The sequence below is a fragment of the Microbacterium sp. PAMC22086 genome (assembly GCF_019443525.1).
Classification (GTDB): domain Bacteria; phylum Actinomycetota; class Actinomycetes; order Actinomycetales; family Microbacteriaceae; genus Microbacterium; species Microbacterium maritypicum.
Map to the genome: position 1 here is coordinate 740367 of NZ_CP080380.1, position 111345 is coordinate 851711.

Here is a 111345-nt window from a genome sequence, read left to right on the forward strand (position 1 = left end):
CAGGTGGACGAGCTTCCTCTGCCGCCGTTCGAGGCGCTGGGGCAGCAGGCGAGCCTGGAGGGACTGAGCACGGAGGTGCTCGAGCGCTTTCGCGAGCGGGCAGTGCCGCAGCCCGGCCCCGCGCTGCGGCAGCCCGTGGAGCTCGTGGACGATGCGCGTCGCAGGATTCCGACCACGCTCGTGTGCTGCTCGATCTCGGGCACGCAGGTGCGGGAATTGGCGCAGGCGGGTCATCCCATGTTCGCCGAAGTCGCGGAGCTCGACCACCTCGACGTCGTCGACCTGCCGACGGGGCACTGGCCGATGTGGAGTCGTCCCGGCGACCTCGCGGAGCTGATCCGTGCGGTCGCGTCCTCCAGCGACTGAACCCTGCGCCGTGCGGGCCTCAAGCCCGCACGGATGTCGGGAGAATGCACGGAAGTCGGGAGGATCCGGCAGATCCGTACGGGATCCGCGGGAATCTCCCGACATCCGTGCGGCGATCACCGCACCTCAGGGGCGCGCGAGGGGTTACTCCCTGTCGGCCGCCACCTCGAAGATGTCCGTCGTCTCCTCGGCGGAGGCGGCACGGCGTTCCTCACGGCGGGCCCGTCGCTCGGCACGCTTGGCGATCCGGCGATCCCGGCTGCGCTCCACGAGCGTGTACAGGACCGGCACCAGCACCAGGGTGAGCAGCGTCGATGAGACCAGTCCGCCGATCACCACGATCGCCAACGGCTTCGAGATGAACACGCCACCACCGGTCAGGCCGAGCGACATCGGGACCAGCGCGAACACGGTCGCGGCCGCCGTCATCAGGATCGGACGCAGACGCAGACGCGTTCCGTGCTCCACGGCCTCGTCCAGGCTCGCCCCGGCCACCCGGAGGCGGTTCACGAGGTCCATCAGCACGATGGCGTTCGTCACGACGATGCCGATGAGCATCAGCAGTCCGATCAGGGCCGGAAGCCCCATCGGCGTACCGGTGAGGAGGAGCCCGAGGATCGCACCGGTCGCCGCGAACGGGATCGAGATGAGCAGCACGAGCGGGCCGCGGAAGTTGCGGAACGTCGCCACCATCACCAGCAGCACGAGAACGATGGCCCCCAGCATCGCGAGGCCGAGCTGACTGAACGCCTCGTCCTGCTGGGCGGACGCGCCGCCCTGCTCGAACGTGACCCCCGCCGGCAGGTCGGTCTCGGCGATCGCTTCGTCGATCGCCCGGCTGGCCGCCGACAGACCGCCCTTCTCCGGCGTGACCGTCAGGGTGACCTGCCGCTCGCCTTCCGCGCGGGTGATGGTCGGAGCGGTGAGCTCTTCCTCGACCGTCGCGATCGCGGCGAGAGGGATCGCGGTGCCCGTGACCCCGGTGGCCGCCTTCTGCTCCGCCTCGGCGGCTTCGGCCTCGACCTGCTGGGCGGCGGCGTCGGTGCGGCTCTGACGCAGGGCCTTGATCTGTTCGTCCGCCGCCTTGATGCCGGACTGCGCGCCTTCGATCGCGCTCTGCAGCGCCGAGAGCTGCTCGGCGCGCTCCGCCTGCGCCTGGAGCACCGCCTCGTCCTCAGGGCTCAGCGGGTCTGCGGGGACGATCGGCGCCGCCGACAGTTCCGCGAGCTGCTTGTTCAGGGCGCCGATCTGACCCGCGAGCTCGGCCCGCTGCTTCGTGGCCGTGTTGATCTGCGAGTCGAGTTCTTTCTCGGCCTTTGTCTTGGCCTCCTCGGCCTTCGCCTTGGCCTTGGCCTCGAGTGCGTCGGCGGCGGCCTTCTGCGCCTCGGCCGTCTGCTGGGCCGTGACGGGCAGCATGATCTCGCCGAGCTTGTCGGCGGTTCGTGCCGAGCCCGGCGTGCGCACGACGATGTCGCGCTCCCGACCCTCGTACATGAGGGTGCCGACGGTGGTGCCCGAGAGCGCCTCCTGCACGGCCTTCGCGATCGTGGCCCGGTCGAAGCCGAGGCGCGCGGCCAGCGGCTCGTCGACCTTCACGCGCAGCACCGGCTGCTCGCCCGCGAGCTCGCTCTTCACGGAGCGCACCCCGTCGGCGTCGGCAAGCTGCTTCTCCAGCATATCGCTCGCGGTCTGCAGCGCGGCCGGGTCGTTGCCCTGGATGGCCAGGGCGATGCCGTCACCGGCACCTGCGAGGGAGGCGTCCTGCGAAGCGAGCTCGATCGTGCCGCTGTCGGCAAGACCGTCCAGCGCCTTCTGCACCTTCGACTCGACCGCGGCGACGTCGGCTCCGTCCTTCACCCGCAGGTCGTAGGTGATCGACGTCGGGGTGCCGGGTGTGGGGACCGGGATCGAGGTGGTGATGTCATCGATCTCCGCGATCTTCCCGAGCGTCTTCTCGACCGGCTCCGCGGCGGCGACCAGGTCGGCCGTGGCCTCCTTCGGGGGCGTCTGCACGACCTGCAGGCTCGCCTGACCCGATGAGCCCAGGAAGTCGGTCTGGATGAACGGCGTCATACCCAGCGTCGCGACGAGCAGCAGGGCCGAGGCGACCAGGGTGATGACCGGGTGTCGACGGGTCGCGTTCAGGGCCGGCATGAACGTGCGCTGCAGGCGGTCGGGAGCCGTATGGATCTCGTCGAGCTCGGACGGCACCTCGTTCTCGTGGGCGAGCGGTGCGTCGTCCGCCGATCCCTCGGACACTGGCTGAGCCGCTTCGGCAACTGCGGCACGGTGCTTCGGAGCCCTGTTGAGGAACCAGGAGGCGAGCACCGGCACGATGGTGAGCGAGACGACGAGAGAGGCGAGAAGGGCGATCGAGACCGTCACCGCGAACGGCCGGAACAGCTGCCCGGCGATTCCGGAGACGAAGGCGATGGGCAGGAAGACCGCGATGGTGGTGAGCGTCGAGGCGGTGATGGCACCGGCGACCTGGCGCACCGACGCGACGATGCCGTCGATGGTGAGCGGTCCGTCGCCGCGTCGTCTCGAGATGTTCTCGATCACCACGATGGAGTCGTCGACGACACGTCCGATGGCGATCGTGAGCGCGCCGAGGGTCAGGATGTTGAGGGTGTTGCCGCTCCACCACAGGCCCACGAGCGTGATCAGCAGCGACAGCGGGATCGACACGGCAGCGATGACCGTCGAGCGCCACGAGCGCAGGAACGCGAGGATCACGAGCACGGCGAAGAGCAGGCCCAGCCCGCCCTCGACGGAGAGGTCGTGGATCGACTGCTCGATGTAGGGCGCCTGGTCGAAGATCGTCACGAACTCGGCCTTGACGATCGGGGCGAGCCGGTCGAGCTCGGCGTTCACGCCGTGCGAGATGTCGACCACGTTGGCTCCCTGCGACGGGATGATCTGGAGCGTGAGCGACGGGTTGCCGTTGACCCGCGAGATGGTCTGCGCCGGCACCGTCTCGATCGAGACGTCGGCGAATTCGGCGACCGTGACGGCTCCCTCGGGCGTGGGTACAGGAAGGGCCTGGATGTCTTCGAGAGTGGCGAGTCGCGACCCCACGGTGATCGACAGAGGCCCCTCGGCGGAATCCGCCTGCCCTGCCGGAAGCGCGGCGCCGTGCGCCTCGAGGATCGGGCCGAGCGTCGAGGGCTCGACCTTGAGCCGTGTGACATCCGCGGGGCGGAGATCGATCGTGATGCGCTGCGTCTCCTGGCCCGCGAGCTCGACGGCGCGCACACCCGGTACGCCCTTGAGCGCCGGGACGACGGTCTGCTGCAGAGCATCGCCGAACTTCTCCTGGTCGCCGCTGGTGCCCGCGCTGAGGACCATCGCGGGCAGATCACCGGCACCGCCCGACGCCACCTGGACCTCTGTGCCCGAGGGGAAGCTCGGCTTCAACGACTCGGTCGCACTGCGGATCGTGCGCAGGGTCTCCTCGTCGTTCTCCCCGAACGACCACTCGACGAGGATCTGCGCACCCCCGCTGGATGTGGTGGACGTGACGCTCGTCACGCCGGGCACGGCGCGGACGGCCTGCTCGACGGGCTCGGTCACGCTGCTCGCCATCTCTTCGGGCGCGAGACCCTGCGACTGCGCCGAGATGAACGCCATGGGCGCCTGCAGCGACGGCATCAGCTCCTGCTTGAGCGAGCCCATCGAGATCAGGCCGAGAGCGACGATCGCCAGTGTCGCGAGCGACAGGATCAGGCGGTTCTTGAGACTGCTGCGTGTGAGGAACGACATGGAGCGATGAGGTGCTTTCGGCTGGGTCGCAGCGGCGGGCGAAGTGGCACGCGCGCGACGCGGAAGCCGCCTGTGATCACTCGACCCACGTCGCCCCGTGCCGAATCCTGTGGGTCCGGCTCAGCGCGACGAGAGGCGACTGAGCTCCGGCGACACGATCGACGATTCGAGCCTGCCGGATCGCGCGCGCCGGGGCATCCTCCCGCAGGGTGATCCTCGTCCCCCCGCGGGAGGACTCGGGCGCCCTGGGCGCATGGGAGGCGGCCGTGTGCGGAACCGCTGCGGCCACTCTCGCCGCCGCAGCGCTCGCCGCCGCAGCGCTCGCCGCCGCAGCGCTCGACTCGGCAGCGCTCGACTCGGCCATGACTGCTCCGTTCGCGGTCGATTCGGCCTCGAACGGCCTTGCTGTGCACGATCTGACCCAAAAGTCGTAGTCCGAGGCGCGGAAAGACTGGCCGAAAGTTCTCAGGGTTTCGGCGTAATGACTGGGCCCTCACCTTCGTCTCTTCACTGTGAGGGTTGTCCGGCCGAAAGGGGGCCGGGCTTTGCGAGGGGTGAGGGAATCGTGAGTGGTCGAAGTCGAGTGGATCGACTCTTCGAAGAGTTGGAGGTCGAGTGCGGCACGAGTGTGCAGTGCATCCTGGAACGGGCGTCCGCCCTGCTGAGGCTGGACATCGAGGTCGAGGTGCTGAACGAGGAGGAATGGAACGCGGTCCCGCGCTTCGTTCTCCTCGACGGTGACCGGGCGAGGATCCCGGTACGCCGGGCCGATCCTCAGTGGTTCCGCCTGCACGTGGTGATCCACGAGCTCGCGCATCTGCTGTGCGGACATGCGCGTTGCGAGAGCCTGCCCATGACTTTCGACCAGCTTCGAAAGCCCGCGCAGGCCTGTGTTCTGGCGGGAGTGGGCGGGGGTGCCGGATCCGCCGCGTTCGCCGATTCTCCGCAGGAGGCGGATCAGCAGGCGGATCAGGAGGCCGAGGCGGAAGCACTCGCGCACCGACTGGGCTCATTCGTCGTGGTCCCGCAGTTCGCCTCCGCCGAGGCCGGCTGAGGCTGCGGCCATACGGTTCCGATCAGCGTGCGAGTGCGTGCTCCGCGTCGAACACGATCAGCGGGCGGTCGCTGCCAGGGCGTGACAGCACCTCGGCGTCGACGCGCCAAACGCGGGCGATGAGCTCGCGCGTCAGCACGCTGCGCCCGGATGTCGAGATGGTTCGTCGGTTCGCCGCACAGCAGCAAGGTCGGCCTCTGGGCCAGGGCCCGCCGCCGACCGCGTCATCGGCCCGATCGCCTGGACCATCTACGCGACGCCGTCGATCGCGTATCAGTACGTACTTCGGGGCGGATGGAGAGGGAGCCTTCGATGGTTTGGTGATGCGTGGCCCACAACCCATCCTTAGCGTTCGCTTCTGACATGGCCTCTGTTGCATCGGGAAGCCGTGAAGTAGCGTCGCTAATCATGGAGCGCTATGGAAAATGGAATCTGCTGGGGGCGGCCGCTTTCTTGAGCGTTGGCATCTTCTCGCTCGTCAAGGGTGTGGGACCGGAGTGGTACTCGTACGTCACTGTGGTCGTCGCGTTCCTCGCATCTGCGGCGTGGATTTTTCGCTTTGTCTATGAGGTGCGCAAGAGCAAGACTGAGGAGTCTTCAGATCCTGCCTCCAGCACCTAAACCCACTGGACGGACGGTGCGTGATTTGGTCGTCGTATTCAGGGGATCGCCGTGGCGATCATGGTAGAGCCTGCTCCGTCAATCGATCGAAGTCATATCCGCGTCAAGGCGATGCTCGTCGCGCCGAACGTGCAAGGGACCGCGCATGCGGTCAGCGTCAATGCCGCGACCGCGGAGAATCCGGGCGGATATCACCGCCTCATCGGCGGCAGCGTCGAGGTCGGCGAGACCCACATCGATGCGGTCCGGCGCGAGGTGCGCGAGGAGCTGTCGGCGACGATCCAGGACCTGAGCTACCTCGGGGTGGTGGAGAACATCTTCCACCTGGACGGGGACGTCGGACACGAGATCGTCTTCGTGTACACCGGACGCCTCGATCCGGAACCCGCAGCGGAGGGCGCGACGCTCACGGAGAGCGACGGGGCGGTGGTTCCCGTCGTCTGGCGCAGCTTCGACGACGCCGCTGAGGTGCTGCCCCTCTATCCCGCCGGGGTCATGGGGCTCTTCGCTCAGCGGTAGATCTCGCGGCGATGCCCTGCGGCGAGAACGAGCACGACCAGACGATCGTCCTCGATGTCGTAGATCACCCGATAGTCGCCCACGCGGACGCGCCACGCGCCATCGCTGTTGGCGAGCATCTTCGCCGCGGGCGGTCGTGGTTCTTCGGACAGGAGTTCGATCGCCGCCTGCGCGCGACGTCGGGCCTGCGGATCCAGCTTTCGCAACTGCCGCTGTGCCGGCGCAGCGATGTCGATCCGATAGCTCACACGAGCCCCAGTTCCGCCTTCACTTCCTCCCACGGCACGGGGAGCGATTCGGTTTCCGCAGCTTCGCGGCGTGCTGCCACGGCGGCGGCAGCGTCCTCGGCGTCCTCGGCGATCTCGCGAAGTCGATCGAATTCATCCGCGTCGACGATGGCCACGACGCGACGCCCACGGCGGGACAGGAAAACGGGCTCGTGCGTGAGGTGGGCACGATCGACGAGCGCGCCGAGTTGACGCTTGGCATCGGAGACGGGCAACACATCAGTCATGGGCTAATGGTACCAAACGATCAAATCGATCGTTTGGTAGCTCGGCCTCAAGGAGAAGTCGCGCCGGAAGATCCTGCTCGCCGCGATGCAGGGCCGCCCCGCCGACCTCGCCGAGGCGACGACCTCGCGCTTCGCATCCAGTTCGTTCTTCCTGTGGAGGGCCGCATCGTGAGCCGGTACATGATGAACAAGTTCATCCGCGCCGTCGAGATGAGCACCGCGAACGTGAATGCCTACGTCGCCGACACCGAGGGTTCCGGATGGCGGGAACTCGTGGAGCGCTACCGCGCCGCGATCATCCCGCACGGCGAGGTCGACGACATCCACTGATCCTGCCTCACCGCGTGCACCGGGTGCCCCCGATTCCCGGCGCGGGTTCGCGGGACCAGCTGCGCACCGGTTTCGCGGGACGTCTGTCGGGAGGATCCGGCCGCGCGCGGTTCGGGCGGGCACTTACTCCCTGCATCCGTCCGAACTCCCGACAGGCGGACCGCCGGGTGCTTCCGCGCGGGCGCGACGGATGCCCCGTGGGTGGGGCTTCCACGGGGCATCCGCCCGATCTGCGCCGGCGTCGCACGACGGGGTGAGCGGGGGCTACGACCTCGTCGATGTGTGGGGTGGACGCAGCGGCGCACCGGCGGTGCGGGTCTCCTCCCCCGAGGACGGCCGCACCACCGGCGTCATCGCTAAGCCGTCAGGCGACGTCGCAGGAGTCCCGCACCTCCGAGGAGGAGCAGGACGGCGGCGAGTGCGACCAGTCCGACCGACGACGTGCCGCCGGTCATCGCGAGTCCCGAAGCCTGACCGGTCGTCGCCGCGCCAGAGGCGAAGGCGGCTGCGGTCGTGCGGACAGGGGTCGTGCCGGGGTCGGTCCCCGGGTTCGTGCCCGGGTTCGTTCCCGGGTTCGTGCCGGGGTCGGTCCCCGGGTTCGTCCCGGTGCCGGGGTCGGTCACCGTCGCCTCGCCGACCACGGAGATGGCGTTGCCGCCCAGCGTGATCGGAAGGCTGATCGGCAGCGCCAGCTGGGTGCCGCCGAGGATGCCGTCAGCTCCCGTGGTGGTGCTGCCTCCGGTCGCGGGTGCGGTCGGAGCGGGGGAGGCACCGGTGCCGGTGCGGGTGACGGTGGCGTCGTCGAGCAGCGAGATCGCGTTGCCGGTCACGCCGATGGGGGCGGTGACGGGCGCGGTGATCTGGGTGCCGCCGAGGACGCTGTCGGTGCCGGTGGTGGTGTTGCCGCCGGTGGCCGGGGTGACCGCTGCGGGGGTGGTGGTGCCGCCGGTGCGAGTGACGGTGGCGTCGTCGATCAGCGAGATCGCGTTGCCCGACACCGTGATCGGTGCCGTGATGGGCGCCGTGACCTGCGTTCCACTGCCGATGCCGTCGTCGCCGGACGTCGTGGCGTCCACCGGGGCGGAGGATGCCGGTGCTGCGGCACCCTGCCCGGTCGGCGCGGTGCTCTCGCTGTCACCGAGCAGCGACACGGCGTTGCCGGTGACGGTGATCGGTGCGTTGACCGCGAGGAGCGCCTGGGTGCCCGAGAGCACTCCGTCCAGGCCGTTCGTGGTCACCAGAGGCGCCTCGGCCGGGGTCCCGGCCTGGGGAGCCGGGCTCTGGGGCGTCGCGGCCGGGGCGGCGGTCGTCGACGTGTCGAGCACGCTCACCGCGTTGTTCGCCACGGTGACCGGGAGGTTGACGGTGACAGCCGCCTGGGTGCCGGATGCCGTACCCGAAGCGCCGCTGGTCTCGACGGCGACAGGCGCCGGGGCCGGAGCGGGTGCGGGAGCCGGTGCTGCGGCGGGCGCCGGAGCCGGAGCCGGTGCCGGAGCTGCGGCGGGGGCCGTGGACACGGCGTCGCCCAGCACCGAGATCGCGTTGTTCACGACCGAGATCGGTGCGGTGATCGCCGTCTCCACCTGTGTGCCGGAGAGAAGTCCGTCGTCCCCGGTCGTCTCGGCCGCGTTCGCGGCCGTCGCGCCGAGAAGCGTGACGCCTCCGGCGATGAGCGCGCCCCAGAGGGCCCGCTTGATGAATGTACGCATGGTCTTTCTCCTGACTGGATCGTTCGTCTGAAGGGTGCGCGCGATCAGAGTGCGCGCGCAGCACTGCTTCTGTCGTTCCCGGAGGAACGACGTGACGAACCGTCAGTCAGGAGAGACGTCGGTGTCGGCGACCGGCGACGAAGGAAGCTCGTCGTCGGAGGCCCCGGATGTCCGCTCACCAGCACGGAGCGGAGAAGAGTTCGCGTCGCTGAGGCGCGCGGGAGAGGCGCCGCTTCCGCCGCCGGGACCGGCGGAGGACGACGCGGGAACAGTGCTTCCCGGCGGGCTCGACGGCGGCGGGTCGGTAGGCGCACGAGTGGTGTCGTCGCCGGCGCCCGTGGCGCCGTTCGCGGCGGGGAGCGCGCTCGGATGCGACGATCCGGCCGGGGGAAGAGCCGTCGACGTGGCCGGGGGCATCGTCGCGATGTCCTCCGCGATGATCACGGTCGGGGTCGTCGTCACCGCAGGCGCGGTGATGCTCTCCGGCCCCTCGCCGGGTTCGGGCGAGGTCGGGTCGAGGGCTTCGAGCACGGGAGGAATGGTCTCATTCGTGACGTTCCCGAGAAGTGCGGTGGTGTCATCGACCACGCCGACCACGTCGCCCACCGCGGAGATCAGGCCGAGGTCGGAGGCGAGCCCACCGACCACCGGGATGCCGGAGACCGTGTCGAGAATCGGATCGGTGATCTGGGAGACCGGTGCGCCGGTCAGCACGTCGGTGACCGGCGCGACGACCGCCGTCGTGGTCTCCGTCACGGCATGGACCACGGGAGCGACCGCCGGCCCGACGACCGGAGCGTCCACGACCGGCGCGGTCACGGTGGCGACGACGGCCGGCACGGCCTGCTGCACGGGGGCGACCACCTGTGTGACCACGGGAGCGACGACCTCTGTGACGATGGGTGCCACGGGGGCCGTGACGGCCGACACCGTGTTGCTGACCAGAGAGGTGAGCCCGTCGAGCGGTCCGTCTTCCTGGTCGTCCGCGTGCGCGGATCCGCCCGAGAGGAGGACGGTGAGCGTCGCCCAGGCGAGCACGCCGATGCCACCCCAGAAGACGACGGCAGGTGTGCCGCGTCGGGTGGCCCGAACGTCCACGTCAACCTCCCCCTCAGAAGGTGATCTCGTGTGCCTCCCCCTCAGAAAGCCACGAATCTCGACGGAGCTGCGTCGATTGGAGGCGACGATACTCGCGGCCGCACGATCTGTCTAGGGGGTTCTCCGCGCGTTTCCGGGGATGTCGGGGTGTGACGCGCCCGGAGAAATCTCGGCTTGACTTTCCCCAGGTTCTACACATCCCATCCCCGAAGAGGGCAACCTTCAACACCCGATTTAAACTGATTTTCATCCACAGGCTGGGGAAAGGGTAAACGCCAGATCAGGGCAGATAAAAAAGTTTGCTTTCCCACTCCTCCACGGGGTTATCCACACCCGTTGTGCACAGACACTCCGACTTTGTCCGCACGCTTTCCACATGGTTATCCACAGGCCGTGTTGCATGTGGAAAGAGTCGCTCGTAGCGTGGGCGAGCGACCGAATGTCGGAGGCACCTGTTTTGCTGTTCAGGGTGGCGTGAGGGCCGAGATCCATACAGGCCCCGCCGTCGAGGCGTCTCCTCGGAACATCGCATCGGAAACGTCGCATCGAAGGGAAGACTGTGTCGATCGCTGACATCTCAGAGGAGCGCATGGGCGCGAAGCGCGCGCCCGAGCGCACGCCTCCCCACGACCTCCTCGCCGAGCAGAGCGCGCTGGGCGGAATGCTCCTGTCGAAGGATGCGGTCGCCGATGTGATCGAGACGCTCAAGGGCGCCGACTTCTACATCCCCAAGCACGAGCTGATCTTCGAGGCCATCCTCTCGCTGTACTCGCACGGCGAGCCCACCGACGTGGTCGCTGTCACCGATGAGCTCATCAAGACGGGCGAGCTCGGCCGCGCCGGCGGTGCCGACTACCTGCACACCCTGACCTCGATCGTGCCCACGGCCGCGAACGCCGGCTACTACGCCGGCATCGTCTCGGAGCGCGCGATCCTGCGCCGGCTCGTCGACGCCGGCACCCGCATCGTGCAGCTCGGCTATGCCGGTGAGGGCGACGCGACCGACATCGTCAATAACGCCCAGGCCGAGATCTACTCGATCACCGGATCCGAGACCGCCGAAGACTACGTCCCCCTGCAGATCGCCGTCGATGCCGCCCTCGAGGAGATCGAGGCCGCCAGCGGTCGCGACGGATCCATGACCGGCGTTCCGACCGGCTTCAAGGAGCTCGACGAGCTCACGAACGGCCTGCACGGCGGTCAGATGATCGTCGTCGCCGCTCGACCCGCCATGGGTAAGTCCACGCTCGCGCTCGACTTCGCCCGCTCGGCATCCATCGGCCACAACCTCCCCTCTGTCTTCTTCTCGCTCGAGATGGGCAAGAGCGAGATCGCGATGCGTCTGCTCAGCGCCGAGGGTGCGATCCCTCTGCAGAACATGCGAAAGGGAAACCTTGACCCGCGCGACTGGACCACCGTCGCCGCGACCCGAGGCCGCATCAACGACGCCCCGCTCTACATCGACGACAGCCCGAACATGACGCTCGTCGAGATCCGTGCCAAGTGCCGTCGACTCAAGCAGCGCGAGGGCCTGCGCATGGTCATCATCGACTACCTGCAGCTCATGACATCGGGCAAGCGCGTCGAGTCGCGTCAGCAGGAGGTCTCGGAGTTCTCGCGAAGCCTCAAGCTCATCGCCAAGGAGCTGCAGGTTCCGGTCATCGCCCTCTCGCAACTGAACCGTGGTCCCGAGCAGCGCACCGACAAGAAGCCCGCGATCAGCGACCTGCGAGAGTCCGGCTCGATCGAGCAGGACGCCGACATGGTCATCCTGCTGCACCGCGACTCGGTCTACGACAAGGACGTGCGTCCGGGCGAGGCCGACCTCATCGTGGCCAAGCACCGTAACGGACCTACCGCGACGATCACTGTCGCGTTCCAGGGACACTACTCGCGCTTCATGGACATGGCCCCCGGCGGCGACTTCAACTGAAGGTTCTCGGTGAGAGTTGCGAATTCCACGACGGTTTTCAAACGACTTGCAAATTTGAAAACTCATCCCCTCGGACGATGTAAGGAAAGAACTTGCCAGCCGATCGCACGCTGCTCGAACGAGTCGCCATTTCCCTCTTTCCCCTCGCGGATGAGGTAGCCCACCTCGGCACGGGCGGATTCGCCTGCACCTTCAGAATCCGAGAGGGTGACCGGCAAACAGCCCTCAAGATCATCGATCCGGGGCTCTCCGAGCGTGAGCGTGTCGACAGAGAACTCAATGCTCTGCAACGAGTTACGAACGACGGAGTCGTGCAATTCCTCGCTCATGGCGTTCACAAGTTCGAGGGAGTCGACTACTGCTGGATTCGGATGGAGTTCATCGAGGGTAGGTCTCTTGGGGCCGAGCTCGGGGCCGGAGTGGTCTTCACTCCGCTCGAAGCGCTCGACTTGATAAGCCGGCTAACCGATGCGGCCGCGTCGATCTGGGCCCAAGGCACAGCGCATCGAGACCTGAGCCCGAACAACATCATCCTCGACGCTGACGGCAGGCCGGTCATCGTCGACTTGGGGTTGGCTCGTCACGTAGACGATGAGTCTTACACCGCGTTGCCGACCCCCGGAACGCCGGGATGGATGAGCCCTGAGCAGGTTGGCTCGTCCCCCGTCCACGGCGACTGGCGTAGTGATCAGTTCGTCATCGGCGCGCTTGCCTACCGACTCCTGACCAACGTGCAGCCCTTCTACGCACTCAGCCTCATCGATCGATGGCGCGCGCCCGCAGTGCAGACACCTCAACCAATACGAGCCATCGACCCGGAGATTCCCTCGGCCGTCGCGGATGTCGTCGAGAGGATGCTGCACAAGCAGCCGCACAGGCGATATCTCAAAGTCAGCGAGCTTCTGACAGACCTCACACTCGCGATTTCGTCGATGCAGTCGGCGTCGACCATCGAGACCAGCCCCCAGCGCTTCCTGCTGAACATCGGGCAGGTCAAGAACTACGCCGAAAACGGCTTTCTCTCCGCGCTCCGACCGCACGGAGTGGTCATCGATATCCGCGCAGGTTCACGAGTCCGTGAGTTCGTTGACGCTGCACATGACGTCGGAGCTGAGGCGATCGTGGATCCGGTCACTCACTACGTCCGGAGTCCCCTCGCCGTTCGACCGGCAGGCTTCCGAAAGCTCCCGTACGGTTCGGCGCCCGTACTAACCGGGTTCTCAGATGAGACCTCGCGTCGAGAGTTTTGCACCAACGTGCTCGACTCCGTGACGGCCGACGAACCTGACGCGATCGTCTCGCCATATTTCTACGCGGCCGAGAACGAGCAGAGCTGGCTCACCGAATCCGTGGCCTGCGCAGGACTGACGGAGGCGCTCCTTACTCAGCGCGGGCAGGTGACCTCGATGTGGCTTGGTGTCGCCGTGCACTCCAGCTGGCTCGCCAATGAGAGGCAGCGCGATCTCCTACTGACGGCCCTCACGGCTCGGCAGTGGCGAGGCGTCCACCTGTTGCTGAGTACTACACAGGCGCCGTTCGGACCGCTCGGCGATGTCGACACGCTGCGTGGCCTTCGCGATCTCATCGCCGTACTCCGGGAAGCCGGAACGCCGGTGATCGTCGGACGACGAGCGAGTAGCGGACTGTTGCTCCTTGCTCTCGGAGCGGAAGGATGGTCCACCGGCGTCTCGGGGAACCTGATGAACATGACACCGCATCCCGAGGATGAGACGTCGGGTGGGCGATCTCTTGACCGCATCTACATACCGGGGCTCGTGAATCTGGTGTCAATCGAGGCGTACCTGCTCATGCGTGCTCGTCGGCCCGAATACGTGGAGCTGGGGACGCCGCAGGCTGCGGCACTCCTCGACGGCAATCCCAGCTTGGATGACCTCAGTACCGAGGAACGCATCCTCCTCCTGCAGCACAACCTCATCGCACAGTCGCGCCAGGTTTCCGAACTGGCGACCCTCCCCGCCGGACAGAGGATCGCTCGCCTTCGAACCTGGGTCGACGTTGCCACGGAGCGATATCGCGAACTGCCTCCGACTCGGCTCCCGAGTGAAGGCCCGGCCTTCCTCGAAGGCTGGGCGGAAGTCCTGGCTTAGTTAGACGGCGAGGCTAGGAGCCTGCGACCCGCCCAGCCGGGAGCTATCCATACTCGCCTCGAGCACACGCTCACTCGCGATGCGGCGTCTCGCCGGCGTCGATGTCGACTGGGTGGGTGCGTCGACGAGAATCTCGACCGTGTTCGACCCCACGGCGAGTAGCCCGACGCCAGCCTGACGAGCGGCGCCGAGGGCTTCTGTCCGCACACGTTCGCGCGGAAGCGCGAGGTAGCTGCGATCCGCAAACGTTCGATACGCGGTCGCTTGAGCAATGCCGCGGCGCGCGTCTCGGAGCTTCAACTCGACGGCAATGAGCTCGTCAAACGGGTCCTTCGGTCGCACCCTCGTACGGTATCGAGACCCGGCGAGAACGAGCAGACCCTGATCGATAAGCGGATCTATTGCTTCTCGCCTCAGAGACGACAGACCGCGGGGTGCCCACTCTCGCAAGTCATCGAGCGTCCTGAAAGAGGTGCAGAAGTCCAGCACCGCGAGCTGGATGGACTTCGCGACTGGGCGCGCTTGGCGACGTCGGTTTCTTAGCCGAGCCTCGTCTCCGAGGCCCGCGACGAGGTCCGCGACACCGTAGCCCACCGTCACCTCGTGACCAACGCAGCTTCCGCCAACCCTCTCCAGCCAACGCGCAACGGGAGCAGCCATGTCGACTTCGCGAACGAACAATGTGAACTCCCTCCTGGGCTAGCGGCCACTCTAGCGGGCGTAAGGTATCGCCTTCAGCAGGCCGACACTACTCGCGCCCTCCGACGCGCCCGGCCTCAAGCAGCCGGCGAGGAGGCAGTAGGCCCTTCGGCCGCAACACGCCGAGCGAGGTCCCAGTACGGACTCTCGATCCGGCGAAAAAGCAGCGTGCGTTCACCGGGGACGCGGCCAATCTGCTCGATCACCTGCCCCTTCTTGAGGCGACCGAGCAGTGGATGCACGAGCGTCGGGTCCACGCCGGTCGCCGAAACGATCTGGGGCGCGGAGAACACGTCGTCATCGTGGTTCGCAATGAACAGCATGACGGAGAGCATGTGGCTGTTGCCGAACATCGCTTTCGAGTGTTCGGGTGCAAGATCAGTCAGCAGCACCACGTTTCGAGTCTCCCACGTCGCAGCGATCGGCGACCCTGCAACTGCTTGGCGTGAATGTGACCTTCACAAATATAAGGCCTCGCCGCCTTCGATATATGAGACACATGTAGGTTCCGGTTGGACTTGTCCGTTTCGCAGACGAAATGTCCACGCGGTGTCCATCTGGACATTTCGGGCCGGCAAACTCACTCCGCTGGCGCGCAGAGCCGTCGTGTTTGGATGGGGGCATGAGGCGGTGGATTGAGCGAGTGACCGGGGCGCCCGGTTCCACGTCCTTTCGGCGCTTCCGTCGCATCGTGTCTGCAGCGAACGAGCGCGGGCAGTGGGCCGGCGATCTCGATGACGCCGACTTGTCACGCGCCGCCCGCGCAGCACTGATCTCGCCAGGTCGCAGTGCGGTAGTCGAGCCGACCGCCGACCTGTTGGCTGTGCTGCGCACGGCCGCGCGGCGCACGCTCGGGGAAGAGCCGTTCGATGAGCAACTGCTGGCGGCATGCGCGCTGGCAGCGGGGAACGCGGTAGAGATGGACACCGGTGAGGGGAAGACTCTTGCCGGTGCTCTCGCTGCGGCCGCTTTCGCGGTCGCCGGTCGGCGCGTACATGTGCTGTCGGTGAACGACTATCTCGCGGAGCGGGATGCCGCGTGGATGCGTCCCCTCTTCGATTCGCTCGACATCCGTGTCGGCTGGGTCGGTCAACACACGCCGCTGATGACGCGGGCTGAGATGTATAGGTTGGACGTCGTCTACGCGCCGGTCAGCGAGGTCGGATACGACGTGCTCCGCGACCGGTTCGCGACAACCGAAGCAGACCGCGTGAGCCCGGTGCTCGATGTCGCGATCGTCGACGAGGCCGACGCGGTACTGATCGACGAAGCGGTGTCGCCCCTCGTCCTCGCCGGAACGTCCACAGACAGCCCGGAAGACTTCACGCTGGCGGACGCCCTCGTGCAAGAGCTTGACCCCGGACTGCACTACGCGATCGACGCCGACCATGCCACCGTCTCGCTCACCGACGCCGGCCTCGACCTCCTCGAGAACCGACTCGGCGGTGTGAACCTCTACGACACCGCACACACAGCGACGCTCACACGCCTCAACCTCGCCCTCCACGCTCACGTTCTCGTGCACCGAGACGTCGACTACCTGGTCGTCGACGACGCGATCAAGCTCATCAACACCGCAAGAGGCCGTGTCGCGCACCAGCAACGGTGGCCAGACGGGCTGCACGCGGCAGTCGAGGCCAAAGAGCAGCTCACTGTCTCGTCGCCCGGGATCGTCCTCGACACCCTCACGGTGCAGGATCTGCTGCGTCGCTATATGACCCTGTCGGGCATGAGCGGAACCATGGTCGCAGTGGCCGAGGAACTGGCCGAGTTCTACTCGCTCCGCTCTGGTCGGATCGAACGACGGCTACCGAACCAGCGGACAGATGGGTCTGTCCGTTCCTTTGTGTATGGGGCTTCGGCTTAGTTGATTCCTAGGCGGTCGCCGTAGGTGATGGACAGGGTATTCAGGATAGCTTTCCAGCCGGCGATCTGCCCGGTCGGGTTCGTGCGATTCGGGCGCCGCTCGAGCACCGTCAGGTAGAGCACCTTCATCGCCGCCTGCTCGTTGGGGAAGTGCCCGCGGCGTCTCGTGGCCTGCCGGAACCTGGCATTGAGCGACTCGATCCCATTGGTCGTATAGATGAGGCGTCTGATCTCCGGCGGGAACTTCAGGAACGGCACGAACTCGCCCCACGCGTTCTCCCACATCTGGATCATCGCCGGATACAGGCTCCGCCATTGCTCGGCGAACTCCGCGAATCTCGCCTCGGCCGCTGCGATGGTCGGAGCGGTATAGACCTCGCGGAGCTGCCTGGTGATCTTGGACCAGTACTTCTTCGACGCGTATCGAAGTGAGTTCCGCACGAGATGCACGACACACTGCTGCACCGTTGCGAGGGGCCAGATCGCGGTGATCGCATCGGGGAGGCCTTTGAGTCCGTCGCAGCAGACGATGCAGACATCGGCGACACCACGGTTGCGCAGCTCCGTGAGCATGTTCATCCACTGCTTCGCGCCCTCCCCGCCGGTCGGTCCCATCCACAACCCGAGAACGTCACGGTGACCCTCGAGATCGATGCCGACAGCGACGTAGACAGGCCGGTTGGCGACCTGCCCGTCGCGGACCTTGATCACGAGCGCGTCGATCAGAACCACGGGATAGACGACGTCCAGCGGACGGGCTTGCCATTCCTGCATGTCGCCGAGCACCTTGTCGGTCACCGTCGACACCAGATCACGAGAGACGTCTGATCCGTAGAGATCGGAGAGGTGCTTGGCGATATCGCCGGTGGTCATGCCCTTCGCATACAGCGAGATCACCGCCTCGTCGAACCCCGCGATCCGGCGCTGATGCTTGGGCACCACCACCGGCGCGAACGTGCCCGCCCGGTCCCTCGGGACCTGGATCGTGAGATCGCCGATCTCGGTCCGCACCGTCTTCGGCGTGGATCCGTTCCGACTGTTCGGCGTCTGCTTCCCGACCCGGTCGCCCGGGTCGTAGCCGAGGTGCTCGGTCAGCTCCGCCTCCAACGCGGACTGCAGTACCTGCCGGGTCAGCCCCGTCAGCAGCCCGTCCGGGCCAGTCAGCTCGATCCCTTGACCACGAGCGGCGGCCACGAGTTGCTCCGCGACCGCGGTGATATTCGGCGGCGCAGGAAGGACCTCCCCGGTTCGCAGATCGACGGTCTCGGATTGCTCAGTTGTTGTCTTCAATTCAGTGCTCATGACGTGATTCATCTTCCCGTCCGACCGAAGCCGAACCGATCACGCCGAACCCCTCACACACAAACTTTCCGACAGACCCGGACAGATCTGCCGCAGCGTGTCTTCCTCGACGAGGACTCCCGCGTGGATGCCGTGTTGGTGGAGGCTCGAGAGCGTCATCGGGCAGGGCAACCGGTGCTCGTGGGAACACAGAGCGTCGCGGAGTCCGAACACTACGCAAAGGTGCTCGCCGAGGCGGGAATCGAAGCCCACGTGCTCAACGCCCGCAACGACGCGCGGGAGGCCGCAGTCATTGCAGAGGCCGGCGAGTATGGGGCGGTCACGATATCCACCCAGATGTCGGGGCGCGGCACAGACATCCGCCTCGGAGGCATCGACGAGCACGACCATCGTCGCGTCGCGAGAAGCGGGGGACTAGCGGTGCTGCAGATCGGCAGGTATCCGTCCGGCCGCCTTGACGCGCAGTTGCGCGGCCGCTCAGGCAGGCAGGGCGACCCCGGCACTACCGCCACCTTCGTGAGCACCACCGACGAACTGGTGCAGGCCAACGCTCCTGACCACCTGCTCGAGAAGATCCGACGACGAGGATCGCAACTCGACCAGACCACGCTCGGTTCCATCATCGACCAGGCGCAGCGGATCGCCGAGGGCATCCAACACGACCGCCACCGCGACACCTGGGACTTCAGCCGCGCGATCGCCCGCCAGCGCGACACCGTTCTCGGCGACCGAGAGGCGGTCATGAACGGTGACCGCGCCGCCCTAGAGGTCACTCGACGAATACCAGAGGCATTCGATCGCCTTGCCTCGGCATCCTCCCCGTCAGTAGTTGCTCGTCTCGCCCGCGACGTCGCATTGTGGTGTCTCGACGAACAGTGGTGCGACCATCTGGCACATCTGACGGAGATCCGCGACGGCATCCACCTGCAGGCCCTCGCCGGCGTCAACCCGCGCGATGAGTTTCACCGCATCGCACTGCGCGAATTCCGCGGATTCTTCGCGTCGGCTTATGACCGCGCCGCCGACATCATCCGTGACGTGACACCCGACCAGCTCGGGCAGGACATCACTGTGCTCGGGTTGCGCCGACCGTCGGCAACGTGGACCTACATGACCAGCGACAATCCCCTGGGTAGTCCGATGGACCGCGCCGCGCGCGCGGCTGGCAAATGGATTCGGACACGCGTCTATCGGATCGAGTAATCTCGCCGAAACGGATAACTCTCGCTACAAAGACTCGCGTTCTTGCTGGACAAGTCGGCATCTGAACGCGCCAAAGTCTTACTGCGTGGGGGACATCTCAAAGCGGTTCCTACAACACACTTGCGCGTCGATGACGTTCTTCACAAGTGATTGAGCTGCGGTCAGCGGGCTCGGGTGTGACGACGCGAGCTGATCTCGTTGACATTAATAGGCGATAGCCCTATAACCAATTTATGCGACGTTGCGCTCCCGTCACGGCGGTACGACGAGAAGGTGGTCTCGGCCGGTGCAGCCGATGAGCCTGATGGGTGCGGCGGCAGTGCAGATTCGGGGCCGCGACGACAGCGTCAGCGTTACGGAGCTCTCGTTGCTCACTCTGCCGGCGTTTGACGCCGCGACCCCGTGGCGACGCTTTCGCGCCTATCGCGGTCAGCGTCATTACTCCGGTAGCTACTGGTCGGCGACGATGGAATCGCTGGTGGGGTATGAGTCGAGGCTCGAGCTCGCCAACCTCCTGGGGGAAGACTTCGACCCGTCGACGGTGTGGATCCTCTCGCAGCCGTTCCTTGTCGAAGGGAGGGACGGGAGCCGCAAGCGGCGGCATGTGCCGGACTACCTCGTGGAGCGTACCGGCGGCCGGGCTTGTGTGATCGATGTGAAGCCCGCCGCTCTTCTTAGTGATCCGAAGATCGCGGCCGCGTTGACGTGGTCGGGGCAGTTAGTCGAGTCGATCGGGTGGGACTACGTCGTGCTCAGCGAACCGGAGCCAGTCCGCCTGAGCAACCTCAAGTTTCTCGCGGGCTATCGGCGGGCATTCCAGTTTGCGCCCGTCGAAGTCGAGGCGGTCCGCCTGTCTGTTCAAGAGCCGATGACGTTCGGGCAGGCTTGCCGAGTCGGTGCAGCGCAGCTCGCCGAGCCCGAGTATGCGCGGGGAATCGTCCTTCACCTTCTTTGGGCAGGACGGCTCACGACTGATCTCTCAGCGCCGCTCGCTTCGACAGCGATTGTGGAGCCAGCGTGGTGATGCTGTCCGACGAGCCGACCTTCGATATCCGCGTGGGTGCGAGCTTCAGCTGGGACGGCTCCCTCTGCACGGTCGTCGAGATAGCCGGAAACGCGATTGTCATTCAGGACATCAACCGTCGCCTGCGGCGCCTTCACTATGCGGAACTGCTTCGGCCGCCAAGCGATGGGGGCCGCGCCCGGTTCCCCCGGGATCCTGGTGGCGCTGCGATCGACCCGCTCGCTCTCATTTGGACGCAGCTATCGGCAGCCGAGCAGGAGGATGTGCATCAGCGAGCCGATCACGTACGCGAAGTTCTCACCGGGTACAAGTCCGGCAGTGCCGCACATGCACGCCCAGGCGAGCCGCGGGACGAGTACTCACCCGACAGCGGAAAGATGTCCCGCTACCGTGCCAAAGCGGCCGAGGTGGGCGTTTCAGAGCGCACGATCAGCAACTGGGTGGCTCGATACCTTGAGGCGGACGAACTGGGTCTGATGGACAACCGCCGCGTGAAGCCGACGCGCGGGCTCGGGAACCTCGACCCGCGGTGGGTCGACATGGTGCGCACTATCCAGGCAGAGCAGATTACGGAACCCCGCGTCGCGCGGAAGGTGATCATGCGACGCGTGGCAGCGCGGCTCGAGCGCGAGTACGGGGTCGGCGTGGTGAAGATCCCCTCGAAGTCTGTCCGGTACCGAGCGTTCCGCGACCTCGACTGGGGTCGGAACACGTTCGACGGAAGCACGAAGGCGAAGCGATCGAACGCGAACAAGCCGCAGAGTGCGTTTGGTCGCTTCGCTCCCACTCGGCCAGGTGAGTACGTCCTCATGGATACGACACCGCTGGACGTGTTCGGATTCGATCCCGTGAGCGGCGACTGGGTGAACAGCGAACTCACCGTCGCGATGGATCTCTACGATCGAGCGATCGTCGGTATGAGGCTCACCCCGACCGCTCGCGCTATGGACGTCGCCGGTGTGCTCCTCGAGGCGATGCGTCCGTTCGAGATCCCCGAAAGCTGGGGTAGGACGGCATCATGGCCCTACTCGGGGGTTCCCGACACGCTCATCGTCCGCGAGGACCACATCCAGGTCGCAAGGTTCATCCGAGCCAACCTGCCCGAGACGATCGTCGTCGACCACGGCAAGATCTACCTCTCCGAGCATGTGCTGAGCGTCTGTTCGCGGCTGGGGATCTCGGTACAGCCAGCCCGACTGTACATGCCCACGGACAAGGCCGCGGTGGAGAGGTTCTTCCGCACCGTCAAGGAGCTGCTGAGTCAGCTGCCTGGCTTCAAGGGAGAAGACCTGTTGGCCCGTGGTCTCGACGCTGAATCTGATGCGGTGTACACCATCTCGCAGCTCGAGGAGATCATCCGCGAGTGGATCGCGACCGTTTACCACGTGCGCCCGCACAGCGAACTGGCTGACCCGCTGCTGCCTGGACTGGAGATGAGCCCGCAACAGCGATACGAGCAGGGCGTGGCGACGGCAGGCCACCTCCGACTGCCCCAAGATCGAAACATCGTGCTGGAGATGCTCCCTGTTGTGCACCGAACGATCCAGCGGTACGGAATCGAGAACTGGACGCTGCGCTACAAGGACGACGATGGGGTGCTCCGCAAGTACCGTAACCGGTCGCAATCCCTCTACAACCAGGGGCGAGACTGGCCCTTCTTCGTCAACCCCGACGATGTCCGATACATCTACTTCCACGACCCCGAAGACAGCACATGGCACACCCTGTCCTGGGAGCGAGTCAAAGAGGTCAACACCCCGTTCGGAATCGACGCGCTCGAGTACGCGAAGAAGCTGGCCGCCTCGAACCCGCAGATCCCGGACACCGAAGCAGCTCTGACCGCACTGCTCGCGCGGTGGGGATCCGGCCAACACCTCACCCCGCAGGAGCGCCGTGCCTCCGCACGGCAGGTCGCCGCGCACCGACACGAGACCGAAGCGGCAGCCATGACATCGATCCGCCTGACGCAGGAGCTCATCGCACGAAGCAGCCCCGGCGTGACTCTCCCGAGTGAGGAGCTGGCCGGTCCCCGTGCCGTCTCCCTGTCCTCTCCGGCGCCGTTGGGTGGCGACGACGACGTGGACGACGAACTCGACCCCACCGAGTACGACCCAGACCCGGAGTTCTACGCGACCGCCCTGGAGGATTTGTGATCAAGCCTGACACTGGCCCGTCTACCTACGAGTGGTGGAAGTACCTCGCCGAAAGGCCGAGCCCGGTCCGGCCGGAGCGACTCTCTATGGCGCAGATTCGCGCCCTCGACACCGTCGCGCGCAGGGACTACGGGCGGCAACGCCGGCGATGGCACGAGAGCATCCTGCTGCGCACACCGCAGGTTGTCCGTGCCAATGAGCAACTCGACGATCTGCTTGAAGCCAACGAGGACGCGGTGACCCGCGTTCGGGCCGCTGCGGCCATCGACGCTCCGCCGTCTCTGGGCAAGTCGACCACCGTCGACGCGTACGGACTCAGATACCACCGGGAACAGATCGACCAGCTCGGCGAGTACGTGGATGATAACGACGACATCCTGAGGATCCCCGTGTGCCGAATCACGCTCACCGGCGATGTGACGATCAAGGGGCTTCACCAGCAACTATTCGAGTTCTACGCACACCCGGCGCGGCGGGCGACCACGGGCAGGGTGCTCGCCCGCGATCTTGCCACCATGGCGGGCGACGCAGTCCGACGCCACGAGACGCGGCTGATCATTATCGACGACGTCCACTTCCTCCGCCCGGGCACCGAGAAGGGCGAGCAGGTCGCGAACGAGCTCAAATGGCTCGCTAACGAGTACCCCGCGACCTTTCTGTTCGCCGGTGTCGCTCTGAAGCAGCGAGGGTTGTTCTCCGAAGGCCGCAACGGTGAGTTCGCCGCCTTGGCGCAGACCGGCCGGCGATGGACACTGCTGCAGCTCCACGCGTTTGATCCGCTCACGGCGATCGGCGCACCCGTGTGGCGCGACACGCTGCTCGGGATCGAGCAGCGACTGATGCTTGCGCGGATGCGTCCGGGCACCCTCGCCGACACGCTCAGCGACTACCTCTACATTCGCTCGACAGGCGTCATCGGATCGTTGATGCAACTGATCCGCCTGGGAGCGATACGCGCCATCCGCACCGGGAAGGAGACCCTCGACACGGATCTCCTGGAACAGGTCTCGATCGATGAAGCTGCGGAGATCGCACGTGGCGCTACAGCAATTCTCGTGAACAAAGCACGGCGAGTCGCCCGATCATGACCGAGCTTCGTCGTCTGCCGTTCCGGGTTCGCCCCATGCCAGACGAACCTCTTGACTCCTGGCTGGAAACGATGGCAGCCGCGCACGGCGTCACTTTCGGACAGATGATCGTCGCACTGGGACTATCCGGCCCAGCGGCCGTCGAGCAGGATCAGCACTACTCCGTCGGGCGTCTGAACCGGTGGTCGTTCCACCTCGACGAGGGACCACTCGAGCGCCTCATCCACACGACAGGGTTGTCGGCCGACTGCCTGCAAGCCATGACCAGGTCGGCGTTCGCTTCGACGGTGACCAAGTACACGCTCAAGGGGCGGCTGAGCATCCAATGTCCGACCGCGGGGACGCAAGGGCGCTTCTGCCCGGAATGCCTCCTCGACTCTGGTGGCCGGTGGAGGCTCTCGTGGACGTACGCGTTCGTGTCGATGTGCCCTCGTCACCGGCGCGTGCTCAGCGACATCTGTCCTAGTTGCGGTGAGGCACCGCGCGCACGCCCGCAACCGATGTATCTCGTCCCACGACCGGGATGCTGCCACAACAGGCCACACCGCGCGGCAGATCCGCGTCAACGCTGCGGCGCCGATCTGCGCGACGAGACCGGACGCGTCGAGGCAAGCACGGGGATGCTTGCTGCGCAGCGAGCCCAGTTCGCGACGATCTCTCAAGGCGTCGGTCGATTCGGCATGTACCGCGACAACCCGCAAGCTGCACCGCTCGTTATGGAGGATCTCCGAACCATCGCTCGCATCGCGGTCCGTGCTCTCGTCAATGGCGAGGACATCGATGCTGGAGATATCCCGTCGGCAACCCTCGGTAAGGCACTCGACGAAGACGGCATCCTCCGCAAGGAACGCCCCCGAACCTCGGCGCTGGCAGCGCTCGGAGCCAGTCTCGCCTTCCAGGCGGTGCAGGACCCCGACCGCCTCTTCAAGCTCCTCCACGGCCGTATCCCACCATCAGCGGTGTTCGATCAACACAGCCTCCAGCTGAAGGTCTCGGTTGCCCGATCGCGCGGCCTCAACATGCGCCACCTCACACACATCCAGCACCTTGTTCCCCCTCCACCGTCCGGAGCGAAAGAACGAGCGCGCAAACTTCCCGCACAGATCTGGCCCGAGTGGGCGGCGCAACTTCGGATTCCCAAGACCGATCCCGAGCTCGCAGCCGCCGCCGTCTCCACAGCAGTGATGATCGCAGGCACCCGCCTCAGCCACGTCGAGGCCCTCGAAATGCTTGGATCGCCACTGCCCCGGCACCGCGTCCGGGATACCACCCGGTTGCTGCGCGACACCGACCCCGCCAAGAACCTCTTGCTCCCCATCGCCCGCCTCGCCATCTACCTCGATGCCGAGAACCCCCCAATCGACTACGCGCGCCGACGCGCGCTCGACTACGCATCACTCCTCCCGGCCGTCGACTGGAACGCGATCGCAGCCCGGGTCAACACTCGTCGCGGCGGCGCCCCACGACTGCGACAGATTCGGCTGCTGCTCTACAGCTGGCTCAGCGGGAACCATCCAGACCAGGCCCGCAGCTCTTCCGGCCGCACTCCGCCGCGGAGGTCACGAACGCCCGAGAGCTGGCAGCCTCCCTCTCGCACGAGTTGGAGCTCGAGCTCCTCAACGTGGCCCGACGCTTCCTCGAGGCGCATCGCATCAACGAACCCGTGCGCTGGAGTCCTCCCCTCGACGTCGCTGACTGGAACCCCACGGTCGACGACGCCGAACGCACAGCAAGGTGGCCCGTCAACCAGCCCGCTCGCGAACACCTCCGCACGACATTCACGTTCAGCGAACTCGTGGACGAATACCGCAGCGGCCGGGCTCTGAAAGACCTCGCCAGCGATTCGGGCGTCGGTCGCTCGGTTATCAGCCGTGTCCTGAAAGAGGCGGGAATCGAACTCCGACCCGCGCACGCCCCACGCCAGGTCGTCGTCGACGACGACCGAATCCGAGTCGACTATCAGAACGGCCGCACGCTCGAGGCGATTGCACGCGAACTTGGATGCAGCGAATCCACCGTTGCCCGGAGACTCCGGCTACTCGACGTGCAACTCCGGGCGCGCGGAGGCCGAACCAAAGACCTCGCCGAAGTGGTGATCTCCGAATGAGTGACAGACCGCGGGACCCGGAATACCGACTCGGTGAAGGAGAAGCCGCGCCGATCGCCCCAGGCGACAAACACGGAGTAGTCGCTGTCGCTCCGAACACAACTGGGGATCATCGTTCGAGTAAGACCGCACCTGTGGTCAAGCCGTGGTCGGCACCCCACCTGGCGCCGCTCTTCATGGAACTCACGTCAGCGAAGACCGCGCCGAGCTGGGCGCGCCGTGCGGTGAAGATCATCCATCGCTACACCCGTGAGCACAGCGAACCGCCGACGTTCCGCGAACTGTTCAGCGAACTCGCCACCCAAGATCCCGACTACGCCGACCATGAGGAGGCGTGGTCGTCACGGGCAGTCCGGAACCTCGTGATGGTGCATTGGCGCAGGCAAGGATGGGTGCGATACCGGACCGAGACCCGCACCCTCCGATCCGGCCCCAACGCGAACCGCGACCTGTTCCCGGCTACCCGTTCGGCTCTTCGGGAGGGAGCGCGTCGAGAAGCTCCTCAAGAACGATGACGAGCTCGTTGTAACCCTGCATGTAGAACAGCGCGTCTGAGCCCGGTGTTTCACCGTCGATGACGCCGGCGAGGACCGTGCGCGCTTCCCGGGTCGCGGCCTGCAGGCGCGTCTCGATGCCCGGGAGGCTGCGGATCCATTCGTCGACGAGGGTGAAGCGGATGGGCGTGAAGTCGTGCGCGTCGACGCCGACGTGGAACTCGTGCCCGTGCGGGCCGTGATCGCGGGCATGCGTGTGACCGTGCAGCAGCGGGACGCCACCGTCGCTGCGTGGGCGGTGGGTCGTGTGCCGGTCGGTGCCGTGCGAGTCGCCGCTGTAGGGGTAGTGGGATGCCAGAATCCGGTACCCGTGGCGTGTGCCCTCAATGACCTCGGGGAGGATGCTCCACCCGGCCGCCTCGTACACCGGCGTGAACCGTTCGATCGCGCGCCTTGACTGTGTCGCCGGCGAGACCCGATCATGGTTGCCGGGCACGAGGAACCGTCGCCCGTTCAGGTGCGCGGTCAGCCCGACGGATTCCTCGATCGGCCCGAGCGCGAGATCACCGAGATGAAGCACAACGTCGTCCGGGCCCACCACATCGTTCCATCGTCGCGCAAGCTCCGCATTCATCTCTTCCACGGTCGCGAACGGACGCTCGGCGAGTTCGCTGATGCGTGCGTGACCGAAATGCTGGTCCGAGGTGACGAAGTCGACCTGGTCGAAGTCGAACCACGGATACTCGCTCACAGCTGCTCTCCACGCTCGCAGTCGAGGCTGCTTCTACAGCTCATCGACGTCGACGCCGAAGCGCGCCGCCACATCCTCGAGCGGTTCACCGCTCATGCCATCCCGCTCACGCACCACCCGCTCGACCTCGCGGTCGTCGATTGCTTCGACCAGCTCCTCGAGTACTCGGTCGATGTCGCCGCCGTTCGCGGCGGCGACTCGCGCCACTTCCCTTGCCGCGTCAGCGAGCGTGTAGAGACGCTCCCAGGGGTGGTCTCCGTGACGGGCGATCGCGACGGTCTCACGAGTGTAGGAGCGGTCGTCCCCGGCGACGAGCCAGCGTTCCTCGCCCTCAGCGGTGATGAAGAAATCGACCACACACTCACCGCACGGCATCTTGTAGACGCCCGGTTCGGTGGGCGCCGCCTCGGTCGCACGCGTGATCATCTCGCGGATGACGCCTTCCCAATCGACCGCCGGTTCATCGTCGCCCATGGTGACCTCCCGAAGTAGAACAGAGAAGTGTCTCACTTCGGCACCGCGGCGTCTAGGGCTCAGCCCCGTCGCGTTCGCGCATCAGTTCGCTTGACCACCGATGGTCTACCCGAGCTGGTGGGCAAGAATCACAGCCTGCACGCGGTCGCGGACGCCGAGCTTGGCGAAGATTCGGTTGATATGCGTCTTCACCGTTGCGGGTGAGAGATGCAGTGCCTGGCTGATCTCGCCGTTGGAGAGGCCGAGCGCGATCGCGTTGAAAACGTCGCGTTCTCGGGGGGACAGAACCGAGAGGCCCTGTCCGCCCGGGACGGGCTGGTCGCGGCCGGTGTAGGCGTCGATGAGCTGCCGTGTGATGCGGGGCGTCACGATGGCATCGCCTCGAGCGACGACGCGTACGGCGTCCACGAGTTCTTGGTGTGTCGCAGTTTTGACGAGGAACGCACTCGCCCCCGCGCGGAGTGCCCCGAAGGCGTACTCGTCCAAGTCGAACGTCGTGAGTACGATCACGCGGCTCCGCAGCCCGCCGTCGACAATTGCGCGGGTGGCGTGGATACCGTCTTGACGCGCTGTGGGTGACGGAACGCCGCACCCGACTGTCGGCCGGCTATCTCGACCGGCGGTTCGCGGAGCTGCGGGACGAGGCCGGCTTGTCAAAGGCCCTGACTCTGCACAGCCTCCGGCATTCGTACGTGACGCACCTGCTCGAGTTCGGCTACGCCGACCGATTCGTCCAGGAGCAGGTCGGGCACATGCATGCTTCGACGACCTCGATCTACGCCTCCGTCAGCTCGGACTTCAAGAACCGGGTACTCGCGGACGCATTGAAGGCCCTCATCGAAGGAGAAGCAGATGACCGTTGAGCTCGAGACCGCATGGAGCCTCCGCAGCGTGATGGCCTCGCGCGGGATCTTCCAGACCTCCAAGCTGAAGCCGTTGCTCGAGGAGCGGGGCGTCGACCTGTCCCGGGAACAGGTGTACCGACTGGTGACGCAAGCACCGCAGCGGGTTCGCATCGACGTGCTCGCCGCGCTGTGCGACGCGTTGGAGTGCTCGCTCGACGACCTCGTGCAGGTCACCCGCCGGGAGGCTGCGGCCCCGGTCGCGGTGGGTGAAGAGGCGACGCGGGGTGCGATCGGCGATCTGCGGCCCGTGCGGGCCACGATCCGTCGCCCGCGCTCGAAGTAGGCCGCGGTGGCGAAGCCTCCGCAGGAGCCCAGGGTTGCTGAGGTCGCCGGGCTCGTCCACGCGATCGCGCCGGAGATCCCGGTGGAGCGCCTTGTTGAGATCGTGGCTGAAGTCGCACCCGTGCCGCTCACCCAACGGCGTCTCGAACTCGCACTCCTCAAACAACCTGGAGTCCTCGAAGGGCGACACCGGAACGTACCGGTGACGGTGCAGGATCTGGCCCACGCTCTCGTGAACGAGGGTGCCGGGCGGGTCGTCTTGCCTACATGCGATTCCTGTGGACGTGCCGTTCGGATGCCTCACAAGACGCAGACCGGCGGTCGCCACTGCTCGCGCTGTGAACGGAATGCCCGATCGGTCGCGTGTGCCAGATGCGGACGAGTTCAGCCCGTGCAGCGCACCGTCGATGGGCAACGGTTCTGCCGGGACTGCTGGCGAGCCGATCCGCGGTCGTTCGGCGACTGCTCGCGATGCGGGCAGAACGCCACGATTATCGTCCGTCGCCCCGCGCTCGTCTGTCTCGCGTGCTACACCGCGCCGGTCAAGATGTGCGAGCTCTGCGGGGAGCCGGGCCGCGTAGCGACGCACCTGGACGGCCGACGGGTCTGCGCCCGCTGCTACTACGCGATGCGACGCCCCCAGCCGTGCCCGGAGTGCGGGCGGAAGGTGTTCCTCACTGGCTTCATGAATGGGCACAAGGTCTGCGCCGAGTGCGCAGGAGCTCCCGTGACGATGGCATGCCCGGGATGCGGGACGATCGAAGAGGTGCGCAAGCACCGGCTATGCGTAGAGTGCCGGCGACCTATCGCCATCCAGCAACTGCTTGCTGACGACAGCGGAGAGATCCGCCCCGAGCTGCACCCGCTCGCGGAGTATCTGGTGACGCACCACGGCAGTGCGATCTCCCTCGAGCGGTGGCTGTACAAGAGCCGCTGTGCGGTCGTCCTCCGTGAGCTCGCCGATGGCACGCTGCCCCTCACCGCGGACGCGATCATGACCAGAGCGCACGCCGGCCAGTCCGTGGCATTCCTGCTCTCGCTCCTCATCCGCTCAGGCGTGCTGCCCGATTTCGACATCCAAGCGGCGAGGTTCGAGCACTGGTTCCAACGGTGGCTTCCGACCGTCCCCCATCCCGAGGACCGGCTCCTCCTACGGCGGTACTGCACCTGGGAGCTGCTGCCGTCGGGCAGATCACTCAGGGGCAGACCAGCTACGGCCGTCCGATCCGGCTCCACCTATCAGAAGGTGCGTGCGGCGCTGAAGCGGTGCGCGGCCCTCCTGCAGCAGATCCGCGCGAGCGGCGAAACGCTGACGACATACCCGCAGCGATCTCTCGACGGCTTCCTCACCGGTTCGCCCTCACAACGGGATGCCCTCGCGCCGTTCACCCGGTGGCTGCGACGGCACCGCCTGAGCCGCCTCCGGGTCGAGTTCCGCAGCCATCGCCTCGAAGGGCGCGACTACGCCGCCGACCATCGGTGGACGATGGCACGCGCGTTCATCACGCGAGACGACATGGATCCCGTGACGCGAGTCAGCGGATTGCTCGTCCTGTTCTACGGGCTCCACCTGACCCGCATCGCAGCGATCACCCGCGCACAAGTCGATACGACCGCGCGCCCCATGACGCTGACGGTCGGAACTGAACCGATCGAGCTGCCCGAAGTCCTCGCCGAAGCAATGGTCCAGCTGCTCGACGGCAACCGCTCCGACACTTGGCTCTTCCCGGGCAGGAACCCGGGCCGACCGATCACCCCCGGGCCGCTCAGCCGTCGACTCCGTCAAGAAGGACTCCTCGCCGGCAGCGCTCGTGTCACCGCGCTGATGGACCTCACCCGACAACTGCATCCTCGAATCGTGTCCGACCTGCTCGGCATCACGGCGTCATCAGCTGCCGCCTGGGCACGCCTCTCCGGGGGCGAATGGTCCGACTATCCCGCGCTGCGCTCAACCTCGACCTGAGCACCAATGGCCTCCCGCTACGCTTGCGCCTCCAGTGGGACTGCCTGAATTATCGGACAGACCCCCGGGCTTGGCTACAGATAGCGGCAGACCTGATCCGAGCTGCACGTGTCGGGCTCGACGTGCTCGGCCTGGTCGCGGAGCCCGGCGAGGGTGTCGCGCAGGTCGTGGAGCTGCCTGAGCTGCTGGTCGATATCGGTGAGGCGTGCGTCGAGGAGGTCGCGGACGTGGCTGCAGGGCGCTTGGCCGTGGTCGCGGATGTGGAGGATCTGCTGGATCTGGGCGAGGGTGAGTCCAGCGGCTTGGCCGCGGTGGATGAAGTCGATTCGGGCGATGGTCTCGGCGGTGTAGTTGCGGTAGCCGCTGGGCGTGCGCCCGGCCGGCGGCAGGAGCCCCTGGTCCTCGTAGAACCGCAACGTCTTCGCCGTGGTGCCGGCCGCGTCGGCGAGCTCTCCGATCCGCATTCCCCGCCCCCTTTTCGCTGGTCGCAAATTTCGTGCTTGACCTTCCCCTGTGGTGGAAGGTTCATGATGAGTGTATCAGCGGGATGTTCCAAGATGTCCAGGGAGGAATAAGGATGCCATCGAGGTTTGATCTGGCCGTGATTGGGTCGGGTGGCGCGGCATTCGCCGCGGCGATCCGCGCCACCACACTGGGAAAGTCGGTGGTGATGATCGAGCGCGGCACGTTGGGCGGCACGTGCGTGAACACGGGGTGCGTTCCGTCCAAGGCGCTGCTCGCGGCCGCCGAGGCCCGCCACGTGGCCGCGGATGCGGGCTCCCGGTTCCCGGGGATCGCCGCCACCGCTGGCCCGGTAGACATGCACGGGCTGGTGGGTGGCAAGCAGGACCTGGTCGAGGCGATGCGGAGTGAGAAGTACATCGACGTGGCAGAAGCCTACGGCTGGCCGGTCCGCCAGGGCGAGGCGGCGTTCGCCGGCACGCCGGATGCGTCGGTCCTCGAGGTCACCGCCGCGGACGGCACCGTCGAAACCATCGAGGCCGCCCACTACCTCATCGCCACAGGCTCCCGCCCGTGGGCTCCTGCCATCGAGGGGCTGGACGGCGTCGACTTTCTCACCTCGACGTCGGCGATGGAGCTGTCCGAGGTGCCTGACTCGCTGCTGGTGCTCGGCGGGGGCTATGTGGCGCTGGAGATGGCACAGTTGTTCGCCCGGCTCGGCTCGAAGGTGACTCTGCTGGTGAGGTCCCGGCTGGCGTCGAAGGAGGAGACGGAAGTCTCCAAGGCGTTGCAGGAAATCTTCGCCGACGAGGGCATCCGAGTGGTCCGCCGCGCCATCCCCACCCGCGTCACCCGCGACCCGGGCACCGGCCAGATCGTCGCCGCGGCCGAGGTCTCGGGCGGCGTGCAGGAGTTCCGTGCCGACGAGATCCTCGTCGCGCTCGGCCGCGCCCCGGTCACCGACGGGCTCAACCTCGAGACCGTGCAAGTGAAGACCGGCGCGGCCGGAGAGGTCGTGGTCACCGACCAGTTGCAGTCCTCCAACCCTCGCGTCTGGGCGGCTGGGGATGTCACCGGGCACCCCGAGTTCGTCTACGTCGCAGCCCGGCACGGCACGTTGGTCGCCGAGAACGCCTTCACTGACGCCAGCACGTCGGTCGACTACACGCGGATGCCGCGGGTCACATTCACGAGCCCTGCCGTCGGCGCGGTCGGGATGACCGAGAAGGAGGTCATCGCGGCCGGGATCCGCTGCGACTGCCGTGTCCTGCCACTGGAGTACGTGCCCCGCGCGCTGGTGAACCGGGACACCCGCGGGTTCATCAAGATGGTCGCCAACGCGGACACCGGCGAGATCCTCGGCCTGACCGCGGTCGCCAAGGACGCCGGCGAACTCGCCGCCGCAGGTGTCCACATCCTCGGCAAGACCATCACCGAGGTCGCCGACGCGTGGGCCCCGTACCTGACCACGGCCGAAGGCATCCGGATCGTAGCCAAGGCCTTCACCACCGATGTGTCGATGCTGTCCTGCTGCGCCTGACCGCGCGCCAGACAGCGGATCCACCCCATCAGAAACTGGAGCCTCGCCCGCTCCTCGATCGGCCCGCCCGGGTCGAATCGATCTCCCCGGCCAGCGGCGACACGATCCGCGTCACCGTCGACTCGACCGCCGGTGTCACTAGCGTGGAACCGGCGACCGCGGTGGTGTCCTTGGTCAGCCCCGAGGCCATGCACTCGATTCGCTCCTCGTTCTGCAACCAGGTCCACTACTTCGCTTCCCGCGAGGACGCCGCCGGATGGCTCACGGAACACCCGATGGCCCAAATCCTCACGGTCGCCGATGCCTTCGAGGTTGGCAGCACCCTGATCACCGAGATGCTCGAGCGCCCCCGGACCGGTGCCGACGAACTGTCTGGAAGCTGCTGCGGTCCCGAGACCTGCTGCTGAGACGGCACCACGAGAGGACAGAACACCAATGCCTCCCAACCAGGACGACCAGCGAGGCGGCCGTGGCCTGCTCCTTGGGGCCGTCGCCGCACTGCTCGTGGTCGGCTGCTGCGCCCTCCTTCCACTTCTCGTCGTCGGAGGCACGATCACAGGGATCGGCACCCTCCTCCGCAACCCGTGGGTGATCACGGGCGGTGCCGCACTCCTGATCCTCGCGGTGGTTGCAAGCATCGTGATGACAGCGCGTGCCAGGCGACACCGCCGCGAAAACGACCCCGACTGCTGCCCGCCCCTTCGCCCGACCATAACGAAGACAGACCCGAGGCGAAGGGAAACCGGAACCAAATGATCATGGCCATTAGACCCCGGCATACGGCCCGCCCGATAGGCCCCTAGCCAGCAGGCAAGTCGCCGATCAACGCGCGCGAACTCTGATGTGAAATCTAAAGGTCATCCGCATGGTCCCGGATCAAGCCGTCACGCGGCGGCGACGTCCTGCGCGGTCACGTGCTTGCCTTCCGCGTCGACGCGGCGCGCAGGCCGTTGAGGATCACGATCACCTCGGCGATCTCGTGCACCAGCACCACCGCCGCAAGCCCCAGGACGCCAAAGAGGGCGAGCGGGAGCAGGGCGGTGATGATCAGCAGCGACAGGATGATGTTCTGGTTGATGATGTGCCGCCCCCGACGGGCATGGGCGAACGCGCGCGGGAGAAGCCGCAGATCGTGACCGGTGAAGGCCACGTCGGCCGACTCGATCGCGGCGTCGGAGCCCGTCGCGCCCATCGCGATCCCGATGTCCGCGGCGGCCAGCGCAGGGGCGTCGTTGATGCCGTCGCCGATCATCGCGACCGGCCCCTTCGCACCGAGCTCTGCGATCGCGGCGGCCTTGTCTTCGGGGCGCAGCTCGGCGCGGACGTCATCGATCCCTGCATGCGCAGCGAGGGCGCGGGCGGTGCGGGCGTTGTCGCCGGTGAGCATGGTCACCCCGATGCCCTGGGTCGCGAGGGTGCGGACCACTTCAGGGACCTCGGGGCGCAGCTCGTCGCGGACGCCGATCGCGGCGACCGGGACGCCGCCGCGGTGGACGATCACGACTGTCATGCCCTGCTCCTCCAGCCCCGCGACCCGGTCGCCGAGGGTCCCGGCGTCGAGCCAGCGCGGGCTGCCGACGGTGATCCGCGCGCCGGCGAGCTCGCCCTCGATGCCGTGCCCGGCCTGCTCGGTCACGCCCTCCGCCGCAGGGGCATCCGGCGCTGCGGCGGTGATCGCGGCGGCGAGGGGGTGGGTGCTGTGCTGCTCCAGAGCGGCCGCCCACGCCAGCGCCTCCGCCTCGCTCACACCGTCCACGGTGAGGACGGCGGTGACGGCGGGCTCGTTGCGGGTGAGGGTGCCGGTCTTGTCGACGGCGACGTGGCGGATCACGCCGAACCGCTCGAACGCGGCACCGGACTTGATGATCACGCCGAACTTGCTCGCCGAGCCGATCGCCGCGACCACGGTCAGCGGCACGGAGATCGCCAGTGCGCAGGGCGATGCCGCGACCAGCACGACCAGGGCGCGGGTGATCCACAGCTCCGGGTCGTCGAGCAGCGAGCCGATGATCGCGACCAGGGCGGCGAGGATCAGCACGCCCGGGACGAGAGGGCGGGCGATGCGGTCGGCGAGGCGGGCGCGGTCGCCCTTCTCCGCCTGAGCCTTCTCCACGAGGTCGACGATCGTGGTCAGTGAGTTGTCGGTGCCTGCCGCGGTCGTTTCGACCTCCAGTGCCCCGGCGGTGTTGATTGCGCCGGCGGAGACGGCATCGCCGGGTTCGACCTCGACCGGGATCGACTCCCCGGTGATCGCGGACGTGTCCAGGCTGGAACGTCCCGTGCGGACGACGCCGTCGGTCGCGATCCGCTCACCCGGCCGCACCAACATCAGCTGCCCGACAGCCAGATCCTTCGCGGCGACCTCGACCGAGACGCCGTCGCGGCGGATGGTGGCGGTCTCCGGGACGAGCTTGAGCAGTGCCCGCAGCCCGCCGCGGGCACGGTCCATCGCCTTGTCCTCCAGCGCCTCGGCGATCGAGTACAGGAATGCCAGCGCTGCGGCCTCCTCGACGTAGCCGAGGATCACCGCGCCGACCGCGCTGATGGTCATCAGCAGCCCGATGCCGAGCTTGCCCTTGAAGAGGTTCCGGATCGCGCCCGGCGTGAACGTCGACGCGCCCAGCAGCAGGCCGATCCAGAACAGCACCAGCGCAGGGATCTCCATCCCGGACCACTCCAGCGCCAGACCGGTGAGGAACGCCACACCGGAGAAGACCGGGACCATGATCCCGCGGTCCCGCCACCAGGGGCGCTCCGCCTCCTCGGCCTCTTCGCCGACTGCGGTCTCAGGCTCGTCGTGCTCGCAGCCGCACGCCGCGCTCACGCGCCCGCTCCCGTCCCGCAGCAGCCCGGCACCGTGCACGAAGCGTCCATGCAGGGCGCGTGCTCGTCCACCGCGAGCGTCACGTCCACCAGCGCGGTCAGCGCCGCCGCGAGGTGCGGGTCCGCGATCTCGTAGCGCGTCTGCCGCCCTTCCGGCTCGGCGACCACGATGCCGCAGTCGCGCAGGCAGGTCAGGTGGTTCGAGACGTTCGAGCGGGTCAGCTCCAGCTCACGCGAGAGCACCGCCGGGTAGCTGGGGCCGTCGAGCAGGGTCATCAGTATCCGGGAGCGCGTCGGGTCCGCCATGGCCCGGCCGAGCCGGTTCATGACGTCGAGACGTGGAGCAATGGTCAGCATGCACTGATCATACAGTGTTGACTGAACTAATCCCAGGATGAATAGTGCACCCTGCGACATTCGGCCCTACCAGTAACCCCGCGGGCGCGCAGCAGCAGCCCGGCGTTTTCGAGCGCGCCGAGGACGCGGACGATGCTGGTGGTGTTGCAGGACACCACCCGGGTCAGGTCCCGGCCGAGCGCGGTGGCGTAGTTGGCCTGGGCGACGAAGGAGTGCCCGGTGGTCGAGTGCGCTTCCCCGCCCTGCACGATCACCTTTACTCCCGCCGCCTGGTAGCGGGGCAGGTTTCCGGCGGCGACGTGCTTGGGGGTCGTATCGACGATCACGTCGCTCTGCGCGAGGAGATCGTCGAGGGTTCCCTCGGGGCGGATGCCGGTGTCCACCATGCCGCTGTGCGCGTCGGGGGTGGCGGCGAATACGGGCAGCCGCGGGACGGCGGATTGTATTCGCCAGTCGGTGACGATGTCCGCGACGCCCACCAGGTGCATGTCGGGTTGGGCGTGGACGGCGTCGGCGACCCTCTTGCCGATCACTCCGTACCCGTTGACGCCGACTCTGATCCTGTCCATCTTCGTCTCCTTTCGTGGTGTTCTTGAGCCGTGCGCGGGTCAGGGGCGGGGTCGGCGGCGCCGCAGCGTCCACAGCAGATAGCTGCCGAGGGCGCCGATCGTGCCGGTCCCGGCGCCGATCAGGACGCCTTCCCGGGAGCGCCATTTCGTGTTCCCGCCGACGAGGGTGCCGATCCCGCTGATCAGCGCGGCGGCGATCATTCCCGCGACGACACGGTTGCCGACGCGTTCGGCGCGCCCGACGAGAGGTTCCAGCTCCGTCGCGCGCAGGTGCACCTCGAACCCGCCGTCTTCGAGGAGATGCCGGAGCCGGCTCAGGGTGGCGGGCAGCTCGGTGAGCAGTGCCCCGGTGTCGGCTCCCGCGCGCGCCCATCGCCGGGCCAGAGCCGGCAGGGACAGCTGGGCGCGGGTGAGCTGCTCAGCGTAGGGCTGCAGGGCGTCGAGCACCTGGAAGTCCGGATCCAGCCGCGCCGCGGTCCCTTCGGCCATCATCAGCACTTTGAACAGCAGCGCCGTCTCCTGCGGAAGGTGCAGCTGGTGCTGCTGCAGGATGCCGAGCAGCTGCTGGAGCATGATTGCGAGGCTGATCTCCGACAGCGAACGGCCCCGGTAGCGGGCCGTGAACGCGGTGATCGCCTGCCGCAGCCCTGCCCGGTCGACGACGTCGGCGGTCCGGGAGAGTTCTATCAGGGCGGTGGTGAGGGTGTCCGGGTCGTCGCGGGTGAAGGCGAGCACGATGCCGGCGAGGCCGTCCGTGGTCTGTTCGGTGAGCTCCCCGACCATCCCGAAGTCGATCAGCGCGAGCGCGCCGTCGGGCTGCACGAACATGTTCCCGGGATGGGGGTCGGCATGGAAGAACCGGTTGTCGAACACCATCGTGAGCACGATGTCGGCACCCAGCCGCGCGAGTGCGACCCGGTCGATGCCGGCGGCGTCCAGGCCCTCCAGGTCGTCGATCCGCACCCCGCTCATCCGCTCCAGGGTCAGCACGCGCGAGGTCGTGGTCTCCCCGTGCACGCGGGGAATCCGCACCCGCGCCGCGTGGGCGAACTCCTGCGCGAACCGTTCGGCGTTGCGGGCCTCCTGCAGGTAGTCCAGCTCGGCACGCAGCGTGCGGGAGAACTCCTCCACCAGCCCGGGCAGGTCGTACTGCCGGATGGCATCCCAGCGCCGGTCGGCGCGGTCGGCGAGGTTGCGGAGAATGTCCAGGTCTTCATGCACCTGCGCGACCACGCCGGGCCGGCGCACCTTCACGACGACCTCGGTGCCGTCGTGAAGAGTTGCCGCGTACGCCTGCCCGATGGACGCCGCCGCCAGCGGCACCGGGTCGAACTGGGCGAACACGTGCTCTGGGTCGGCGCCGAGCTCTTCACGGAGCACGTCCCGAATGCCCTCCCACGGTGCCGCGGCGACGTCGTCCTGCAGTTTGGCGAACTCGGCGACCCATGCCGCGGGGAGCAGATCGTGCCGGGTGGAGAGGATCTGGCCCAGTTTCACGAACGTCGGCCCGAGCTCCTCCAACGCGACCCGCACATGCTCGGGGTTCGTGTAGGGGTCCTCCTGCCGGGCGTGTCCGAGGGCGCCGCGGTGGAACGGCACCAAGCCGCCCAGGCCCAGCACGCCGGCCAGGACGCCGAGTCCGTGCCGGCGCAGCACGGCCCCGATCTGCCGGTACCGGCTACTCCCCGCGCCCATCAGCTCACGCCCCTCTCGGCTGGAGTGCCGGCCGATGCTCGTTCGAGGATGAAGTCGACGCGCGCGTCGGGGGCGAGTGCGGGGACGGTGACGACGGGAAAGCCCAGCTCCTGGTACACCAGCCCGAGCAGGTCGTGGATGCGCCGCTGCGCGGCGGGGTCCTCGGTGCGCGCGTAGTCGGACGCCAGCGGGAGCAGGTCAAGCAGGAACACCGTCGCGTACCGGGCGCCGGCCAGCGCGCCCAGCAGGGCGGTGCCGGGGGCGAGGCCGAGGAAGCGGTAGTAGGCGAGCGAGTCCGGCAGAGCACGGTCCAGGAACACGGTCTGTTGCGGGTCGAGGGAGCGTTCCTGCTCGATCTGCATGTCGACGACGGCGCGCTGGAACTCGCTCTGCCGTGCCCGCACCTCCGCGGTGCTGCGCCCGGTGATCCGTTGCAGGTCGATGTAGTGGCGGGCGTGCTCGATTGTGGTCGTGTACCCGCGGCCCCGCAGCAGGTTGACCGTGGTGGTCTTGCCCGAGCTGGGACCGCCCGTCACGACGTGCCAACGGGTGGTCTGTGCGGGCCGCGGCTCCTGGATGCCGGTCATGACCTCACCCTACACCCTGTACCCCTACAGGGTATGGTAGATTGTGGGTGGAGGTGCGAGATGGCACACGGGTATGTGGACAACAAGCCGGCGCTGCTGGCGCGGCTGAGCCGCGCGGAGGGTCAGGTGCGCGGGATCGCGCGGATGATCGACGAGGACGTGTACTGCATCGACGTGCTGACCCAGGTGTCGGCGGCGACGAAGGCGCTGGAGTCCGTCGCGCTGTCGCTGCTGGAAGACCACCTCGCGCATTGCGTCGCGCAGGCGACCGCCGAAGGCGGCCCGCTCGCGGAGGAGAAGCTCCGCGAGGCGAACGCCGCGATCGCGCGCCTCGTGCGCTCCTAACGTCGTCCCCACTCACATCGTTCAACGCTCTTGAAGGGAGCACATCATGACCGGACAGGGATTCCAGGACCTCGGCCTGCAGGCGACCAGCACCGGCGGTGGCTGCGCCTGTTGCAGCCCCACCTCCCACGCCACGGCAGCCACCGACACCGGCGCGCCGGCGCAGCAGACGGCGGCGGGTGAGACCGTGTCGGCGCAGTTCCTGGTGGAGGGGATGACCTGCGCGCACTGCGTGCGTAGCGTCACCGAGGAGGTCTCCGCGATCGACGGTGTCTCCGACGTCGCGGTCGATCTGCACGCCGGTGGCGTGTCCACGGTGACGGTGTCCAGCGCGACGCCGGTGGATGCGGAGCGGGTGCGGGCGGCGGTGGAGGAGGCCGGGTACAGCCTCGCCGCAGCCTCATGAGCACGCTGGACGTCGATCTCGACATCACCGGGATGACCTGCGCGTCGTGCGCGACGCGGGTCGAGCGGAAGCTGAACAAGCTGCCCGGGGTGGAGGCGACGGTCAACTTCGCCACCGAGAAGGCCCGCGTGCACTCGGAGGCCCCGGTGCCGGTGGAGGAGCTGATCGCGGCGGTCGAGCAGGCGGGGTACGGAGCGAGCCTCCCAGCCCCGCCTGTGCCCGACACGGCTGAGCAGACCATCCCGCGGGACGATGAGCTGGCGTCGCTGCGGCAGCGGCTGATCGTCTCGGCGGTGCTGGCGGTGCCGGTCGCGGTGCTGTCGATGATCCCCGCCCTGCAGTTCACCTACTGGCAGTGGCTCACGCTCACCCTGGCCGCGCCGGTGGTGGTGTGGGGGGCGTGGCCGTTCCACCGCGCCGCGGCGATCAATGCCCGGCACGGGGCGGCGACGATGGACACTCTGATCAGCGTCGGGGTGCTGGCCGCGTTCGGCTGGTCGCTGTACGCGCTGTTCTTCGGCGGTGCGGGGATGCCGGGAATGCGGATGAGCGTCACCTTCGTCGGCACCCCGCAGGCCGGTGGCCACGAGGTGTACCTGGAGGTCGCCGCGCTGGTGACCGTGTTCATCCTCCTCGGCCGCTACCTCGAGGTTCGTGCCAAGCGGCAGTCCGGCGAGGCCCTGCGCGCCCTGCTGGAGCTCGGCGCCAAGGACGCAGTGATCCTCCGCGAAGGCACTGAGCAGCGCGTCCCCGTCGCACAGCTCGTTCCGGGTGATGTCGTGGTGGTGCGGCCGGGTGAGAAGATCCCCGCCGACGGCCTCGTCACCGAGGGAATGTCCGCGGTGGACGAGTCGATGCTGACCGGCGAGTCCGTGCCGGTCGAAGTCGCCCCCGGCTCCCGCGTGGTCGGCGCGACTGTGAACACCGGCGGGCGCCTGCTCGTGCAGATCACCCGCGTCGGCGCCGACACCGAGCTGGCCCGGATGGCGCGGCTGGTCGAGGAGGCGCAGACCGGCAAGGCCCAGGTGCAGCGCCTCGCCGACCGGGTGTCGGCCGTCTTCGTCCCCATCGTCATCGTCCTCGCCCTGGCCGCGTTCGCCGGGTGGCTGATCGCGGGGGCGCCCTTGGAGGTCGCCTTCACCGCCGCGGTGACCACCCTGATCATCGCCTGCCCGTGCGCGCTGGGGCTGGCGACGCCGACCGCTCTGCTGGTCGGCACCGGCCGCGGCGCCCAGCTGGGCATCCTCATCCGCGGACCCCAGGTGCTCGAGCAGACCCGCCGCATCGACACCGTCGTGCTCGACAAGACCGGCACCATCACCGCCGGCACCATGACCGTCACCGGCATCCACCCCGCTCCCGGCACCGATGAGGCGGAGCTGATCCGGTTCGCCGCGGCGCTCGAGCACGGCTCCGAGCACCCCATCGGCCGCGCCATCACCGCCGCAGCCGACGGCCCGGCGGATGCCGTGGAGTCATTCGCCGCCGAGGCCGGTCAAGGCGTGCAGGGCATCGTCGACGGCCGCCTGGTCGCCGCCGGCCGCGCCTCCTGGATCACCACCCAATGGGCGCTCCCCATCCCCGCCGAGCTCGCCGCGACCATCGCGGCGGACGAGGCGGCGGGGGCGACGGTGACGGTGGTGGCGTGGGACGGGCAGGTGCGCGGGGCGATCAGCGTCGCCGACACCATCAAACCCACCAGCCGTGAGGCGGTCGCACGGCTCCGGGAGCTCGGGTTGACCCCGATCCTGCTCACCGGCGACAACCCCGGCGCCGCCCGCGCGATCGCCAACCAGGCCGGGATCGAGGACGTCCGCGCCGGGGTCACCCCGCAGGGCAAGCTCGACACCATCCGCGACCTGCAGGCCGCGGGCCGGGTGGTCGCGATGGTCGGCGACGGCGTCAACGACGCCGCAGCCCTCGCCGCCGCCGACCTCGGGATCGCGATGGGCACCGGCACCGACGCGGCCATCACCGCCGCGGACCTGACCATCGTCTCCGGCGACCTGATGCTGGTCCCGGACGCGATCCGGCTGGCCCGCCGCACCCTGGGCACGATCAAGGGGAACCTGTTCTGGGCGTTCGCGTACAACGTCGCCGCGATCCCGGTCGCGATGCTCGCCCTGCTCAACCCCATCCTCGCCGCCGCGGCAATGGCGTTCAGCAGCGTGTTCGTCGTCACCAACAGCCTCCGCCTGCGCCGCTTCCGCCCCCTGCCCACCCCGACCCGTGCCGGCGCCCCCGCCACCCGAGAGCCCGCGCCCGTCCAGGCCTAACCATCGCTCGAGAAGGAGACACACCATGTCCCACGACCACGACCACTCCGGGCACGACCACACGCACGGGCACGACCATGGAGGACACGAGCATGGTGCGCACGAGCATCACCATCACGAGCCGCCGGCGGGGGCGACGAACCTGGTGACCTGTCCGGTGATGCCCGGCAACCAGGTCGACCCGGCCTGGGCCGAGCAGCGCGGCCTGTTCCGCGACTACCAGGGCAGCCGGTACTGGTTCTGCTGCGCCGAGTGCGGGCCGCTGTTCGACGCCGACCCGGCCCGCTACGCGCACGCCGCCTGACCGGCCAGATAACCCGGTCGGAGATAGAGGGTGGACACGGCGGTCGGGCTGGTGCAGGCGTACCTGCGGGTCAACGGCTACTTCACCGTCGCCGAATACCCCGTGCTGGACGCCACCGGTCCCGGCGGTCCCCGCACCATCACCGACCTGGACATCCTCGCCGTACGGCTGCACCGCGCACCGGGAGCGTCCGGGACCGTCGACGCACCGCTGGACCCGGCCCTGGGTGCCGGGGGCGGAGCGGACATGATCGTCGGCGAGGTCAAGGAAGGCCGCCCGCACCCCAACCCGGCGATGCGGGACCCGGCCGTGCTGGAAGCCGCGTTCACCCGGTTCGGGTGCTGCGCCCCGACCGATGCCGCCCGGCTGGTCGCCGAACTGCTGGAAACGGGACGGACGGTGGCGCCGGAAGGGCGCACGATCCGCACGGTCGTGTTCGGCAACCCCACCTCCCCGCCCGGGGCGGGGGCGCCGTGGCACACCGTCCCGTTCGCCCGGGTGCTGCGCTACCTCGAAGACCACCTGAGCGCGCACTGGGGCATCCTCGGCCGCACCCAGATCAAGGACGACACCCTCGCCCTGCTGGCCCTGCGGGAGAAGGCCCACCGCGCCGCGACCGGCGCCTCCCGCCAGGGCACGGACCGGTAGGGCGGGTCATGGCGGGGGAGCGTGTGCACACGCAGGGGGAGCCGGTGTGGGTGCGCACCCGTGGCGGGCGCGCCCCTTATGCGATGGTGCTGCCGGGCCCCGCCGGGGCCCCGGGTGCCGAAGGTGGTGTTCGAGGCGGGATCGGCGGCGACCCGCTCCACCTGGGCGTCGGTGCAGACCCGGGTCGCCGCGTTCACGCGGGCCGTGGTGTATGACCGGGCGGGGCTGGGTCGGTCCGTCCCGGATAGTGCAGGGCGCACCCTGGACCGGATGGCCGACGACCTGAACGATCTGCTGGACGGCCTCGAGCCGAGCAGCGGGTTCGTGCAGGTGGGGCATTCCGCGGGCGGCCCGATGGTGCGGCTGGCCGCGTCCCGCCGCCCGGACCGGGTGGCCGGGCTGGTGCTGGTGGATCCGACCGATGAGGCAGCGGACCTCCTGTTCGGTATGCGGTTCCGGGTCGGGGAGAAGATCGTGATCGCCGTGGAGTGGGTGCTGGCCCGGGTGGGGATGCTGGAGCGGTTCTTCCGGTTCCTCGGGGAGGGGATGCCCGAGGATGTGCGGGCCGATCTTCACCGGGAGGCGTTCCGGCCCGCGGTGGTGGTCACCCAGGGTCGGCAAGCGCGCACCTTCCTCACCGAGCTGCACGCCTGGCAGGGCGACCCGCCGGCGCTGCCCGATGTCCCGGTCACCGTCATCTCCGGCAGTCTCGCGGACGGGATGCCGCGACGGGTCCGGGATGCCGCGACCGCCGCCGGGCGGTATCGGGCCGCACAGTCCCGGCAGGGCCGGCACGTGGTCGCTGCCCGCTCCGGCCACTACATCCCCGCCACAGAACCAGATCTGATCGCTGCGGAGATCCGCCGCCTCGTCCTCCCACCCGCAGGATAACCCCGGGTTGTCTGGCGGGCATGCCTAGTCAGGCCACAGCAGGGGTGCGCCGCCGCCAGGCGATCGCGCCGGTGAGGGCGAGACCACCCAGCCCACCCCACAAGGTGACAGCGGAGACGCCTTGCCCGATGAGGACGGCGGGGGTGATGCCGGTGCGCAGGTCGGTGTCGGCGATCAGCGCCCCGGCCTGTCCGGCGGGCAGACCGGTGAGGGTGCTGCCGTCGGGGCGGATGATCTGGCTGGTGCCGACGGTGGAGACGTTCACCACGGTACGGCCGGTCTCTACCGCGCGGATCCGGGCGACCGCGAGCTGCTGCAGGTTCTCGTCCGTGCCGCGGAAGTCGGCGTTGTTGGTCTGGAACACCAGCAGCTCCGCACCGGCGGTGACGCTCTCGGCGATGACCTCGTCGTAGATCACGTCGAAGCAGATCGCCAACCCCACCGGCACACCGCCGACGGTGACCAGCGGCACGTCCGTGCCGTGCGCGTAGTCGCGTTGCAGCAGCCCGACCAGGTCGGGGGCGAGCAGGGTGTAGAACGCCCGGTCGGGCACGTACTCGCCGAACGGCACCGGGTGGCGTTTCGCGTGCGTCTGCACCTGCTCCCGCTGCGGCGTGGCACCGGTGGTGGCCGGGTCCCACAGGAACGACGTGTTGTAGATGTTGCCGCCCGCCGTGGTGGCCGCGTTCGCTAGCAGCGGGGCACCTGCCCGGGTGCTGATGCCGGTGAGATACTCGGCCAGCCACGGGGTCTGGAACGGGTCAGCATCCAGCCCTTCCGGCCACACCACCAGATCCACATCCGCGTCGAGCACCGGGCCGGTCGCGTCCCCCTGCGCCCGGGCGATCGCCCCCACGGTGCGCTGGTCGAAGTACCCGGACGGGCCGTTGCCTTGCACCGCCCCGACCCGCATCGTCCCGGCCGGTGTGGTGGGAAACGCCGGGACCAGGACCAGCATCAGGGTGGTGACGGCGGGTACGGCGGCGGGGAACGGGCGACGCCACCGGCCGGTCCGGATGGCTTCGATCGCGGCGGCGACGGTGAAGACCATCAGGAAGGTGAGCCCGCTCACCCCGACCCAGGACACCGTCTGAACGAGGGGGCTGTCGGCTTGGGTGATCCCGAGCCGCGCCCACGGCAGCCCCCCGTACGGCCAGGCGCCCAGCAGCACCTCCCGGCCCGTCCACAACGCGGCCACCAGGCCCGGCAGCAGGAGCAGGCGTCCGACCGGGCCGGGGGCGGCGCGCGGCACCCACCGGTAGGCGAGTGCCAGCGGGATGATCCCGACCGCGGTCAGGGTCCCTTCCACCACGGTCAGTGCCGCCCACGGCACCGGCCCGAGATACCGGGTCGTCCAGGACACCAGCAGCCCGAAGAACAGCAACCCGAACACCGCCCGACCGCCACCGCCCCCCACACGCTCCGGCCGATCAGGGCGAGAAGCAGCAGCCCGGTCGCGGCGAACGCGGCCGGCCAGAATCCCACCTCCGGGTAGGCGAGATCCATCAGCACCGCCGCGGCTGCCGCGACCGGCAACGCCATCGCCAATGGCATCACCGCCCGGGCGCGGCGGTTCGGCGGGGTGGGTTGGGGGCGTCCGTGCGGGTCCTGGAGGGTCGTCGGGGTGGCGGTCATGGCCGGTCCGCGATGGTGCGGGCGATTACGGCGGCGTCCCGGGACACCCCGGCGAGGGTGTCCGCTCCGGGGCGGCTGTGGGCGGGGATCCCGGCGACGAACAAGCCCGGCAGCCCGGTCATCGCCGGGCGGGACCGGGCTGCGGTCGCCTCGGCGGGGAGCCAGTCCTCGCCGGGGTCGTACCCGGTGGCGAGGATTACCGAGTCCGGGGCGAGGGTGCTGCCATCGGCGAACGTGACCTGCCCGCCGTCCGCGCCGGTCACCGCCGGGGCGACCGCCACACCCGCGTGACGCAGCGCATGGTAGCTGTCGCCGAACACCGGCTGCACGGCGGGTGGGCGACCCAGCCAGGACGAGCCTGCCCGGGCGTGGACGGGGAAGGTACGGGCGGGTCGGTGCGGGCGCCGGGTGCGGACCGCGAGGGTGACCTCGTGGGAGGTGGATAGCTCTCGCGCCAGCTGCACGCCGCTGTTTCCGCCGCCGACGATCAGCACCCGCCCGGTGGGCACCTGCCGGGGGAATTGGTAGTGGGCGCTGTGCAGCACCACCCCGGGCACCCGCAGCTGCTGCGCCCACGCAGGGATGCGGGGGTGGGTGGCGGCGCCGGTCGCGCACACCACGTTGCGGGTCTGCACGTCGCCCTCTGCGGTCTGCAGCTGCAGCACCGACCCGTGACCGACGCGTTCCACCCCGACCACACGCAACCCCCAGAACGGGTCCACCCCCAGGGTGTGCTGCACCTGGTCCAGGTAGTTCGCGATCTCATCCGCCCGCGGGTGCTCGTGCGGGTCCACCGGTAGAGGCCGGACTGGCAGCGTGCTGTGGCGGGCGTCGGATAGCAGCCGCATCGAATGCCACCGGGACGCCCAACTGCGTTGCCGGTCCGTGGCGGCGTCGACGACCACGAACTCCTGCTGCGGCCGGAACCCCAACCCGATCAGCGCGGCGGCCACCGCGAGCCCGGCCTGCCCGGCCCCGACGATGATCGCCCGCCGATGCGTCAACCCCGACCGCATCACCACCCCCTCCCCGCAGAAGAGGGCCGGGGCGGGAATGGACGGAGGATGATCGCGCCGGCGCCGCGGCGGGACGGGGCCGGACGGGGCCGAGCGGGGCCGGGTGGGCGGCGGTGACCGGCCGCAGCCGTCGGCACCGGACCGGCGAAGGGGGCCGCCGTGATACGGGTCGTCAAGACATTCTCCAAACCTAGAAATCGGCATCACACAGCGCCCGCACACGGGCGGGCGGGAAGACGCCGCCCATGGGTGGGCGGCATGCCGGATCTCAGGTTCGGGAAATCGACAACAGCAGCAGTGAGGGCGCGGCCGGACGCCGCGACACGGGCACCGGCACCAGCAGCGGCGCGCGCACCGGACGGGATACCCGCAGTATCCGCAGCCGGCCCTGGAGCCGGGAAGCCGTCACGGCCGCCAGTACCAGCAGCGTGCACACCACCCCGATCAGGCACCCCCACGCCCCGGACGCATCGACGGACACCCCCGCAGAGGACGACGCCGTCCGGCCCTCCACCGGTGCCCCCGAGTCTGGGGTAGAGCCGGTCGCGACGGGGGAGCCCGCACTGGTGTCGGCGTGCGCGTCAGCCGTGGTGTGGGAGGTGGTCCAGCCGCCGATGATGAGCACAAGTGCCAGGCCCAGGATGGTCAGCAGCCGCCCCGACCACCACCCCGCCGCGATGACCCGGTCGGGCCGGGATCGGGGGTCGCGGGGCATAGTCCCTCACTGTACCAATCCGACCTTTGCGTCTCCCGGATCTCGCCCGGCCGCAGGCCTTCCACGCCTTCGCCGACAGAGCAGCCACATCGCGTCCACCGGCACGTCGTTCTCGATTATCGGCGAACGACGTCCGTCTCCTGAGCGGAAGGATCAGTGCCCTCGGGGTGCCGTGGTGTCGGTCAAGGCGGGCAGCAGGATCGCCGTGACGCCGTCGGGGTCGAGTCTGCCGGTGCGGACTTCTTCGGCGGCGCCGTTGAGGACGGCACGGGTCGCTGAACTCCGCCGCGATCGTCTCGGCTGCGTCAGGTTCGCCCCACCGGGCACGTGCACCCGTCGGCACCCGAGGCGGCGCCGATTGAAAGAATACCTATAGGGGGTATAAGGTGTGGGGGAGTCGTGTGCGAGGGAGAGGCGGGCGAGGTTGATTCAACCGATCGACTATTTCCTGGTCGCCTGGTTCGTGCTGGTCGCGATCAGCACGATCTGGGTCGGGGTGGACCAGTTCCGTCACAACCCGGAGCCGGCGGTGATGAAGTGGGGCTTCATCCTGGTCACCCTCTACCTGGGGCCGATCGGGGCGCTGCTGTATGTGCTCGCGGACAAGGAGCCACGGCCGGGAGAGCATGAGGAGTTCACCCGGCCGCTGTGGAAGCAGGGCATCGGCTCGACCATCCACTGCGTCGCGGGCGATGCCACCGGCATCATCGTCGCCGCCGTCGTCGTCGCGTCGCTGGGCCTGCCGATGTGGCTGGATCTGATCATCGAGTACGCCGCCGGGTTCGCGTTCGGGTTGTTCGTGTTCCAGGCCCTGTTCATGAAGAACATGATGGGCGGCAGCTACTGGCAGAACGTGCGCCGCTCGTTCCTGCCCGAGTTCATCAGCATGAACTTGATGATGGCGGGCATGGCGCCGGTGATGTCGCTGCTGATGATGGGCCGCGACATGCGGGCCATGCTGCCCACCGAGTTGCTGTTCTGGGCGGTGATGAGTTTCGGGATCGCGGTCGGTTTCGTGCTCGCTTACCCCGTGAACGTGTGGATGGTGAAGAAGGGCCTCAAGCACGGTCTGATGACCGTCCGCCCCCAGCCCGCCACCCACCCCCAGGAGCATGACGCGCACGCGCAGCACAGCCCGCGGCCGGAGGCGCACGCCGGCCACGACCAGGCGGCGGGCGGTGCGTCGTCGCCGGGGTCGGGGCATGAGGCGCACCAGCCTTCTGGCGCCGGAGCGGTGACCGTGCCGCAGCTGACCGTGGTCGGCGCGTTCTCCGCGATCGCGCTCGTGGTCGGGATGGTCGCCCCCGCGAACGCCGTCAACATGACTCTCAGCGCGCACGACGTCGGTGGGCTGATCATGCCGCCCGGGATGATCATGACCCGTGACACCCCCGCCGAGGCGATGCGGGACATGGCCGCCGTCGACCCGCGGGCCGCGACCGCCGCGTACGACGTGGACACCCGCGGTGATGAGGTGCTGGAACCTGCCCGCGTCGAGGACGGGGTGAGGGTGTTCGAGCTGACCGTGTCGCAGATCCGCTGGGAGATCCTCCCCGGCGTCACCGTCGACGCGTACGCGTACAACGGGCAGATCCCGGGGCCTCGGCTGCAGGTCACCCAGGGCGACCGGATCCGCATCGACGTGACCAACGAGCTCGACGAGTCCACGACCGTGCACTGGCACGGCCTGGACGTGCCCAACGAGATGGACGGGCCCGCCGGGATCACCCAGGATCCCATCCAACCCGGCGACACCTACCGGTACGAGTACACGGTGAAGCAGTGGGGCACGTTCTTCTACCACTCCCACGATCACGCCGACCGGCAGCAGGCCCTCGGCCTGTACGGGGCGCTGATCATCGACCCCGCCGACCCTGGCCTGCAGCCGCCTGCCGATCGCGAGTACACGATCCAGCTGCAGGAGTGGCTGTCCCGGGAGGGGCTGACCTATCCGGCGATGCCGATGGAAGGGGGCATGCCGAACTACTTCACCATCAACGGGAAGGCGTACCCGGCCACCGAGACCATCGACATGAAGGTGGGGGAGACCCTCCGGGTGCGGTTCATCGGCTCGAACACCAACGACATCCACCCGATGCACATCCACGGCGGCCCGTTCACCGTCGTCGCCCGCGACGGGGCGGCCCTCACCACGGCGCAGCAGTTCCAGGCCGACACGATCAACGTCGGGCCGGGACAACGCTACGACGTGCTCTGGAACGCGCTCGAGCCCGGCCAGTGGCTCATCCACTGCCACATCAACCACCACACCACCAACAACAACGTCGAAACCGACGGCGCTGGCGGCCTGACCATGATCATCAACGTCACCGAATAACCCCACGAACCGAAGAACCGCCGCCGTTGTGGTCGCCGTTGCCGCGTCGAGTCACGTCCGCGCCCTCCGGCAGCACAGCAGGCGGATGCCAGGGGTGCCCAGCTCATCGTGCCCGACCGTTTCGGTTGCCGGAGGCCGAGATCGCCCGCCCGCCCGCAACGGGGCGCGGTGACCTCGCCGTGGTCAGGTGGTCGCGGGAGGGAGGACGCGTCGGCGGCGGGCGACGGTGACGGCCGCGGCGACCGTGAGTGCCGTCGAGACGGCGAGGAGCACGGCGCCGAGGATGATCTGCCCCGGTGACGGGGTGAGGGCGGTGACGGGCTGGTAGAGGTTGCGCTGCTGGCTCTGCGGGCCGGTGAGTTGCTGATCGACGGGCACCCACACCTCGAGGGTGCGTTCGCCGGTGGCGAACTGGGCGTACACGAACCACAGCCCCGGTGACGGCAGTGCCAGTTCCCCGGTGAAGGTACCGGGAGGCGGGGTGCCGGGTTGTGCGCGCAGCGGCGCGGTGAGGTCCTCTCCGGTGCGGCGGGCGACCAGACGGGACGGGGTGAGGTCGGTGTCGTCGGTGAGGCGGATGCCGGTGATGGTGACGGTCAGCTGCCCGGTGCCGTCGCCGGTGACGGTCATCTGTGCGGTGCCGTAGGCGGTGCCCTGGCCGGGGTCGTGCGCCTGCGCGGGTGGGGGCGGGGCGAGGGCGACCAGCAGAAGGGTGAGGGCCGCGGCCGCGCCGCCGGATCGGAGGCGAGTCCCCGGCCGCACGGTGAGGGCGATCATGCTGACGATGATCACCGTGGTGGTGCCGACGGCGGACCAGGCGACGGGGGTGGGTGGGACGCTGCTGATCCCGGTCCCGGAGGCCAGCAGTTGCAGGGTGGTCACGGCGAGGGCGGCCACCGGCCACCGCCACCGGGGGACGGGCAGGGCCAGCAGGAAGAGCCCGGCCACCGCGACCGGCAGGTCGGGGGCGAGCCACCCAGAGGTGGTGAGCAGCACCCACAGCACCACCCGGAACACCAGGTACACGGCGACGACGAGGACAAGGCGGGTGCGGCCGGGGACCAGGGTGGTGATCACCCATGCCGCGCCGAGCGTGGTCGCCAGCAGCAGCGGCAGGTACAGGGTCTCGGTGAACTGGGGCACGTCGGTGTCGTATTCCATCACGATGATCAGCGCCGCCCCCAGCCGCCTGCGGCCAGGGCGATCCGCGGCGGGGCGGGCACGTGCCGGTCGGTGCCGGTGAGCAGGCCGATCAGCACGCACAGGGTGCCGATCACCGACAGCAGGTGCGGGGGCGACCAGAGCACCGCGTCACGCCCGAACGCGGTGTGCCAGAACGCGTCGGCGGGCGCGGCCGCCGCGGTCGCGACCGCCGCAGCGACCGCGAGGGCGAACCCGGGAGTGCGGAACACGGCGGCCACGGATCGTGTCGCGGCCAGCCGCCGCCACCCCCAGCCGGCGATCACGACCCCGACGGTGAGGATCGACGCATACAGCAGCAGGTGCGGAGGGATGAAGGTGCTGTCCCGGCCGAGGGTGGTGTGCCAGGAGTCGTCCCAATACGCCGACCCAACCCCGGCGGCCGCGGCCGCTGCGGCGACCCAGACGCCCCCTGCCCCCAGCGCCGGGGAACCGCGGGCCGGGTCCGGGTCTGTCGGAAAGTTTGTGTGTGAGGGGTTCGGCGTGATCGGTTCGGCTTCGGTCGTCCGGGAAGATGAATCACGTCATGAACACTGAATTGAAGACACCAACTGAGCAATCCGAGACCGTCGATCTGCGGACCGGGGAGATCCTTCCTGCGCCGCCGGATGTCACTGCGGTCGCGGAGCAACTCGTGGCCGCCGCTCGTGGTCAAGGGATCGAGCTGACTGGCCCGGACGGGCTGCTGACGGGGCTGACCCGGCAGGTACTGCAGTCCGCGTTGGAGGCGGAGCTGACCGAGCACCTCGGCTACGACCCGGGCGACCGGGTCGGGAAGCAGACGCCGAACAGTCGGAACGGATCCACGCCGAAGACGGTGCGGACCGAGATCGGCGATCTCACGATCCAGGTCCCGAGGGACCGGGCGGGCACGTTCGCGCCGGTGGTGGTGCCCAAGCATCAGCGCCGGATCGCGGGGTTCGACGAGGCGGTGATCTCGCTGTATGCGAAGGGCATGACCACCGGCGATATCGCCAAGCACCTCTCCGATCTCTACGGATCAGACGTCTCTCGTGATCTGGTGTCGACGGTGACCGACAAGGTGCTCGGCGACATGCAGGAATGGCAAGCCCGTCCGCTGGACGTCGTCTATCCCGTGGTTCTGATCGACGCGCTCGTGATCAAGGTCCGCGACGGGCAGGTCGCCAACCGGCCTGTCTACGTCGCTGTCGGCATCGATCTCGAGGGTCACCGTGACGTTCTCGGGTTGTGGATGGGACCGACCGGCGGGGAGGGCGCGAAGCAGTGGATGAACATGCTCACGGAGCTGCGCAACCGTGGTGTCGCCGATGTCTGCATCGTCTGCTGCGACGGACTCAAAGGCCTCCCCGATGCGATCACCGCGATCTGGCCCCTCGCAACGGTGCAGCAGTGTGTCGTGCATCTCGTGCGGAACTCACTTCGATACGCGTCGAAGAAGTACTGGTCCAAGATCACCAGGCAGCTCCGCGAGGTCTATACCGCTCCGACCATCGCAGCGGCCGAGGCGAGATTCGCGGAGTTCGCCGAGCAATGGCGGAGCCTGTATCCGGCGATGATCCAGATGTGGGAGAACGCGTGGGGCGAGTTCGTGCCGTTCCTGAAGTTCCCGCCGGAGATCAGACGCCTCATCTATACGACCAATGGGATCGAGTCGCTCAATGCCAGGTTCCGGCAGGCCACGAGACGCCGCGGGCACTTCCCCAACGAGCAGGCGGCGATGAAGGTGCTCTACCTGACGGTGCTCGAGCGGCGCCCGAATCGCACGAACCCGACCGGGCAGATCGCCGGCTGGAAAGCTATCCTGAATACCCTGTCCATCACCTACGGCGACCGCCTAGGAATCAACTAAGCCGAAGCCCCATACACAAAGGAACGGACAGACCCCCACACGGATGCCACGGGTCACGCCAGCCACGCGGGCCATAAGGGTCCTGCGGGCTATCACGACGACCCCGTCCACGACCACGCCGCTGGCCACGACCACACGCACGCCCCGTCGGCGACGGCGGATGACGGTGAGCATGCCGGTCACCACGTCGAGCACGCCGGTCACACCGCGGCCGCGGGTGGGCACGATCATGGTGCAGCGTCGGGTCACAGTGCGCAGGAGATGATGGGCCACGGTGGGCATCACGGCGGGATGTCGATGGACGCGATGATCCGCGACATGCGCAACCGGTTCCTGGTCGCGCTGATCCTGTCGATCCCGATCACCCTGTGGTCTCCGATCGGGCGGGAGGTGATCGGATTCGAGGTGCCGGCACCGTTCGGGCTGCGCGATGACGTGTTCATGCTGATCCTGTCGCTGCCGGTGATCTTCTACTCGGCGTGGATCTTCTTCGACGGCGCCTACCGGGCGCTGCGCGCGAAGACCCTCGACATGATGGTGCTCGTCGCAGTCGGTGTCGGCGCCGGCTGGCTGTACTCCCTCGCGGTCACCCTCACCGGCGGCGGTGAAGTGTTCTACGAAGCCGCCACGGTGCTTGCCACCTTCGTGCTGCTGGGGCATTGGGTGGAGATGCGCGCCCGCGGCGGCGCGAACGACGCCATCCGCACCCTCCTGGAGCTCGCACCCTCGCAGGCGGTCGTGATCCGTGACGGGCAGGAGGTCGAGATCCCCACCAGCGAGGTCGTCCCGGGGGATCTGATGCTGGTGCGGCCGGGGGCCAAGATCCCCACCGACGGTGTCGTGGAATCCGGAGAGTCCGAGGTGGACGAGTCGATGGTCACCGGCGAGTCCATGCCGGTGGACAAAGCGCCCGGGTCGGAGGTGATCGGAGCGACCGTGAACACCGTCGGCACCCTCCGCGTCACAGCCACCAAAGTCGGCTCGGACACGGCGTTGGCGCAGATCGTGAAGCTCGTGCAGGAGGCGCAGAACTCCAAAGCCCCCGGGCAGCGCCTCGCCGACCGGGCAGCGTTCTGGCTCGTCCTGGTCGCCCTGATCGGCGGCACCCTCACCTTCCTGGTGTGGCTGCTCGCCGGCGCTGCAATCCCGATGGCGATCCTGTTCGCTATCACCGTCGTCGTCATCACCTGCCCCGACGCGCTCGGCCTCGCCACCCCGACGGCGATCATGGTCGGCACCGGGCTCGGCGCGAAACGGGGCGTGTTGTTCAAGAACGCCTCCGGGATCGAAACCGCCGCCCACATCGACACGGTCGTGTTCGACAAGACCGGCACCCTCACCAAGGGGGAGCCGGAGGTCACCGACTACATCCCCGTCGGCGGCGACGAGCTCGAGACTCTCTCCCTCGCGGTCGCGTTGGAGCGGGAATCCGAGCATCCTCTGGCGAAAGCGATCGTGAATTACGCCGACGCCCGCGACATCCCCCGTCGCACCGCGACCGCGTTCCGAAACGTCACCGGGCAGGGCGCGATCGCCACCGTCGACGGTCGACAGGTCGTCCTCGGCAACCCGCGCCTTCTCACCGGGGAGGGGATCGACATCAGCGGGGTGCAGGCCGCTCAGCAGGACCTGGCTGGGTCCGGCCGCACCGCGATCCTGTTCGCCGTGGACGGGCAAGTCGCCGGGATCATCGGTCTCGCCGACGCACCCCGGGACACCGCAAAGACCGCGATCGACGCTCTCCACGAGCAGGGCGTCGAGGTCGCAATGCTCACCGGGGACAACAAGCCCACCGCCGACCGGATCGCCGCTCTCCTCGGCATCGACACCGTGATCGCGGATGTGCTCCCCGAGGACAAGTCCGCGAAGGTCGCCGAGCTGCAGAAGACGGGCAAGAAGGTCGCGATGGTCGGCGACGGCGTCAACGACGCCCCCGCCCTCGCCCAGGCCGACCTCGGCATCGCGATCGGCGCCGGCACCGACGTCGCCATCGAGACCGCCGACGTGGTCCTGATGCGCTCGGACCCGCTCGATGTTGCGATCGCACTCAAGATCGGCAAGGGCACACTGCGAAAGATGCGGCAGAACCTGGGCTGGGCCATCGGATACAACGCCGCCGCCCTCCCCATCGCCGCTGGCGTGTTCTATCCGGCGTTCGGGATCATGCTGTCCCCGGAGATCGCCGCCCTGTCGATGTCCGGTTCCTCCGTGATCGTCGCCGTCAACGCCCTCCTCCTCAAGCGGCTCCGCCTGCCCGCCCAGGCGCCCGCTGCGACGACCATGCAGAAGGAGCCCGAACATGCCTGACCGTCCGCTCTCTCCCACACCGTCCTCCCCGATGCTGCTGACCCGACGAGGTGTGCTCGGACTCGGACTGGGCGCCGTCGCGGCAGCCGTGCTCGCCTCCTGCACCCCCGCGCCGCAATGGGTGACACCCACCGGCGCAGCGGTGTCCGGCACGGAGAAGAACCGCGGCGGCACCGGCCGAGTCACCACCGTCGACCTCACCGCCGCCCCCACCACGCTCGACCTGGCCGGTACCGCCGCCGGCACCTGGGCGTTCGGAGGTATCCCCGCCCCGGTAATCCGGCTCACCGCAGGCGACACGCTGAAAGCGACCGTCCGCAACCAGCTCGACGCGGACACCTCCGTGCACTGGCACGGACTCGCCCTCCGCAACGACATGGATGGGGTCCCTCCGGTAACCCAAGCCCCCATCGCCCCGGGCGGACAGTTCGCATACGAGTTCGTCACCCCGCATCCGGGCACCTACTGGTTCCACCCCCACGTCGGCCCGCAACTGGACCACGGCCTCTACGGTGCGCTCATCATCGACGACCCGGTCGAGAAGGTGACGTGGGACGACGAATGGGTGCTGATCCTCGACGACTGGCTCGACGGCGTCACCGCCACCCCGGACCAGGTCCTCACCGACCTCTCGAAGGGCATGGGAGACATGGGCGGGATGGGCGACATGTTCATGCGGATGGGGAACCTGCTGATGGGCGCCACCTCCGAGCTGCTCGGCGGCGACGCCGGCGACGTCTACTACCCGCAGTACCTCATCAACGGCAAACCCAAAGCCGACCCCGCCCAATTCACCGGCACTCCTGGTGCCCGGGTGCGGATCCGTGTCATCAACGCCGGCAGCGACACCGCGTTCCGGTTCGCGATCGGCGGCCACACCCTGACGATCACCCACACCGACGGGTTCCCGGTGGATCCTGTCGAGGTCGACAGTGTCCTGATCGGGATGGGCGAACGCTACGACCTGCAGGTCACCCTGGACGATGGGGTGTTCCCTGTCGTCGCCGACGCGGAAGGCAAGCAGGATCGCGCGTTCGCGCTCGTTCGCACCGCCGCTGGCACGGCTCCGGCCAGCGACGTCCCCGTCGCCGAGCTCGGCACCGGCAGGGTCGGCACCGCTGCCGGACTGAGCGCGACCGCCTCCGTCACCCTGCACCAGGCATCCCCCGACCGGGTCGTGCACCTCGCGCTGACCGGGGGGATGGAGGCGTACGACTGGGGGATCAATGGGCGCCGGTTCGACATGAACGACCCGTTGCGGGACGCGCACGCGGTCAGTATGGGGGAGCGGGTGCAGTTGCGGATCCGCAATGACACCGAGATGTGGCATCCGTTCCACCTGCACGGCCACACCTACCAGCACGCGAACGGCGGCCCCCGGAAGGACACCTCCATCATCCTCCCGGGCCAGACCCTGACAGTCGACTTCGACGCCGACAACCCCGGCCAGTGGGTCGCGCACTGCCACAACATCTACCACGCCGAGACCGGCATGACCACGGTGCTCGGATACCAGTCATGAACCGCGCGTTCATCCCCAGCACGGGAGGATGATCGCGCGGGCGATCGGACGGCGGCGGCGGACGTCAAGTCTAAGTGGACTTCCTACTCTTATGTAGGGATCTGCCATTTCGCGCGGAATCCTGCTGACGAAACTGCTGCCAATTAGCGTGGAATCCCCGAGTTCTCCGCCACCTTGACCGGGAACCTACATCAACTGATCTCTCGCCCGAGAATCCGGGCACTGAACCGAGGCCTCGGAACGCCGCCGATGGTGCGACTCGCGCGACGGTACGCTCGGGCTACCCCGCGGGGTATCTCCGCCAGCTCACCGCAGCGACGAAGGCGGCGTCAGCGGCCGAAGAGTCTCTCATGACGGTGCGTGCGCAGACTCGGATCGGCGACGGAGCTGCTCTCTCACCTCTGCCATGTCCAATGCGCGGACAGAGGTGATGACCTGCTCGAGTTGCGCATCATTGAGCGCTCCGGGCTGAGAGAAGACACCGATACCGCCCCGGAACACCATCAGCGTGGGGATGGACCGAATCTGAAAGCCGGCGGCGAGTTCTCGTTCCGATTCGGTATCGACCTTGCCGAAGGTGATATCCGAGTGTGTGTCGGACGCCTTCTCGAAGACGGGCGCGAAGGCGCGGCAGGGGCCGCACCATGCCGCCCAGAAGTCCAAGATCACGATGTCGGTGCGGCTGATGGTGTCTCGGAGGTTGTCGCCGGTGACAGTGAGGGTGGTCATTGTGGTCCTTTCATTCCGAGCCGTGAGTAGCGGGGGCAGACGTCATCGGATGACGGGGAGACCGGTGGCCTCTGCGGCCTCAGAGATCCCGCCCGCGTCCTGCACCTCGAGTCCCGCGGCTTCCATCGCGGCGACCGCCTGCGCGGATCGGTTGCCGGACTGGCAGTAGACGACGTACTCATCCTCGGGATCGAGCTCCGAGATGGTCGTGTCGAATTCCGGGGATTGAAGGTCGATGTTGATGGCGCCGTCGAGATGGCCCTCGGCGTACTCCGCGGGGGTGCGCACATCGACAACGACCGTGTCTTCGCCGATCGCTACAGAGGGAGACGCCGTGGCAGCGCAGCCGCTCATCGCGACGGAGAGGGCGAGAGCCGCCCCGAGTGCGACGGCTCGCAGGCTACGCCGCGCCCCGAGTGCGACGGCTCGCAGGTTACGCCGCGCCATGAGGGTGCCCCTCGCACCGCTGATCGTCGGGGACCCCGTAGAGCGCCTCCTCCACATGCTGACCGCAACCTTCCCACGTTGCTTTACCGCACTGGCCACACGTCACGCGAGCGCACATCTCCTGCACCTTTCCTTGGATCGAAGTGATTCCGATTATACCCCCCGGGGTATTATTTCGTCCATGCGCTCATCTCAGCCCGTGAAGGAACAACCCGTCGTCGGTCAGTGGGTCGAGGGCATCGACACTCCGGTCGTGAACGAACGCGCGGTTCGAGCGTCAGCGGGGATCTTGTTCCTGGCTGGTTTCTCGGCGTGGCTCTGGAGTGTGATCACCGGTGACCTGCAGCCGATGCGGATCTTCGGAATCGTGTTCGCCATCGAGATGATGCTGCGGTGTTCGTCGGAACAGTTTTCACTCCTACGCTCATCCTGGGTGCGCTGATCACTCGCCCGCAGCGCCCGGAGTGGGTGGAGGCGCGGTCGAAGATCCTTGCCTGGGGCATGGGGTTCGGAATGTCCCTCGCGGGGTGCTTCAGCTTGGGATGGTTGGGCCTGCCGACGATCGTCGCTCAGGTGATCTGCGGGGTGTGTCTTCTCCTGCTGTACCTGGAGACAGCCTTCGGGATCTGCCTGGGATGCGTTGTCGCCCAGCGCTTCGCGCGGCGCAAGCCGCAGTTGTGTGCGGGTGACACCTGCGCATACACACCGCCGGCGAAGGGCGAGCAGCACTCGATTCTCCGCGACTGAACCCGGGTCGATGCAGCGACCTCGATCAGCGAGAGGCGTCGCGACGCGGTGCGGTGTCGTCCCAGCGGGGCGAGGGGAGGTGCAGCAGCACCAGGCCGATGCCGGCGATAATCGAGTTGCGGAAGGCGGGGTCGAGTCCGTTCCACGAGGTGGAGCGCCACATCTGGAACCACTCGCCGCCGATCGAGATGAACCCGCCCACGAAGAGGAGGATGATCATCACCAGCCCGATCGACGACCACACGCGGGCGGCGTGGAAGCCGTGGCCGAGGAATCCGCGCACGAAGAACACGACCGCGACGATCAGGACGATCGCGCTCAGCGACTCCCAGATGATCACGCCGATGTAGGCGATGTTCCACAGCACAGGGTTGTCGATCGCCCGCCACATCACGTCGGGATCGAGCCCCTTGCCGGCCTCCTGGCCGAAGTTCGTGGTGTCCATCGCCAAGACGTGCTGCACGAAATCGAAGTTGGTGCCGTAGTCGGTGATGTTCCCGAGCGCCACCAGGAAGATGTAGAGCCCGTTCACGAGGACGAGCGCGGCCGCCGCGAAGGGCAGCGAACCGAGAAGGTGCCAACGAGGTGAGCGCACCGGCGCGTCGGTCGTAGTCATGACCAGACAGTATCGGTCGTCGTGTCCGGGCGTCGAGGGGGTGCTGCTGCGGGAGCCGGATACCGTGGACGACGGTGATCGCGAATGGACGCTGAGGGGAGAGCCGTGGTGGACGACTCAGGGAGTGACCGGCGCATCCGAGACGGATACGCCGCACGTGCCGCCGAGTACACGCAGCTGTTCGGCGACATCGGGCAGATGGACGAGGTCGACCGGGAGCGCATCGGGGGCTGGGCGAATGCGGTCGACGGGCGCATCCTCGATGCCGGGTGCGGCCCGGGGCACTGGACCGCGTTCCTCGCCGAACGAGGGATCGACGCCGAAGGCATCGACCTGGTGCCGGAGTTCGTCGCCGGTGCCTGCGCGCGGTTCCCGCACGTTGCGTATCGGGTGGCATCGCTGACGGACGTCGGCGTCGCGTCGGGCTCCCTCGGCGGCGTGCTCGCCTGGTACTCGCTGATCCACGCAGGGCCGGATGAGCTCGCGGTCCTCCTCGCCCATGCTCGACGCGTTCTCCGCGACGGGGGAGCCTTGTTGGTCGGGTTCTTCGCCGGGGTCGACGGAGAGCCCTTCCCGCATGCCGTCACGACGGCGCACTACTGGTCAGTCGAGGGGCTGTCCGTGCTGCTGGAGCGCGCCGGCTTCCGCGTGGTCGACAGCGACGCCCGGGTGCAGGACGGACGCCGTCCGCACGCATCGATCAGCGCTGTCGCGGTCTGATCAGAGCGCCGGCGCTGTCCTTGCTGCGTCAGGGGATCGGCACGGCTCGATCGGCCCCGAGCCGCTTCATCACCATGGTCGAGGTGAGACGCTGCACGCCGGGCAGGGCGCCGAGGGTGTTGTCGTAGAGCTCCTGGTAGGCGCCCATGTCGCGGGTGAGGATGCGCAGCATGTAGTCGGGGTCGCCGAACAGACGCTGCGCCTCGACGACCGCGGGGATCGCCACGACGGCCTCTTCGAACGCCACGATCGTGTCCTTGTCGGTGCGCCCGATCGTCACGAAGACGATGGCCTCGAAGGTGAGGCCGACCGCTGCCGGGGCGACCACCGCGCGGTACCGCTCGATCGCGCCGGACTGCTCCAGCTCTTTGAGTCGGCGATGGCAGGCGGACAGGCTCAGGCCGACCTGCGAGGCGAGGTGGGTCGCGCTCATCCGGCCGTCATCCTGCAGCAGAGAGAGGATCTCCCGATCGAGTGCGTCCATGACGACAATTCTTGCAGGTGAAGGCGCGGATGGCGCGAAGAATCGGAGCACCTTTCGCTTGATCCTTCGTAGTCTCTTCCTCGGATTGAGGAGAACCGATGGATATCGCTCTGGTGATGCAGTTCTGGGTGGTCGCCGTCATGCTCGCGCTGACCCCCGGCGCCGACTGGGCGTATGCGATCTCGGCAGGCCTGCGTGCCCGCTCCATCGCACCGTCGATCCTCGGGATGATCGCCGGATACACCGTCGTGATCGTCGCCGTCGCTCTCGGTCTCGGCGCGCTGGTCACCGCGTATCCCGTCACCCTCACGACCCTGACGGTGGTCGGTGCGCTCTACCTGATCTTCCTCGGAGCCACGACCCTGGCCAGCCGTCCGGCTCCGATCGCGGAGAGCGGCGAGCCGATCGCGACCGGAGGGTGGGGGCAGTTCCTGCGCGGATCCGGTGTCAGCGGCATCAACCCGAAGGGGCTCCTGCTGCTCCTCGCCCTGCTGCCGCAGTTCACGAGTCCGAATGGCTGGCCGTCGACGACGCAGATGCTCGCGCTGGGCGGACTGCACCTGCTCAACATCGCGATCGTCTACACGACGGTCGGTCTGCTCGCCCGTCGACTGCTGCGCACCCGGCCCCGCGCGAGTTCGGTGGTCACGCGGATCGCCGGCATAGCCATGACCGTCATCGGCGTGGGCATCCTGATCGAGCAGATGCTCGAGTGGATGTGAAGCCTGCGTGAGCGGCGGCTGACGAGGAGTCAGACGGTCACGGGCGGACGCGGACCGTTCGTCCCTCGAACGACACCAGGTCGCCGTCGCGCAACTGGCGTCCTCGGCGGCGGTCGATCTCGTCGTTCACCGTGACGTACCCGTCGATGATGACCTCTTTGGCGTCGCCGCCCGAGTCGAGGAGTCCGGCGAACTTGAGGAACTGCCCGAGGCGGATCACCTCACCGCCGATGGAGATGTCGTCGATCGGATCGGAGTTCGTCATTCTTGAATGCTAATCGGCTTCGAGGCCCGGTGGATGCGACGATGCCGCCGCCCCCGGGTGGGAGCGGCGGCACCGTCGAGCCGGGCGTCTCGGGTCCGCCCGACAGGACGCGGCCCTGATCTGCTCAGTCGATGTCGGTTCCGACGACGGCGAAGTCGGCGCTGAAGTCGATGTCGATCGAGCGGTTGTCCGAGGTGAGCACCGAGGCGTCGTAGGGGCTCACGTCGTCGCCGTCGACATCGAGGTCGGTGATCATCCCCTCGGCCTCGGCGAGTGCGGCGGAGACCAGGGCGCGGATCGTCTCGTCGTCGAGGGTGAGCGCGGGGCCGGTGTCGTCACCGTCGGCCGCGTCGGTGGAGGTGACGGATGCGACCAGGGCCTCGTCGACCCGGACCTCGGTCTCCGCCCCGGCGGCTGTGGTCAGCTGCACCTCCCAGGTGCCGTCGCGCTTCGCGTCGATCGAGGTGACCTCGCCGTCGCCTGCTCCCCGCGCGGCGTCGGCGATCTCGATGAGCTCGTCGGCAGATGCCGCGCCGATTCCGGTCACCGGGCCGCGGCCGCTCGAGGGGGCGTTGCCGCGGTCGTCGTCTCCGCGGTCGTCGCCGCGCGGACCGTGGTCATCCGCATCGTGGCGGGGGCCGTCGTCGGACATCGACGAGCGATCGTCGTCGCCGAACTCGTCGCCGATCGCCGCGCCGACCGCGACGCCGCCACCCGCCAGGACGACGGCGGCAGCGATGCCTCCGCCGATGAGGAGCGCGCGCGTGCGGCCGGGCTTCGATGCGGATGTCGCGGGAGCGGGCACGGCTTCTGCGGCGGGGAAGACCGGGTGCTGTCCGGAGCCCGCGATCGGGGCCTCCGCGCCGGGCGTCGGGGGCGGGGTCACCGGCACGGTCTCGGCATCCGGAGTGCTCTGCGGCGTCTGGTCAGGAGCGGGCGTCTGGTCGGGGGTGGGTGTCTTGTCGTCCATGTCTCGATGGTCTCCCGCGGGCGCTGAAGCCTCCCTGAAGCGTCCTGAAGACCTCTTCAGGAACCTCGGGTCCGTCTGGTCAGGCGCCGAGGGGCAGGGTGAGCACGAAGCGCGCACCACCCCAGCGGGAGTCGTCGACCGTGAGGGTTCCGTGGCCGCTGGCGGCGATGCCGCGGGCGATCGCGAGGCCCAATCCGCTGCCTCCGGCGTCGCGGCTGCGGGCCTCGTCGAGGCGGACGAAGCGTTCGAAGATCCGCTCCCGCTCCTCGGCCGGCACCCCGGTGCCGTCGTCCTCGATCGTGACGAACACGTATCCGTCCGATGGCGTCACCCCGATCGCGACGCGCCCGCGGCTGTGGCGCACGGCGTTGTCGGCGAGGTTTCGCACCAGCTGCCCGAGCAGTCGCGGGTCGCCGTGCACCCGGGCGGCGTGGATCCCGGAGCCGTCGACGTCGATTCCCGCGGCCCGGAGCCGGCGCACCTCGCCGAGGGCGATGTCGTCGAGGTCGACCGCCTCGTCATGGGTGCTCGCTCCCTCATCCAGGCGGGCGAGGAGCAGCAGTGATTCGACGATGCCCTGCAGGCGCAGTCCCTCCTCCGACACCACCTCGGCGAGTTCGCCGATGCTCGTCACATCGGGATGGGCCTGGGCCAGTTCGGCATGCTGACGGATCGTCGCGAGGGGCGAGCGCAGCTCGTGGGAAGCGTCCGAGACGAAGCGCCGCTGCGCGGTGGCCGCCGCGTCGAGCCGATCGAGCATGCCGTTCATGGTCGTCGCGAGCGCGGCGATCTCATCGGCGGTCTCCGGCACCGGTACCCGCTGGTGCAGGCGCTCTGCGGTGATGCCGTCGACCTCTTCGCGGATGAGCTCGACCGGGCGGAGGGCCCGGCCGACCACCGACCATGTGGTCACGGCGACGAGCAGCAGAAGCAGGGGGAGGGCGATGGCCAGCAGCGTCGCGACCGTCGCGAGGGTCTCGGCATCGTCCTCCATCGAGACGGCGAGCACGAGGGTCTGGTCGCGCTCGATGTCCTCCGAGACGACGAGGACGGTCTCTCCGTCGACAGTGGTCGTCTGCGGATCGTCGTCGACGGGGAGGGGTGTCGACCCGAGCTTCTCCCTGGCGTCTTCGCTGGCGGCGCGCACCGAACCGTCCGCACCGATGATCTGCAGGATCTCGTCGTCGAGCGCATCGATGTCCTTGCCGCCGGGGCCGCCCGCGCGTTCGGTGAGCTCTTCGAGGCGCTGTTCCGCCGCGCGCTCGGTGCTGCCGTGGATGCTGGCGCTGAGCACGCCGTAGAACGAGAAGGCGCCGATGAGGAGTGCGACGGCGACGACGACGGTGGCGCCGAGCGTGGTCCTGCCGCGCACGGAGCGCCAGCTGCGACTAGCCACCGTCGGCCGCCAGCCGGTAGCCCGCTCCGCGGATGGTCTCGATCGCCTCGCGTCCGAACGGCTTGTCGAGCTTGCGGCGCAGGTGCCCGACGTAGACCTCGACGATGTTGGGATCGCCGTCGAAGTCGTCGTCCCAGACGCCGTCGATGAGGGTGCGCTTCGACAGCACCTGGCCGCGATGACGCATCAGGTACTCGAGCACCGAGAACTCCCGAGCGGTCAGGCTCACGGGAGTCTCGCCCCGCCAGACCCGGTGCGCTGCGGGATCGAGCCGCAGATCGCCCGCTTCCAGGATCGCCGGACGCGCGACGGCTCCGCGCCGCACGAGAGCACGCAGGCGCGCGACGAGGATCGCGAAAGAGAAGGGCTTGGTGACGTAGTCGTCGGCCCCGGTCTCGAGCGCTTCGACCTGGTCCCACTCGCCGTCCTTCGCCGTGAGCATCAGCACGGGGGTCCAGTTCTCTTCGGCCCTGAGCGCCTCGCACACCTTCCAGCCGCTCATGCCCGGCATCATCAGGTCGAGCACGATCGCGTCGTAGCGTGTCTCGCGCGCGCGCCAGAGTCCGTCGACGCCGTTGTGTGCCACGTCGACGGCGAACCCCTCGGCCTCCAGGCCGCGGCGCACGCCCTCGGCCAGACGCACTTCGTCGTCCACCACCAGGATCCGCATGCCTCCAGTGTGGCCGCTCGACGCTGAATCGGGGCTGAAGCGGGTCGTGAGCCTCAGGCGCCGACAGCGGCCTGGATCTCGCGGATCACCTCCCCGAGCGTGCCGGAGGCGAGCAGGCCCGGGCCGAGGGGGCCCGCGGTGTCGGAGCCGAGGGGAGGCAGTCTCCGGAGTGCGGATGCGACCTCGGGCGACAGGGCGGCGAGCTGCCACCGCACCTCGGCGGCGCGGGCATCCGGGCCCTCCGGCGGCGTGAGCTCCACGGCCTTCACGGCGTAGGCGGCGGCTCCGAGCGCATGGGCACCCATGTGCGCGACCCCTGCGGCCTGGGCGGCCGAGCGGGCTGCGGCGACCCCCGCGGGTGAAGCGGCGCTGTGGGCGGCCCGGCCCGCGACGAAGCGGCGACGGATCTCTCCCGCGGCCGTGAGCTCACCCCGTGCGAAGGCTCGAGCTCGCGCGATGGCGTCGCGCGCGCGGTCGTCGTCGGGTGCCTCCGCGTCGAACAGGGGCAGCACCCGTTCCGCGCAGTCGGCCGCCCACACCGCGACGATCCGTCGCTCGGTCTCGGTCATGCCCTGCGCAGTGGACATGCTCATCCCGCCCGCCGTTCGGCACGCTGCCGGGAGCCACGGACCGTCTCGATGATCTCCTGCATCTCCATCCCTCAATGATGAACCCCACGTGCTTATGTGGACTCTGATGCCGAAAGGATGGGGAAGATCATGACAAACCCTCCAAAGCATGTGATGACCACGGTCGCGCTCGGGCGACGGGTGGGGTACTCGGCGCAGCAGCTGCGCGACCTCGCCTGCTGCAGCACTGCGATGCCGTGCTGCGTCTGCCGGGGGAGTCGTCGGGTGCGGACAAGGACGCCGAGATCGCGCAGGAGCTCGGACTTCCCGTCTACCGGTCGCTCGACGAGATTCCCTCAGCCGCGACTCCGTAGGCTGGAGGCATGACCAAGAACATCTGGACCATCCTCGGCGTCATCCTCGCCGTCGTGATCGCGTGGTGGATCGTGAGCGCGCTGTTCTCGGTGCTGGCCTTCATCTTCAAGCTCATGATCGTCGCCGTCGTCGCGGTCGTGGTCTTCCTGGTACTCCGCGGGATCTTCAGCCGCAGCGACGACTGACGTCTCCTCTCACGCCCGGGCGAACGCCCCGACGCGGTACTTCGCGGCGCGGTGCGTGTCCTGCACCCGGTCGCCGCGGCCGTGGAGCTTGTTGCGAAGAGTGCCCGGCACGTACTCCTCGGGATAGGCGCCGCGCTCGCGCAGCACCGGGATCACGTGCTCGATGATGTCCTGCCAGGTGCCGGGGGTGACCGCGTAGGCGAGGTTGAAGCCGTCGATGTCGGTCGCCTCGACCCAGGACTGCAGCTCGTCGGCGATCTCGACGCCGGACCCGACGATCGTGGGGCCGAGGCCGCCGATCGCGTTGTGGCGTCCGAAGTCGCCGACGGTCCATTCGCGGCCGAGGTCGGCCTCTTCCTTCAGGTGCTGCAGAACCGACTGGATCGCGTTCGACTCGACGTTCCCGACCGGCTCGTCCTCGGCGTACTGCGACAGATCCACGCCCATCCACCCCGACATGAACGTCAGGGCACCCTCGGGGCTCGCATAGGAGAGGTACTCCGCGTGCTTCGCCGTCGCCTCTTCGGCGGTGGCGGCGGTGATCACGGTGAGCAGCGTGTAGATGCGCGCGTCGTACCGGTCGCGTCCTGCCGCCTCGAGGGCGTCGCGAATGCGCCTGACCGTTCCGGCGAGCACCTCCTTCGAGGGGGCGGCGACGAAGATGGCCTCGGCGTTCTCGGCCGCGAACTTCACGCCGCGCGGACTTGCACCGGCCTGGTAGATCACCGGCGTGCGCTGTGGCGAGGGCTCGGCGATATGGATGCCGGGCACGCTGAAGTGCTTCCCCTCATGCCCGATCGGGTGCACCTTGGCCGGGTCGGTGAAGATGCCGCGCTCGCGGTCCTCGACCACGGCGTCGTCCTCCCACGACCCCTCCCAGAGCTTGTAGAGCACCTCGACGTACTCGTCCGCGTGGTCGTAGCGGTCATCGTGGGCGAGTTGGTCCTCCTGGCCCATGTTGCGTGCGGCGCTGGGCAGGTATCCGGTCACGACGTTCCAGCCGACGCGGCCCTGCGTGAGGTGGTCGAGGGTGCTCAACCGGCGCGCGAACGGGTAGGGGTGCTCGAACGCGGTGCCGGCCGTGATGCCGAAGCCCAGGTTCTCGGTGACCGCGGCCATCGCGCTCACCAGCAGGATCGGGTCGTTCACCGGCACCTGCGCGCCGTTGCGGATAGCGGCCTCGTTCGTGCCGCCGTACACGTCATAGGTGCCGAGCACGTCGGCGATGAAGATGCCGTCGAAGGTCGCGCTCTCCAGCAGCTTCGCAAGCTCCGTCCAGTACGAGATGGTGTTGTACTGGCGCGAGCGGTCGTCGGGGTGCCGCCACAGGCCGGACGACTGGTGGGCGACGCAGTTCATGTCGAAGGCGTTGAAGCGGATCTGACGGGTCATGCCCCCCATGAAAGGGGAAGGGCACGGACGAATCCAGAGTCCCCGAAATGCACGGACACATTCCGGGTGCGGGTCTGCCTCGCCCTGGCATTCGGCCACCCCCGCGGGCTCTACCCTTGACTGGTGACCGACGAGACCGTGACCGCCCAGCGGCTGGTGCGCCGCTTCGCCCGTGAGACCAACCTGCTCGTGTCGGGCCGGGACTTCTCGGTCATCGGGACGGATGGCGTGGCCGAGGCTCTCCGCGCTCTGCTTCCGGCGCTCGGTGCGCATCTCGGCGACGCGGGGGTCGTGTTCGCGCCGGGAGGGACGCCCGAGATCCTGCTCGACGGTGAGGCGCTGCCGCCCCGCGAGAGGGCCGAGGATCGCGTCGATGCGGCCGGACGCCATATGCCCGTCGCGACCGACCGTGCGCGGCGTCTGCGCGAGAACGGCACGGTGCGCGGAGTGCGCATCGGCATCGCGATGGTGCTCGAGCCGAAGACCGCCCAGCTCGCCCTGCTGCTGCGGGATGCGGGAGCCACGGTCGCCGTCTACGCCCACCCCGATGAGATCGACGTCGAGGTCGCCGAGGTGCTGCGTTCCCGCGGGATCCCGGTCGACGGCGATCCCTCGCTCTCGGGAGCCGCCGAACGCGCCGCCGCCGTGTCGTTCCTGCGCCGCGGCTTCGACCTGCTGCTCGACGACGGCTCGCACCTGATCCGCCTCGCGCATGAGGAGTCTCTCGCGCCGCAGCTGCGAGGTGCGGCCGAGGAGACCACGAGTGGCCTCACACCGCTGCGGCTCATGGAGCGAGAGGGCGTGCTCGAGATCCCCGTGATCGCGGTGAACGACGCCCTGACCAAGACCTCCTTCGACAACCGATACGGCACCGGGCAGTCATGCGTGTTCGCGATCGCCGACGCGTTGGACGACGCCGGCATCGACCTTCGTGACCAGCCGGCGGTCGTGGTCGGCTACGGGCCCGTCGGCGAGGGCGTCGCCGCCCACCTGCGTGCGCTCGGCGCGCAGGTCGGCGTCAGCGAGACCGATCCGGTGCGCGCCCTCAGGGCCGCGCACGACGGGTACCGCATCGGACGTCTGCACGATCTCGCCCCCGGTGCGCTCGTCGTCTCGGCCACAGGGGCGCCGCACACGGTCGACGCCGAGGTGCTGCGCACGGCGGCGATCGTCGCGGTCGCGGGTGGCGTCCCGCACGAGATCGACCTCGATGCGTCGACGCTGCGACCGTATGAGGGTGTGAACGGCGAAGCCTCCGCTTTCGTCGAGCGCGCCGGCACCGGAGCGCTCGTGATCGCCCGCGGCGGATGTGTGAACCTGTCCGCGGGGGAGGGCAACCCGATCGAGATCATGGACCTGTCGTTCTCGGTGCAGCTCTTCGCCGTCGAGCACCTTCTCGCCCACGAACTGCCCGCCGGCGTGCATCCGCTCCCGGCCGAGGCCGACGTCACGATCGGCACCGCCGCTCTCGCCCTGCGCGGAGAGCACATCGACCAGCGCAGCCGCGCGCAGGTCAACGCGCAGCGCGAGTGGCGCTCGCCGCGATTCCGAGGAGAGTCCGCATGACCGCCGTCACCGTCTACTCGGCAGGTCTCGTGGTGCCGATCACCGCGCCTCCCATCGTCGACGGCGCTGTGGCCGTGCGCGAGGGGCGGATCATGCATGTCGGCGAACGCGAGTGGGTGCTCCGATCGCTGTCAGAGCGCGGTATCGACGCGGACGAGGTGCACTGGCCGGGCGTGCTGACCCCCGGACTCGTGAACGCCCACACGCACTTGCAGTACACCGGCATGGCCTCGGTCGGCCGCGGCCAGTACGACGGTTTCGATGACTGGGTGCGGGCATTCGACCCGGTGTACGAAGGCGGTCGCGACTGGGCGGCGGATGCGGCGGACGGCGCGGCACAGGCGCTGCGCTCCGGCACGACGGCCGTGGCCGACGTGGTGACCGATCGTGCGGCGGCGACCGCTCTGCACGACGCCCGGCTGCACGGCATCACCTACTGGGAGGTGATGAGCTGGACCAACGCCGACTGGGCGCGCACCGGACGCACCCAGGTCGAGCAGGCCCTCGACGCGCTGCCGACCCCGCCCGGAACCGGCCTCTCGCCGCACGCCCCGTACTCGCTCGACATCGAGCCGCTCCTGGAGATCCCCGACATCGTGCGCGAGCGCGGCGGGCGCATCCACATCCACCTCGGAGAGGCCGCGTTCGAGAGCGAGTTCGCGCACGAGCATCCACAGGCCTGGCATACCGCGGGGCTCGCCAGCTTCCAGGAGCTGCGCAAGGCCGGATTCGGTACCAGCGCCACGGAGTTCGTCGATCAGCTCGGCGTGCTCGGGCCCGATTGCCATATCGCCCATGGTGTCTACATGAGCGCCAGGGACCGTGCCATCCTGCGCGAGCGCCGCACGACCGTGGCCCTGTGCCCGCGGTCGAACGCCGTCATCGGACTCGAGGAGCCGCCGATCGCGGCGTATCTGCGCGAGGGCAGCCCGATCGCCGTGGGCACCGACTCGCTGTCGTCGAGCCCATCGCTCGATGTGCTGGCCGACGTGGCCGAGCTCGCGCGCATCGCCCGCTCGCAGGGCTACACCGACCGCGACCTGCACGCCCGCCTGCTGGGCGCCGCGACTCTCGGCGGGGCACACGCCATGGGGATCGACGTGGGCCCCGACCGCACCGGCTACCTCGCCGTGGGGGCGCTCGCCGACCTGACGTTCTTCGACGTCCCGGCCGGCCCCGACGCCGTTCCCGAACTCGTCGAGCACGGGGCGGGCCGTACCGCCGCCACGATCGTCTCCGGCGAGGTCCGTTTCGCGATCGACTCCTTCGACCGCGCCGCGGTCACCCCCGAGACCGGAGGTGTCTCATGACACAGCGCCCCACGACCGCCGAGCGGCTCGACCTCGCCCCGCACCCCGAGGGTGGCTGGTTCCGCCGAACCTGGACGAGCCCTCTGCCCGTCGAGACGCCGAACGGTCCACGACCGGCGGCCACCTGCATCCACTACCTCCTGCGTCCATCGGAGAAGAGCGAATGGCACGTCGTGACCAGCGACGAGCTGTGGCTGTGGCACGGACCTGGGCGACTCGAGCTGAGCCTCGGCGGCGATGGCGCGGAACCGGGCGAAGCGACCGCCGTGGTGCTCGGCCCCGACGACGCCGCGCAGGTGCTGGTGCCCGCCGGGGTCTGGCAGGCCGCCCGTCCGCTGGATGCGGAGGAGGTCCTGGTGTCGTGCTTCGTGTCCCCAGGTTTCGATTTCGCCGATTGGCGACTGGCCGCATCGCCTACTCTGTAGAGGCAGACCCGTCTCTGCAGAAGCAGACCCGTCCTGCCTCGCCGTCTTCTCCATACCCTTCCTCGCCCTGGAGTCACCGTGCCCTTCGCCCCCTCCCTCCGCCGCGCGACGGTCGTCGCCGCTGCGGCCGCCGCCATCGCCCTCACTCTCTCCGCGTGCAGCACGCCGTCGACCGACTCCGGCAGCGGAGACGGCTCGGGACTTCCGACCGTGACCGAGGGCAAGCTCACCATCGCCACGGGTGAGCCCAACTACGAGCCGTGGTTCGTCGACGACGATCCCTCCAACGGCGAGGGCTTCGAGGGTGCGGTCGCCAACGCCGTCGCCGAGCAGCTCGGCTACACGGCCGACGACATCGTCTGGGTGCGCACCACCTTCGATGGCGCCATCGCGCCCGGCCCCAAGGACTGGGACATCAACCTGCAGCAGTTCTCCATCACCGACGACCGCAAGAAGGCCGTCGACTTCTCGTCGCCGTATTACACGACCACGCAGGCCGTCGTCGCGGTCGGCGGCTCGCCCGCGGCGTCGGCGACGACCATCGACGAGCTCAAGGCCACCAAGGTCGGCGTCGCCAGTGGCACCACCAGCTACACGGTCGCCAAGGCTCAGCTCGGCGAGGCCGACCTCAACGTCTTCAACTCGGTCGACGACGTCGTGCTCGCACTCAAGGGCGGTCAGATCGACGCCATGATCACCGACCTCCCCGGCGCCTTCTACGTCGTCGGCGCCCAGCTCGACGATGGTGTGGTCACCGGACAGTTCGCCGACGCGAACGGCGGAGACGACTTCGGCATCGTGCTGCCCAAGGGCTCAGCCCTCACGGCCGATGTCACCAAGGCGGTCGACGCCCTGCGTGACAACGGCACGCTCGACGAGCTGCAGCAGAAGTGGCTCAGCGACGCGGTCGACGTCCCCGTCCTGAAATGACCTCGACCTCCGTCGACGCGGAGTGGCAGCCGAGCAAGCTCGAGCTGTCACGCCGCGCTCTGCGGCGTCGGGCGACCACCCGATCCGTCCTGATCGCGTTCGGCAGCAGCATCGCGCTGTTGGCGGTGCTGGTCGTGGTCGTCGTCAACACTCCAGGCTGGGCGATCGTCAGCCAGACGTTCTTCGACCCGCAGGTCGCACTCCAGAGCATCGGACCGATCTTCCAGGGCCTGCTCGTCAACCTGCTGGTGCTCGTCATCGCCGTGGTCTGCGTCGCGATCCTCGGCACGCTCCTGGCCACCATGCGCTCGCTGCGCGGCCCGGTGTTCTTCCCGCTGCGCGCGCTCGCCGCGGCCTACACCGACTTCTTCCGCGGCATCCCGCTGCTGATCGTGCTCTACCTCGTCGGCTTCGGCATCCCCGCGCTGGGGATCTTCCCGCGCATGCCTCCGATGTTCTGGGGCACGATCGCGCTGGTCCTGACCTACTCGGCCTATGTCGCCGAGGTGCTCCGTGCGGGCATGGAGGCGGTGCACCCCTCGCAGCGCATCGCGGCGCGCTCGCTCGGACTCACTCACGGCCAGACCCTGCGGATCGTCGTGATCCCGCAGGGTGTGCGCAAGGTCGTCCCCGCCCTCATGAACGACTTCGTGTCGATGCAGAAGGATGTCGGCCTGATCTCGGTGCTCGGGGCGGTCGATGCGGTGCGCGCAGCTCAGCTGATGGTCGCCGAGACCTACAACTTCACGCCCTACGTCGTCGCCGGCCTCATGTTCATCGTGCTCAGCTGGCCGATGATCCGCCTGACCGATGTCGTCACGGCGCGTCTGAACAAGCGCGAGCAGGCCGGAGGAGTCGTATGAGCGTCCCCGTGATCGAGGCCAGGGGCGTGCGCAAGCGCTTCGGCGACCACGACGTGCTGCGCGGCATCGACCTCTCGGTCGGCACGCACGAGGTCGTCGTGCTGATCGGCGCCTCGGGCTCGGGCAAGTCGACGCTGCTCAAGACCATGAACCTCATCGAGGGCATCGACGACGGACAGATCTTCCTGTCCGGCGAAGACATCACTGACCCGCGGGTCGACGCCGATGCCGTGCGGGCGCGGATCGGTGTCGTGTTCCAGCACTTCAACCTGTTCCCGCACCTCACCGTGCTCGACAACGTCACGCTCGCGGCGGTGCGGGTGCACGGCATGCGCAAGACGGAGGCGCGGGCCAAGGCGCGCGAGCTGCTCGATACTCTCGGTCTCGGCGCCAAGGCCGACGAGTATCCTGACCGGCTCTCGGGCGGACAGCAGCAGCGCGTGGCGATCGTGCGCGCCGTCCTCACGCAGCCCGAGGTGCTGCTGCTCGACGAGATCACCAGCGCGCTCGACCCGCAACTGGTCGGCGAGGTGCTCGACCTGGTGCGGCAGCTGAAGCAGCAGGGCGCCACGATCGTGATGGCGACCCACGAGATGTCGTTCGCCCGCGAGGTCGCCGACCGCATCGTGTTCCTCGAGCACGGCGTCGTCGTCGAGCAGGGCCCGCCCTCTCAGGTGTTCGATGCCCCGCAGCACGCCGCCACCGCAGAGTTCCTGGCACGCGTGCAGCACTGAGTCGAGGTGCTCGACGAAGCGCTCAGGTGAGCTCGTCCTCCGGCCGTCGAGGACTCGGGTCGGGCGGCAGGATCTCGATCGGATGCGCGGCGGTGCGCTGAGCCCGCCACCAGATCACGAAGCCGATCGCGGTGAAGACGCCGTAGAACACGTACATGAAGCCCGTCGCGTAGTAGCCCGAGCTGAACAGCAGGGGCACTCCGACCACGTCGACGGCGATCCAGACCAGCCAGAACTCGGTCCAGCCCTTGGCCATGCCGTAGGTGGCGAGCAGCGACCCGACGAATGTCCAGGCGTCGGCCCAGACCGGCTCCCACGACCCCAGCAGACGGAACAGCGGCGTGAGGGCTACGGTGCCGACGACCATCACCAGCACCATGCCGATGCGCGCGCTCGTCGGTGCCCAGCGCGGCACCACACGTCCGCCGTCGAGATTCCGCCAGCGGATCCAGCCGTAGATCGCCACGGCGATGAACATGATCTGCCGCCCGGCCTGACCCAGCAGATGCGGCAGTGACGGATCGGGGCTGAGTGCGGAGCCCAGGAACACCGTGAGCAGCAGCAGGTTGCCGATGATGCCGACCGGCCACGCCCACACCTTGCGACGCATGCCGCCGAGTGCACTCGCGAGACCGAACGCGTTGCCCACGACCTCGCGCACCAGGAGCGTCTGCCCGCCGGGCAGCATCCACTGCGAGTTGAAGGCGTCGACGAACCACTCGAGCAGGTTCATCGTCAGGAACCGGCGTCGGGCTCGACGCGGTCGTCGAGCACCAGCTGCAGCATGCTCAGATCGAGCCAGCGCCCGAACTTGGTGCCCACCTGCGGCATGCGTCCGACCTCGACGAAGCCCAGGCGTTCGTGCAGGGCGATGGAGGCGGCGTTCCCGCTCTCGATCCCCGCGATCATCACGTGCATCCCCGCGGCGGTGGCGCGCTCGACGAGCGCGGCCATCAGGGCCGTTCCGATGCCGCGACCGTGCTGACCGCCGAGAACGTAGACCGAGTGCTCGACCGTGAGTCGGTAGCCGCTGTGGGGACGCCACTGCGCGTATGACGCGTAGCCCAGCACGCCGGTGTCGTCGACCGCGACGATGACCGGGTAGCCGCGGGTGGTGCGATCGGCGAGCCAGGCGACGCGGTCGGCGAGGTCGACCGCCTCCTCGTTCCAGATCGCGGTGGTGTGCAGCACGGCATGGTTGTGGATCGCGGTGATCGTCTCGAGATCGGCGGTCTCGGCATCCCTGATTCGCACGGCTGTCATCGGCGGGCGGTCTCTCTTCTTCAGCGCTTCGGGTGCGCGTGCTTCGTCGGCGCTCGGGTGCGCATCGCCGACGCTAGCAGGAGGAACCGGCGTCCGGGGGGGGGGAAGCAACCGAACAGTTACGCAGCTCAGCCCACGGGCCTCGCGCTCACGGCCTCGGGCACGAGGATCGCGCGCCTCATGTCGACCATGATCGGGTCGAAGAAGCGCTCCCGATAGCGGGCCTCGCTCACGGCGGAGAACACGAACGGCAGGGCCGCGATCACCGAGAGCAGGGTGGCCGCCTTGAGCAGGTTCACAGTGAGCGGCAGCTTCGCTCCGAAGAACTCCAGAGGCTGGACGGCGAGCGGCTGCGCGGCGCTGCCGGGGCCGAGCCAGATGCCGACGACCCCCGTGGGGACCGCGATGCCGCCGATCACGATCAGCAGCGCCGCGAGGAGACCCGCGAAGAACAGCGCCTGCACCAGCTGCGCGACGGTCATGGCGAGCAGGATGTTGATCCGCTGTGGTGCGCGCAGTCGACCCGGAGCGCCGGGCAGGAGGCGGTGCCCTTCGGCGGGGGTGCCGAGCAGCAGTGCGCTTCGCTGTTCCGCTGTGAGCGCCTCCGCGTCGTCGTCGATCTCGGACGCGCTGACCCGCAGCACGACGATGCCGGCGAGCACGGCGACGACGAGGCCGAGCAGGGCGATCGATCCCCAGGACAGGGCGGAGGCCATCTGCCACACCTCGGCCGAGAAGAAGGAGAACACGACCAGCATCAGGATGACCGGGAGAGCGATCGAGGCCATGTGTCCGATCGCCGAGGCGTAGCGCACCGCGAGGCGCGAGGCCCAGGAGATCATCGCGCCACCGCCCATGCCGGTGACCAGGATGCAGAGAGCGAGGACGAGGATCGTCCGCAGGACCGGACCGACGGTCGCATCCGGCTGGACGCTGTAGCCGTAGCTGATCGTGAAGGCGAGGCAGGCGGCGATCAGCAGGAGTGCGACTGCCGTGCCGATGCCCATCGGGAGACGACGCAGCACGGCGCGCACCAGGAAGTAGGCGGCCCAGGCGAGCCCTGCCGAGAGCGTGAAGAGCACGACGGCGACGAGCACGACGAAGGCGGCCTCCTCGGCCGAGTCGTCGAGGGCGAAGTCGAACACGACCTCGATCCCGTCCTGGAAGAGATAGGCCGCCACGGCGACCCACGCGATCAGGGCGCGACGCGTCGCGGAAGGTCGGTGAACCAGCGCCGCAGCGGCACGAACGTCGGAAGGCCCTGTTCGCGGAACCAGCGGTCGGCGTCGCGCTTCGTGCTGTGCGGCTTCGGCGAGGGCGGGGACGTGGGCATGGCGATGAGATTACGGCATCCGCGATGCCCGAGTTATCCACAACCCTTCTGAATCTTCGAATATATGTTCTAAACTGGAGGCATGGCGAACCCGCATCTGAACCCCGTCCTCGAGGCAGTGAAGTGCCTCGAAGACGCGTGGGGCGATGCGACGAACGCGAGCGACCTGACCCGAGCGGAGCTGCTCGAGGCGCACCGGGCGTTGGGGCTGGTGCAGCGTCGGCTCGACGGCGTCCACGCCGAGATCGCGGCGAGCATCGCCCGGGAATCGCGTCCCGAACTGGGAGCTGCGGGTCTCGCGAAGCAGCAGGGCTTCCGCAGCCCGGCGACCATGATCGCCGCAACGACCGGCGGATCGACAGGCGACGCGGTGCGGCTCGTGAAGGTGGGGGAGTCGATCGCGCCTCGGGCGAACCTGATCGGCGAGCCCCTTCCGCCGCGGTATCCCGAGGTGCAGCGGGCGATCGGTGCCGGCGTGCTCGGTGCGGCATCCGCGGCGCTGATCGTGACCCTGCTCGATCGGGCGCGACTCAAGGTCGGCGTCGACCGCCTCGTCGAGGCCGAGCGACTGCTCGTCGAGCGTGCCGAGGGGCTCTCGCTCGATGATGTGCGCAAGCTCGTCGCGCATGCCGCAGCCTGGCTCGACCCCGACGGTGTGGCTCCGCGCGAAGAAGAGGCCCGGTCGCGGCGCTCGCTGACCATGTTCGAGCGCGACGGGTCGCTGCACCTCACCCTGCAGACCGACATCGCCTCCGGGGCTCCCGTGAAGGCGGCGATCCAGGCCTACGTCACGGCGACGTTCCAGACGCGGGCGCACGCGCTCGACCCCGAGGCGCCCGATGCCGACCGTCGCACGGTCGGAATGATCCAGGCCGACGCGCTCACAGAGATCTGCACGCATGCGAGCCGATGCGACAACGGCGGGCTGCCGGTGTCCGGGGCGACCGTCGTCGTCCGTGTGGGGCTCGGCGACCTGACGACCGGCGCCGGGTTCGCGACGGTCGACGGCCTCGACGAGCCGGTCAGCATCGCTGCATGTCGTCGGATGGCGGCGGGCGGTGGCATCATCCCCGTCGTGCTCGGCGGTGAAGGCGAGATCCTCGACTGGGGACGCGAGAAGCGGTTGTTCACCCGTGCGCAGAGGCTTGCGCTCGTGGAGCGCGACGGCGGCTGTGTCATGTGCGGGCTGCCCCCGCAACTGACCAGGGCGCATCATCTGCGCTGGTGGCAACGTGATGGCGGATCGACCGATCTCGACAACGGCGTGCTGCTCTGCGACAGCTGTCACCACCGCATCCACGACAACGAGTGGGAGATCAGGATCGAGGGGTGCGGGTTCGCCGCGCGGGTGTGGCTCATCCCGCCGCCGAACGTCGACCCCGAGCGCAGACCGAGACTCGGCGGCAGGGCCCGGTACGACATCGCGGCGTGAGGGTGCCGTCTCCTCGGACAGACACCTTCGTCGCGCTCGCCGGTGGACTCAGCGCGCCGAGGTCGAGGCGGTCTCGATGGATCTCAGTCGGGAGGTGATGGTGGCGAAACCCGCTGACCAGGCGGTGCCCAGCCCCGCAGCCGTGGCTCCGGCAGCAGTGAGTTGGCCCCCGGGCTCGTCGATGGCGGCGAAGACGAACCAGACCGCGGCCGCACCGATCCCCACGATGGCGGTGGCGGAGATCAGGCGCCGGGTCCGACGCAGCTGTGTGGCGTGATCGGTGCTCATGCTCCGATCAAACCGGAGCGGACGACAGGCCACATCCCCCGCACGGCGGATAGCGACGGACGCTCAGGCTCAGGCTCAGGCTCAGGCTCAGGCTCAGGCTCAGACGTGCACGTCGGCGGGGGATTCCTCGCCCTCGTGGAAGTTGGGCGTCTTGCCGAACAGCCGCGCGATGCCCAGCACGATCCCGACGATGACCAGTCCCAGAAGAAGACCGGCGATCGCGGAGATGATCGTGTCCACGATCCAGACCACGATCGGACCGAGGCCGTGGAGCGCGTGCTCCACGGCGTGCAGCATGTCGACCGGGAAGTGCCAGCCCACCTCGCCGAGGTTGACGAGCACCAGGTGGCCACCGACCCACAGCATCGCGACCGTGCCGAGGATGCTGATGAACCGGAACACCGCGGGCATGGACCGCACGATCCTGGTGCCGGTGTGACGCACGCGCTGCACCGGGTTCTTCGCCATCTTCAGGCCGATGTCATCGATCTTCACCAGCAGCGCGACGGCGCCGTAGACGACGCCCGTCATCAGAAGCGCGATCACGGCGAGGATCGCCAGGGTCGCCCAGATGTCGAGGCCCTTGGCCAGACTCGCCAGTGAGATGAGCATGATCTCGGTCGAGAGGATCAGGTCGGTGCGCACCGCACCCAGCACGAGCTTCTTCTCATCGCGCGCGCCTTCGTCGGCGTGGCCGTGCTGCACGCCGAACCACTCCAGCACCTTCTCGGCACCCTCGAAGCAGAGGTACGCGCCACCCAGGATCAGCAGGTACGGGAGCACCCAGGGGGCGAACGCGGTGAGCAGCAGGGCGGCCGGGATGATGATCAGGAACTTGTTCGCAAGCGACCCCAGAGCGATCTTGCCCACGACGGGCAGCTCCCTGGCCGGTGTGAGGCCCTGCACGTACTGCGGGGTGACCGCGGCGTCATCGATCACGACGCCGGCCGCCTTCGCCGACGCCTTCATCGCAGCGCTCAGGATGTCATCGACGACGGCGAGCAGTCCAACGGACATGGGCGGTTCCCCTCGGCAGGTGTGCAGTGCGGAGGCAACTCTATCGAGTCGGAGAGGCCTGGAAACTCACAGCCCGCTCCCAGGGCCACGGGACCAAAACGGGCCGGTCGTCGGTTCTCCTTCTATGACGCCGCAGCCAGCGACGTCGGACAAGGAGTCAGATCATGTCGAACGACTACCGCAAGACCCCCGAGGCCGTCAGCGGCCTCAGCCACCTGCAGTACGAGGTGACCCAGGAGGACGCGACCGAACCGCCGTTCCGCAACGCGTACTGGAACAACCACGAAGACGGCATCTACGTCGACGTCGTCTCGGGAGAGCCCCTGTTCTCGTCGACCGACAAGTTCGACAGCGGCACCGGGTGGCCGAGCTTCACCAAGCCCATCGAGGCGGACGCGGTGACCACGCGCACCGACCGCTCGCTGTGGATGAAGCGCACGGAGGCGCGTTCGGCCGGGGCCGACAGCCACCTCGGGCACGTCTTCGACGACGGGCCCCGCGCCGAGGGCGGACTGCGCTACTGCATGAACTCGGCGGCCCTCCGCTTCATCCCGGCTGCCAGTCTGGAGGAGGAGGGGTACGGTCGCTACAGTCCCCTCTTCGCCGCGACGACGGACACCCCCACCACCGACACCCCCACCGACACCTCTGAGGAGCAGTCATGACCGACACGGGAAACATCACCCGCACCCCTGGCACCGAGACCGCCGTGCTCGCCGGCGGCTGCTTCTGGGGCATGGAAGACCTGATCCGCCGCCAGCCGGGTGTGCTCAGCACGCGGGTCGGCTACACCGGCGGCTCGAACGACCGCGCCACCTACCGCAATCACCCCGGTCACGCCGAGGCGGTCGAGATCGTGTTCGACCCGGCCCAGACGACCTACCGCGACATCCTGGCGTTCTTCTTCCAGATCCATGACCCGTCGACCCTGAACCGTCAGGGCAACGACGTCGGGTCGAGCTATCGCTCCGCGATCTTCCCGCTCTCCCCTGAGCAGGAGACGGTCGCGCGCGACACGATCGCGGATGTCGACGCCTCCGGCCTCTGGCCCGCGAAGGCCGTCACCACGATCGAGCCTGCCGGCCCGTTCTGGCAGGCCGAGGAGGAGCACCAGGACTACCTGATCAAGTACCCCAACGGCTACACCTGCCACTTCCCCCGTGCGGGATGGGTGCTGCCGAAGCGCGACGAAGCCGCCGCCGTCTGACGACAGCGGTCTCCGGCTGCGCGTAGCCCGGTCGTTTCGGCCGGGCTACGCCTCTGCCAGGAACGCCACGGCCGCGTCCTTGAAGTCACGCGAGCCCGGGGCGTTGAAGTGATTACGGTTCGGGATCTCGAAGAATCGTCCGTCGGGGGTCGCTGAGGCCAGTGCCCGTGAGCCCTCGATGATGGCGTCCTTCGATCCGGTGGCGAACAGGATGGGCCGGGTCGGCGCATCAGAGGGGTCGGGGTCGATCATGCCCGACGCCCGCATTCCCTCCGCGAGTGCGACCAGCGCCTGCAGGTCGTTGCCCGGCACCCGCTCGGTCAGCGCGATGTAGTTCTGGGTCGTCCGATCCGCCACCGGCGTGCCGTCGGCGATGTATCTGCGCACCTGGTCGAGATCCAGGCGGGCCAGCGGAATGCCGTCAGGAACTCCGCCCAGCACCGCGCGTCCGATGCGGTGCGGCAGCTCGCGCACCACCTCCCAGCCCACGCGCGCACCGAGCGAGTACCCGACATAGAACGCGTCGTCGACGAGATAGGTGTCCATCACCGTCTCGACATCGGTGACGAGGGTGCGGATGCGGTAGCCGTCGGGGTCGTGCGGCTTCTCGCTGAGCCCGTGCCCGCGCTGGTCGAGCGCCAGCACGCGATAGCCCGCGCGGGTGAGCTCACGCACCCAGCCGGTCAGCACCCAGTTGTCGCGTGCGTTCGAGGCGAAGCCGTGCACGATCACCACGACGGGGGCGTCGGGCTCGCCCCAGGTGTAGGTCGCCAGCCGGGTGCCGTCGGCGGCGTACACCTGCTGGGGCTCGGGCATGCTGGTCAGGTCGGAGAGAGGGACGGCCACTCCTCCATCTTGGACCCGTTCCCGGGTCGTCGGCGCAGGACGGTTCCCCCGGGAAAGGCGACACGACGAAACGGCCTCCCGGGGACGAGGTGTCCCCGGGAGGCCGTGCGGATCAGGTGACCGTGCGGATCAGGTGACCCAGCCGATCAGATGATCGTGCGGATCAGAAGCGCGCACGCAGCGCGGCGCCGAGGTCGGCGTCGACGTTCGTCCAGTACTGGAAGAAGCGCTCGCGGATCGCGTCGATCGTGATCGAGCGCCCCTGGCCGGTGAGGGTCTCCAGGAAGCGCGCCCGCTGCTCGGCGTCGAAGACCTCGCGGTAGAGCGTGCCGGCCTGGCCGAAGTCGTCGTCTTCCGAGTGCAGGGTGGCGGCGGCGCGCATGAGCTCGCCGTCCGACTCCCAGCTCGCCTCGACGCCGGCCGCGGGATCGGCCTCGGGGCCGCCCGCAGCGCCGTAGGAGTTCGGGGTGTAGGTGCGGTGCTCGGCCGGGTTGAACCGGTACTGCATCTGCCCCTCGTGCATGTAGTTGCGCACCTCGGCGGCGTGCGGCTGGTTCACCGGCAGCTGGTTGTAGTTGGCGCCGATGCGGTAGCGCTGCGCGTCGGAGTAGGAGAACACGCGGGCCATGAGCATCTTGTCGGGCGAGATCCCGGTGCCGGGCACCTGGTTCCCCGGCGAGAACGCGGCCTGCTCGATCTCGGCGAAGAAGTTCTGCGGGTTGCGGTTCAGCGTGAACGTGCCGACCTTGATGCGCGGGTAGTCCTTCTTCGACCAGGTCTTCGTGAGGTCGAAGGGGTTGAAGCGGTAGTCCTTGGCCTCGTCGTACGGCATGATCTGCACGAACACATCCCACGAGGGGTTCTCGCCGCGCGCGATCGCGTCGAACAGGTCGCGACGGTAGTAGTCGGCGTCCGAGCCGGCGAGCTTCTCTGCCTCGTCGGCCTCCATGGTCTCGAAGCCCAGGGTGGAGAGGAAGTGGTACTGCACCCAGAACCGCTCCCCGGCCGCGTTCACCCACTGGTAGGTGTGCGAGCCGTAGCCGTTCATGTGGCGCCAGCTGCGGGGAAGGCCGCGGTCGCCCATGAGGTACGTGACCTGGTGGGCGGTCTCGGGCGAGAGCGTCCAGAAGTCCCACTGCATGTCGGCGTCGCGCAGACCCGAGTCGCCGAGGCGCTTCTGCGAGTGGATGAAGTCGGGGAACTTCATGGCGTCGCGCAGGAAGAACGTGGGCGTGTTGTTGCCGACGATGTCGAGGTTGCCCTCGGTCGAGTAGAAACGCAGCGAGAATCCGCGCACGTCGCGCCAGGTGTCGGGCGACCCCTGCTCTCCGGCGACCGACGAGAAGCGGATGAGCGTCTCGCTCACGGCGCCGGGCTGGAACACCGCGGCCCTGGTGTACGCCGACACGTCTTCCGTGACGACGAACTCGCCGAACGCGCCGCCGCCCTTCGCGTGCGGGTTGCGCTCCGGCACACGCTCCCGGTTGAAGGAGGCGAGCTTCTCGACCAGGTAGCGGTCGTGCAGCACGGTGGGGCCGTCGGCGCCGACCGTGAGGGAGTGCACGTCGCTCGCGACGGGGGTCCCGGTCTGGGTCGTGGTGGCAGGTTTCGTCATGGTGTTCTCCTTCTCCTTATCCGCATCCGTGCAGGCGCGACGAACACCCCATCCGAGGATGGGCGATCGGCGGACTGCTGCTGTGCGGCGTTCTGGCAACTGGGACACAGGCCCCAGAAGGTGACTTCGGCTGTCTGGACGGTGAATCCCCCCGTCGAGGACGGGGTGAGACACGGCGCTTCACCGACGACGCAGTCCACGTCGCCGATGGCACCGCAGGAGGTGCAGACGACGTGATGGTGGTTGTCGTCGATGCGCCGCTCGTAGAGCGCCGCGGAGCCTGCCGGTTCGATCCGGCGGATGAGGCCCGCCGTCGTTAGGTCCGCGAGGATGTTGTGCACCGACTGGATCGACGTGGTCGGCAGCACTTCGGACACAGCGCGGTAGAGCCGTTCCGCGTCTGAATGGGCCATGGAGTCGAGAGCCTCGAGAACGGCGACGCGGCCCGCGGTCGCACGAAGCCCGGCACCGCGAAGCGCTGAGTCGAGTTCCGTCTCCATGCCTTGAGTGTACCCCGTGATTTGAATAACTCAAAAGAACGACCTGTGTACTGCACCCGGCGTCAGACGAAGCGGACGGTCTGCTGCAGTCGGGTGCGCACGTCGAACAGTTCGTTCCCGCCGATCGCCCGCGCCTGCGGAACGCCCTGACGCAGCACCATCGCCAGCGCGCTGCGGCGCACGACGACGACCGGAACGCCGCGGCTCGTGCCGAGCGGTGTGACGGCCTGCGCGAGGTCGTCGTCGGGCAGCACGATGATCGCACCGCTGAAGCGCACGCGGGCGGTCTTGGCGATCGTGCGCATCCGACCGAGGGCAGCCGTCACCGGCGCGCGGGTTCCCAGGCTCGGCCCGGTGATCTCGCCGCGCCGGAAGCCGACCACCCCTCCGAAGTCCTCCGACATCACCCCGTACAGGCCGGAGGGGCCCAGCACCACATGGTCGAGCTTGTCGTCGGCATCCGCCCCCACGGCCACGTCGTGCCACACCGTGAAGCCCATGCCGAGGTCGGAGACCGTGCGCGCCGTGGCCTCTTCCGCCAGGGCATCGGCGAGCAGTCGGCGCAGATCGCGGGGAGCTGAGCGCACCAGGGCGGGGTCGTAGGGGTCGGGGACCTCGACGCCACGGCCCGCCCATTCGCGGATGAGGACGAGGTAGCGCTCGCGACGCCATCCGCCGGGGTGGCCGTAGGAGCGGGCGCGCGGACGGGTGTCGGTACGCGCTGCCTGAGGCCGCCATCCGCTCCACCCGGTGTCGGCGTCGGGTGTCGCCGCTGACGCCACACCTGAGCGGCGGTCGTAGGCGGCACGGCTCTCGACGGTGCCGACCAGCTCCCACGCGCGCTGCACCTGGATGAAGATCGCGGCGTCGCCACCGGTGTCCGGGTGCGTCTGGCGCAGCCGCAGACGGTAGGCGCGGCGCAGCTCGGCGTCGTCGACGGAGGGGGCGACCCCGAGGATCTCGTAGGCCGAGGCCGAGAGCGGACTGTCGAACATCGCTCTCCCTCCGCGACCGCGGCATCCAGGATATCCGTCGTTCGTTGTGGTTTCGCCGATGCCCGTCGGTGTCAGGCGGGCACGTCGACGATGCGCTCGACACCGAGGACAGGCGCGATCGCACCCGCGGATGCCGCGGCCAGATCGTCGACGAGCCGGGGGACTTCGGCCTCGGGGGCCCACAGCTCGAGCGTGGCCGTCGCGGCATAGCTCGGCGCGCCCAGCGTCGCACCATGATGGACCGCCCAGTCGCGCAGCAGATTGTCGTAGCGGCCGGCGTCTGCGTGCGGCACCTCGAGCGTCACCTGCCGGAGGGCTGCCCGCCGCACGAGGGACGCCAGATCGAGTGCCTCAGACACTGCGGAGGAGTAGGCGCGCACGAGCCCTCCCGCCCCGAGCTTCACACCGCCGAAGTAGCGGGTCACCACCGCGACCACATCGGTCAGCTCGCGCCGGCGCAGCACCTCGAGCATCGGGATCCCCGCGGTGCCGGAGGGCTCGCCGTCATCCGAGGACCGCGCCTGATCGCCGAGCAGACCCGTCACCATCGCGGTGCAGTTGTGGGTGGCGTCCCAGGCCCTCTTCCGGATGGCGGCGATCACGGTGTCGGCCTGCTCGACCGAGGAGACGGGCTCGATGCGGGTGAGGAAGCGCGACTTGCGGATGACGGTCTCGTGCTCGACAGCGGACGCGATGGTCGCGGGATAGCTGCGGGCGGAGATCACCCGCCTCACGATACCGAGGCCGCGGAGGACTCAACGGTCGACGAACGCCATCTGCTGCGGGTTGTAGCGGTCGCCGCTCACCCCGACGCGTGTGGCGAGGGTCGAGAGGTCGGCGACCTCGTCGGCCGACAGGGCGACCGCCGTGCTTCCGGCGTTCTCGGCGATGCGCACGGTGCGTCGAGTGCCGGGGATCGGCACGATCCACGGCTGCTGTGCGAGCAGCCACGCCAGAGCGATCTGACCGGGGGTGGCCCCCTTCGCCGTGGCCAGCTCTGCCACGTGCGCCACGAGCGCGTGGTTCGCCGCCCGGTTCTCGGCCGTGAACCGCGGGATCGTGGCGCGGATGTCGCCGGCTGCGAAGTCGGCTGCCGTGTCGACCGTCCCGGTCAGGAACCCCTTGCCGAGCGGACTGAAGGGCACGAATCCGATGCCCAGCTCCGCGAGCACCGGCAGGATCTCGGATTCGGGATCGCGGGTCCACAGCGAGTACTCGCTCTGCAGCGCGGTGACCGGGTGCACGGCATGTGCGCGGCGGATCGTGTCCGCCGAGGCCTCGGAGAGCCCGAAGTGGCGCACCTTCCCTTCGGCGATGAGCTCGCCGACGGTCCCGGCGACGTCTTCGATCGGCACGTCGGGGTCGACGCGGTGCTGGTAGAAGAGGTCGATCACGTCGGTGCGCAGACTCCGCAGCGACGCCTCGGCCACTCGCCGGATCTGCTCGGGCCGACTGTCGAGCCCCACGCTCCTGCCGTTCTGGATGTCCCAGCCGAACTTCGTCGCGAGCACGACGCGATCGCGGATCGGCTCGAGCGCCTCGCCGACGAGTTCCTCGTTCACATACGGGCCGTAGACCTCGGCCGTGTCGAAGAAGTCGACGCCGTGCTCGATCGCCGACCGCAGCACCCCGATCATTTCGTCGCGGCTTCCGGGGTTGGGCCCGTAGCTCTGCGACATGCCCATGCAGCCGAGTCCGACCGCAGAGACCTGGAGGCCCTGTCCGAGAGTGCGCGTGTGCATGGGATGTCCTTTCGTCGTGGCCGCGGACGGATCGGCGGCCTGCCCCCGACGCTACGCGCGCGCACGGTGCCGAGGGAGGTCCTGTCGGAACCCCGCTGGCCGGGACCCCGCTGGCGGGAAGGTCGCGGGCGGCAGGGCCGCATCCATCGAACGGTGGAGACGAGTCTCAGCCCCCCGCCCGATCCTCGGAAGGGCGGCGACGGCTGGACTGGATCCATGCTCCGCACCCTCCGCTCTCTTCCCCTGTGGCTCACCTCGCGACGCGGCGGGTGGATCTCCCTGCTGGTCGCCGTCGTGGCGTTCACCGCGCTCCTCGGCGCCCTCGGCCGGGCGTCGCTGCCCTCGGGCACCGATGTGGCTCCGCCGGATTCCGAGTCGGCCCGGACGGCCGCCCTCGCCGAGCAGTTCCCCGACGCGGATGAGTCCACGGTGCTGCTGGTCGCGTCGCGGGACGACGGTGAGCGACTCGCCGCCGACGACATCGCCGCCCTGCGTTCCCTCTCGGCAGAGGTCGAAGCGGAGACCGGGCACGAGCCGCACGGGCCGATCGTCAGCGAAGACGAGAAGGCCGCGGTGCTGCAGGCGACGCTCACGCTCGCCGACGACGATGCCGCCGCAGAGGCCGTGCACGGTCTGCGCGACACCGTGACGGAGCATCCGATCGAGGGGCTGAGCGTGCAGGTCACGGGTGGACCCGCGTTCGGTGTCGACGTCGCCTCCGCGTTCGACGGCGCCGACTTCACGCTGCTGATGGTGACACTCGGGATCGTCGCGCTGCTGCTCATCGTCACCTACCGCTCGCCCGTGCTGTGGATGATCCCCCTCGTCGTCGTCGCCCTCGCCGACCAGCTGGCGAACAAGGCCACCGCGGCGATCGGTGCCGGACTCGGGCTGCAGTTCGACTCGGGCATCGTGAGCGTTCTCGTGTTCGGCGCCGGGACGAACTATGCGCTCCTGTTGATCTCGCGCTACCGAGAGGAACTCGCGCATGAGTCCGATCACCGCCGTGCGCTCGTCGGCGCGTGGCGCGCCACCGCACCCGCGATCGTCGCCTCGAACCTCACCGTGGTGCTCGCCCTGTCGACTCTCGCCCTCGCGGTGATCCCTGGCACGCGTGGACTCGGCATCGCCTCGGCCATCGGCCTTCTGATCGCCCTCGCCGCCGTGCTGCTGGTGCTGCCGCCCGCTCTCGCGGTGTGCGGCCGCCGCATCTTCTGGCCGTTCGCGCCGCGGGTCGGCGATGACGCGAAGACCGGTCGCGCGTGGGGTGCTGTCGCGCAGCGCGTCTCCCGGCGTCCGTGGGTGCCGCTCGTCGGCGGGCTCGCGCTGCTCGGTGTCTTCGCGGGTGGTCTCGCCGGAGCATCCGTCGGGCTCACCCAGGTGGAGAAGTTCCGTGTCGCGTCGGAATCGGCAACGGGGCTCACGGTGCTGGGCGAGCACTTCCCCGCCGGTGAGGCTCAGCCGATGATCGTGATCGGTGACACGGCGGCAGCCGATGCGCTGGCCGGCGCGGTCGAAGACGTGCCGGGCGTGCTCCGGGTGTCGACGACCGGTGAGAGCACCGATGGCGCACTCGCGCGACTGATGGTCGTCGGGGAACCGGCGCCGGGCACCCCGGAGAGCCTCGATCTCGTGAGTGCCGTGCGAGAGGCCGCGGCCTCGGTGCCGGAGGCCGATGCCGTGGTCGGTGGTCCGGTGGCGGCGGATCTCGACGCGCGCGAGGGCAATCAGCGCGACCTGCAGCTGCTGGTCCCGCTCGTGCTCGCGGTGAGTCTGCTCGTCCTGATCGTGCTGCTGCGCTCCCTGGTGGCACCCGTGCTGCTGCTCCTGGTGAACATCCTCAGCGCCGTCGCCGCGATCGGCGCGGGCACCTGGCTGAGCCGGGTGCTGTTCGGATGGGATGCCCTCGACCTGCAGGTGCCGCTGCTGTCGTTCCTGTTCCTGGTGGCGCTCGGAATCGACTACACGATCTTCCTGGTGCACCGGGCGCGCGTGGAGGCGCGGACGGTCGGCACGCGGCAGGGGATGGTCCGAGCGCTCACGGCGACGGGCGGCGTGATCACCAGCGCCGGTGTCGTGCTCGCAGCGGTGTTCGCCGCCCTCGGGCTGCTGCCGCTGGTCACTCTCGGACAGATCGGGCTCATCGTCGGCATCGGCGTGCTCGTCGACACCTTCGTGGTGCGCACCCTCGTGGTCCCTGCGATCTTCGCGATCGTCGGGGATCGGATGTGGTGGCCGGGAAAGAGCGGGGCGGACGAATCCGCCACCGATCGAGGTGCGCAGCGACCGCACGGGGGAGAATACGAGGATGCCGCAGTCGACACCTCTCCCGCCACGAGCTGACCCCACGCGGGCTCAGCGAGCCGGCCGCGACGAGCGCGCGGCCGGCTCGGGCACCCCGCGCACCTGGGCGAGCCTGGTCGGGTCGATCCGGATAGGCCAGGCCGTCATCACGGTCGTGCTGCTCGTGGTCGGCGCCGGGCGCGCCGCAGCCGACGGAGTGCCGCTTCCGTGGGTGCTGGCCCTCTCGCTGGTGTTCCTCGGCTGGTACGGCGGCGGGCTGCTGCTCAGCGAGCGCATCTCCGACCGTCGGTTGGCGACGTGGTGGCTGCTCGGGCTGACACTCATCTGGCTCGGCGCGGTCGTGGTCTCGCCCGAGTTCGTGTGGCTCGCCTTCCCGCTGTGGCTGCTCGCCGGGTTCGTGATGCGCCTGCGGTGGGCGTTGCTGCTCAGCGTGGCGATCCTCGCGGTCGTGGTGAGCGCCCCGCTGCTGCACACCGGTGCCACGACCTATGCGAACGTGATCGGTCCCCTCGTCGGCGGCATCTTCGCGCTGGGGATATCCCGCGGATACCTCGAGCTCGTCCGTGACGGGCGGGAGCGGCGTCGGCTGATCGCCTCGCTCGTCGCGACCCAGGAGGAGATGGCCGCGCTGCAGGACGAGCTCGCCCGCACTCAGCGCGAGTCCGGGGCGAGCGCCGAGCGCACCAGGGTGTCGCGCGACATCCACGACACGGTCGCCCAGAGCGTGTCGTCGATCGGGATGCTGGCGCGTTCGGCCCTGGAGGCGGACGATCCGGCCCAGCGCACGCGAGCCCTCGAGCAGATCGGTGCGCTCGCCACGGAGGGGATGGCGGATGCGCGGCGCATCGTGAACGCGCTGATGCCGGCCGAGCTGGAATCCACCGCGCTCGGCGACGCCCTGGCCCGGATGCTCGAACGCCTGGCCGACGAGACCGGTATCGAGGTGACGCTGCACGCCGACGACGACCTGCCCTCGCTCGGCATCGACGCCGAGGTCGCCCTGCTGCGGACGGCGCAGTCGGCCCTCGCGAACGTCCGCTCCCACGCGTCGGCCACCCGGGTCGTGGTCACCCTCGCCGATGCCGGCGACACCGTGCGGCTCGACATCGTCGATGACGGGCGCGGATTCGACGCGCGGCACTGGGACGCGCAGGGCGGGGTGGCCAGTCGGGGCGGCGGCTACGGGCTGCGCTCGATGCGTGCGCGCCTGCGGGAGCTCGGCGGTGGGCTCGACGTGGAGAGCGCCCCGGGTGACGGCACCGCGCTCTCGGCGCACATCCCCCTGGGCGGCACTGCTCAGGCACGGCGGCCTGGGGGTGAAGGATGACCGCGGTGCGCGTGCTGCTCGTGGACGACCACCCCATCGTGCGGGCCGGGGTGCGCTCGCTGTTCGACCATCGCGACGACGTCGAGGTGGTCGGTGAGGCGGCGTCCGGCGAGGAGGCAGTGACCCTCGCGCGGCATCTGCGTCCCGACGTCGTGCTGTGCGATCTGCGGCTGGGCGACGGTATGGACGGGGTGCAGACGACCGCCGCGCTGCGTGCGCAACAGCCGGCCCCCGCCGTGCTGATCCTGACGACGTTCGACCGCGACGCCGAGATCCTGGGCGCTATCGAGGCGGGAGCGGCCGGCTACCTGCTCAAAGACGTCGCCCCCGATGACATCGTGCGCGCGATCCGGCAGGCGGCTTCGGGCGGACTCGTGCTCACTCCCGAGCTGAGCGCACGCGTCGTGCAGGTCATGCGCGCACCGCGGGTGCGCCTGACCGACCGCGAGCTGGAGGTGCTCCGACTGCTTGACACGGGGGCATCCAACCGCGAGATCGCGAAGACCCTGTTCGTGACCGAGGCCACCGTGAAGACCCACCTCGTGCACGTGTTCGAGAAGCTCGGCGCCGACAGTCGTGCGCGCGCCATCGCCATCGCGCGCGACAGCGGCCTGCTCTGAGCCCTCCGCTTGCGCGTCGGGCCCGCGACCTCGAAGTCGGCGAAGTCGGCACTGTCGAAGACCGGGCCGGCGACGGCATCGGTCGCGATCGCACGCTGAGCGTTCAGCGGTAGTCGCGGTCGCGGTGCTGTCCGCTCTCGTCTCCTGATTGCACACGCGCGGCCTCGCGAGCGCGCAGCTCGACACGGCGGATCTTGCCCGAGATCGTCTTCGGCAGCTCCGGAACGAACTCGATGATCCGCACCCACAGGTGCGACGACAGCCGCTCGTGCGCGTAGGCGAAGATCGCGCGCGCCGCGTCCGAGTCGGCGGCTGCGACATCGGAGGTCAGGCACACGTAGGCCTTCGGCACGGCCAGACGCGTCGGATCGGGGCTCGGGATCACCGCCGCCTCGATCACGAGGTCGTGCTCCAGCAGCACGGACTCGAGCTCGAACGGCGAGATCTTGTAGTCGGAGGCCTTGAACACGTCATCGGAGCGTCCGACGTAGGTGAGGTAGCCATCGTCGTCGCGCACCGCGATGTCGCCGGTGTGGTGGTAACCACCCGCCCGGGACTCGGCGGTCTTCTCTGGGTCGTCGTAGTACCCGGCCATGAGCCCGAGCGGAGGCCGGGACAGGTCGAGCGCGATCTCGCCCTCGGCGTCGACGACCTCTCCGGTGACGGGGTCCAGCAGCACCACCGGGTATCCGGGCAGGGGGCGGCCCATGGAACCGACCTTCACGGCTTGACCCGGGGAGTTGCCGATGCAGGCGGTCATCTCGGTCTGGCCGAAGCCGTCGCGGATCGTTCCGCCCCAGGCGTCGCGCACCCGGTCGATGACCTCAGGGTTCAGCGGCTCACCCGCCCCCACCAGCTCCCGCGGCGGGTGGGTGAGGCGGGCGAGGTCGACCTGGATCAGCATCCGCCACACCGTCGGCGGCGCGCAGAACGTCGACACGTGGTGGGTGTCCATGACCTGCATGAGCGTGTTCGCATCGAAGCGGGCGTAGTTGTAGACGAAGACGGTCGCCTCTGCGAGGAACGGCGAGTAGAAGCTCGACCAGGCGTGCTTCGCCCAGCCGGGGGAGGAGATGTTGAGGTGCACATCGTCGGGGCGCACACCGAGCCACCACATGGTCGACAGATGCCCGATCGGATACGAGGCGTGCGTGTGCTGCACGAGCTTCGGCCGGTTCGTGGTGCCCGAGGTGAAGTAGAGCAGGGCGGTGTCGGACGAGGGGGTCGGGCCGTCGGGCTCGAAGACCGCCGTGGCAGCGGTCGAATCATCGAAGCGCGCCCAGCCGGACGGGATGCCGTCGCCCACACCGATGCGCAGGATGTCGGGCCCGATGTCGTCGAGGCGGTCGGCGAGGGCTCCGAGCGTGATGACCGCCCGCGCGCGGCCGTGGTCTACGCGGTAGGCGAGATCCGCCGCGGAGAGGAGGGTCGAGCTCGGGATGGAGACGGCGCCGATCTTCGTGATCGCCAGCATCACCTCCCACAGCTCGATCGTGTTGTTCAGCATCACGATCACGTGGTCGCCGCGGCCGATGCCGAGAGCGGCGAGCCAGGCGGCCACCTGGTCGGATCGTGCCGATAGCTCGCCGTAGGTCCAGGAGCGCAGGCTCAGGTCGGCCTCGACGATCTGCACCGCCGGTCGGTCGGGATTCTCGCCCGCGACGACGTCGAACCACTCCAGCGCGAAGTTGAATTCCGGCACCTGCGGCCAGGCAAACCCGGCCCGCGCCGCCTCGTAGTCGGTGGCGTTCGCGAAGAGGAAGTCCCGCATCTCGCGGACGGTGTGCGTGGCGGCGGTGGCGCTGCGGCTCATGGTGCTCCCTTGCTCCTGGCTGACGTGCATTCCATCCTCGCGCACGCATCGACGCCCCGCTCGTTCCGGCCGGACGGGTCAGGCGGAGAGCACTCCCGGTCCGTCACGCAGCTCGAACACGAGCTGGGTCTCGGTGCCGCGCACGACCGGATGGACCGTGATGTGCTCGAGCACGATGTCGCGCAGTGCCGTCGCATCCTGCACCGCCACGTGCACGAGGAAGTCGTCGACGCCGGCCACGTGGAAGACCTGCAGCACGCGCGGGATGTCGGCGAGGGCATCGAAGAGCGCGGTCACCTTCGCCCCGGTGTGGTTCGCGAGGCGCACCTTGATGATCGCCTGCAGCGGGAAGCCGAGGGCGGCCCCGTCGATGCGGATGCGGGTGTCGCGGATGACGCCGCGCTCGCGCAGCGCCCGCACCCGATGCGCGCAGGTCGACTCGGCGAGGCCGAGCCGATGCGCGAGCGCCTTGTTCGTCGTCTCGGCATCACGAGTGAGAACCGCGAGCAGTTCGAGGTCGATCTCGTCGAGTTGTGCTTTCGCCAACGGAAGGCCTCCTTGCCTGCTGGATATTGCACAGAGTAGCGTTCCACATCGATTTTCTGGCGGCTTCTGTCGATCTTCTGCGCATTCATCGTGATTCCGGCAACGTGGAGGCATGACTGCACCGCTGCATCCCGACACCGTCGCTGTCCACAGCGGACGCTCCGATCTCGAGGGTCTCGGGGTCCACGCGCTGCCGATCGACCTGTCGACGACGAATCCGCTCCCCGACATCGAGCGCGGCGGGGACTCGTACGAGGCGATGGCGACGGGCGGGCGTCCTCCGGCCGACGGCAGCATGGTCTACGCGCGGCTGTGGAATCCCACGGTCGCCCGCTTCGAGGAGGCACTGGCCGAACTCGAGCACGCCGATGCGTCCGTCGCCTTCGCCTCGGGCATGGCCGCGATGACGGCCGTGATCCTCGCACACACCGGTGCGACGGGGGCGCGCCACGTGGTCGCGGTGCGTCCGCTCTACGGGGGCACCGACCACCTGCTCGGATCCGGGCTGCTCGGCGTCGAGACCACCTACTGCCATCCCGACGAGGTCGCGGCAGCCGTCCGTCCCGATACCGGCCTCGTGGTCGTCGAGACCCCGGCGAACCCGACGCTCGAGATCGCCGACATCGCCGACGTGGTGCGTCAGGCCGGGTCGGTGCCGGTCGTCGTCGACAACACCTTCGCGACCCCGGTGCTGCAGAATCCGATCGACCTGGGCGCTGCGATGTCGTTGCACAGCGCCACCAAGTACCTCGGCGGCCACGGCGATGTGATCGCCGGCGTGGTCGCGTGCGGGGAGGAGACGGCGCAGGCGCTGCGCCGCGTGCGGGCGGTGACCGGTGGGCTGCTGCATCCCCTCGGGGCGTATCTGCTGCACCGTGGCCTCACGACCCTGCCGGTGCGCGTGCGGCACCAGCAGGAGAGTGCGCGACGGATCGTGCAGTGGCTCATCGATCGGCCGGAGATCGCCGAGGTCTACTACCCGGGTCTGGACGGTGACCCGCGCGGCATCCTGGAACGGCAGATGCGGGGCACCGGTGCGATGATCGCGATGCGGATGCGGGGTGGTTTCGCCGCAGCCTCCGCCGTCACGACCGCGACGACCCTGTTCACGCACGCCGTCTCGCTGGGCGGCGTCGACTCGCTGATCCAGCACCCCGCCGCGCTCACCCATCGCCCGGTGCCGCCGGAGGCGCGGCCCGCCGCCGACGTGCTGCGGCTGTCGATCGGCCTGGAAGACGTCGACGATCTCATCGCCGATCTGGCTCAGGCGTTCGCCGCTGCGCCGGCCTTCCCGGTCGAAGCGCCCCTCTCCGACCGGGTCACCTCCTCGAGCGAGACGCACCGGGGGGCTGTTCGCGCCTGAGGGGGTGGCTCGGCGCTCTCGAGCAGCGTCAGGGTGAGGGGAGCCGGATCGTCCCGGTGGCGATGTGCTCGGTCGGCATCCGGTCTCGGTCGTAGGTGATCTCGGTGTAGCCGTGCGGAGTCGGTGTCCCGTCGTCGTCGAGGCTCACGAACACGATCTTCTCGATCGTGAGGATGCGCTTGCGCGTGATCATGTTCCTGGCCACCGCGCGCATCGTCAGGGAGGTCCTGCCGAAGTGGGTTGCCTGCAGGCCGATCTCGATCAGGTCGCCCTGCACGGCCGAGGCCTCGAAGTTGATCTCCGAGATGTGCTTGGTGACGGCGCGGTAGTTGCCCAGCTGCACGATCGCGTAGATCGCCGCCTCTTCGTCGATCCACTTCAGCAGGCTGCCGCCGAACAGCGAGCCGTTCGCGTTGAGATCCTCCGGGCGCACCCACTTGCGGGTGCGGAAGTTGAGTCCGTCCTCCGACCACTGCCACGCCGGTGCCTTCTGCTTCGCCATGGGCACGAGACTAGGCGGGCCGTGAGTCCACGATGTTACGTTCCGTTTTCGTGGAAGGCACATCGGTCCGCGCCCATCGTTTGTGCACTCGCCACAAGAAACTGAGTCCCAGGCGTGCTGAGACTTGGTATCGAACGGCAAATCCGGGGGGCGGGGTCGAACCTGCCCATACAGTCGCCGGTGGCAACGACGCCACTGACCTCGGGAGTCCTCGATGACGAGTACCACACCCCATTCGCACGGCATCGGCATGCGCATCGCCGTGATCGTCCTCAGCCTGCTGCTGGCCGCCATGGTGATCCTGTTCTTCGTGACGACGAGCAAGATCGCCGCCGGAGCGTCCGAACTCGCCGAGGGCACCACATCGGCGAAAGACGGTTCCGCCGATCTCGCCGCCGGCGCCGCAGACCTCTCGGCCGGCGCATCGCAGCTCGCCGAAGGCAGCATCGACCTCTCCACGGGGGCAGCCAGCGCGCACGCGGGATCGCAGAAGCTGAGCGACGGTGCCACGACGGCCGCGACCGGTGCCACGACGCTCGCCGAGGGTGCGAGCAGCCTGGCCGCCGGAGCGTCTTCGGCGGTGGCCGGCGCGGGCAAGGTCAGCGGGGGAGCGCAGACGGCGCTCGCCGGGGCTCAGGAGCTCGCGTCGAAGCTGGTAACGGCGGATGCCGGGGCCCAGGCGCTCTCCAGCGGGATCTCGACGCTCGCAGCAGGCGTCAACGGTGCGCACGCATACGCGAACGGCGTGCTCGTCGGCGCGACGGGTTTCAGCGACACGCTTCGCAAGGGTGTGACGCCCGCAGTGCAGGGCCTGGCGCAGCCGTCCACCGAGGCGACGCTCAAGGGTCTCGCGTCCATGGCCCCCGGCCACTCCCAGCAGCTCGCCGATGGCCTCGCCGATCTGCTCGCGACCTCCCCCGACGACGCGAAGCTCCGTGGCCTCGTCACGCTCGCCATGCAGGTCGACGGGGAGGTCGACGCTCTGGTGGCCCCTGCGGCGTCGGCTCCCGCTCTCGCACAGGGGCTCGTCGCCGCAGCCGGTGGCTCCGCGAGGGTCACGGCCGGCGTCAACGCGCTCATCAGCGGAGACGCGTCCCAGAAGTGGCCCGGCACCGCGGCGCTCATCGCACCTCAGGGGGCGCCCGCCCTCGTCGCCGGCGCGCAGACTCTGCAATCGGGCACGTCTCAGCTCTCGGCCGGCGCCGCGAAGCTCGCCTCCGGTCTGCAGGCACTCTCCACCGGTGCATCGTCCCTCTACTCGGGCACGGCCAACCTCAGCGCGGGCGCGACCCGCCTGAACGACGGGGCGAGCACGCTCGCCGCCGGCGTCGGCGCGCTGCAGTCCGGTGCCGGCGACCTCAACATCGGCATCGGCGAACTCTCGACGGGAGCCTCCGCGGTCGCGGACGGATCGGGTGATCTCGCGGCGGGCGGGGACAAGCTCGAAGTCGGAGCCGCCGATCTCGCCGAGGGCAACGGCCTGATCGCGGAAGGCTCCGGCACCCTCGCCACCGCCACCGCAGGGGCCGCGCCCTCGATGCTGCCCTGGATCCTCGGTGTCGCCCTGGCCGGGCTGATCGCGATCGGCTTCTGGGTCGGTCACCGCATCACCCACCGGCGCGCTCTCGCCCTCGCTGCCTGACCCCACCCATCCCCACCCCCCCCACCCGAGTCCCCCCTGGGCGGATGCCTCCCCCACCGGCACCCGCCCAGGGAGCTCGGTGAACAGCTCCGAGGTGGACGCCACCGGTGAGCCCGCGTCTGCACGCATCCGCTCAGGGCAGAGCCGCCCACGGCAGAATCCGGTCCTGCTCGGAGCGCTGCGGCAGATGCTGGGGGCATGAGCGAAGACAACCCCATCCGGCAGTTCGGTCCTGAAGCCCGGCGGGCGCTGTTCCACGAGCGGGTGCTCGTGCTCGACGGTGCTCTCGACGACGACAACGGCACGCTGCTGATGACGCAGCTGCTCGCGCTCTCGACGGAAGACCCCCTCGCCGAGATCGCGCTCTGGATCCACTCGCCCGGCGGCTCCGTGCCATCGATGCTCGCGATCCGCGACATCATGCGGCTCATCCCCAACGATGTCGCGACCCTGGCCCTCGGGCTCGCCTGCAGCGCCGGGCAGTTCCTGCTCTCCGCCGGCACGCCGGGCAGCCGGCGGGCGCTCGCGCACGCGCGCATCCTCATGCATCAGGGGTCTGCGGGCATCGGCGGCTCGGCCGGCGAGATCGAGACGCAGGCCGACGACCTCCGACACATGCGCGACACCGTGCTCGGGCTCATCGCCACCGACACGGGTCAGCCGGTCGCCCGCATCTTCGAGGACTCGCTGCACGACCGCTGGTACACCGCGACACAGGCGCAGGAGTACGGCTTCATCGACGGCATCGCCGCCTCGATCGCCGAGGTCATGCCGCGACGACGCACACGAGTCGGGTTGGGGGCGGACGCATGAGCGGCTACACGATCCCGAACGTCATCGCGCAGCATCCGCGAGGGGAGCGCATCATGGACGTGTACTCGCACCTGCTCGCGGAGCGCGTCATCTATCTCGGCACCGGCATCGATGCGGGGGTCGCGAACGCCCTCATCGCGCAGCTGCTGCACCTCGACGCGGACAGCCCGGAGTCCGGTGTCCAGTTCTACATCAACAGCGAGGGTGGGGATCCCGGCGCGGCGCTGGCGATCTACGACACGATGCGGCACATCCGTCCGCGCATCGCGACGACGTGCGTGGGGCAGGCGATCGGCCCCGCCGCGCTGCTCGTCGCCGCCGGATCACCAGGGGAGCGGGCTGCCCTCGCGCACGCCCGCATCGTGCTGCATCAGCCGGCCGGGCAGTCTCGAGGCGCGATCCCCGACCTGATCCTCGCGGCCGACGAGGTGGTGCGGGTGCGCTCGGATATGGAGGAGATCCTCGCCGGGCACAGCGGCCGCACGGTCGCACAACTGCGCGCCGACACCGACCGCGATCGGGTGTTCACCGCCGCGGCCGCGCTCGAGTACGGACTCATCGACACGGTGCTGGGCGCGCGGAGCTGAGGTGGCGTCCGGGCTGGCGGACGGATGCATGAGCGTTGGACGGATGCATGACCGAAGTGGGACCTGTGGTCATGCATCCGTCCGTCGATCATGCAGATGACGGGTCCGGGGATCAGGCGGCGAGGGCGAACGCGCCACGTGACACCGCAGCGGAGATCGACACCGCAGCGGATGCCGACACCGCAGCAGAGCGCAGCTCATCGGCCACGGCGCTCGTCAGCTCGATGAGGCTCGTGTCGAGAGCGCCGGCTATCGCGGCGATCATCTCGCTCGACGGCTCCTTCAACCCGCGCTCGACCTCAGAGAGGTACTGCGGAGACACGCCGGCCTTCTCCGCGGTCTCCGTGAGGGTCTCTTCGCGATCGTGGCGTCGACGCCGCAGCTGGTCGCCCAGCATGTGCCGCCAGAGCGGTTCGGGCCCGCTCAGCTGCGGACGGTCGGGGCGAGGGGCGCGCGGGAACGAGAGGATGTCGGCCATGCCTCACGATACTCCGGGGCATCAGGCGCGTTCGAGCGGTTCTGCTCAGAGCAGAACCACGCGGCTCAGGCCTCCGCGCGGTCGGATGCGGATGCCGCGGAGGGGAATGCCCCCGCATCCGTCGCCGCCCAGCTGGCGAGCATCCTCAGCTTGTCGGCCGAGGGTGTTCCCGGTTCCGCCGTATAGGTCGACAGGTGCAGGCCGGGATCGGCGGGCAGCTCGAACGCCTCGTATGTCAGCTCGATCTCCCCGACCACCGGATGCGCGATGCGCTTCACACCCGTGCGGTGGAAGCGCACATTGTGGGCGGCCCACAGTGTGCGGAACCGCTCGCTCCGCGTCGAGAGCTCGCCGACGAGATCGGTGAGCCTGCGATCGAAGGGGTTGCGTCCGGCTTCGCCCCGCATCGCGGCCACGAGCTCCTGCGTGTTGCGCTCCCATTCGGGGTAGAACTCCTGCGCCGCCGGATCGAGGAAGGCGAAGCGGGCGCTGTTCGGCTGCGGCTGGGCGAACACGGGAGCGTACAGGGCTCGCCCCAGGGCGTTTGCGGCGAGGTAGTCGAAGTGGTTGTCGCGCACGATCGCCGGCGCCTCGGTCATCGCATCGAGCAGACGGAGGATGCTGGGCCGCAGCACCGTCGACTTCTTGCGAGGTGTCCGCGCGACCGGGGAGGCGTTCGCGGCGCGGGCGAGGTCGAACAGGTGCGCGGTCTCGGCCTCATCCAGCTGCAGCGCGCGGGCGAGAGCTTCGAGCACGCTGTCGGAGGCGCCGGACAGGTCACCGCGTTCGAGCCGTGTGTAGTAGTCCACACTGACGCCTGCGAGCAGTGAGACCTCCTCGCGACGCAGGCCCGGAACCCGGCGGTTGCCACCGAATGCGGGCAGTCCTGCCTGGTCGGGGGTGATGCGTGCGCGCCTCGTGGAGAGGAACTCGCGCACCTCGCTGCGGGTGTCCATGCTCCGACGCTACGCGCTCAGTGACCGTGGGGGGAGGTACTGGCGGTACCGGTGACCGGCCCGCACCCGTTCACAGCGCCGCCGTCACGCCCGGCAGGAGCTTCCCGAGGATCGCCCTCAGCTGTTCGCGCTCCTCGGCGGTGAGCGGATCGAGCACGAGTTCCCGCACCTGTTCGACGTGCACGGGAGCGGCCGTGCGCAGCATCTCCCGCCCCGCCGGAGTCAGGGCGGCCGAGAGGGTGCGCTTGTCGGCGCCACACGAGGCACGCTCGACCCAGCCTCGCTCCTCGAGCGAGTCGAGCGCGTGGCTCAGACGCGAACGGCTGAACCCGGCGATGCGGGCGAGCTCGGTCATGGTGACGGCGCCCTCGCCCCGGCCCGCCAGGGTGACGAGGATGGCGTAGCGCGCGTGATTGAGCCCGACCTCTTCCTTCAGTGTGCGATCGAGCACCTGCGGCAGCAGCTGGACGAAGCGGATCACGGGCAGCCACGTGTCCATCTCGGTGTCGTCGAGTCGACGCGGATGCGGCTGCTCCGCCGTCATGGTGTCCTCCTGGACTGTCACGCCGCCGACAGGTCGAGCGTGTGCGCCGTGTGGTCCCGCTTGGCCTGCAGGTAGCGGGAGTTGGACTCCGACAGGTGCACCTCGGTCGGCACCCGCTCGGTCACACGGATGCCGAGCTCCTCGAGCTGCACGGCCTTGTCGGGGTTGTTGCTCAGCAGACGGATGCCGTCGACCCCGACGGCCTTCAGCATCTGGGCGGCCACGGTGTAGTCGCGCTCGGTCGTGGAGAAGCCCTCGCCGAAGCGCAGCGGCACGCGGACGCGCGTGCGCTCCGTGGCGACCGGAGCGACGGTTGAAGTTTCAATCATGTCGGGTGCAACACGTGCTCCTGCGGAGTATTCCCGGATCTGTGAATCTCGAAGGGGTTCCCTCAGTACCTCCCATCCGAGGCGGAATCGGCGTTGACTGGATGTCACGCGAGAGAAGGAGCATCACGAATGCGCGGAGTAGTCATGCACGCCCCCGGCGACGTCAGAGTCGAGGAGCGGGAGAAGCCCACCATCACCCGACCCACCGACGCCGTGATCCGGATCGCGGCGACCTGCATCTGCGGCTCCGACCTGTGGCCGTACCGCGGTGCGAACGAGGTCGATCATGACCCGATGGGGCACGAGTACGTCGGCGTCGTGGAGGAGATCGGCGCCGAGGTGCAGACGCTCAAGGTCGGCGACTTCGTGGTCGGCTCGTTCATGGCGTCCGACAACACGTGCGAGATCTGCCAGGCGGGCTACCAGTCCCGCTGCGTGCACGTCGTGCCGATGGGCAGATACGGCACGCAGGCCGAGTACGCGCTCATCCCGCACGCCGACGGCACGCTGGTCGTCACACCCGGACAGCCCGATGCCGACCTGATCCCCTCGCTGCTCGCCGCATCCGACGTCCTCGGCACGGGCTGGTTCGCGGCCGTCGCCGCCGAGGTCGGACCGGGCAAGACCGTCGCCGTCGTCGGTGACGGTGCCGTGGGGCTCCTCGGCATCCTCGCCGCGCGGGAGCTCGGCGCCGAGCGCATCATCGCGATGAGTCGGCACGCCGATCGGCAGGCGCTGGCGCGCGAGTTCGGCGCGACCGACATCGTCTCCGAGCGTGGAGACGCGGGTGTCGCGCGCATCAAGGAGCTCACGAACGGCCTCGGCGCGCACTCGGTGATCGAGGCGGTCGGCACGCAGGAGTCCATGATGCAGGCGATCCGCTCCACCCGCCCCGGCGGCCATGTCGGCTACGTCGGCGTCTCCCACGACGTGGCGCTGCCGGGCGACGAGCTGTTCTTCTCCGGCGTGCACCTGCACGGCGGTCCTGCGCCGGTGCGCCGCTTCCTCCCCGAGCTGATCCAGCTCATCTGGGACCGGAAGATCGACCCGGGCAAGGTCTTCGACCTGACCCTTCCGTTGGAGGAGGCCGCGGAGGGCTACCGGGCGATGGACGAGCGCCGGGCGACCAAGGTGCTGCTCACGCTCTGACCTCCGGGGGTGCTTCCTGCTTCGCGCGTCGCCGGACGGGCTTCAGCTCGCTCGCGAGGATCCCGAGCACGACGAGCGCCCCGCCGATGAGTGCGGTCGCGGGCAGGCGTTCACCGGCGATGCGTCCGATGACCCCTGCCCACACCGGCTCTCCGGCGTAGATGATGGTCGCGCGGGTGGGTGACACCGACTTCTGCGCCCAGTTCATGGTCAGCTGGATCAGACAGCTCGCCGCCCCCAGTCCGACCGCGCAGCCGACCCAGACCCAGGAGAACTCCGGCACGCCCTCGCCTACCACCGGCATCGTGAGCAGCCCCAGCACTCCCGCGGTCAGCAGCTGCACGACGGTGATGCGTCCGAGATCGATCTTCCCCGCGAACAGGCTGATCAGGATGATCTCCGCGGCGATCGGCACGGTGCTGATCATGGTCGCGATCTCGCCGGCGCCGAGCGTCAGCGCGAAGGCGTCGGGTCCCGCGATGAACAGCAGCCCGACGAAGGCCAGCCCCGCGCCGACGAACGCCATGGCGGGCGGACGCTTGCGGAACACGGCCCACTGCGCGAGCGGCACCAACGGCACGTACATCGCGGTGATGAAGGCCGAGGTGCTGCTGTCGATGCTCTGCAGCCCCAGCGTCTGCAGACCGTAGCCGAGGTAGATCATCACGCCGATCGCGACGCCCGCGCCGACGTCGCGCCAGCGGATGCCGCGCAGCACGCGGCGGAAGATCACGACGCTGATGAGCCCTGCGATGAGGAATCGGATGCCGACGAAGAACCAGGGACCCGCGTGCTCCATCGCCCAGTGCACCAGCAGGAACGTGCTGCCCCAGACCGCGGTGATCGCGATGAGCGCGGCCTCCTGCGGACTCAGCCGCATGAAACGCAGACGAGAGGGCATCGTTGGCCCTTTCTCGACGTTGCCGGATAGAGCCTAACGGGCCGCGACCGCCGCACGGATCGTGACGGGAGAAGACGTACGCGCACCGGATGCCGTGGCCGACTCGGTAGCCTCGCAGCATGAGCGACTTCGTGAGTGCCGTCGAGCTGAACGACCTTCTGACCCGGGGAGAGCCGGTGCGCGTGATCGATGTGCGCTGGCGGCTCGACCGTCCCGAGGCGGGGCATGGCGACTACCTCACCGGCCACATCCCCGGTGCCGTGTTCGTCGGGCTCGACACCGAGCTGGCCACCCACGGCGAGCCCTCGGAGGGACGGCACCCGTTGCCGTCGACGGCAGCCCTCCAGGAGGCGGCCCGTCGATGGGGCGTGCGAGCCGGTGACACGGTCGTCGCCTACGACGACTTCAAGAGCATTTCAGCTGCCCGCGCGTGGTGGCTGCTGCGTCAGGGCGGCATCGACGTGCGCGTGCTCGACGGCGGTATCCAGGGCTGGAAGGCCGCGGGGTTCGACGTCGCGACCGACGATGTGCGCCCGGAACCGGGCGACGTCGTGCTCCGCCCGATCGGCGGCGATGCGATCTCGATCGACGAGGCTGCCGCCTTCCCGGCATCCGGTGTGCTGATCGATGCCCGTGCTGCCGATCGGTATCGCGGCGACTCCGAGCCCTACGACCCGGTCGGCGGGCACATCCCCGGCGCGCGCAACCTTCCCGAACCCGTGCACTTCGACGCGCAGGGGCGCATCCTCGATCGAGAGACGATCCTGGCGAGCTTCGCTGAGGTCGGCGTGGCCCCGGGGACGACGGTCGCGGCGTACTGCGGTTCCGGTGTGACGGCCGCCCACACGGCGCTGGTCCTGCACGAGGTCGGCATCGACGCGAAGGTCTTCCCCGGATCGTGGAGTCAGTGGTCCAACACCCCTGGCCGCCCGGTCGCGACGGGCGATCAGCCCGGCTGATCCTCGCGGGGACCGTATCCCCAGTGCAGGCTGAGGGCGCCGGGGCCGAACGCCCTGCGCACCAGATGCACCGACGTTCCGCGCGGCGGCGGCAGCGGGGTCACCTTCACGCCGTCCGGCGTCTCGACGTGCTCCTCGCACCAGTCCGGGATGGCATCGGGGTGAAAGCGCGTCCACACCAGCAGCTCTCTGGCCTTCTGAGCCACGGCGTGACCGGTGTCGCGCGTCTGGGGATAGTCGGGCGGATACTCGACCGACCATTCGACCATCGCGGTCTCCGGCGCCGTCAGAGGCACGTCGAGCTCGAACAGCACCCCGTGCACCTCACCGTCCGGGTGGGAGTATCGAGCGGCGATCGTGCCGCCGGACACGGCCGCCAGCTCCGGTGCGGGGGTGCGCACCCCGGGGTTGATCTCCAGGAAGGGGATCGCCGTGATGGTGCCCACCGTGGACTGCACGATGCTGCGCGTGATGCTGGAGGCGATGTTGCCGTCGGCGCCCACATCGGTCACCGAATGGGTCGTGAGCTCGCGCGAGGTGTCGGGATACGGGGCGCCGAGCGCGCGGAAGGCCTCGATCACCGCCAGCTCGAGCTCTTCCTCTTCGATCGGGAACTGGTTCGGGCCGAGCGGCCCTGTGCGGTTCGTCGAGCGGAGAAGTCTGCTCAGTGCGCCGACGTCGAGCCCGAGGAGCTCCTCGATGTCGGAGAGCGCGGCCAGCGACTGCACGCCCTCCGGCCGTCGCGCGCCCGATCGCCAATAGCTCAGCGTCGCCATGGACACGCGATTCCCGCGTGCCTTGAGCTGCCGCTGCAGCCACGACAGCGTCACCGGCTTGGCGTTTATCGCGTCGCGCAGGGCGTTCGCGAAGTCATCGGATTCGGCTCTGCGCGCGTCATCTTCGATATTCATCACAGATCCCCTCCGGTATGTGAAGATCAGCGCCTTAGAGTGAGCATACGACCGCACGCGCGTACCTCAGGGGACCGGGTAGGCATGTGGGGTCACTTGGCCGTCTTCGCAGGCAGGGTGCCCAGTCCTGCGATCACCGGCCTGACGCAGTGATGCCCCCCTTGCTGCGTATGTCGTGAAGCCCGGCAATCGATCTGGGGAGATCAGCCGGGCTTCACGAATCCTCCCTCCGCGCGGCTCCCGGCGTTGCGTCTGCGCAGCCCCGCGTAGACTGGGAGCAATACCCCGGAGGACTCTGGACCGTCATGTCTGCCCCTGCTCGCGCATTCACCATGCGCCACGTGCAATTGCTGCGCGCTCTGTTCGCCGCAGTCGCTGCGCTGATGATCACGTTCTCATCCGATCACTCGGCACCCGTCGGTCTGTCCGTGTTCAGCGGCTTCGTCCTCATCACCGCCCTCGTGCAGGTGCTCGCGGCCTGGCTGGTCGTTCCCGCAGGGTCGCGCTGGTCGTACGTGCTGCTCGCAGCGGTCGGCATCGTCGCCGGCATGGTGAGCGGCATCCCGGCCTGGCGCTCCGATGATCTGTTCTTCGTCGTCGTGTCGTCCTGGGCGATCGTCAGCGGCGGCATCGAGCTGCTCGCCGGGATCCGGGCTCGTCGCACCGGCGGCATGCTGTCCCGCGACGCGATCTCCGTGGGGGCGCTGGGTGTTCTGCTCGGTGTCGTCCTGCTGCTGATCCCGGCCGGCTTCCTGCAGGAGTACACGATCGACAAGGCCGGCACATTCGTGCTCTCCGGCATCATCCTCGGTGTCGGCATGTTCGGCGGCTATGCGGCGATCGTCGCCGTCTTCCTCGGCATCGCCGGCCTCACGCCGAAGCAGATCGACGCCGCGACCGCGGCATCCGATTCGAACGACAGCGCCGCTCCCGCGGAGCACGGAGGAGAGCGATGAGCGACGAGAAGCCCACCCGCCGGGACATTCTGCGGCCCCTGCACCTGCTCCTCATCGCGGCCGGCTGCGGCGTCTTCGCCATGGTCGTCACGCTGGTCTCCACCGGTGCCTTCACGTCGCGGGTGAACGCGTCGATCGCGAACGGCACGTACGACGGGCTGACCCCGTTGGCCCTGGGCCTCGTCGTCGGCGGTGGGGCCTTCATCGTGACGCTGCTGATCCTCGCGATGCTGATCCTCGCCGTCGACCCGGCCGACGTCACCAAGACGATCGATCGTCCGGTGCTGTACGACGAGGAGCCCGAGGGAGACGACCCCGACTCCGAGGCGACCGGCCGCCGCGCCTCCTCCTGATCCGCGCGTATCGCGCACCGGTCGGAATATCGGTGCGACCGATCGGCTTGTCCCTGTAGTGACTGCCTCCGTCGACCGCGCCTCCATCGGACTCCGGTCGGAGCGAGGCCCCATCCTCGGCGCGCTCATGCTCGCCACCGGCCTCATCGCGATCGACGCCACGATCCTCGCGACCGCGGTGCCCAGCATCGTCCGCGATCTCGGCAGCTACCAGCAGTTCCCGTGGCTGTTCTCGGTGTATCTGCTCGCGCAGGCCGTGAGCGTGCCCATCTACTCCCGATTCGCCGACACCGTGGGCCGAAAGCCCATCATCCTCCTCGGCATCGTGCTGTTCCTGCTCGGTTCCCTCCTGTGCGGATTCGCCTGGAGCATGCCGGCGCTGATCGTGTTCCGCATCATCCAGGGCATCGGCGCCGGTGCCGTCGCCCCCATGGCGATGACCATCGTCGGCGACATCTACACGGTCGCCGAGCGCGCCAAGGTGCAGGGGTATGTCGCGAGCGTGTGGGCCATCTCTTCGGTCGTCGGTCCGGCACTCGGCGGAATCTTCGCCCAGCTCGACGCCTGGCGGTGGATCTTCTGGATCAACATCCCGCTCTGCCTGATCGCCGGGTGGATGCTGCTGCGCAACTACAAGGAGCAGAAGCAGACCCAGCGCCACAGCATCGACTACGCGGGAGCGGTGCTGCTCACGATCGGGTTGACCGCGGTCATCCTCGGCATGCTGGAGGGCGGCAACGCCTGGGCATGGCTGTCCGTGCAGAGCGCGCTCTGCTTCGGGATCGGGGTGATCGCCCTCGTGGCCTTCGGCATCGTCGAGCGCCGCGTCGCCGAGCCGATCGTCGACCTGCGTCTCGCGGCTCGTCGGCTCATCCTCACCACCACGCTCGTGTCGCTCGGCATCGGCGCGCTGATGCTCGGTGTCACCAGCTTCGCTCCGGCCTACCTCGAGGGATCCACCGGCATCGCCCCGCTGCTCTCCGGCCTCGCGGTCGCGGCGCTGACCCTCGGCTGGCCGCTCGCCGCGGCGAACTCAGGACGCCTGTATCTGCGGGTCGGCTTCCGCCGCACCACGCTGATCGGCATGAGCATCACGACGGTCGCCGCCATCGCGCTGGCCGCCGTTGCCTCGTGGCCGAACCCATTCGTGATCGCCGGCATCGCCTTCGTGCTCGGTTTCGGACTCGGGTGGAGCGCGGCGCCGACCCTGATCGCCGCGCAGGCCTCGGTCGGCTGGGGCGAGCGCGGGGCGGTGACGGGCATGAACGCGTTCGCACGGTCGGCCGGAAGCGCCGTGGGCGTCGCGGTGTTCGGCGCCATCTCCAACGCGGTCATCGCGCAGGGAGCGGGTCCTGACGACCCCGGCACGATCATCCATGCGTCGGTCTGGGTGTTCTTCGCGGTCGCCGTGACCGCCGTGCTCACCCTGATCGCCGCCGCGTTCATGCCGAAGGACAGGGTCGAAGAGCACTCCGGAGAGCCGGCTCCCTAGTCACGGGGCCGTGCGCTCGGAGTACCCGTCGAGTGCGAACCGCGCTCAGCGGGCGAGGCGCTCCGCGATGCCCGTGTACGTCGCCGGGGTCAGCGCGAGCAGGCGCTGCTTGGCGGCGTCGCCGATCTCGAGACCCTGCACGAACTCGGCGAGGTCTGCGGCCCCCACCCGGTGTCCGCGCGTCAGCTCCTTGAGCAGCGCATAGGGGTCCGTGATCGTGGAGCGACCGGCGACGACCTCGGCGCGGATGACGGTCTGGATGGCCTCGGCCAGAACTTCCCAGTTCACGTCGAGGTCGGCCAGCAGCACGTCACGCGAGAGCGAGATCGCGTTCAGGCCTCGGCGCAGGTTGTCCAGGGCGAGCAGCGAGTGCCCGAATGCGACGCCGATGTTGCGCTGCGTGGTGGAGTCGGTGAGGTCGCGCTGCAGGCGGCTGGTGACCAGCGTCTGGCCGAGCGAGGCGAGCAGGGCACCCGAGATCTCGAGGTTGGCCTCGGCGTTCTCGAAGCGGATCGGGTTGATCTTGTGCGGCATCGTCGACGAGCCGGTGGCACCGGCGACCGGGATCTGCGCGAAGTAGCCGAGCGAGATGTAGGTCCAGATGTCGGTCGCGAGGTTGTGCAGGATGCCGCCGGCGTGACGCACGCGGTCGTAGAGCTCGACCTGCCAGTCGTGCGACTCGATCTGGGTGGTGAGGATGTTGAACCCCAGGCCCATGCCCTCGATGTACTCGCGGGCGATGGTCGGCCAGTCGGCGTCGGGGTCGGCCGCGAGGTGCGCGGACCAGGTGCCGGTGGCGCCGGAGAACTTGGCCAGGTAGTCGGATGCCGCGATCTGGCCGCGTACGCGCTCGAGACGCCACGCGAACACCGCGAGCTCCTTGCCCATGGTCGACGGCGTCGCGGGCTGACCGTGCGTGCGGGAGAGCATCGCGGCGTCGGCGTGCTCGACGGCGAGCTCGCGCAGCTTCGCGATCACGGTGTCGAGCGCCGGGAGCCAGACCTCTTCGACGGCGCGCTTCACGGTGAGGGCGTACGAGGCGGAGTTGATGTCCTCGCTCGTGGCGGCGAAGTGCGTGAGCTCGGCGATGCCGTCAAGTCCGAGCGTCGAGAGCCGGTCGCGCACGAGGTACTCGATCGCCTTCACGTCGTGCTGGGTGACGGCTTCCTTCTCGGCGAGCCAGTCGATCTCGGCCTGGCCGAAGTCGCGGTAGAGGGCGCGCAGGCGCTCCTTGTCGGCGTCGGAGAGCGGAGTCGTCTCGAACAGCGAGCGGTCGGTGAGTGCGATCAGCCACTCGACCTCGACCTCGACGCGCGCCCGGTTCAGGCCCGCCTCGGACAGGAAGTCGGCGAGACCGGTGACGGCGCCGCGGTAGCGACCGTCGAGCGGGCTCAGGGGCTGGGGCGGGAGCGAAGGCTGGAAAGTCAGGGGAGTCCTCCTGATCGGGCCCCTCAGAGGCGGGGCGTGCGGGGGAGACGCAGAGCGGGTTCGAGCTGACGGAACAGGCCCCGAGTCGCCGCCTCAATCATACCGAGCACGGAATCGAACATTTCCGCTCCCGCGTAGTACGGATCGGGCACATCGTGGCTCGAGGCGTTCGGGTCGAAGGCCAGCAGCAGGGTGACCTTGCCCTCCTCGTCCTCGTCGTGCGCCCACTCCCTCAGGATGCGCTCGTGGGTGCGGTCGAGCGCGACGACGAGATCGTTGTCGGCGAACGCCGCGGCGGTGAACTGGCGGGCGCGGTGCTGCGAGCCGTCGTAGCCGCGTCGGGCCAGCGAATCGATCGTGCGGTGGTCGGCCCGCTCGCCGAGATGCCAGTCGCCGGTTCCCGCACTACGCGAGACGATGCGCGGGCCGAGTCCCTGCCGTTCGGCGAGGTCGCGGAAGACGACCTCGGCCATGGGAGAGCGGCAGATGTTCCCCGTGCAGACGAAGATCACGCGGAAGGGATCCGGGGATGTCACACATACATTCTGCCCGCCCTCGGGCGTCCTGCACAGCGCGAGCCGTCTCCCGCGACCTTCTGCACATCCCGAGCAGGCGTCGCTCTCTCCACCGGTCGTGCGGATCGGGTCGGGCGGGTGGCCCGTGATCGCGGATGCTGAGGCCATGTACTCGTTCGCGCACGACCTGTCCGGCGGCTCCTCCACGGCGTGGGGGCAGGTCCTGGCGTGTCGGGAGATCGGCGAGGCCCTCTCGACGCTCGAGGAGGCAGGAGCGACGCTGGTCTCGCTCATCGATGCGTCCGACTGGCGATCCGCGGGTCTCCGTGCGCTGAACGAGCTGCTCGCGCGAGTGCGTGATGACACCGCCGTCGAGATCGGGAACCTCGAGGTGAGGCGGTGGGAGCTGGCTGAAGGGAGTGCCGGATGAGGCGGATCACGAGTGCGGAGGCGTCGACGAACGCGGGGGAGCTGGAGATCGATCACGGCGGGGCGATCGCCGTCGACACCGAGCAGCTGCGCGAGGTCGGCGCGCGCCTGTGCACGGTGGCATCGAGGTTCGCCGAGGCGCGCGAGGCGGTCGGTCGCGCGCAGGCGCTCCTCTCCTCCTCCGCGCAGGCGGATCCGCAGGTCGACCTCGGTGCTCTCCGACGCAGCGGCGAACGGGTGGGCATGCTGGGCGCCGAGATCGAGAACGCCGGCACCGGAACGCTGCTGATGGCCGATGCGTTCGAGGTGGTCGAGCTGCGAGCACAGGCGGAGGCCCTCGCTCTCACCGACGCCGCGGCGGCGAACGAAGCGCAGGCGCGCGCCGACGAGATGGTCGAGGCAGACACACGGCTGGGGACCATGGCGGACTGGCTGGTGGCGGGCTGGAAGCGGCAGCGCTTCGACGGGCTCGGCGACCAGTACGACCCGGACGGCCCGCTCCCGTCGGTGTTCGTGGCCGGCGCCCTGGTGGGCGTCGTTTCGGGACTCGGCAAGGTCCGACCGGGCATGGTGCTGTCGGGGGTGACGGATCCCATGCGGGTGACGCCGGTCAAGACCACGACTCCGAACGCGCCGACAGGCCTCGCTGCGGCCTTCCGGCGGGTACCAGGAGCGACCGCGCAGGTCGCGGTCGAGAAGTACACGATGGTCGGGGGCGCGCCCCGGTACGTGGCCTACATCGCCGGGACTCGGAATTCGCTGCCGTGGCAGGCGGGGGAGTCGGAGCCGTGGGACATGAAGTCGAACGTCGAGCTCTATCAGGGCGGCCCGTCGGCGTCGTATCAGGCCACCCTCGATGCCCTCACGGCGGCGGGTGTGGAGCCGGGCGACCGGGTCGACGTGGTCGCGCACTCGCAGGGCGGGATGATCGCCGCCCGCCTGGCGATGGAGAGCGAGTTCGAGGTGTCGGTCATGATGACGGCGGGCAGTCCCACCGAGCCGAGTCTGACCGACGACCAGACTCTGCTCCAGCTGCGTCATACCGACGACGTCGTGTCCGCGCTCGCCGCGGGCGGGTCGGCGGAGGGGACGGGATCTCCCGACAGTTTCACCGCGTCGCGCGTCGGCGATCCGCACGGCGGAATCCAGGATCTGAAGCTGCAGACCCACGGCCTGGAGACCTACGTCGCGACGGCGGAGATGGTCGACGCGTCAGACGACCCGCGGGCCGAGGCCGTCGACGAGTACTGGGAAGAGCTCGGTGAAGCCGTAGAGGTTGAGCGCATCGAGTTCCATGCCGAGCGGGCGGGGTGAACCCGACCGACTCAGTCGCGGCGGTTCTTGCTCTGCGGTCGCAGGATGAAGCCGAAGATGCCGTTGACCACCGAGATGATGAGCGCGGCGAGCACGCCCCACCAGAAGTCGCCGACCGTCAGGCCCCAGCCGAAGCCGCTCGTGATCCACGCGGTCAACCACAGCAGGAAGCCGTTGATCAGGAAGCCGATCAGACCGAACGTGATGATGTAGAGCGGAAACGCGACGATCTTCACGATCGTGCCGATGATCGTGTTGACGAGCGCGAAGATCGCGGCCACCGCGAGCAGGGTCAGTACGAGCTGCAGCGTCTCGCCCGGCGGGAAGGCGGTGATCACCACCTGCAGGGCAGGGATCAGGGTGACGACCCAGAGGGCGAAGGCGTTGACGACGACGCGGATGATGAAGCGCATGGTCCGACCAGTGTCCCACGGACGCCCGCGAGTTGTCAGCGCGCCGATCTCGCGGTGGGTCGGCGGTGTTCAGCGGCGATGAGCGCGCAGCAGTGCGGCGATCTCATCGAGGCCGGCTTTGCTCTGTGCAGTCCGAAGGATGAGGTCGAAGGCAAGCTCCGTCTCCATGTCGATGATGACGTTGTTCATCTCGAGGAACGTCAGGGTGAGAACCCAGGAGAAGCGCTTGTTCCCATCGAACAGAGGGTGATTCTGGCTCAGAGACGACAGCAGTGCTGCTGCCTTGACTTCGAGATCCGGGTAGGCCTCGACTCCGAACATCGAACTCGATGGCCGGGCGAGCGCGGAGGAGAGAAGCCCGATGTCTCGGATGTGGAGGCCGAGTTCCTCGGTGACGCCTACTGCGTGCGGAAGCTCGACGTACCGAGTCACGCGTCTTCGAGCTTCTTGAGGAGATCGGCGTAACGGTCAGCTACCCCGCGGGCGATCGACACGGCCTGCTCGGTCGTAACCTCCTCGCGGAGAAAACGATCCGCCGCCTCGATGAGGAGTGCGTGCTTGGACGTGTGTCGCCGCGATGCCAGCTCGCCGAGCTGTGCATCGAGTTCTTCCGGAAGTCGCACCGTCATCGCCATACCAGAATGGTATCACCGCGTATCGAGTGCCGACAGGGGAGAAGCCGCAAATGGCCGATCCCGCCGCCCTCGTAGACTCGACCTCGTGACCGAGCCCATCCTGCCCCGCATCCGTCCCGCCATCGCCGCGCTCGCGCCGTATCGCCAGGGCAAGCAGGCAGGCCCCGACGCGTTCAAGCTCTCGAGCAACGAGAACCCGTTCGATCCCCTGCCCTCGGTGCTCGAGGCGCTGCAGAGCACGACGCCGATCAACCGCTACCCCGACGCCACGGCCGGGCGCCTGCGCGCGCGTCTCGGTGCCCGCTACGGAGTCGAGCCCGACCAAGTGCACGTCGCATCCGGCAGCGTGTCGATCCTGCACCAGCTGATCCTCGCGACCGCGTCGGTGGGCGATGAGGTCATCTACGCCTGGCGCTCCTTCGAGGCGTACCCCAGCCTGCCGCTGGTGACCGGTGCGACCGGGGTGCAGGTGCCGCTCACCGCCGATTCGCGCCACGACCTCGATGCGATGGCGGACGCGGTGACCGATCGCACCCGCGCGATCATCCTGTGCACGCCCAACAACCCGACCGGGCCGACCATCACCTCGGCCGAGTTCGCCGCCTTCGTCGAGCGCGTCCCGAACGACGTCCTGATCATCCTCGACGAGGCGTACACCGAGTTCGTCACGGCGCCCGACGCGGTCGACGGCCTCGCCGAGCGCGTGTTCGAACAGCACCCGAACGTGGTGGTGCTGCGCACCTTCTCGAAGGCGTACGGTCTCGCCGGCCTCCGCGTCGGCTATGCGATCGGACACGAGAAGGTGCTCGACGCCGCGCGCACCACCGGCATCCCGCTCTCGGTCACCTCCGCCGCGGAGAACGCCGCGATCGCCAGCCTCGACGCCGAGCCCGAGCTTCTGGAGCGCGTCGCCGTGATCGTCGAGCGGCGCGCCCGCCTCCTGGGCGGCCTCCGCGCGCAGGGCTGGGACGTGCCAGACTCCCAGTCCAACTTCGTCTGGCTGCCCGCGGGCGAGCGCACCGACGAGGTGGCTGCGGCCTTCGTGGAGAACGACCTCATCGTCCGTCCGTTCTCGGGAGACGGCATCCGCATCTCGGTGGGCGAGGAAGACTCCATCGCCCGCGTGCTCGAGGTGGCAGCCTCCGTCCGCTGAGGCGGTCCCTCCTCCTGGTTCGGGCGGTTTTCCGCGGTTTTCTCCGGGTTCCCGCCAGTTACAAGGGCGTCCTAGGTATGCGTGACCTGGCATGCGGGCGCGGGTAGCGTGAGAGCGTGACCACCTCCGAGACACCCCTTGTGAGCGTTCTGGACGAGACCGGACGCTACGCGCCGTCCGCCGCCGCTGAGCGATACCTTCCCCTGATCGAAGCGATCGGCGACGTGGAACTCGAGCAGTTCTACCGGGACATGGTCGTCATCCGTGCGATCGACACCCAGGCGACGAACCTGCAGCGGCAGGGGCAGCTCGCGCTGTGGCCGCCGAGCCGGGGGCAGGAGGCGGCACAGGTCGGCTCCGGTCGCGCCGCCCGCGCGCAGGACACGATCTTCCCCTCGTACCGCGAGCACGCCGTGACCCGCATCCGCGGCGTCGATCCCGTCGACATCATCAAGCTGATGCGCGGCGTCTCGCACGGCGGGTGGGACCCGACCGACCCCAAGAACGGCAACACCCGGTTGTACACGCTCGTGCTCGGATCGCAGGTGCTGCACGCCGCCGGCTACGGGATGGGCCTCGTCTTCGACGGCCGCACCGGAACCGGCGATGCCGACCGCGATGAAGCGGTCATCGTCTACTACGGCGACGGTGCATCCAGTCAGGGCGACGTGCACGAGGCGATGGTCTTCGCCGCGAGCTACCAGGCGCCCACCGTCTTCTTCCTCCAGAACAACCACTGGGCGATCTCCGTGCCCGTGTCCACCCAGT

118 protein-coding genes and 1 pseudogene (2 of these 119 running past the window's edge) are annotated in these 111345 nt (G+C 68.8%); 61 read left to right on the top strand and 58 right to left on the bottom strand.

Annotated features, from left to right (window positions below; translation table 11 throughout):
* Positions 1 to 366, top strand: the 3' end of a protein-coding gene (locus KY497_RS03585; protein WP_219869838.1) for an alpha/beta fold hydrolase. Its footprint begins 375 nt before the window's first position; only the last 366 of its 741 coding nucleotides appear in the window; its start codon lies off the left edge, out of view; it ends in the stop codon at positions 364 to 366.
* 144 nt (positions 367 to 510) lie between these two features.
* On the opposite strand, the gene KY497_RS03590 is transcribed toward KY497_RS03585, so the two are convergent.
* Entirely contained in the window at positions 511 to 4128 is a 3618-nt protein-coding gene (locus tag KY497_RS03590) for an efflux RND transporter permease subunit (protein ID WP_219869839.1), read from the bottom strand.
* 209 nt (positions 4129 to 4337) lie between these two features.
* Here KY497_RS03590 and KY497_RS03595 point away from each other — a divergent pair, with 209 nt between their 5' ends.
* The 4 genes from KY497_RS03595 (at position 4338) to KY497_RS03610 (ending at position 6322) form a co-directional block, all read left to right on the top strand.
* The gene (locus KY497_RS03595; RefSeq protein WP_219869840.1) at positions 4338 to 4562 is read left to right on the top strand and encodes a hypothetical protein; all 225 of its coding nucleotides are present in this window, start codon (positions 4338 to 4340) and stop codon (positions 4560 to 4562) included.
* Between the two features lie 149 nt (positions 4563 to 4711).
* Positions 4712 to 5182, top strand: a complete 471-nt coding sequence (locus KY497_RS03600) for a hypothetical protein (RefSeq protein ID WP_055871379.1) — start codon at positions 4712 to 4714, stop codon at positions 5180 to 5182.
* Between the two features lie 408 nt (positions 5183 to 5590).
* Entirely contained in the window at positions 5591 to 5803 is a 213-nt protein-coding gene (locus KY497_RS03605; RefSeq protein WP_141385657.1) for a hypothetical protein, read from the top strand.
* Positions 5804 to 5863: 60 nt separating this feature from the next.
* Positions 5864 to 6322, top strand: a complete 459-nt coding sequence (locus tag KY497_RS03610; RefSeq protein ID WP_256934476.1) for an NUDIX hydrolase — start codon at positions 5864 to 5866, stop codon at positions 6320 to 6322.
* Here KY497_RS03610 and KY497_RS03615 read toward each other — a convergent pair.
* Both KY497_RS03615 and KY497_RS03620 read right to left on the bottom strand, forming a co-directional pair.
* Positions 6313 to 6570, bottom strand: a complete 258-nt coding sequence (locus tag KY497_RS03615; protein WP_219869841.1) for a type II toxin-antitoxin system RelE/ParE family toxin — start codon at positions 6568 to 6570, stop codon at positions 6313 to 6315. The genes KY497_RS03610 and KY497_RS03615 overlap by 10 nt on opposite strands.
* Entirely contained in the window at positions 6567 to 6836 is a 270-nt protein-coding gene (locus KY497_RS03620) for a type II toxin-antitoxin system Phd/YefM family antitoxin (protein WP_055871358.1), read from the bottom strand. The genes KY497_RS03615 and KY497_RS03620 overlap by 4 nt, the downstream gene beginning before the upstream one ends.
* A gap of 168 nt (positions 6837 to 7004) precedes the next feature.
* Here KY497_RS03620 and KY497_RS03625 point away from each other — a divergent pair, with 168 nt between their 5' ends.
* Positions 7005 to 7166 (top strand): hypothetical protein, encoded by a 162-nt coding sequence (locus KY497_RS03625; RefSeq protein WP_219869842.1) that lies wholly within the window; start codon positions 7005 to 7007, stop codon positions 7164 to 7166.
* Positions 7167 to 7522: 356 nt separating this feature from the next.
* Here KY497_RS03625 and KY497_RS03630 read toward each other — a convergent pair whose 3' ends face one another.
* A complete protein-coding gene (locus tag KY497_RS03630) occupies positions 7523 to 8875 on the bottom strand; it encodes a chaplin family protein (protein ID WP_219869843.1) in 1353 nt (450 codons plus the stop codon).
* A 102-nt stretch (positions 8876 to 8977) separates the two neighbouring features.
* A complete protein-coding gene (locus KY497_RS03635; protein ID WP_219869844.1) occupies positions 8978 to 9973 on the bottom strand; it encodes a hypothetical protein in 996 nt (331 codons plus the stop codon).
* A gap of 559 nt (positions 9974 to 10532) precedes the next feature.
* Here KY497_RS03635 and dnaB point away from each other — a divergent pair.
* Both dnaB and KY497_RS03645 read left to right on the top strand, forming a co-directional pair.
* A complete protein-coding gene (gene dnaB / locus KY497_RS03640) occupies positions 10533 to 11906 on the top strand; it encodes a replicative DNA helicase (protein ID WP_082524306.1) in 1374 nt (457 codons plus the stop codon).
* Between the two features lie 92 nt (positions 11907 to 11998).
* Positions 11999 to 14014, top strand: a complete 2016-nt coding sequence (locus KY497_RS03645; protein ID WP_151487463.1) for a serine/threonine-protein kinase — start codon at positions 11999 to 12001, stop codon at positions 14012 to 14014.
* 776 nt (positions 14015 to 14790) lie between these two features.
* Here KY497_RS03645 and KY497_RS03650 read toward each other — a convergent pair.
* The gene (locus KY497_RS03650; protein ID WP_061683897.1) at positions 14791 to 15108 is read right to left on the bottom strand and encodes a hypothetical protein; all 318 of its coding nucleotides are present in this window, start codon (positions 15106 to 15108) and stop codon (positions 14791 to 14793) included.
* Between the two features lie 296 nt (positions 15109 to 15404).
* Between KY497_RS03650 and KY497_RS03655 the strand changes: the two genes are divergently transcribed.
* Positions 15405 to 16580 carry a hypothetical protein gene (locus tag KY497_RS03655; protein ID WP_258185848.1) on the top strand — a complete coding sequence of 392 codons (1176 nt, stop codon included), beginning with the start codon at positions 15405 to 15407 and terminating at the stop codon, positions 16578 to 16580.
* Here the strand turns inward: KY497_RS03655 and KY497_RS03660 are convergent.
* Complete coding sequence (locus tag KY497_RS03660) at positions 16577 to 17881, bottom strand: IS256 family transposase (protein ID WP_219869846.1); 1305 nt, start codon at positions 17879 to 17881, stop codon at positions 16577 to 16579. The two genes, KY497_RS03655 and KY497_RS03660, sit on opposite strands and share 4 nt — an antisense overlap.
* Positions 17882 to 18013: 132 nt before the next feature.
* On the opposite strand from KY497_RS03660, the gene KY497_RS03665 reads away from it, so the two are divergent.
* The 6 genes from KY497_RS03665 (at position 18014) to KY497_RS03690 (ending at position 25456) form a co-directional block, all read left to right on the top strand.
* Positions 18014 to 19084 carry a hypothetical protein gene (locus KY497_RS03665; RefSeq protein ID WP_375140927.1) on the top strand — a complete coding sequence of 357 codons (1071 nt, stop codon included), beginning with the start codon at positions 18014 to 18016 and terminating at the stop codon, positions 19082 to 19084.
* 295 nt (positions 19085 to 19379) lie between these two features.
* Positions 19380 to 20108 carry a TnsA-like heteromeric transposase endonuclease subunit gene (locus tag KY497_RS03670; protein WP_151487465.1) on the top strand — a complete coding sequence of 243 codons (729 nt, stop codon included), beginning with the start codon at positions 19380 to 19382 and terminating at the stop codon, positions 20106 to 20108.
* A 377-nt stretch (positions 20109 to 20485) separates the two neighbouring features.
* A complete protein-coding gene (locus KY497_RS03675; RefSeq protein ID WP_170287955.1) occupies positions 20486 to 22261 on the top strand; it encodes a DDE-type integrase/transposase/recombinase in 1776 nt (591 codons plus the stop codon).
* Complete coding sequence (locus KY497_RS03680) at positions 22258 to 23349, top strand: ATP-binding protein (protein ID WP_151487467.1); 1092 nt, start codon at positions 22258 to 22260, stop codon at positions 23347 to 23349. The genes KY497_RS03675 and KY497_RS03680 overlap by 4 nt, the downstream gene beginning before the upstream one ends.
* The gene (locus KY497_RS03685) at positions 23346 to 25175 is read left to right on the top strand and encodes a TniQ family protein (protein ID WP_219869848.1); all 1830 of its coding nucleotides are present in this window, start codon (positions 23346 to 23348) and stop codon (positions 25173 to 25175) included. Before KY497_RS03680 ends, KY497_RS03685 begins: the two co-directional genes overlap by 4 nt.
* A complete protein-coding gene (locus tag KY497_RS03690; RefSeq protein WP_219869849.1) occupies positions 25145 to 25456 on the top strand; it encodes a hypothetical protein in 312 nt (103 codons plus the stop codon). The genes KY497_RS03685 and KY497_RS03690 overlap by 31 nt, the downstream gene beginning before the upstream one ends.
* Before the next feature lie 459 nt (positions 25457 to 25915).
* On the opposite strand, the gene KY497_RS03695 is transcribed toward KY497_RS03690, so the two are convergent.
* The 3 genes from KY497_RS03695 to KY497_RS03705 all read right to left on the bottom strand — a co-directional run bounded on the left by KY497_RS03695 (position 25916) and on the right by KY497_RS03705 (position 27583).
* Positions 25916 to 26701, bottom strand: coding sequence for a hypothetical protein (locus tag KY497_RS03695; protein ID WP_061683262.1), 786 nt, complete (start codon positions 26699 to 26701; stop codon positions 25916 to 25918).
* Positions 26702 to 26734: 33 nt separating this feature from the next.
* On the bottom strand, positions 26735 to 27175 hold the full coding sequence (locus tag KY497_RS03700; protein ID WP_151487469.1) for a zinc ABC transporter ATPase: 441 nt from the start codon (positions 27173 to 27175) through the stop codon (positions 26735 to 26737).
* Positions 27176 to 27280: 105 nt separating this feature from the next.
* Complete coding sequence (locus tag KY497_RS03705) at positions 27281 to 27583, bottom strand: response regulator transcription factor (RefSeq protein WP_219869850.1); 303 nt, start codon at positions 27581 to 27583, stop codon at positions 27281 to 27283.
* Positions 27584 to 27750: 167 nt separating this feature from the next.
* Between KY497_RS03705 and KY497_RS03710 the strand changes: the two genes are divergently transcribed.
* The 3 genes from KY497_RS03710 (at position 27751) to KY497_RS03720 (ending at position 30325) form a co-directional block, all read left to right on the top strand.
* Positions 27751 to 28038, top strand: coding sequence for a tyrosine-type recombinase/integrase (locus KY497_RS03710; RefSeq protein WP_051498748.1), 288 nt, complete (start codon positions 27751 to 27753; stop codon positions 28036 to 28038).
* Positions 28028 to 28363: a helix-turn-helix transcriptional regulator gene (locus tag KY497_RS03715; protein ID WP_060960789.1), complete on the top strand. Its 336-nt coding sequence runs from the start codon at positions 28028 to 28030 to the stop codon at positions 28361 to 28363. The genes KY497_RS03710 and KY497_RS03715 overlap by 11 nt, the downstream gene beginning before the upstream one ends.
* 732 nt (positions 28364 to 29095) lie before the next feature.
* On the top strand, positions 29096 to 30325 hold the full coding sequence (locus tag KY497_RS03720; RefSeq protein WP_223849007.1) for a hypothetical protein: 1230 nt from the start codon (positions 29096 to 29098) through the stop codon (positions 30323 to 30325).
* A 74-nt stretch (positions 30326 to 30399) separates the two neighbouring features.
* Here KY497_RS03720 and KY497_RS03725 read toward each other — a convergent pair whose 3' ends face one another.
* Positions 30400 to 30789 carry a heavy metal-responsive transcriptional regulator gene (locus KY497_RS03725; RefSeq protein ID WP_017828519.1) on the bottom strand — a complete coding sequence of 130 codons (390 nt, stop codon included), beginning with the start codon at positions 30787 to 30789 and terminating at the stop codon, positions 30400 to 30402.
* Positions 30790 to 30902: 113 nt separating this feature from the next.
* Here KY497_RS03725 and merA point away from each other — a divergent pair, with 113 nt between their 5' ends.
* Together merA and merB are read left to right on the top strand one after the other, a co-directional pair.
* Entirely contained in the window at positions 30903 to 32327 is a 1425-nt protein-coding gene (gene merA / locus KY497_RS03730) for a mercury(II) reductase (RefSeq protein ID WP_151487470.1), read from the top strand.
* Positions 32237 to 32734: an organomercurial lyase gene (gene merB / locus KY497_RS03735; RefSeq protein WP_025104814.1), complete on the top strand. Its 498-nt coding sequence runs from the start codon at positions 32237 to 32239 to the stop codon at positions 32732 to 32734. The genes merA and merB overlap by 91 nt, the downstream gene beginning before the upstream one ends.
* A 503-nt stretch (positions 32735 to 33237) precedes the next feature.
* On the opposite strand, the gene KY497_RS03740 is transcribed toward merB, so the two are convergent.
* From KY497_RS03740 to KY497_RS03760, 5 genes and pseudogenes are all read right to left on the bottom strand, one after another.
* On the bottom strand, positions 33238 to 35151 hold the full coding sequence (locus KY497_RS03740) for a cation-translocating P-type ATPase (protein ID WP_219869851.1): 1914 nt from the start codon (positions 35149 to 35151) through the stop codon (positions 33238 to 33240).
* A complete protein-coding gene (locus tag KY497_RS03745; protein ID WP_060960787.1) occupies positions 35148 to 35507 on the bottom strand; it encodes a helix-turn-helix transcriptional regulator in 360 nt (119 codons plus the stop codon). The genes KY497_RS03740 and KY497_RS03745 overlap by 4 nt, the downstream gene beginning before the upstream one ends.
* Positions 35508 to 35584: 77 nt before the next feature.
* Positions 35585 to 36076 (bottom strand): annotated as a pseudogene (locus KY497_RS03750) (type II glyceraldehyde-3-phosphate dehydrogenase); the annotation flags it as partial.
* 39 nt (positions 36077 to 36115) lie between these two features.
* Positions 36116 to 37771 (bottom strand): AarF/ABC1/UbiB kinase family protein, encoded by a 1656-nt coding sequence (locus KY497_RS03755; protein WP_219869852.1) that lies wholly within the window; start codon positions 37769 to 37771, stop codon positions 36116 to 36118.
* The gene (locus KY497_RS03760; protein ID WP_036286077.1) at positions 37771 to 38358 is read right to left on the bottom strand and encodes an AAA family ATPase; all 588 of its coding nucleotides are present in this window, start codon (positions 38356 to 38358) and stop codon (positions 37771 to 37773) included. The genes KY497_RS03755 and KY497_RS03760 overlap by 1 nt, the downstream gene beginning before the upstream one ends.
* A gap of 60 nt (positions 38359 to 38418) precedes the next feature.
* Here KY497_RS03760 and KY497_RS03765 point away from each other — a divergent pair, with 60 nt between their 5' ends.
* The 6 genes from KY497_RS03765 (at position 38419) to KY497_RS03790 (ending at position 43228) form a co-directional block, all read left to right on the top strand.
* Positions 38419 to 38703, top strand: a complete 285-nt coding sequence (locus KY497_RS03765) for a metal-sensitive transcriptional regulator (protein ID WP_005049572.1) — start codon at positions 38419 to 38421, stop codon at positions 38701 to 38703.
* A 46-nt stretch (positions 38704 to 38749) separates the two neighbouring features.
* Positions 38750 to 39109, top strand: a complete 360-nt coding sequence (locus KY497_RS03770) for a heavy-metal-associated domain-containing protein (protein WP_051498747.1) — start codon at positions 38750 to 38752, stop codon at positions 39107 to 39109.
* On the top strand, positions 39106 to 41385 hold the full coding sequence (locus tag KY497_RS03775; RefSeq protein ID WP_219869853.1) for a cation-translocating P-type ATPase: 2280 nt from the start codon (positions 39106 to 39108) through the stop codon (positions 41383 to 41385). Before KY497_RS03770 ends, KY497_RS03775 begins: the two co-directional genes overlap by 4 nt.
* 25 nt (positions 41386 to 41410) lie before the next feature.
* Positions 41411 to 41689 carry a YHS domain-containing protein gene (locus tag KY497_RS03780; protein WP_005049577.1) on the top strand — a complete coding sequence of 93 codons (279 nt, stop codon included), beginning with the start codon at positions 41411 to 41413 and terminating at the stop codon, positions 41687 to 41689.
* Positions 41690 to 41719: 30 nt separating this feature from the next.
* Positions 41720 to 42337: a hypothetical protein gene (locus KY497_RS03785; RefSeq protein ID WP_135948657.1), complete on the top strand. Its 618-nt coding sequence runs from the start codon at positions 41720 to 41722 to the stop codon at positions 42335 to 42337.
* Positions 42338 to 42451: 114 nt separating this feature from the next.
* A complete protein-coding gene (locus KY497_RS03790) occupies positions 42452 to 43228 on the top strand; it encodes an alpha/beta fold hydrolase (RefSeq protein WP_258185856.1) in 777 nt (258 codons plus the stop codon).
* Positions 43229 to 43256: 28 nt separating this feature from the next.
* On the opposite strand, the gene lnt is transcribed toward KY497_RS03790, so the two are convergent.
* The 3 genes from lnt to KY497_RS03805 form a co-directional block, all read right to left on the bottom strand.
* A complete protein-coding gene (lnt, locus tag KY497_RS03795) occupies positions 43257 to 44621 on the bottom strand; it encodes an apolipoprotein N-acyltransferase (RefSeq protein ID WP_258185857.1) in 1365 nt (454 codons plus the stop codon).
* Between the two features lie 238 nt (positions 44622 to 44859).
* Positions 44860 to 45879, bottom strand: coding sequence for an NAD(P)/FAD-dependent oxidoreductase (locus KY497_RS03800; protein ID WP_060960843.1), 1020 nt, complete (start codon positions 45877 to 45879; stop codon positions 44860 to 44862).
* A gap of 268 nt (positions 45880 to 46147) precedes the next feature.
* The gene (locus KY497_RS03805) at positions 46148 to 46594 is read right to left on the bottom strand and encodes a hypothetical protein (protein ID WP_036286063.1); all 447 of its coding nucleotides are present in this window, start codon (positions 46592 to 46594) and stop codon (positions 46148 to 46150) included.
* A gap of 424 nt (positions 46595 to 47018) precedes the next feature.
* Between KY497_RS03805 and KY497_RS03810 the strand changes: the two genes are divergently transcribed.
* Entirely contained in the window at positions 47019 to 48932 is a 1914-nt protein-coding gene (locus KY497_RS03810) for a DUF4396 domain-containing protein (protein ID WP_060960784.1), read from the top strand.
* Between the two features lie 183 nt (positions 48933 to 49115).
* Here KY497_RS03810 and KY497_RS03815 read toward each other — a convergent pair whose 3' ends face one another.
* Both KY497_RS03815 and KY497_RS03820 read right to left on the bottom strand, forming a co-directional pair.
* The gene (locus tag KY497_RS03815) at positions 49116 to 50093 is read right to left on the bottom strand and encodes a hypothetical protein (protein WP_219869854.1); all 978 of its coding nucleotides are present in this window, start codon (positions 50091 to 50093) and stop codon (positions 49116 to 49118) included.
* A gap of 8 nt (positions 50094 to 50101) precedes the next feature.
* Entirely contained in the window at positions 50102 to 50398 is a 297-nt protein-coding gene (locus KY497_RS03820; RefSeq protein WP_219869855.1) for a hypothetical protein, read from the bottom strand.
* A gap of 260 nt (positions 50399 to 50658) precedes the next feature.
* Here KY497_RS03820 and KY497_RS03825 point away from each other — a divergent pair, with 260 nt between their 5' ends.
* Positions 50659 to 51963 (top strand): IS256 family transposase, encoded by a 1305-nt coding sequence (locus tag KY497_RS03825; protein ID WP_219869856.1) that lies wholly within the window; start codon positions 50659 to 50661, stop codon positions 51961 to 51963.
* On the opposite strand, the gene KY497_RS03830 is transcribed toward KY497_RS03825, so the two are convergent.
* On the bottom strand, positions 51949 to 52194 hold the full coding sequence (locus KY497_RS03830) for a hypothetical protein (protein WP_219869857.1): 246 nt from the start codon (positions 52192 to 52194) through the stop codon (positions 51949 to 51951). The genes KY497_RS03825 and KY497_RS03830 overlap by 15 nt on opposite strands.
* A 30-nt stretch (positions 52195 to 52224) precedes the next feature.
* Here KY497_RS03830 and KY497_RS03835 point away from each other — a divergent pair, with 30 nt between their 5' ends.
* Both KY497_RS03835 and KY497_RS03840 read left to right on the top strand, forming a co-directional pair.
* Positions 52225 to 54270 (top strand): cation-translocating P-type ATPase, encoded by a 2046-nt coding sequence (locus tag KY497_RS03835; protein ID WP_258185858.1) that lies wholly within the window; start codon positions 52225 to 52227, stop codon positions 54268 to 54270.
* Entirely contained in the window at positions 54263 to 55792 is a 1530-nt protein-coding gene (locus KY497_RS03840) for a multicopper oxidase family protein (protein ID WP_219869858.1), read from the top strand. The genes KY497_RS03835 and KY497_RS03840 overlap by 8 nt, the downstream gene beginning before the upstream one ends.
* Positions 55793 to 56140: 348 nt before the next feature.
* Here the strand turns inward: KY497_RS03840 and trxA are convergent, their stop codons facing one another.
* Both trxA and KY497_RS03850 read right to left on the bottom strand, forming a co-directional pair.
* On the bottom strand, positions 56141 to 56521 hold the full coding sequence (gene trxA / locus KY497_RS03845; protein ID WP_219869859.1) for a thioredoxin: 381 nt from the start codon (positions 56519 to 56521) through the stop codon (positions 56141 to 56143).
* A 42-nt stretch (positions 56522 to 56563) separates the two neighbouring features.
* On the bottom strand, positions 56564 to 56968 hold the full coding sequence (locus KY497_RS03850; protein ID WP_219869860.1) for a rhodanese-like domain-containing protein: 405 nt from the start codon (positions 56966 to 56968) through the stop codon (positions 56564 to 56566).
* A gap of 55 nt (positions 56969 to 57023) precedes the next feature.
* Here KY497_RS03850 and KY497_RS03855 point away from each other — a divergent pair, with 55 nt between their 5' ends.
* Both KY497_RS03855 and KY497_RS16940 read left to right on the top strand, forming a co-directional pair.
* Positions 57024 to 57410: a hypothetical protein gene (locus tag KY497_RS03855; RefSeq protein WP_219870374.1), complete on the top strand. Its 387-nt coding sequence runs from the start codon at positions 57024 to 57026 to the stop codon at positions 57408 to 57410.
* Positions 57362 to 57715: a DUF4395 family protein gene (locus KY497_RS16940; RefSeq protein ID WP_219869861.1), complete on the top strand. Its 354-nt coding sequence runs from the start codon at positions 57362 to 57364 to the stop codon at positions 57713 to 57715. Before KY497_RS03855 ends, KY497_RS16940 begins: the two co-directional genes overlap by 49 nt.
* 25 nt (positions 57716 to 57740) lie before the next feature.
* On the opposite strand, the gene KY497_RS03865 is transcribed toward KY497_RS16940, so the two are convergent.
* Positions 57741 to 58331 carry a DUF2165 domain-containing protein gene (locus tag KY497_RS03865; protein WP_219869862.1) on the bottom strand — a complete coding sequence of 197 codons (591 nt, stop codon included), beginning with the start codon at positions 58329 to 58331 and terminating at the stop codon, positions 57741 to 57743.
* Between the two features lie 105 nt (positions 58332 to 58436).
* Between KY497_RS03865 and KY497_RS03870 the strand changes: the two genes are divergently transcribed.
* Entirely contained in the window at positions 58437 to 59051 is a 615-nt protein-coding gene (locus KY497_RS03870) for a trans-aconitate 2-methyltransferase (RefSeq protein ID WP_218682347.1), read from the top strand.
* Between the two features lie 28 nt (positions 59052 to 59079).
* On the opposite strand, the gene KY497_RS03875 is transcribed toward KY497_RS03870, so the two are convergent.
* Positions 59080 to 59535, bottom strand: coding sequence for an Lrp/AsnC family transcriptional regulator (locus tag KY497_RS03875; protein ID WP_017829836.1), 456 nt, complete (start codon positions 59533 to 59535; stop codon positions 59080 to 59082).
* A gap of 98 nt (positions 59536 to 59633) precedes the next feature.
* On the opposite strand from KY497_RS03875, the gene KY497_RS03880 reads away from it, so the two are divergent.
* Entirely contained in the window at positions 59634 to 60257 is a 624-nt protein-coding gene (locus tag KY497_RS03880) for a LysE family translocator (protein WP_219869863.1), read from the top strand.
* 37 nt (positions 60258 to 60294) lie between these two features.
* Here KY497_RS03880 and KY497_RS03885 read toward each other — a convergent pair whose 3' ends face one another.
* The 5 genes from KY497_RS03885 to KY497_RS03905 form a co-directional block, all read right to left on the bottom strand.
* On the bottom strand, positions 60295 to 60522 hold the full coding sequence (locus KY497_RS03885) for an RNA-binding S4 domain-containing protein (protein WP_219869864.1): 228 nt from the start codon (positions 60520 to 60522) through the stop codon (positions 60295 to 60297).
* 124 nt (positions 60523 to 60646) lie between these two features.
* Entirely contained in the window at positions 60647 to 61492 is an 846-nt protein-coding gene (locus tag KY497_RS03890; protein ID WP_219869865.1) for a hypothetical protein, read from the bottom strand.
* Positions 61493 to 61571: 79 nt separating this feature from the next.
* On the bottom strand, positions 61572 to 62888 hold the full coding sequence (locus KY497_RS03895) for a cell wall metabolism sensor histidine kinase WalK (protein WP_055875182.1): 1317 nt from the start codon (positions 62886 to 62888) through the stop codon (positions 61572 to 61574).
* The gene (locus KY497_RS03900; RefSeq protein ID WP_017829831.1) at positions 62881 to 63558 is read right to left on the bottom strand and encodes a response regulator transcription factor; all 678 of its coding nucleotides are present in this window, start codon (positions 63556 to 63558) and stop codon (positions 62881 to 62883) included. The genes KY497_RS03895 and KY497_RS03900 overlap by 8 nt, the downstream gene beginning before the upstream one ends.
* Before the next feature lie 53 nt (positions 63559 to 63611).
* The gene (locus KY497_RS03905; protein ID WP_219870295.1) at positions 63612 to 64145 is read right to left on the bottom strand and encodes a putative immunity protein; all 534 of its coding nucleotides are present in this window, start codon (positions 64143 to 64145) and stop codon (positions 63612 to 63614) included.
* A gap of 365 nt (positions 64146 to 64510) precedes the next feature.
* Between KY497_RS03905 and KY497_RS03915 the strand changes: the two genes are divergently transcribed.
* Complete coding sequence (locus KY497_RS03915; RefSeq protein WP_055871313.1) at positions 64511 to 64687, top strand: hypothetical protein; 177 nt, start codon at positions 64511 to 64513, stop codon at positions 64685 to 64687.
* A gap of 9 nt (positions 64688 to 64696) precedes the next feature.
* Here KY497_RS03915 and KY497_RS03920 read toward each other — a convergent pair whose 3' ends face one another.
* Positions 64697 to 66079 carry an LLM class flavin-dependent oxidoreductase gene (locus KY497_RS03920; RefSeq protein WP_219869866.1) on the bottom strand — a complete coding sequence of 461 codons (1383 nt, stop codon included), beginning with the start codon at positions 66077 to 66079 and terminating at the stop codon, positions 64697 to 64699.
* 123 nt (positions 66080 to 66202) lie between these two features.
* Between KY497_RS03920 and KY497_RS03925 the strand changes: the two genes are divergently transcribed.
* From KY497_RS03925 to KY497_RS03950, 6 genes are all read left to right on the top strand, one after another.
* On the top strand, positions 66203 to 67645 hold the full coding sequence (locus KY497_RS03925; protein WP_219869867.1) for an adenosylhomocysteinase: 1443 nt from the start codon (positions 66203 to 66205) through the stop codon (positions 67643 to 67645).
* Positions 67642 to 68955, top strand: coding sequence for an amidohydrolase family protein (locus KY497_RS03930; RefSeq protein ID WP_055871297.1), 1314 nt, complete (start codon positions 67642 to 67644; stop codon positions 68953 to 68955). The genes KY497_RS03925 and KY497_RS03930 overlap by 4 nt, the downstream gene beginning before the upstream one ends.
* Positions 68952 to 69380, top strand: coding sequence for a cupin domain-containing protein (locus KY497_RS03935; RefSeq protein WP_055871295.1), 429 nt, complete (start codon positions 68952 to 68954; stop codon positions 69378 to 69380). Before KY497_RS03930 ends, KY497_RS03935 begins: the two co-directional genes overlap by 4 nt.
* A 78-nt stretch (positions 69381 to 69458) precedes the next feature.
* The gene (locus tag KY497_RS03940; protein WP_055871287.1) at positions 69459 to 70310 is read left to right on the top strand and encodes an ABC transporter substrate-binding protein; all 852 of its coding nucleotides are present in this window, start codon (positions 69459 to 69461) and stop codon (positions 70308 to 70310) included.
* Entirely contained in the window at positions 70307 to 71173 is an 867-nt protein-coding gene (locus KY497_RS03945) for an amino acid ABC transporter permease (protein ID WP_219869868.1), read from the top strand. The genes KY497_RS03940 and KY497_RS03945 overlap by 4 nt, the downstream gene beginning before the upstream one ends.
* Positions 71170 to 71907 carry an amino acid ABC transporter ATP-binding protein gene (locus KY497_RS03950; protein WP_055871285.1) on the top strand — a complete coding sequence of 246 codons (738 nt, stop codon included), beginning with the start codon at positions 71170 to 71172 and terminating at the stop codon, positions 71905 to 71907. Before KY497_RS03945 ends, KY497_RS03950 begins: the two co-directional genes overlap by 4 nt.
* Positions 71908 to 71929: 22 nt before the next feature.
* Here KY497_RS03950 and pnuC read toward each other — a convergent pair whose 3' ends face one another.
* The 4 genes from pnuC to KY497_RS03970 all read right to left on the bottom strand — a co-directional run bounded on the left by pnuC (position 71930) and on the right by KY497_RS03970 (position 74503).
* Positions 71930 to 72640, bottom strand: a complete 711-nt coding sequence (gene pnuC / locus KY497_RS03955; RefSeq protein ID WP_219869869.1) for a nicotinamide riboside transporter PnuC — start codon at positions 72638 to 72640, stop codon at positions 71930 to 71932.
* A 2-nt stretch (positions 72641 to 72642) separates the two neighbouring features.
* On the bottom strand, positions 72643 to 73170 hold the full coding sequence (locus KY497_RS03960; RefSeq protein WP_055871278.1) for a GNAT family N-acetyltransferase: 528 nt from the start codon (positions 73168 to 73170) through the stop codon (positions 72643 to 72645).
* A gap of 128 nt (positions 73171 to 73298) precedes the next feature.
* Positions 73299 to 74351 carry a hypothetical protein gene (locus KY497_RS03965; RefSeq protein WP_219869870.1) on the bottom strand — a complete coding sequence of 351 codons (1053 nt, stop codon included), beginning with the start codon at positions 74349 to 74351 and terminating at the stop codon, positions 73299 to 73301.
* Between the two features lie 14 nt (positions 74352 to 74365).
* Positions 74366 to 74503, bottom strand: a complete 138-nt coding sequence (locus KY497_RS03970; RefSeq protein WP_218682475.1) for a hypothetical protein — start codon at positions 74501 to 74503, stop codon at positions 74366 to 74368.
* Positions 74504 to 74585: 82 nt separating this feature from the next.
* Between KY497_RS03970 and KY497_RS03975 the strand changes: the two genes are divergently transcribed.
* Positions 74586 to 75935 carry an HNH endonuclease signature motif containing protein gene (locus KY497_RS03975; RefSeq protein WP_219869871.1) on the top strand — a complete coding sequence of 450 codons (1350 nt, stop codon included), beginning with the start codon at positions 74586 to 74588 and terminating at the stop codon, positions 75933 to 75935.
* 48 nt (positions 75936 to 75983) lie between these two features.
* Here the strand turns inward: KY497_RS03975 and KY497_RS03980 are convergent, their stop codons facing one another.
* Positions 75984 to 76223, bottom strand: coding sequence for a hypothetical protein (locus KY497_RS03980; protein WP_219869872.1), 240 nt, complete (start codon positions 76221 to 76223; stop codon positions 75984 to 75986).
* A gap of 99 nt (positions 76224 to 76322) precedes the next feature.
* Positions 76323 to 77240 (bottom strand): DUF808 domain-containing protein, encoded by a 918-nt coding sequence (locus tag KY497_RS03985; RefSeq protein WP_219869873.1) that lies wholly within the window; start codon positions 77238 to 77240, stop codon positions 76323 to 76325.
* A gap of 164 nt (positions 77241 to 77404) precedes the next feature.
* Here KY497_RS03985 and msrB point away from each other — a divergent pair, with 164 nt between their 5' ends.
* Together msrB and msrA are read left to right on the top strand one after the other, a co-directional pair.
* Positions 77405 to 77905 carry a peptide-methionine (R)-S-oxide reductase MsrB gene (msrB, locus tag KY497_RS03990; protein ID WP_055871267.1) on the top strand — a complete coding sequence of 167 codons (501 nt, stop codon included), beginning with the start codon at positions 77405 to 77407 and terminating at the stop codon, positions 77903 to 77905.
* Positions 77902 to 78447: a peptide-methionine (S)-S-oxide reductase MsrA gene (gene msrA, locus KY497_RS03995; protein WP_218682752.1), complete on the top strand. Its 546-nt coding sequence runs from the start codon at positions 77902 to 77904 to the stop codon at positions 78445 to 78447. Before msrB ends, msrA begins: the two co-directional genes overlap by 4 nt.
* Positions 78448 to 78492: 45 nt before the next feature.
* Here msrA and KY497_RS04000 read toward each other — a convergent pair whose 3' ends face one another.
* The 6 genes from KY497_RS04000 to KY497_RS04025 all read right to left on the bottom strand — a co-directional run bounded on the left by KY497_RS04000 (position 78493) and on the right by KY497_RS04025 (position 84145).
* On the bottom strand, positions 78493 to 79293 hold the full coding sequence (locus KY497_RS04000; protein ID WP_151485590.1) for an alpha/beta fold hydrolase: 801 nt from the start codon (positions 79291 to 79293) through the stop codon (positions 78493 to 78495).
* Between the two features lie 163 nt (positions 79294 to 79456).
* Entirely contained in the window at positions 79457 to 80908 is a 1452-nt protein-coding gene (locus KY497_RS04005; protein WP_219869874.1) for a catalase, read from the bottom strand.
* Positions 80905 to 81408, bottom strand: a complete 504-nt coding sequence (locus KY497_RS04010) for a Fur family transcriptional regulator (RefSeq protein WP_258185863.1) — start codon at positions 81406 to 81408, stop codon at positions 80905 to 80907. The genes KY497_RS04005 and KY497_RS04010 overlap by 4 nt, the downstream gene beginning before the upstream one ends.
* 62 nt (positions 81409 to 81470) lie before the next feature.
* Positions 81471 to 82403 (bottom strand): J domain-containing protein, encoded by a 933-nt coding sequence (locus KY497_RS04015; RefSeq protein ID WP_219869875.1) that lies wholly within the window; start codon positions 82401 to 82403, stop codon positions 81471 to 81473.
* Positions 82404 to 82474: 71 nt separating this feature from the next.
* Positions 82475 to 83128, bottom strand: coding sequence for a YigZ family protein (locus KY497_RS04020; protein WP_219869876.1), 654 nt, complete (start codon positions 83126 to 83128; stop codon positions 82475 to 82477).
* Between the two features lie 30 nt (positions 83129 to 83158).
* Positions 83159 to 84145, bottom strand: a complete 987-nt coding sequence (locus KY497_RS04025; RefSeq protein ID WP_218682992.1) for an aldo/keto reductase — start codon at positions 84143 to 84145, stop codon at positions 83159 to 83161.
* 216 nt (positions 84146 to 84361) lie between these two features.
* On the opposite strand from KY497_RS04025, the gene KY497_RS04030 reads away from it, so the two are divergent.
* Genes KY497_RS04030 through KY497_RS04040 form a run of 3 tightly spaced genes read left to right on the top strand, consistent with a single transcriptional unit; the run spans position 84362 to position 88396 of the window.
* Positions 84362 to 86488 (top strand): MMPL family transporter, encoded by a 2127-nt coding sequence (locus tag KY497_RS04030; protein ID WP_219869877.1) that lies wholly within the window; start codon positions 84362 to 84364, stop codon positions 86486 to 86488.
* Positions 86454 to 87776: a sensor histidine kinase gene (locus tag KY497_RS04035; RefSeq protein ID WP_219869878.1), complete on the top strand. Its 1323-nt coding sequence runs from the start codon at positions 86454 to 86456 to the stop codon at positions 87774 to 87776. The genes KY497_RS04030 and KY497_RS04035 overlap by 35 nt, the downstream gene beginning before the upstream one ends.
* Positions 87773 to 88396, top strand: a complete 624-nt coding sequence (locus KY497_RS04040) for a response regulator transcription factor (protein ID WP_017829789.1) — start codon at positions 87773 to 87775, stop codon at positions 88394 to 88396. Before KY497_RS04035 ends, KY497_RS04040 begins: the two co-directional genes overlap by 4 nt.
* Positions 88397 to 88499: 103 nt before the next feature.
* On the opposite strand, the gene KY497_RS04045 is transcribed toward KY497_RS04040, so the two are convergent.
* Complete coding sequence (locus tag KY497_RS04045) at positions 88500 to 90209, bottom strand: AMP-binding protein (RefSeq protein WP_219869879.1); 1710 nt, start codon at positions 90207 to 90209, stop codon at positions 88500 to 88502.
* Positions 90210 to 90287: 78 nt separating this feature from the next.
* Positions 90288 to 90755, bottom strand: a complete 468-nt coding sequence (locus tag KY497_RS04050; RefSeq protein WP_017829783.1) for an Lrp/AsnC family transcriptional regulator — start codon at positions 90753 to 90755, stop codon at positions 90288 to 90290.
* A 112-nt stretch (positions 90756 to 90867) separates the two neighbouring features.
* Between KY497_RS04050 and KY497_RS04055 the strand changes: the two genes are divergently transcribed.
* Positions 90868 to 92118 (top strand): PLP-dependent aspartate aminotransferase family protein, encoded by a 1251-nt coding sequence (locus KY497_RS04055; RefSeq protein ID WP_219869880.1) that lies wholly within the window; start codon positions 90868 to 90870, stop codon positions 92116 to 92118.
* 28 nt (positions 92119 to 92146) lie between these two features.
* On the opposite strand, the gene KY497_RS04060 is transcribed toward KY497_RS04055, so the two are convergent.
* Positions 92147 to 92620: an acyl-CoA thioesterase gene (locus KY497_RS04060; protein ID WP_017829781.1), complete on the bottom strand. Its 474-nt coding sequence runs from the start codon at positions 92618 to 92620 to the stop codon at positions 92147 to 92149.
* A gap of 214 nt (positions 92621 to 92834) precedes the next feature.
* Here KY497_RS04060 and KY497_RS04065 point away from each other — a divergent pair, with 214 nt between their 5' ends.
* From KY497_RS04065 to KY497_RS04075, 4 genes are all read left to right on the top strand, one after another.
* Complete coding sequence (locus tag KY497_RS04065) at positions 92835 to 94262, top strand: hypothetical protein (protein WP_219869881.1); 1428 nt, start codon at positions 92835 to 92837, stop codon at positions 94260 to 94262.
* 79 nt (positions 94263 to 94341) lie between these two features.
* Positions 94342 to 94464, top strand: coding sequence for a hypothetical protein (locus tag KY497_RS16595; RefSeq protein WP_258185869.1), 123 nt, complete (start codon positions 94342 to 94344; stop codon positions 94462 to 94464).
* Positions 94461 to 95075 carry a ClpP family protease gene (locus KY497_RS04070; protein ID WP_219869882.1) on the top strand — a complete coding sequence of 205 codons (615 nt, stop codon included), beginning with the start codon at positions 94461 to 94463 and terminating at the stop codon, positions 95073 to 95075. Before KY497_RS16595 ends, KY497_RS04070 begins: the two co-directional genes overlap by 4 nt.
* Entirely contained in the window at positions 95072 to 95662 is a 591-nt protein-coding gene (locus KY497_RS04075) for a ClpP family protease (protein ID WP_219869883.1), read from the top strand. Before KY497_RS04070 ends, KY497_RS04075 begins: the two co-directional genes overlap by 4 nt.
* A 112-nt stretch (positions 95663 to 95774) precedes the next feature.
* Here KY497_RS04075 and KY497_RS04080 read toward each other — a convergent pair whose 3' ends face one another.
* The 4 genes from KY497_RS04080 to KY497_RS04095 all read right to left on the bottom strand — a co-directional run bounded on the left by KY497_RS04080 (position 95775) and on the right by KY497_RS04095 (position 97969).
* Positions 95775 to 96140 carry a helix-turn-helix domain-containing protein gene (locus KY497_RS04080; protein WP_127483235.1) on the bottom strand — a complete coding sequence of 122 codons (366 nt, stop codon included), beginning with the start codon at positions 96138 to 96140 and terminating at the stop codon, positions 95775 to 95777.
* Between the two features lie 65 nt (positions 96141 to 96205).
* Positions 96206 to 97096, bottom strand: a complete 891-nt coding sequence (locus tag KY497_RS04085; protein ID WP_055866650.1) for a helix-turn-helix transcriptional regulator — start codon at positions 97094 to 97096, stop codon at positions 96206 to 96208.
* Between the two features lie 70 nt (positions 97097 to 97166).
* Positions 97167 to 97640 (bottom strand): MarR family winged helix-turn-helix transcriptional regulator, encoded by a 474-nt coding sequence (locus KY497_RS04090; RefSeq protein ID WP_219869884.1) that lies wholly within the window; start codon positions 97638 to 97640, stop codon positions 97167 to 97169.
* A 17-nt stretch (positions 97641 to 97657) separates the two neighbouring features.
* Positions 97658 to 97969 carry a hypothetical protein gene (locus KY497_RS04095; RefSeq protein ID WP_219869885.1) on the bottom strand — a complete coding sequence of 104 codons (312 nt, stop codon included), beginning with the start codon at positions 97967 to 97969 and terminating at the stop codon, positions 97658 to 97660.
* A gap of 129 nt (positions 97970 to 98098) precedes the next feature.
* Here KY497_RS04095 and KY497_RS04100 point away from each other — a divergent pair, with 129 nt between their 5' ends.
* Entirely contained in the window at positions 98099 to 99118 is a 1020-nt protein-coding gene (locus tag KY497_RS04100) for a zinc-dependent alcohol dehydrogenase family protein (RefSeq protein WP_219869886.1), read from the top strand.
* Here KY497_RS04100 and KY497_RS04105 read toward each other — a convergent pair.
* Positions 99108 to 100019 carry a DMT family transporter gene (locus KY497_RS04105; protein WP_258185877.1) on the bottom strand — a complete coding sequence of 304 codons (912 nt, stop codon included), beginning with the start codon at positions 100017 to 100019 and terminating at the stop codon, positions 99108 to 99110. The genes KY497_RS04100 and KY497_RS04105 overlap by 11 nt on opposite strands.
* A 119-nt stretch (positions 100020 to 100138) precedes the next feature.
* Between KY497_RS04105 and KY497_RS04110 the strand changes: the two genes are divergently transcribed.
* Positions 100139 to 100978, top strand: coding sequence for a sulfurtransferase (locus tag KY497_RS04110; protein WP_141385715.1), 840 nt, complete (start codon positions 100139 to 100141; stop codon positions 100976 to 100978).
* Here the strand turns inward: KY497_RS04110 and KY497_RS04115 are convergent.
* The gene (locus KY497_RS04115) at positions 100966 to 101889 is read right to left on the bottom strand and encodes a hypothetical protein (RefSeq protein WP_219869887.1); all 924 of its coding nucleotides are present in this window, start codon (positions 101887 to 101889) and stop codon (positions 100966 to 100968) included. The two genes, KY497_RS04110 and KY497_RS04115, sit on opposite strands and share 13 nt — an antisense overlap.
* 305 nt (positions 101890 to 102194) lie before the next feature.
* On the opposite strand from KY497_RS04115, the gene KY497_RS04120 reads away from it, so the two are divergent.
* Genes KY497_RS04120 through KY497_RS04130 form a run of 3 tightly spaced genes read left to right on the top strand, consistent with a single transcriptional unit; the run spans position 102195 to position 104690 of the window.
* Positions 102195 to 102845 carry a hypothetical protein gene (locus tag KY497_RS04120; protein WP_055866634.1) on the top strand — a complete coding sequence of 217 codons (651 nt, stop codon included), beginning with the start codon at positions 102195 to 102197 and terminating at the stop codon, positions 102843 to 102845.
* Positions 102842 to 103198 carry a hypothetical protein gene (locus KY497_RS04125; RefSeq protein WP_017829767.1) on the top strand — a complete coding sequence of 119 codons (357 nt, stop codon included), beginning with the start codon at positions 102842 to 102844 and terminating at the stop codon, positions 103196 to 103198. The genes KY497_RS04120 and KY497_RS04125 overlap by 4 nt, the downstream gene beginning before the upstream one ends.
* A gap of 58 nt (positions 103199 to 103256) precedes the next feature.
* Positions 103257 to 104690 carry an MFS transporter gene (locus KY497_RS04130; protein ID WP_219869888.1) on the top strand — a complete coding sequence of 478 codons (1434 nt, stop codon included), beginning with the start codon at positions 103257 to 103259 and terminating at the stop codon, positions 104688 to 104690.
* Positions 104691 to 104735: 45 nt separating this feature from the next.
* Here KY497_RS04130 and purB read toward each other — a convergent pair whose 3' ends face one another.
* Positions 104736 to 106118 (bottom strand): adenylosuccinate lyase, encoded by a 1383-nt coding sequence (gene purB / locus KY497_RS04135; RefSeq protein WP_051056563.1) that lies wholly within the window; start codon positions 106116 to 106118, stop codon positions 104736 to 104738.
* Between the two features lie 23 nt (positions 106119 to 106141).
* Positions 106142 to 106591: a low molecular weight protein-tyrosine-phosphatase gene (locus KY497_RS04140; RefSeq protein WP_017829763.1), complete on the bottom strand. Its 450-nt coding sequence runs from the start codon at positions 106589 to 106591 to the stop codon at positions 106142 to 106144.
* Positions 106592 to 106778: 187 nt separating this feature from the next.
* Here KY497_RS04140 and KY497_RS04145 point away from each other — a divergent pair, with 187 nt between their 5' ends.
* Entirely contained in the window at positions 106779 to 107063 is a 285-nt protein-coding gene (locus KY497_RS04145; protein WP_219869889.1) for a hypothetical protein, read from the top strand.
* Complete coding sequence (locus KY497_RS04150) at positions 107060 to 108376, top strand: hypothetical protein (RefSeq protein ID WP_219869890.1); 1317 nt, start codon at positions 107060 to 107062, stop codon at positions 108374 to 108376. The genes KY497_RS04145 and KY497_RS04150 overlap by 4 nt, the downstream gene beginning before the upstream one ends.
* 11 nt (positions 108377 to 108387) lie before the next feature.
* Here KY497_RS04150 and KY497_RS04155 read toward each other — a convergent pair whose 3' ends face one another.
* The 3 genes from KY497_RS04155 to KY497_RS04165 form a co-directional block, all read right to left on the bottom strand.
* Positions 108388 to 108789, bottom strand: a complete 402-nt coding sequence (locus KY497_RS04155; protein ID WP_219869891.1) for a phage holin family protein — start codon at positions 108787 to 108789, stop codon at positions 108388 to 108390.
* Between the two features lie 69 nt (positions 108790 to 108858).
* Entirely contained in the window at positions 108859 to 109221 is a 363-nt protein-coding gene (locus KY497_RS04160; RefSeq protein WP_141385722.1) for a type II toxin-antitoxin system death-on-curing family toxin, read from the bottom strand.
* Positions 109218 to 109424 (bottom strand): ribbon-helix-helix protein, CopG family, encoded by a 207-nt coding sequence (locus KY497_RS04165; protein WP_045263836.1) that lies wholly within the window; start codon positions 109422 to 109424, stop codon positions 109218 to 109220. The genes KY497_RS04160 and KY497_RS04165 overlap by 4 nt, the downstream gene beginning before the upstream one ends.
* A gap of 85 nt (positions 109425 to 109509) precedes the next feature.
* Between KY497_RS04165 and KY497_RS04170 the strand changes: the two genes are divergently transcribed.
* Positions 109510 to 110577, top strand: a complete 1068-nt coding sequence (locus KY497_RS04170; RefSeq protein WP_219869892.1) for a histidinol-phosphate transaminase — start codon at positions 109510 to 109512, stop codon at positions 110575 to 110577.
* 116 nt (positions 110578 to 110693) lie between these two features.
* Positions 110694 to 111345 carry the 5' portion of a thiamine pyrophosphate-dependent dehydrogenase E1 component subunit alpha gene (locus tag KY497_RS04175; RefSeq protein ID WP_258185878.1) on the top strand. The gene runs 476 nt beyond the window's last position, so only the first 652 of its 1128 coding nucleotides appear in the window; its start codon is at positions 110694 to 110696; the stop codon falls past the right edge of the window.

Bases quoted from the DNA above. Each gene is read 5' to 3' on its own strand.
- KY497_RS03590 (WP_219869839.1), bottom strand. From the start codon at position 4,128: ATGTCGTTCCTCACACGCAGCAGTCTCAAGAACCGCCTGATCCTGTCG.
- KY497_RS03605 (WP_141385657.1), top strand. From the start codon at position 5,591: ATGGAGCGCTATGGAAAATGGAATCTGCTGGGGGCGGCCGCTTTCTTG.
- KY497_RS03610 (WP_256934476.1), top strand. From the start codon at position 5,864: ATGGTAGAGCCTGCTCCGTCAATCGATCGAAGTCATATCCGCGTCAAG.
- KY497_RS03620 (WP_055871358.1), bottom strand. From the start codon at position 6,836: ATGACTGATGTGTTGCCCGTCTCCGATGCCAAGCGTCAACTCGGCGCG.
- KY497_RS03630 (WP_219869843.1), bottom strand. From the start codon at position 8,875: ATGCGTACATTCATCAAGCGGGCCCTCTGGGGCGCGCTCATCGCCGGA.
- KY497_RS03660 (WP_219869846.1), bottom strand. From the start codon at position 17,881: ATGAGCACTGAATTGAAGACAACAACTGAGCAATCCGAGACCGTCGAT.
- KY497_RS03670 (WP_151487465.1), top strand. From the start codon at position 19,380: ATGAGCCTGATGGGTGCGGCGGCAGTGCAGATTCGGGGCCGCGACGAC.
- KY497_RS03675 (WP_170287955.1), top strand. From the start codon at position 20,486: ATGTCCCGCTACCGTGCCAAAGCGGCCGAGGTGGGCGTTTCAGAGCGC.
- KY497_RS03685 (WP_219869848.1), top strand. From the start codon at position 23,346: ATGACCGAGCTTCGTCGTCTGCCGTTCCGGGTTCGCCCCATGCCAGAC.
- KY497_RS03700 (WP_151487469.1), bottom strand. From the start codon at position 27,175: ATGGGCGACGATGAACCGGCGGTCGATTGGGAAGGCGTCATCCGCGAG.
- KY497_RS03715 (WP_060960789.1), top strand. From the start codon at position 28,028: ATGACCGTTGAGCTCGAGACCGCATGGAGCCTCCGCAGCGTGATGGCC.
- KY497_RS03720 (WP_223849007.1), top strand. From the start codon at position 29,096: ATGGCATGCCCGGGATGCGGGACGATCGAAGAGGTGCGCAAGCACCGG.
- KY497_RS03725 (WP_017828519.1), bottom strand. From the start codon at position 30,789: ATGCGGATCGGAGAGCTCGCCGACGCGGCCGGCACCACGGCGAAGACG.
- merA (WP_151487470.1), top strand. From the start codon at position 30,903: ATGCCATCGAGGTTTGATCTGGCCGTGATTGGGTCGGGTGGCGCGGCA.
- KY497_RS03745 (WP_060960787.1), bottom strand. From the start codon at position 35,507: ATGCTGACCATTGCTCCACGTCTCGACGTCATGAACCGGCTCGGCCGG.
- KY497_RS03755 (WP_219869852.1), bottom strand. From the start codon at position 37,771: ATGGGCGCGGGGAGTAGCCGGTACCGGCAGATCGGGGCCGTGCTGCGC.
- KY497_RS03760 (WP_036286077.1), bottom strand. From the start codon at position 38,358: ATGACCGGCATCCAGGAGCCGCGGCCCGCACAGACCACCCGTTGGCAC.
- KY497_RS03765 (WP_005049572.1), top strand. From the start codon at position 38,419: ATGGCACACGGGTATGTGGACAACAAGCCGGCGCTGCTGGCGCGGCTG.
- KY497_RS03770 (WP_051498747.1), top strand. From the start codon at position 38,750: ATGACCGGACAGGGATTCCAGGACCTCGGCCTGCAGGCGACCAGCACC.
- KY497_RS03775 (WP_219869853.1), top strand. From the start codon at position 39,106: ATGAGCACGCTGGACGTCGATCTCGACATCACCGGGATGACCTGCGCG.
- KY497_RS03780 (WP_005049577.1), top strand. From the start codon at position 41,411: ATGTCCCACGACCACGACCACTCCGGGCACGACCACACGCACGGGCAC.
- KY497_RS03800 (WP_060960843.1), bottom strand. From the start codon at position 45,879: ATGCGGTCGGGGTTGACGCATCGGCGGGCGATCATCGTCGGGGCCGGG.
- KY497_RS03805 (WP_036286063.1), bottom strand. From the start codon at position 46,594: ATGCCCCGCGACCCCCGATCCCGGCCCGACCGGGTCATCGCGGCGGGG.
- KY497_RS03815 (WP_219869854.1), bottom strand. From the start codon at position 50,093: ATGGAATACGACACCGACGTGCCCCAGTTCACCGAGACCCTGTACCTG.
- KY497_RS03825 (WP_219869856.1), top strand. From the start codon at position 50,659: ATGAACACTGAATTGAAGACACCAACTGAGCAATCCGAGACCGTCGAT.
- KY497_RS03830 (WP_219869857.1), bottom strand. From the start codon at position 52,194: ATGATCGTGCCCACCCGCGGCCGCGGTGTGACCGGCGTGCTCGACGTG.
- KY497_RS03835 (WP_258185858.1), top strand. From the start codon at position 52,225: ATGATGGGCCACGGTGGGCATCACGGCGGGATGTCGATGGACGCGATG.
- KY497_RS03840 (WP_219869858.1), top strand. From the start codon at position 54,263: ATGCCTGACCGTCCGCTCTCTCCCACACCGTCCTCCCCGATGCTGCTG.
- trxA (WP_219869859.1), bottom strand. From the start codon at position 56,521: ATGACCACCCTCACTGTCACCGGCGACAACCTCCGAGACACCATCAGC.
- KY497_RS03850 (WP_219869860.1), bottom strand. From the start codon at position 56,968: ATGGCGCGGCGTAACCTGCGAGCCGTCGCACTCGGGGCGCGGCGTAGC.
- KY497_RS03855 (WP_219870374.1), top strand. From the start codon at position 57,024: ATGCTGACCGCAACCTTCCCACGTTGCTTTACCGCACTGGCCACACGT.
- KY497_RS03865 (WP_219869862.1), bottom strand. From the start codon at position 58,331: ATGACTACGACCGACGCGCCGGTGCGCTCACCTCGTTGGCACCTTCTC.
- KY497_RS03875 (WP_017829836.1), bottom strand. From the start codon at position 59,535: ATGGACGCACTCGATCGGGAGATCCTCTCTCTGCTGCAGGATGACGGC.
- KY497_RS03880 (WP_219869863.1), top strand. From the start codon at position 59,634: ATGGATATCGCTCTGGTGATGCAGTTCTGGGTGGTCGCCGTCATGCTC.
- KY497_RS03885 (WP_219869864.1), bottom strand. From the start codon at position 60,522: ATGACGAACTCCGATCCGATCGACGACATCTCCATCGGCGGTGAGGTG.
- KY497_RS03890 (WP_219869865.1), bottom strand. From the start codon at position 61,492: ATGGACGACAAGACACCCACCCCCGACCAGACGCCCGCTCCTGACCAG.
- KY497_RS03900 (WP_017829831.1), bottom strand. From the start codon at position 63,558: ATGCGGATCCTGGTGGTGGACGACGAAGTGCGTCTGGCCGAGGGCGTG.
- KY497_RS03905 (WP_219870295.1), bottom strand. From the start codon at position 64,145: ATGTCCACTGCGCAGGGCATGACCGAGACCGAGCGACGGATCGTCGCG.
- KY497_RS03915 (WP_055871313.1), top strand. From the start codon at position 64,511: ATGACCAAGAACATCTGGACCATCCTCGGCGTCATCCTCGCCGTCGTG.
- KY497_RS03920 (WP_219869866.1), bottom strand. From the start codon at position 66,079: ATGACCCGTCAGATCCGCTTCAACGCCTTCGACATGAACTGCGTCGCC.
- KY497_RS03930 (WP_055871297.1), top strand. From the start codon at position 67,642: ATGACCGCCGTCACCGTCTACTCGGCAGGTCTCGTGGTGCCGATCACC.
- KY497_RS03935 (WP_055871295.1), top strand. From the start codon at position 68,952: ATGACACAGCGCCCCACGACCGCCGAGCGGCTCGACCTCGCCCCGCAC.
- KY497_RS03945 (WP_219869868.1), top strand. From the start codon at position 70,307: ATGACCTCGACCTCCGTCGACGCGGAGTGGCAGCCGAGCAAGCTCGAG.
- KY497_RS03950 (WP_055871285.1), top strand. From the start codon at position 71,170: ATGAGCGTCCCCGTGATCGAGGCCAGGGGCGTGCGCAAGCGCTTCGGC.
- pnuC (WP_219869869.1), bottom strand. From the start codon at position 72,640: ATGAACCTGCTCGAGTGGTTCGTCGACGCCTTCAACTCGCAGTGGATG.
- KY497_RS03960 (WP_055871278.1), bottom strand. From the start codon at position 73,170: ATGACAGCCGTGCGAATCAGGGATGCCGAGACCGCCGATCTCGAGACG.
- KY497_RS03970 (WP_218682475.1), bottom strand. From the start codon at position 74,503: ATGCCCACGTCCCCGCCCTCGCCGAAGCCGCACAGCACGAAGCGCGAC.
- KY497_RS03975 (WP_219869871.1), top strand. From the start codon at position 74,586: ATGGCGAACCCGCATCTGAACCCCGTCCTCGAGGCAGTGAAGTGCCTC.
- KY497_RS03980 (WP_219869872.1), bottom strand. From the start codon at position 76,223: ATGAGCACCGATCACGCCACACAGCTGCGTCGGACCCGGCGCCTGATC.
- KY497_RS03985 (WP_219869873.1), bottom strand. From the start codon at position 77,240: ATGTCCGTTGGACTGCTCGCCGTCGTCGATGACATCCTGAGCGCTGCG.
- msrB (WP_055871267.1), top strand. From the start codon at position 77,405: ATGTCGAACGACTACCGCAAGACCCCCGAGGCCGTCAGCGGCCTCAGC.
- msrA (WP_218682752.1), top strand. From the start codon at position 77,902: ATGACCGACACGGGAAACATCACCCGCACCCCTGGCACCGAGACCGCC.
- KY497_RS04005 (WP_219869874.1), bottom strand. From the start codon at position 80,908: ATGACGAAACCTGCCACCACGACCCAGACCGGGACCCCCGTCGCGAGC.
- KY497_RS04010 (WP_258185863.1), bottom strand. From the start codon at position 81,408: ATGGAGACGGAACTCGACTCAGCGCTTCGCGGTGCCGGGCTTCGTGCG.
- KY497_RS04015 (WP_219869875.1), bottom strand. From the start codon at position 82,403: ATGTTCGACAGTCCGCTCTCGGCCTCGGCCTACGAGATCCTCGGGGTC.
- KY497_RS04025 (WP_218682992.1), bottom strand. From the start codon at position 84,145: ATGCACACGCGCACTCTCGGACAGGGCCTCCAGGTCTCTGCGGTCGGA.
- KY497_RS04030 (WP_219869877.1), top strand. From the start codon at position 84,362: ATGCTCCGCACCCTCCGCTCTCTTCCCCTGTGGCTCACCTCGCGACGC.
- KY497_RS04035 (WP_219869878.1), top strand. From the start codon at position 86,454: ATGCCGCAGTCGACACCTCTCCCGCCACGAGCTGACCCCACGCGGGCT.
- KY497_RS04040 (WP_017829789.1), top strand. From the start codon at position 87,773: ATGACCGCGGTGCGCGTGCTGCTCGTGGACGACCACCCCATCGTGCGG.
- KY497_RS04045 (WP_219869879.1), bottom strand. From the start codon at position 90,209: ATGAGCCGCAGCGCCACCGCCGCCACGCACACCGTCCGCGAGATGCGG.
- KY497_RS04055 (WP_219869880.1), top strand. From the start codon at position 90,868: ATGACTGCACCGCTGCATCCCGACACCGTCGCTGTCCACAGCGGACGC.
- KY497_RS04060 (WP_017829781.1), bottom strand. From the start codon at position 92,620: ATGGCGAAGCAGAAGGCACCGGCGTGGCAGTGGTCGGAGGACGGACTC.
- KY497_RS04065 (WP_219869881.1), top strand. From the start codon at position 92,835: ATGACGAGTACCACACCCCATTCGCACGGCATCGGCATGCGCATCGCC.
- KY497_RS04070 (WP_219869882.1), top strand. From the start codon at position 94,461: ATGAGCGAAGACAACCCCATCCGGCAGTTCGGTCCTGAAGCCCGGCGG.
- KY497_RS04075 (WP_219869883.1), top strand. From the start codon at position 95,072: ATGAGCGGCTACACGATCCCGAACGTCATCGCGCAGCATCCGCGAGGG.
- KY497_RS04080 (WP_127483235.1), bottom strand. From the start codon at position 96,140: ATGGCCGACATCCTCTCGTTCCCGCGCGCCCCTCGCCCCGACCGTCCG.
- KY497_RS04085 (WP_055866650.1), bottom strand. From the start codon at position 97,096: ATGGACACCCGCAGCGAGGTGCGCGAGTTCCTCTCCACGAGGCGCGCA.
- KY497_RS04090 (WP_219869884.1), bottom strand. From the start codon at position 97,640: ATGACGGCGGAGCAGCCGCATCCGCGTCGACTCGACGACACCGAGATG.
- KY497_RS04095 (WP_219869885.1), bottom strand. From the start codon at position 97,969: ATGATTGAAACTTCAACCGTCGCTCCGGTCGCCACGGAGCGCACGCGC.
- KY497_RS04100 (WP_219869886.1), top strand. From the start codon at position 98,099: ATGCGCGGAGTAGTCATGCACGCCCCCGGCGACGTCAGAGTCGAGGAG.
- KY497_RS04105 (WP_258185877.1), bottom strand. From the start codon at position 100,019: ATGCCCTCTCGTCTGCGTTTCATGCGGCTGAGTCCGCAGGAGGCCGCG.
- KY497_RS04110 (WP_141385715.1), top strand. From the start codon at position 100,139: ATGAGCGACTTCGTGAGTGCCGTCGAGCTGAACGACCTTCTGACCCGG.
- KY497_RS04115 (WP_219869887.1), bottom strand. From the start codon at position 101,889: ATGAATATCGAAGATGACGCGCGCAGAGCCGAATCCGATGACTTCGCG.
- KY497_RS04120 (WP_055866634.1), top strand. From the start codon at position 102,195: ATGTCTGCCCCTGCTCGCGCATTCACCATGCGCCACGTGCAATTGCTG.
- KY497_RS04125 (WP_017829767.1), top strand. From the start codon at position 102,842: ATGAGCGACGAGAAGCCCACCCGCCGGGACATTCTGCGGCCCCTGCAC.
- KY497_RS04140 (WP_017829763.1), bottom strand. From the start codon at position 106,591: ATGGCCGAGGTCGTCTTCCGCGACCTCGCCGAACGGCAGGGACTCGGC.
- KY497_RS04150 (WP_219869890.1), top strand. From the start codon at position 107,060: ATGAGGCGGATCACGAGTGCGGAGGCGTCGACGAACGCGGGGGAGCTG.
- KY497_RS04155 (WP_219869891.1), bottom strand. From the start codon at position 108,789: ATGCGCTTCATCATCCGCGTCGTCGTCAACGCCTTCGCCCTCTGGGTC.
- KY497_RS04165 (WP_045263836.1), bottom strand. From the start codon at position 109,424: ATGGCGATGACGGTGCGACTTCCGGAAGAACTCGATGCACAGCTCGGC.